The organism is Flavobacterium fluvii, assembly GCF_900129545.1.
Taxonomy (GTDB): domain Bacteria; phylum Bacteroidota; class Bacteroidia; order Flavobacteriales; family Flavobacteriaceae; genus Flavobacterium; species Flavobacterium fluvii.
In genome coordinates this window covers 115,344-230,686 of the sequence record NZ_FQWB01000002.1, presented here as the reverse complement: position 1 = coordinate 230,686, position 115,343 = coordinate 115,344, and the positions used below count along the sequence as shown (strand labels likewise).

The window sequence follows — 115,343 nt, the reverse complement described above, 5'->3', positions numbered from 1 at the left end:
CCTTTCGCTCACGGCGAAATCCGTAATGGAGGTCTTCCCGATTGGCTTTACGGTCGCCCGATAGATGTTCGAAGCAATGACCCAGCCTATCTGTTCTACACCAACCGATTGTATCAAGAAATTGGCCAACAATTAAAAGGATTGATGTTCAAAGATGGCGGTCCCATTATTGGGGTACAATTGGAAAACGAATACCAGCATTCGACTGCTCCTTGGGGTTTTACCTATCAAGATGCTCCCAAAGAGCGCACTGTTGCAGGACGTGATAAAAAGATTATCCAGGATGGAGTTGGCATCAACAACCTGGGTAACGAATTTGCCGACGAAGGACGCGACCACATGAAAACGCTCAAGAAATTGGCTCTCAAAGCGGGACTTGTTGCCCCCATTTACACGGCAACCGGTTGGGGTTTTGCAACTATTGTCGAAAAAGGTTCCATTCCGGTGATGGCTGGATATGCTTATCCGTTTTGGGAATCCAGCATTAGGCCTTCCCCATTTTATTTGTTCAAAAATATTCATCAAAAACCCGATTATTCACCCGTGAGTTATGACGTGAATTTATATCCGTCATTGGCTGCCGAATTGGGAACGGGCATGGCGGTCACTTATTCACGTCGACCAAAAGTAAAAGGCGAAAGTTTTTTGCCCTTGATGGTTCGAACTGTTGGAAGCGGCACCAATGGACTGGGTTTTTACATGTATCACGGCGGAACCACGCCTTCCATTGGCAACTACTTTTTTACCGAAGGTGCTGGCCTACACAATAAATCATACGATTACCAGGCTCCCATCGGCGAATTTGGAAATGTAAGCAGTGGTTACTATCCGTTAAAGCTGGTAAATTACTTCCTGAAATCTTATGGCAACGATTTGGCACCGCTGTATCCAATTTTGCCAACAACCAACGACAGCATCAAGGCCAACAACAACAAAACTTTGCGTTATTCCGTTCGGGGCGATGGCAACAAGGGTTATTTGTTCATGCACAATTTTCAAGACCATTTGACAATGAATGACTTACAAGGCTTAAAAATTGATGTAGTCACTAAATCGGGAGTAATTGCATGTCCAGAGACAGGAACTTTTACGTTGAAAGCCGGCAGTTCCGCTATTTTTCCTTTCAATGTTAATTATGATGGGATCGAAATTCGTTTGGCTACTGTCCAACCATTTTGTAGCTTTACCAACAATAATAAACGGTACAACGTGATGGTGTCGGTTGACGGGATTGCTCCCGAAATGGTGCTCAAAGGCAAGGTGAAAGTGACCGGAAATGGAATAAAAACTTCCGTGCGAAACGGCAATACGGTAGTGTCTTTTTCAACTGGAAAAAGAAGTGAATTTCAGGTAAATGGAGTTTCGTTTTTAGTCTTGCCAAATAGCGATGCTGAAAATGCTTATTTAGTAGGCAAAACCGGTGATGAAAAATTGGCAATCAGCAAAGCCTTGGTATTGGACAATGGCGAACAACTATCCTTGGTCAGCAAAAATCAGGAGCATGTCGATTTTGCCATTTATCCGGCTTCTGCCAATGTTGCCTCAGTTGAAGGCACGATAACCAAGGCCAAATCGCAACTGAAAAGCATAAGCGAATGGAGCGTGAGTGTGCCAAAAGTTGAAACAGGAATCCAATTGATTCAGGCAGACGCCAGCCATTTTGTGCTTAAAGCCGGCAGCCTCGATTTGTCAAAAGCGAATGATGTTTTCATAACTTTCGATTATCGTGGCGATCGCGGCATTTGCATGATGAACGGAGAGTTGCAAACGGACGACCTTTACACCAGCAAACCTTGGACAATTGGACTCAAAAAGTTTCAGGAAGCCTTGAAGACAAATGACATGTATTTTTATTTTATGCCAATGGCCAAAGATGCTCCTTATTTGAATTATCTGGAAAAGGAAGTACTGCCTAATTTTGGCGACAAAAAAAGTTTTCTGGAAATTAAAAAACCTTCCATTTCGGTTGAATACAAAGTAAATGTAATATTGAATAAAAAATGAGATTATTGAAAACATCCAAACTAATTCTGGCCCTCGTCATTTTCATGACACTGACGGTAAATGCGCAAGTTTCGAAACAGCCGGGAACATTTGTTGCCGCAGAGAACACTTTCCTCCTTAACGGAAAACCATTTTTGGTGCGTGCCGGCGAAATACATTTTCCGAGAATTCCCCGCGAATACTGGGAACAGCGCATACAAATGTGCAAAGCCATGGGGATGAATACCATTTGCATTTATCTTTTTTGGAATTTTCACGAGCAACAACCCGATAAATTTGATTTCACGGGGCAAAAAGACGTGGCCGAATTTGTGCGACTCATCCAGAAAAATGGCATGTATTGCATTGTTCGACCTGGCCCTTATGCTTGTGCCGAATGGGATATGGGCGGTTTGCCTTGGTGGCTGTTGAAGAAAAATGATATTCAGGTGCGTACCAAAGACGATTCCTATTTTATGGAACGTTCCATCAAATATCTAAAGCAGGTTGGCAAACAATTGGCTCCGTACCAAATTCAAAATGGTGGAAACATCATCATGGTTCAGGTCGAAAATGAATATGGCGTTTTTGGTAAAGATGTAAGCTATATGTCACAAGTTCGTGATGCCGTTCGTGCTTCAGGATTTGACAAGGTTCAATTGTTCCGTTGTGATTGGAGTTCCAATTTCTTCAATTATGAGATTGAAGGAGTTTATACTGCTTTGAACTTTGGAGCAGGTTCCAACATCGAAAAACAATTTGAAAAGTATAAAGAAATTTATCCAAAAGCACCATTGATGTGCAGCGAATATTGGACCGGTTGGTTCGATTACTGGGGACGTGCTCACGAAACCCGTTCGATAGACAGCTTTATCGGCAGTTTAAAAGACATGTTGGATCGCAAAATTTCATGTAGTTTGTACATGGCTCACGGCGGCACTTCCTTCGGACAATGGGGCGGAGCCAATGCGCCACCGTATGGGGCGATGGTAGCTTCGTATGATTACAACGCTCCCATAAATGAGGCTGGATTGCCCACAGACAAATTCTATGCTGTTCGCGATTTAATGAAAAACTACCTGAATCCGGGAGAAACAATTCCAGAACCACCGGTAAATTATCCGGCCATTTCGATTCCTAAAATCACGTTTAAAGAGTCGGCATCTTTATTCGAAAATCTTCCGAAAGCCAATAAAACGGAAACCATACAATCGATGGAAGCCTTTAATCAAGGTTGGGGACGCATTTTGTATCGCACCCAATTGCCAGAAAGCAAAACGGCTTTTAAACTCAAAATTACCGAGTTGCGTGATTGGGCAAACATTTATGTCAATGGAAAACTCATCGGAAACCTGGATCGTCGCAAAGACGAAAACACCATCGAAATACCTCCCGTGAAAAAAGGCGATGTCCTTGATATTTTGGTGGAAGCGATGGGACGCGTCAATTACGGCAAAACCATCATTGACCGAAAAGGGATTACCGAAAAAGTGGAAATGATTGCCACTTCCAATACCACCAACTTGACAAACTGGGAAGTTTACAATTTTCCGGTGGACTACGATTTCCAAAAAAACCTGAAATTCAAACCGCAAAAAGCCAATGGCCCAGCTTGGTACAAAGCCAGTTTTGATTTGAAATCCACTGGCGACACCTATATCGACATGAGTACTTGGGGCAAAGGAATGGTCTGGGTAAACGGATACAATTTGGGACGTTATTGGAAAATTGGACCACAACAAACCCTTTACATGCCGGGATGTTGGTTGAAAAAAGGAAAAAACGAAATCTTGGTTCTCGATTTGGAAACGCCCACGGCCACCCAAATTTCTGGTGTCACGACTCCTGTTTTGGACAAGATCGTGATAGACGAATCGCTTTTGCACCGCAAAAAAGGAGAAACTCTGGATCTTTCCGCTGAAATTCCTTCCGATGAAGGAGAGTTAAGTAGTAGTCAGGGCTGGAAAGAAGTCACTTTCAAAAAAGAATTGGAAGGCCAGTATTTCTGTTTTGAAGCCTTAAATTCCCAAAATCCAAAAGATCAAAGCAGCAGCATTGCCGAATTTGAATTAATAGGTGTTGATGGTTTGCCTATTAACCGTTCCAAATGGAAAATAATCTATGCCGACAGCGAAGAGGTTTCGGTAGGAAACTATTCGGCTGAAAAAATATTCGACCAACAGGAATCTACTTTTTGGTCCACCGCTTGGACGGTTTCGAAAACACCGCATCCACACCAAGTCGTGGTAAATATGGAGGATTCTGTAAAAATTAAAGGTTTTAGATATCTGCCGCGCACCGACAAAAGCACTAATGGAAACGTGAAATCCTATCGATTCTTTATTAAACCAACCTTGTTTTCAATTAAAAAATAAGTATTTTGAAAGAAAAAAAAATAAACCATTAAGTTCATTAAGGAAATTAAGAGTTGCAGTGTTCAAAACTTTTTTAAATTTAAAAAAACAACTAATTTCTATTAAAAACCATTAAGGAATCAAGGTTTATGAAGCCAAAAAACTTAATTTTCTTAATGAACTTAATGGTTAAAAAAAAGAATGTTCACAACATTTCCAGTAGAACCAAAAATAAAACACAAAACAATGAAAAAATACAATTACGTCTGCCTGCTTTTGTTGGCTTTGTTCACTTTAAGCAGTTTCAAGGATGAAGTAATCAACTTGGAAGGCAGTTGGCATTTTCAAATGGATCGAAACGATGAAGGTGTCACCGAAAAATGGTACAACAAGAATCTTTCGGACGAAATTCATTTACCCGGCTCAATGGCAGAATTCTTGAAAGGTGACGAAATCACTTTGAAAACAAAATGGACAGGTTCTATTTATGACAGTTCTTTTTATTTTATTCCACGATTACAAAAGTACCGTGAACCCGGAAACATACACATTCCTTTCTGGTTGACTCCTGCCAAACATTATGTTGGTGCAGCTTGGTACCAAAAAGAGGTAAATATCCCCGCCAATTGGAAAGGCCAACGCATTTTGCTCCGCTTGGAAAGAGCCCATATCGAAACCCGAGTTTGGGTAAACGAGAAGGAAGTGGGTTTGCAAAATTCATTGGTAGCACCTCATATCTATGATTTGAGTGCTTTTCTCGTTCCGGGAAAGCAGCGTATTTCCATTAGAATTGAGAACAGCATTAAAAAAATAAATGTGGGTCCCGATTCGCACAGCGTAACCGATCATACCCAAGGAAACTGGAATGGCATCATCGGAAAAATCAATTTGGAGTCTGCTTCCCCTGTTTATATAGACGATGTACAGATTTTTCCTGACGTGAAAAACCGAAAAGCCCGCGTGAAAATCACGGTCAATAACAGTACCCAAAATAATTTTAACGGCAAAATTGCCATTGCTGCCAAAAGTTTCAACACTAACGAATCTGATAAAACTCAAGAAATTTTTAGCCCGATTTCAGTGTCCAAATTGGGAGAAAATACCATTGAACTCGAATTGCCTTTTGGAAAAGGAATGCTGACTTGGGACGAATTTGATCCGGCTTTGTACAATCTGGAAGTAAAATTGGCTTCCAAAGACATCAAAAACACCAAAACCGTTCAATTCGGAATGCGTGAATTCAAGATAGAAGGCAACCGCTTTTTGATAAACGGCAATCCTGTTTTTTTGAGAGGAACAGTTCACAATTGCGAATTTCCGTTAACTGGTTATCCTGCTACAACGGTCGAAGCTTGGGAAATTATCTTTAAAAAAATAAAGTCTTATGGTTTGAACCACGTCCGTTTCCATTCCTGGTGTCCTCCTGAAGCCGCTTTTATTGCTGCCGACAAAGTTGGATTTTATTTGCAACCCGAAGGTCCGAGTTGGCCTAACCACGGTCCCAAAATAGGATTGGGTCAGCCGGTGGACAAGTTTTTATATGACGAAACCACTCGAATGGCCAAGGAATACGGGAATTACGCTTCTTTCACCATGTTGTCCGCCGGAAATGAACCTGCCGGAAATCAGGTAAAATACCTCAACGAATTTGTTGATTTCTGGAAAGCAAAAGATAACCGAAGAGTTTATACCGGAATGTCGGTTGGAGGAAGTTGGCCTGTTGTCCCGAATGCGGAATACCAATCACGAGGAGGCGTAAGAGGATTAAATTGGAATAAAACACTGGAAACAGAATCCGATTTTAGCTCCGGAATTGCTCCATTCAAAGTTCCTTTTGTCGCCCACGAAATTGGGCAATATTGTGTTTTTCCAAATTTTGAGGAAATCCAAAAATACAAAGGCGTGTATAGAGCCAAAAACTTCGAGATGTTCCGCCAAGATTTGGAAGACCATCATATGGGAAATCAAAGCAAGGATTTCTTGAATGCTTCTGGAAAATTACAGGTTTTATGCTATAAAAACGAAATCGAAAAAATATTGAGAACGCCCGGTTACGGAGGTTTTCAAATGTTGGGATTACAGGATTTCCCGGGTCAAGGAACGGCTTTGGTAGGTGTTCTGGATGCTTTTTTCCAAGAAAAAGGATATGTGACTGCAAAAGAGTACAGTCGATTTTGTAATTCAACAGTTCCTCTGGCTAAAATTCCAAAGTTTGTTTATACCAACGCAGAAACTTTCAAGGCAGAAATAGTACTTTTCCATTCCGGGAAAACGCCATTACAAAATGCGGTAATCAGTTGGACTATTAAAAACGAAAAAGGGAATGTACTTTCTTCGGGAAATTTTGATTCAAAAACATACGAAAACGGAAATGGAATCTTCGTTGGAAACCTGAGTTTTCTATTGACTGAAATTAAGGAAGCTTCGAAATTAAAACTGGAAGTAAAAGTGAATGGCACCGAGTTTGCCAACGATTGGGATTTTTGGGTATATCCAGACAAAAAAACTGAAATCTCCCCTTCTATTTATTACACGACAGTGTTGGACGAAAAGTCAAGAGAAGTATTGAACAATGGAGGAAAAGTGTTCTTGAATGCCTCGGGAAAAGTCGTGAAAGGCAAAGAAGTGGAAATGCATTTTCTGCCTGTTTTTTGGAACACCTCTTGGTTTAAAATGCGTCCGCCACACGTTACGGGAATGCTGATTCAAGATAAAAGTCCGGCTTTTGGAGATTTTCCGACCAGTTTCCACTCTGATTTGCAGTGGTGGGACATTCAAAACCGCTCGCAAGTAATGAATTTGGAGGATTTCCCGTTCGATTTCCGACCATTGGTTCAACCAATCGATACCTGGTTCATGAATCGCAGACTGGCTTTGGTATTTGAAGCACAAGTGGGAAAAGGAAAAATAATCGTGAGCAGTGCCAATTTAGGGCCAGATGTTGAGAACAAGCCTGCCGCCAAACAACTGTTTCTGTCGCTTCAAAAGTATATGGACTCGGATCAATTTAATCCAAAAAACAACTTGAGCTTTGAGGTGATTCAGGATATTTTTGTGAGTCCTTCAAAAGAAATATTCAAGACCTACACCAAAGACAGTCCTGATGAATTGAAGCCTAATTCGAACCAGAATAAAGTAAAATAAGCAGGGTTGCAAAATGGCTTTTTATTTTGCCACAGACTAAAGAATTTACACAGATTAATGAGTGATAACTCTTTAATCTGTGGCTTTTTTAAGGAGATTATACCAAGGTCAATCCTGATGAATTGAACCCAATTCGAATCAAAATAAAGTGAAGTAAAATTAAATACCCTGAATTCGAAAGTTATTTATCGAACTCAGGGTATTATTATAAAACAGTTTCCCTTTCAAAATTCTAAAAACTGTGTAAAGATTTTTATTTAACCTTTCGTTTCAACCATTCTTTCGGCACATTGACAATACAAATATTCATGGTGCGATTGTCTTCGGAAAGCATCGCGGATTGTATTCCGATTTTTGTTCCGTCCCTGTTAAAAGTAGGATGAATATGATCTGCCGCCGTTTCTTTATGACCCGTGGTTAGCATCATCATTTCGTTCGTTTTTCGGTCAATCAGATACAAACTTCTCGAAAAGTCATCGCCCACGGCCCATCGCCCATCGGCGGAACCATGAACGTGCCATAAACCGCTGCCACTTTTGGTTTGCCCGGCAATAATCATCTCCCTGGTTCTCAGATTGACAATGGCTAAACCTGTTGGTTTTTCACGAGTTCCCGTGGCTCCCCAATTACTTTCTTGTCCCGGATTGACCGGATTTCTTATTTTTCCGTCGGCGGCAACTTCCACCGGAGAATCTTTCTCGATACCAATTTTTCGATGTCCCATAATCGCCATGGCTACTTCATCCTTGGAAATTACGGCTTCGTGCGTAACCCATTCAAAATCGGCTTCAGGATACAAAGGACGCAATCCCGAACCATCTGCCATGACAGTCCAAGTACGTTGTGGCGACTTCCCTCCTGTTTCCCAACAAAAAACAAGTTCACCCGGATTCCATATATTCGATTGGATGTGTCCAATTTGAAAAGGAACCGAAATAACGTGTTTCAACTCGCCTGTTTTCAGGCTCATACTGCCAATTCCACCAGGGCCTGCGCCCATATTTCTTGGGCCAAAACTTTTTTCGATTAGAACTCCGGCAGCCAAATGTCTGGCGGCTTCCTCTTTCCCTACCCTGAAATAAACCTTTTCTTCATCGGCATCCATTGCCATGTCGCCTGAAGCTCCCATTTCTGGATTCGTGGTACCGCAAACTCGTTCGTAAGCCGAAACGGGTTTCATTTTCCCTGATTTACTGTCTTCAAAAACAGCTTCAAGATTGACTTCCATAATTTGCATTTTGCCCTCTTGCCCATTGCGCATAAAGTACAATTTCATCGACTTTTGGGCCATGCACAAAGTTCCGTTATAGCCTCCTTCGGTAACCTGGACCAAAACACCCGATTTTTCGTTGACCGCCATCGCTTCGCCTTTAACTCGGTTGGATCGAAATATCAACCATTTCCCGTCGGATGTCCATTGTGGATGCGTGGGATAGGTTTTGGAATCTCCAGCCGATTTTGTAGTCAAGAAAATTAATTCCTGCCCCGTAACGGGGTCTTTCACTATTTTTTTTTCGGATGGAAAACGAGTGCCAATTTGGGCAAAAGTTGTTGCCGTAATGAATAGTACAATGCTATTTAAAAGGATTTTACTATTCATTTGGTTGATTGTTTTTACCGGGAACTTTCAATTGGATAGAACTGTCGTTGAGTTCGAATTGATTGTCTTTCAACAACAAAATCACTTCTGCACCTGCCAACAACACTGGACCATAACCATGTGCCGCAAATACATTTATTGGACGATAGTAATAAAAAGCAGGATCAAATGCCATTCCTGTTCCCACGCAAGTTCCTTCCACTTGCCCTTTGTCATTTACTTTGGTGGCTACGGCATTCCATCCCAACAACACTGCTGGAGCATAAGTCATTTTATCGACATAACCACGATTTATGGCTCTGGCAATTGAATAGGTATAAATGGCTGTTGCCGAAGTTTCTAGATAAGTGTCATTTTTATCCAATAATTGGTGCCAAAAACCAGTTCCGTCCTGGTATTTTACCAATCCTTTGATGTGTGCTTGCAATTGCGCCAAAACTCCCGCATATCCCGGATGGTCTTTAGGCAAAACTTCCAATAATTCGACCATGGTCATCACTGCCCAACCATTGGCTCTACCCCAGTGAAATTCAGGATGGTCTTTCATGGATTGTACCCAACCGTGCATGTAAATCCCTTTTTCTTTGTTGAACATTCTGCTCGAAAACTGGTTGACTTGTTTTACGGCATCATCAAAATATTTCACGTTGCCGGTATATTTACCCATTTGGGCAAGAGCCGGCACGCTCATGAACATGTCGTCCAACCAAAGCGTGTTGTCATGAGGCCTGTTTCGAGCCAAAGTTCCGTCGGCAAATCTAAATTGTTTGTTGCTGATAAAGTCGATATAATTGTTGATCAACGGATCCACGTTTGCTTTTAATCCATCTGCTTTTGCCTTTATAAAAGCGGCACAAAGTGCTCCCGCAAAATCCAATGCTTGGGGATGCAGGGTTTTAAGCATGGCATCATCCTTAATATTTTTTTCCTTATAATTTTCGGCGATGTCGGCTATTAACTGGATTCGCTTGTTGGAATAGTCGGCAAAATATTTTTCACCGGTAGCCTTGGAAGCCAAAAGCATTCCGGCATAGGTAACTCCCCATTCGTAACTTGTCAATCGAAATGAACCGGGGCCAAACATAATGTCTTCATTGCCTTTTTTATAATTCGTGATTTCGGCTTTTGTGGTTGCATTGACAATTTTGGAAGCAGAATTTTTATCCAAAAAATTATAAACTCTATCCAAAACCGCTTTTATGTTCTCTTTTTGTGGAACTACATAAGGAGTCGGATAATCAGGTTGCATCATGTGCAATGGCGTGGTGGCGTCATTCGTTTGAGCAATACTTGGACTTAGGCTGCCCAAAAAGAGCAAGGCTACAACTGGGATGTGGTACTGTTTCATAGCGTTAGATTTTTAAAATTTGTGGTTATATGTTTTTTGGTCCTTTTTTATTTTATTGCAACTGTAATTTCTATCGCCAATTGTTTGGCCAAATTCGTTACATAATCGGTGAAATATTGAGCATCCTTAAAGTTTTTGTCGGCACTTAATTCCCATCCTGCAACTGCATAATAACGGATGGAGGTGTTTTCCACGATTTTCATTTTGGCCAAATATGAATCTGTTAATTGCCCCGTTTTTGGTGCTTCGATATAGCCCAAATAGTCTTTTTTGGGAACGATGATGGCGGTTCCCAAAATCCATTCGCGCTTGTAAGTAAGGTTGTCGTGTTGGATCAAGCAAACCCATTTTCCTACTTCGATTACTTTTAATCCTTTTTCGTTATTGATATTGGACAATGCAATCAAAAAGGTTTCTTTGCCTGTAATGCCTTTGATTTTAACGGTGTTTTTGTAGGCGTACATTCCCGGCCAAATCGAGGTGGTTTCGTTTACTTGGTAGTTGTTTCCAGAAGCTTTCCAATTTGAATAGTTGTAATTCAAAACCGAATTTACGGGGCCTTCGGCAACAATCTTGAAGGTTGTTTTTTCGATATTATTCAAAGTATCTGTTCCAAGAATTCCAAGTCGCGTAATTTCGTTGCCAACAAGCAAAGCGTAACCGCCCAATCCTGCTGAACTCCCCACCGGAAAAACATCTCTTCCCCAATCGTGCATGACATGATAATTATCTTCTACCGCTCCTGAGCTGTTGATACCAACATCTTCCGGTGTAATGGCTGGGACTTTTTTTCCAAAAACATCTTTGGAATTTCGTCCATCCAGATAATGCCTGAAACCTACTTTGTCGTTTTCCCAAGAAGGCCCATCGGTTTGGTATTTTTGGAAACCTAGTTTTTTATAGACTTGATGGGCGTTTACCGTTTCTTCGGTTGCCGGCTGCAAGGGGATGTTTTCTGCTTCACGTTTTCCGAATCGAACGCTGGTTCTAATCGGAAATTTTGGGGCTTCGTTTACCCATTTTAGTTGGATGGTTTTCTTTTCTTTGGATGCAAAATTGGCAACTACAAAGAGTTCATCCCATTTGCCATCTCCATCCAAATCATTGACTTGTGAAGGAATGGTGTCTGTTTTGTAAATTAAAAGCGGGAAATTTTTGGTATAGTTTTTATCGATGGTAACTCTTTTTATGCTTACTGCTTTATCGGGTAATTCCATATTCGAATTATTGGACAAAGTGATAGTGGAAATTTCCTTGTTTTGTTGCGCATTAGACCCCATAAAAGAGAATACCACCAGGGTTGCAGGCAGGAATAATTTGAATTTTGGTTTCATTTTATATCTTTATATTGTTATTTATTTCACTGCCACGTCCCAAACTTTCGACATTCTGGATTTTCCTTTTGGCCCTTCAATATTCAAAACAACGATGTATTTACCCGCTTCTTTGTATTGATGAATCGGATTTTGTTCCGCTGAAGTCGTGCCATCACCAAAATCCCATTTCCAGGATTTGATTTCCCCTTCCGATTGATCGATGAAAGCCACCATTCTTCTTTTCATGTCAACCGTATTGAAAGTCCATTTGGCCTCGATTGCTTTTTTGAATTCATTTTCCAACGGCATCAATTTAAAGGGCAAACTATAATTGGCATTGCCATACATTGTGTGCTCTTTCGACAAATTCCAAAAACCGTTATTCTTTTCGTTATTGACATCGTCATAGTCAATAATTGCCCAGCAAAGACCTATATTTTTATTTTCTTCCAAAATGGATTCAACGGCTCTCGCTGGATCATTTCCGGCATAATCAAAAGGCGTTATCCAAAATTCCAATGTCAGTTTTCCTGATTCTCCGGGTTTAAAATTATATTGGGTAGCAGCATTGGCATACGGCAATTCTTTTATCCAAGGTTGGCTTCCCCACGCCAAAGCCCAATCTTTTCCTTCTGCTGGCGTGAAAACATGATAGTTCTGGGCGTGAACACCGTGGTATGAAAAATAGGCGTCCATTGTATTTGTCAATGCTTTATTGGGATGAAACCTGTCAATAAATGGCCCACCGGATTGATCACCATCGACCGTGATTTCAAATATGTCGTTGTGCAAACCCGTCAAGGAAAAATCCCAGTAATTATCGTAAGCTTCGTATAAAAAATACAACCGATTCAATCCTTTTACCCAAGCCACTTTAACACTGACATCCAAATTTTTCGGATCCGCCGTCGTCTGTTTTCCGCTGTCTTCCCATAATTGATCCATACCCACGACATAACTTTGAGGAACCATCTTCCAATCGTCCGGGTTTCCGTCAATGGTTGGAATCTTGTTGACCGGAAATTGAAAAACCTTGAAAGTTCTGGTATCTTGTGACCAAACCTGGGCTCCGAAAAACACAAGCACTATCAAAGATAAAAAAGATTTTTTGTCCAATATCATTTTGTGATTTTAAATTTTAGTTTGAATTCAAAGCTAATTTACCACTTTTTAGTCCTTTTCCACTTACAGTTAATTCGATTTTTCCAGCTTCGGAAGTCGATTGTACCAAGACCACCAACTTGCCGCTAAACAATTTCATGGTAGGCAAATGAAATAATTCCAATGAAGTGGCGTCGCCATTGCAGGCAGCACGATAGGTTCCTTTTCCAGTTACGCTAAAATTTAATTGTTGGGTGGCTGTTGGACAAGGATTCCCGTTTTTATCGACTACAGAAACCGTTACAAAAGACAAGTCTTCGCCATTGGCTTCGAGTGTACCTCTGTCGGCTTCCAATTTTATTTGATACGGTTTTTCGGCTGTGCCAATCCTTTCTTCGTCAATTGCTTTTCCGTCTTTATCGAAAGCTACAACTTTAACTGTTCCAGGTTCGTATTTGACGTCCATCCACATCAAACGATATCTGTTTTGTGGCGTCGTGTTGTTTTTTTTCTGTATTCCCATACTTTTTCCATTGACAAAAAGTTCGGCGCTATCGTAATTCGTGTACACAAAAACGGGAGTGGTTTCTCCTTCACGACCTTCCCAATTCCAATGCGGTAAAATGTGCAGGGTCATATCGGTCGTGTTCCAACGGCTTCGATACAAATAGAATCTATCCTTTGGCAAACCTGCCAAATCACTGATTCCGAAATAAGAACTTCTCGAAGGCCACATTTCGTCATAAGGGGTTGGTTCACCCAAATAATCAAATCCTGTCCAAACAAATTCACCAATAACCCAAGGTTTGTCGTCTTGCAAAACAAAATCGTCATCGGGTACATTCGACCAACTGCAATATTCCAAATCATAGGAAGATGATTGAAAATCTGGATATTGCTTGTTCGCTCCTTTGACAACCGGAAATTTATAAATTCCGCGTGAACTCACTGTTGACGCTGTTTCTGAACCCAAAATAAATCCTTGTGGAAATTTTTTGAATGCTTCATCATATAAAGGCAAGCGGTAATTCAATCCCGGAATATCCATTATAGCACCAAAACCCGATTCCATCGTGGCTTTTACCTGATCCATTCCTACTGTAACTGGACGAGTTGGATCTTCGCGGTGGAAAATTTCCTGCAACCATTTCGCTCTTTTCACGCCTTCTGAACCCCATTGGTCTGGCACTTCATTTCCCGAACTCCACATAACAATCGAAGGATGATTACGGGTGGCGTGAATCAAATTGACTACATCTTTTTCGGCATCTGTTTTAAAAAAACGATTGTAGCCATTTTTCACTTTTGGCTTTGCCCATTCGTCAAAACTTTCGGCCAAGAACATGAATCCCATTTCGTCACACAATTCGAGTTGTTCCAATGACGGCATATTGTGCGAACTGCGAATGGCGTCGCAACCCATGTCTTTCAAAATGGTCAATTGTCTGCGCAATGCGGCTTTGTTGATGGCGGTACCAATGGGACCCAAATCGTGGTGCAAACAAACTCCTTTGAATTTGCGCACTTTGCCATTCAAACTAAAGCCTTTGTTGGGTTCGAATTTGATGGTTCGAATACCAAATCGTGTTGTTGTTTCGTCTTTTAAAACATCGCCAACATAAAGTTGGGAAACGGCCGTGTAGAGATAAGGCGTTTCTGGACTCCACAATTTTGGATTTATGATGGCCATGTTTTGGTCAAATTCATTGCCAAAAATAGCATTCGATTTATTTACGGCTACTTCATTTCCAAATGAATCCAGAATTTTGGTAACGATACTCAAATTGTCGCCGTTAACCTTGGTTTTGATATTTACTTTTGCCAAATCATCGGCAACGACTGGAGTGGTCACGAAAGTCCCCCATTGATCGATGCTTTCCTTGTTTTTGACAATCAATTTTACTTTTCTGTACAAGCCGGCTCCGGGATACCAACGGGAGGATTCGCCCACATTTGATAAATGTACGGCCAAATTATTTTTTCCATTGGCAGCAACATAATCGGTGATGTCGAAGTAAAAAAAGTTGTAACCATAATTCCATTCACCCACTTTTTTGCCATTCAAAAAAACTTTGGGTTCGCTCATCGCCCCTTCAAAAAGAAGGATTACTTTCTTGTTTTTGTCGAAATTGGGAACGCTAAATTGGTTGCGATACCAAGCTTCGCCGATGTAAGGCAAGGCTCCTGTTCGACCCGTTTTTTCGGTGGCCACTTTTTCGCCATTTTGAACAATGGCGGTTACTTGCTTGTCAATTTCTTTGTCGAATGGGCCGTAAATAGCCCAATCGTGAGGAACGCTGACGGTTTGCCATTTAGAATCGTTAAAATTGTTTTCGAAGGCTTTTTCATTCATACCTTTGGAGAACTTCCATCCCTTATTTAGTTCGATGGTGGTTCTTTCTTGGGCATTAATGCAGGCAAATGTAAAAAGTAGAAGTACGGTAAAAAATATAGGTTTTTTTGAACTCATTGTGAGGTATTGATTAACTTTTAAAGAAACTAATAAAATATTTAATCTGCGTGAAAAACTTCAATCAGTGAAGTTGCCACTGGAGAATTATCGGGATTGGTTTCCATGATATCAGCCATGTATGCCCACCATTTTTTCACGATGGGATGATTGGGCAAATAATCTTCATCAAAATCCGGGCTTATTTTTTGGACGGCAAAAAGAATCAAGGTTTCTTCATCCAGAAAGATGCTGTAATCTTGTATTCCGGATTCCGAAAGCAGGGATTGCAGTTCCGGCCAAATAGCGTCGTGTCGTTTTTTGTATTCGACTTCAAAGCCTGGTTTCAATTTCATTTTAAAAGCATTTCTAAGTTTGCTACTTTTCATTTTTTTGGTGTTTTAAGGTTAATTATAACTGGTTTGTCTCTATTATAAACTATTTCTCTTTTAATGTATTCCAATGCTGCCACTTGATATTAATGCATTTTTCAGCCAAATGACTTTCTTTTTTGGCCGTTTCATTTACCCAATCATCAGTTCGCTGATTTACAAAACATTTCTTTATTTTATTTTAAAAATGAATCCTGACGCAGTTTCATATTTCCCGCCTTGGGAAGCCGTAAATAAATAAGTTGCTTTCCCGTTTTGAAACAATAATTGTGGGCGTTCTGCACGACCATACCGATTCAAATGTTTCGGTGCTTCGGGTTGATTTATATATTTATTCAAGGGTTGGTAAGATATCAAGGGTTTACTCCAATGAATTCCGTCGTCAGAATCCATATAAAGACCATAGTCCATACCAAAAACTCCCATGTCTCTTGCCAACATTTTGAATTTTTTGTTTTCATACCAAATAAAAGCATCCTCGCATTGTTTATTGTCTCCCAATGCAGAGAAATCAACCACTGGATTTCCTTTGTATTTTTCATAAGGTCCATTCAGCGATTTAGATATGGCTAATCCATATTTTCTGTTCCCTTTTATTGGGAATTTTGGATGCACGTAATTTTCAGTATCCAATGATTTATAGTAGAGCCAATACTCTCCATTGGGGTGTTTCAAGAAAGAAGGATTAGTGGTTAATAAATCATCCCAAGAACCTTCTCCTCCTGGCAACAGCAAAGGTTTGTCCGGTCTTTCCCAAGGACCGTAAAGTGAATTGGAAGTAGCCAATCCGACACGTTTGGTATCCATTTTTCCATTGGAATTTCCCATAAAAAACAGGGCATATTTTCCATCCACAAAATGAATACTTGGGTTATGACATGTGGTTGCATCCCAAAAGCCTTCTCCACGAGGAGCCAAAACAGTACTTACATACTCATAAGGTCCTTCGGGATTATCTGCAACGGCGTGGGCAATCTCGGAACAATTTATCCATCCACTCATGCCTTTAGCTTTTGGCCATCGAGAAAAAAACACATGGATTTTACCGTCAGGTCCTTCAATGGGACTGTTGCACCACACATAATAATCTTCAAATTCCAGTGCACGACCTATGGGTTGAAGTTTCTTTTCAAAATCAGAAAGGTTCAGATTACCCAAAAAGTCACCACCTCTAGTTGAAAACGGGAGACACAACCCCATAAGAGCGAGGGAATTTCCAACTATAAATTTTCTTCGGTTCATTTTAATTATTCAGATATATTAGATTTTCACGACAAGAACAACTTCCTCTAATTAATTTTTAACGGTTGATTTACCCAATCATCCGTCCTGAAAGGGGAAGCCGGCAAATTTTCTTTATTGAATAAATTAGGTTCTGGTATCGCTTTCCATGCAAAACGCACGGCCACGGGATTTTTTACTTTTGAAGACGAAACCACGACTGTCTTGCCGTCAATTTTGGCATCTGCCGGATAAAAAACTTGGTCTTTTCCTGCTATCTCAAATTCTTTCAAAACCTCTCCGTTTTTCACAAGTCCAGAGTTGGCATAATCAAAAAACAATTGAACTCGTTCTTTTTTGATTTTCATGTGGTTGTAAATCGGTCCTGAATACGTTAGATTAGCTTCATTGTAGGTTTTGGCACGAGCCAATAAAGCCAATCGATAACCCACGGTTTGCTTGTCTATTGGATGGATATTTGTCGCATTCCCGACATCTGTTGTCACGACCATTCCACTATTTGGAATATTCTTCAAGGAAAGCAATTGTGCTTCTCTTATATCTGGATTTTGACTACGATGGGGCGTGATCTGCACATAATAAAACGGAAAATCTCCTTGATTCCAATCACTTCTCCAATTTTTGACCATTGCCGGAAACAAGCTGCGATATAGAAACGCTTGTTCGGCGTTGCTTTCTCCTTGATACCAAATTACTCCTTTCATGGTATAATTAATCAAAGGACGCAACATGGCATTATAAAGAACATAAGAGGTTTTATTATCTTCTTTTTTAGGCTTTTTCAATTCGGTTTTGGACAAATCATTGTTGTTGGCGATTCGTTCTTTTTTCAAATCCTGATAGTAATTTTCCAGTTTTTCTTGGTATAATTTTTCATTCTTTGCATCGGTTTCCAAAATGGACAAGAAATCTGGATTTCCTTCCAAAACATTTTGGGATGTCCAAGCTTCGGCTTTTGTTCCTCCCCAAGAAGAAGAAATTAAACCAATAGGAATTTTTAAATTTTGGTACAAGTTCCTTCCGAAAAAGTAGGCAACAGCAGAAAATGTTTTTACGGAACTTGGCGAGCATGCTGCCCAGCTTCCCGTAACGTCATCCAATGGTTTTGGCGAAGCTTTCGTCAAAACGGTAAAGATTCTAATATTCGGATACGTGGCGTTCGCAATTTCTTCTTCATAATTTTTGACTCCGGTTTTCCATGTCCCTTCTTCTTTCCCTACCGGAAAATACATATTGGACTGACCCGAACAAATCCAAACTTCCCCAATAAGCACATTGTGAAGAATGATTTTATTGGCTCCTTCAATGGTAATGTTGTATGCTTTTTCGCTGCCTTGAGGAGTATCTACTGCTGTTTTCCAAGTTCCATCTGGATTCGTTGTAATTGTCACGGGAACAGTTTGCCAGCCCAATTGAATACTTATTTTTTCGTTTGGCGAGGCCCATCCCCACAAATTGACTTTTGCGTTTTGTTGCAACACCATGTTGTCCCCCACCAAAGCAGGTAATTTTACTTGGGCTGTTGCAGACAGATTTGCCCCTAAAACAATTAAAATTATAAGAAGTTTTTTTATGCAAATCATTGGTACTTAATTTTCGGTATTTAAAAGTTTAAATATAACAGAATTGAACATCATTAGTATCCTGTGCTACCCTGCATACAAAAAAAGTGCCATAGTTTTGAACCATGACACTTGATTTATTTAAATAATAAACTAATAATTAGGATTCTGCCAAGCCTTTTTTTGTTCAGCAGTTAAATTAGTACCATCGTCATTTAACAAACCATCAATAAACGCTTGTGGTATTGGACGAAGTTCATGCTTACCGACAGTAATGAATTTAGCCTCTGGATTGTATGCTATTGTTCGTTTAACCAAAGTTCCAGTGCGAGACAATGTTTCCCAACGATCCCATTCACCCAACAATTCGCGAGTGCGTTCGTTAAGAATAAAATTTAGTGCACGATCATAATTAGTGGTAGCTCCAATTTTTGCAAGAATAACTTCATCTTCAGTCGGCAAGCTGTTAGGAAATGAAGTTAATAACAAATTAGATGCCGCAGTGGTAACCGCCACTCCTGGATTAGACAAATAGTAGGTATTCATATTCAAATTCGAATTGATATAATTCGTGGCATTAGTTCCCGTATTTAGAGCATTATTCACAAAAGCTACAGAACCGTCAACATAATAGGATCTGTTTTCACCAGCTTTCCATTGGCCACGACTACGAACAACGTTTAGGTCATTCATTGCTGGCCCATATTGTCCAAGGCGAACATAACATTCAGCACGCAAAAGATAAGTCTCGGCAAGACGCGCCATAATTACGTCACGGTGCGCATCCCCTCTTTCAGCATTACGCGATCCGTCATCTGTTTTATTGATGCCGGCAAAGAAGTTACAAAAAGTAGTACTCTTAAAATTAGGCGCAACATACACTCCATTTTGATACAAAACCAATGAATTGGGAGAAAATTGACCTACTTTAGTCGTCAAGGCTCCTGAAGTTGGTGTTTGGCGGGCACCAATAGTCCACTCTGGCAGACGTTTTGCGTCATCCTTCCAATTTGGAAATTGAGTAGCAGCACAACCAAAGGTATATCCATTATAAGTATTGTCATTCTTGGTATTCAAAATCATTACAATGCCTGGATCTCCCAGTTTTAGTCCATTCGGATTAGAAGTTTGTAAGGTATTTATTCCGTAAACAGTCTTGAATGTTTTCCACATACGGGCGTCATTTACGTGGTCGTAAACAGCATAACTATACTCGGTAGGACGACAACGCTGGAAATCCATAGAACCAATCCATACACCACGTCTGACCCAACTTCCAGAGAAGGCTGAAAATTGAGGGGCAAAATAATTATAGGTACGGTTTCCGAAACGACCTACAGTGGCAGCATCACCATTGTGACCCGCTGCCATCAATATTTCACTTAGCTGTTCGTTTGGACAATCAATTCCTGTCCAGTTGGCGTATAAATCACTGTAATTAGGGGTTAAAGATCCGCGAGCACTGATGGCATAAGAACAAACATCGATTGCTTCTTTAATATCAGCATCTTTATAAGAACTATTCCAGGCGTCATTACGCTCGGAAGAACGGAACAATAAAGCTTTTGCAAGAAAATGGGCTGCCGTGGCTTTTGTCCATGTAATTCCTTTACCATAAGTATAAACTTCACCCTCAAAAAGAGTATAAGCGTTACGCAAATCCGAGATAACTTGTTTCCAACTATCCTCTTCACTTGAACGAACGAAATTACGGACAACAGTCGTTACAGGTGTAGTTTGAAGGACAACCCCACCATACTGGGCAGTAAGACGATAGTAGTTATAACCTCGCATAAAATAAGCGTGAGCCAAAACACGATTACGAACTCTAACGTCAGTAATAACTGTTTCTGCTTTTGCAATAATCGTATTGGCAGAAGCTATACCATAGTACATCTCATCCCAAAGAGCGGCCGGAGAAGTGGCATTGCCGTTGATTGCCCCTGTACCAACCGTGGCACCATTCGGCCCAAACCGATTGTCATAGGTATTCCACATCTCGTTCGTAAGGTCATTTCCGGTTGTAAACTCATCGGTACCATAAAGTGTAACTCCATAAGCCCACTCAAACCCATAATGCCAACGAATATTACCATAAAGCGACACAGCCAATTCCTCTAGGCCTTTAGGCGAGTCAAAATATTCTGTCGAATATTTGGTTGTCAATTCTTCATCGAGAAAATTATCCGAGCACGATGTAGATGACAAAACCATCATTACCAGAAGAACGATTCCTATATTTTTAATTTTTTTCATTTTTCTATTATTTTAATGTTAGTTTTTTACAACACAATTATTCGCTAAAATCCAACCTCAATTCCCATAACAAAACTTCTGTTGTAGTAGGTAGTATTTACATCAAAATCATACCAATCCAATGACTGATACAAACTACCAGGGCTTATGGCCTGCGCATACAATTTCATATTCGCTACACCCATTTTAGTGGCAAGCTCTTCCGGGAAATTATACCCCAACGAGATATTACGAATTTTGACAAATCCTGCTTCCTGGAATCCAAGAAGCCCGGAGTATTTATCCGCAGAACCGGATGTAGCCTGTGCCAATATCGGTTTTTGGAATTCTGCCCCCGTGTTGATTGGTGTCCAATAATCGGTTTCACGCTGGTTGGCATGGGAAGTCAATGCCTCCCCACCTAAAGATGCCATATACCCCATACGTCCATAAATTTCTATTCCCAATTCAAACCCTTTATATTCGAAGGTATTATTCCAACCCATTGTCCAATTAGGATTGCTGTTGCCAAGAACCACACGGTCAGCAACAGTCATTTTGTGATCTCCATCTTGGTCTACAGGACGCACGTTACCTACCGTAAATCTATCTCCGTTGGGTACGGCATTCCATATTGCCATTTCAGCAAGATCCTCGGGCGTGTTTTGCCAAATCCCAGCGTTGTCGAAACCGTATCTAACGTTGATTGATTCGCCTATAAACCATGCATTGTCCGGCATATCACCATTCTTGCCATAGGCCAATTCCTCGATTTTATCTTTTTGCCAAGCGCCGATCAAGGTAGTTTCCCATATAAATCCACTTGTGGTCTGCACCGGTATCAAATTAAGCGTAACCTCAACACCAGTGTTATTTGTTTTACCTATATTGGCAAAGGTTGTTGGAAAACCTGTCAACGTAGGTATAATCATTTGCATTATCAAATCACTTGTGTATGACTTGTAGAGTTCTACACTACCATTAATTCGGTTATTCAAGAAAGCAAAATCAACACCAAGGTTGTATTGGGTTGTTTTTTCCCATCCAAGTTCAGCATTAGCCATTGAATTCTGGGTTCCTGTATAATAAGGTTCATTGGTCGTATAACCTGTTTGGTTGGACATACCGTTAAAAGGAAGAAAAATTTTACTAATATCCCCTTTTGTTGAATACGGATCCACTGATGAGTTACCTGTTGTACCAAACCCTAAACGAAGTTTCAGATTATCAACCCAAGCTACATCTTTCATAAAATCTTCTTTGCTGATTCTCCATCCAAGAGCCGCCGATGGAAAAAAATCCCATTTATGACCTTCGCCCAACTGTGAAGCCCCGTCCCATCGACCAGACACTGTCAACAAGTAACGACCATCATAACCATAGTTCAAACGAGCCATATAAGAACTAAGTTGACGCTCCGTAAGACCGGAGCTCATATGGGCTTGATTAGCAGGATTGGTAATATCAACCGTACCGAAAGCATTCCACAAAAAGGATGGCTTGTCTATATTAGTGGCATCCATCGATGAGTTTTCAATATTCCATGAGGATGCAGTCTGAAGCAAGGTTGCTCCAACATTGTGTTTTTCCTTAAAGGTACGATCGTAGGTCAGCATATTGTCTAATGTCCACGAAAAATCACGACGATTCTGAAGTCTGGCAAAATTAGTTCCCGGACTTCCGTCAGCATTAGTTCTTCTCACAGAAGTTCCGTCAATATAGACACCTTCTCTCCAATGACGAAAATCAGGTCCAAAATTCAATTTATAACTAAGACCTTTCACGGGCTCCCATATCTTGCCGATATCAAATGTAGCCGAGAAATTTCCTAAAAGACGCATAATTTGTGACTGTTGCGTACTTTTTTCCCATTCATTTATAATGCTAAAAACACCATTTTCTCCCCCTGGATTGATAATGATTTTACCATTTGCATCATAAGGAACGGCCATATTATAAATGGCTTTGGCCTGTCCATAGATTGCGTTTGGATTGGAATTACTACCCCCACCCAAAGTTGACATACCAAAATCCTGTTCACTCCATGTAGCATTCAAGGAAGCGGTCATTTTAAACCAATCCACAGGATTGATATTTGTGCTGGCTTTTGCAGTATAACGTTTATACCATTGTCCTTTTTGAGTACCTTCATCATCCAGGTAGCCAAAAGAACCATAACCATTTATTTTTTCGGAACCGCCACTTGCACTCAAAACATGTTCAGTAGTAATACCTGCTTGAGTAACATACTTAGTCCAATCCGTATTGGTGACTTTGGAAGGATCCCAAGTACCACTCATCCAACCTTTCATTACATTGTCCCTAGAAGTTTGGCCGTCAAGAGAACTGGCAAAAAGAGTTAAATCATTAGCATAAGTAGGAGTATCTGGATGAGGAGGAGGAGGAGTTCCAGGTGCTGGGGGTAGATTGTATTGAGCCCAACGTCTGAAATTAATAAAATCAGCGGCACTCATCGAAGGAGATCTATCTACAATTTCAGTTGTGGTAACTGTTCCTGCATAATTCAAGGTAAACTTGCCTGATTTCCCTTGTTTTGTTGTAACAATAATAACCCCGTTGGCTCCACGCGATCCATAAATGGCCGTGGCAGAAGCATCCTTGAGGATGTCAATAGACGCAATATCTCTTGGATTAAGCGTTTCAATGGAAGATGCCGACATCAAAGGCACGCCATCCACTACATAAAGCGGATCATTCGTTGCCGTCAATGAACGATTCCCTCGAATACGAACGCTTCCAAGAGTTCCCGGACGCTCGCTTGATGTGATATCCACACCGGCAGCTTTACCTTGCAAGCCCTGAAGCGCATTCGTCACGGGACGTGATGTTAATTTTTCGGCACTGACACTTACAATTGCACCCGTAACATCCGATTTTTTTACCGTACCATATCCCACAACCACAACTTCACTTAGTTGGGCGATATCGTCAAGAAGCACTATATTCTCCACATCTGATTGTCCAACAGTTTTTTCGACCGTTTTAGAACCTGTGGAACTAAAAACCAAAACTTGTCCTGGAGTAACCGATATGGCATATTTTCCATCCATATCGGTACTGATTCCGGTCGTGGTTCCTTTAATGACCACATTTACGCCAGGTATTGGTAATCCTGAACTGTCCGTAATCGTTCCTTTAACAACTTTGTTCTGGGCGTAGCCCGATGAATACATCAAAGTAAACAGGACTAAAATAAACAAAAAGGTAATTTTTTTTTTCATTTTAAGTTGATTTAATAGTTAAATTAATTACATGAAAAACGGAACCTATCTGCCCTAGCCTGCTATTTTTTTATTAGAGCAAAAAAGCTACCCAAATTTACTAAATACCTGAGAACAAGCGCATTAACTATAAAATATTAACATATTTTTTAATTTTCATTTGCGTTTTTTTAATCTATTTATTCTTATATCACATAAAAACAACACTATTTTTATTACAAACACGATAAAACCAACATATTTTTACCATAACCAATTAGGTTCCAGTTATTTGAATTCAATAAACAATATTTAAAACAAGAGGGCTTTTAAAACAGATAACAGATAAAAACATCAAAAAAGCCTCCTTTTTTTTGATGCAAATTGTTAAAATAATAAAGCGATCAATTTTCAGGATAATTATAAAACCAAAAAAAGGCAATACTCAAGTTATTGCCTTAAAAAAAAAGTGCCATGGTCTTTTGACTATGGCACTTTCTATTAAATAAAAACTAAACTAAAAATTAATCATAACCCGGATTTTGATCATATAGTCCTGGAGCAGCTAACCTTTCTTGTAATGGAATTGGATACAGCAAAGAGTTTTTATCTATGGTAAGGATTTTCTTTTGGGTATCTTCCAACGTTTTCCAATTATTCATGATAGTCAAAGCATTACCTGACCTAATTAAATCAAACCATCTTGTTCCTTCTGAAAAGAATTCTTTTCTTCTTTCGTCAAATAACTGGGCCAAAGTCGTATTTGTAGCGTTTGCCGGAATACCAGCTCTTGTTCTAACCTGATTCATGATTGCATCCACGTCTGCTTGAGTTCCACCACCGCCGTGAAGTGTACATTCTGCCATCATCATCAATACATCGGTATATCGAAGAACCATAAAATCTATCCCCCAGTCTGTACGAGATAATCCATATCTGGTTTTGTCTATGTATTTCTTGAAAACAGGAAGCGTATATGCAAGACCTGAAGCAGTGTAACTGGTTGCGATACCAAATATTTTTCTTTTGTCGGTGGCAGCAAAACTGCTGACAAGTCCAGTCGAAATTGGTCTAGCTTCCAACGATCCTTGTGCAGACAAACCAATAGACGTAAAATAAGGCTCGTATCCCACTTCAATTACAAAATTTCCACCTACATCATTTCCTGAAGTATAAGGAATCGTCAAAACGTTTTCTTTATTAGTCAATCCTTCTGTTGTGAATATAGTGGCATAATCAGTTCCGAAAGCATATTGACCACTTCCTTTTACATCATTCAATTGTTGGTAAGCTTTTGCCCATTCGTTGAGTCCCAAAGTAGACCCATCTATACCATAAGTTGGACTAGAACGCGTCATGTACACGAGACCCAAAAATGCTTTGGCAGCAAATCTGTTTACTCTTCCATAGTCAGCAGCCAAATAAGAAGGTGGTAAATCAGTTATTGCTATCTGTAAATCGGATAAAATTAAATTGTATATCTCGGCAACAGGAGTTCTCCCGATTTGTGCAGATTCTTGGGCTGTCACTGTTTTATCGATTAATGGAACTCGACCAAACCATCTTATCAGGTCAAAATAACAGAATGCCCTGAGAAAATGAGCCTCTGCAGCCATAATGACCCTATCGGCAGGAAGAGGAATAACATTTCCTTTTTCAACTAATTTTTCTAGTAACTGATTTGCATAAAAGATGGCTTTATAATTACTTACATAAGCTTCTTTAACATAAGAATTGGAACTTATTGATGTATAAAAACTATTTATACCCTCCCATTCTCTTGAAGCAGTGGTAGTAGCATACAAATTATCGGATCTCGTTTCACTTAAATTCAACACCCTGTTGGCATAACCATATTCGTTGGCACCATGAAAAGCCCAAGAATAAGTTGCATTTCTCGCTTGAGCAAAATCGCCCGGAGTAGCATAAAAATTCTCTGCAGTCGCTTGAGACAATGGAAGTTGGTCAAGTTGATTTTCACATGATCCAAGAGAAAACAGCATAAAGATATTTGCGGCAAAATAAATATATTTTTTCATCGTAATTTTAATTAAAATTAATGTTAAGTCCTAAAACTATTGATCTAGCTATTGGGGCTCCTCCATAATCAACAGGAAGCGAGAAATTACCATCGGAACTTGCTGAAGTATTTACTGCGTCTGGATTATAACCTACTTTGTATTTATCCCAGTAGAACCAGTTTTCTCCAGTGATGTACAATCTCGCATTATCTATTCTTGTTAATGATTTTACAGCTTCGCGTAAATTATATCCTAATGTTATGCTTCTAATACTAACATAATCTGAAGAATACAACCAATCCGTATTCGCTTGAAATCCAAAAGAAGTTCTCCAGTTTCCTCTAACCGCAGGGTTAACATCAAGGGTGTTTTCTACTGAAGCCTGTCCTGTACGATCGATAGCTCTTCCTATTAATCCGTAAACAGTACCACCATTTTGACCTTGAACCAAAATATTCAAATCTAGATCTTTGTATTTGAATGTATTGGTAATTCCCCAAGTGTATTTAGGGGTAGGATTTCCAGCATCAACACGGTCATCTGCAGTAATTTTTTTATCACCATTTTGATCTACATATCTTGGATCTCCAAGCACTAATTTATTTCCTCCAATAGTAGTGCCTCCATTATCAATATCAGCCTGGGTTAACACACCATCTTGTTTCAATACAAATAAGGAATACATTGGTTTTCCAACTTCTAATTTCACAAATGGGATACCGCTAAGTCCGGTGGCTGCTATTTCGATTTTTTGTTGACCAGGTCCTAATGCCAAAACTTCATTTTCGTTATGACTTAAATTCAAGGAAGTTTTCCATTGAAAGTCTTTAGAAGCAACGTTAACAGTGTTCAATTCTGCTTCCCATCCTTGATTCAACACGCTTCCAATATTAGTTAGGTAACTGCTAAAACCTGATGAACTTGTTATAGGCACATTCAACAATAACTCTTGATTTTCTTTTCTATACACTTCAAATGATCCAGAAATCCTGTTTTTTAGTATCGAAAAATCGATACCATAATCAATACTTTTAGATTCTTCCCAGTGAACATTGTTATTTTCAATCGACGAAACTCCTTGTCCTATGGCTTGAACTCCTCCTATTGTATAATTATAATTCCCAAGTACCGGCTGAGGATAACTACGAATATTATTACTACCATTTACACCTGCACTAGCTCTCAATTTCAAATCGTTAATCCATTCGACATTCTGCATAAAACCTTCTTGCTTAACTCTCCATCCCAATGACACCGAAGGAAATTCTCCCCATCTTTGTTCCGAACCGAATTTTGAAGAACCATCACGTCTATAACTAGCAGAAATTATGTACTTTTCTTTATAATTATATTGCAATCTGGCAAAATATGAAAGCAAGGTGTTTTTCTCTGCCGTGGTAGATCCAAGCGAACCAGTAGGTAAAGTTTCGGTAACAAAATTAGTATAAAGCGCACCCGAAGAAAGAGTCGATTTAGTAATTTCATAAGAATTAAAAGACTGTCCCAAAAGCAAATTAAAATTATGATCTTTAAACGACTTAATGTAATTCAAAGTATTTTCATTCACTGCATTTTGTCTTCTATAAGTATTATAGGTACCACGAATATCAGTCAATCTATCTCCGGGTGTATAATTCTCGGTAGTATTATCCGTATTGTCAAAATTAAGCGTACTCTTAAGTGTCAAACCATCAACAAGCTGGTAACTTGCATAAGCAGAAACAAGGTTTCTGTACATAGAATTTTGCCCTTTTTTATCCAATAAATTAAGCATGCTTGTTGTAGTGCTTCCCCATAGGTATTTCACGGTATACTTTTCTCCAGCAGCATTTTCGGTATTTTCGAAAACAGGTGTTGCACCAAGTGCTTTGTGCAATATATTGTCTTTTCCTTCTATTCCCGGATCATCTTTAACAGAGTAAGAAGGAGCCAAATTAATTCCCATTTTAAAATTATCCGATAATTTAACGTCAACATTTGCTCTTGCAGAAAACAAGGAATAACCCGTACCAACCATATATCCTTCATTATCTTGGTAACTAGTAGACACATAATAATTAACCGCATCAGTGGCTCCAGAAACAGAAAATTGATAATTACGGAATTCTCCGGTACTGAATACTTGATCTTGCCAATCGATATAATCTATCCCTGGATGACCCGGCATATCCCATCTATCATCATAAAGATAAGTTGGATATCTAGCATTGCTTGGTGTAAGCGGTGTAGTAGGATTTACTGCATTGTAAGCAGCTGTTCTTTGTGCCGTGGTTTGAGAAGCTGACGCTCCAGGAATTCCAGAAGCCACCCATTGTGCATCAATAAAAACTTTTGATCTATCAATCCATTGTTGCGCATCCAAAACATCCACTCTTTTGGCTTCCATATTCAAACCACCATAAGTATTAAAAGTAAATTTTGCTTTCCCTGATTTACCTTTTTTGGTAGTGATTATAACTACTCCATTAGAGGCTCTAGAACCGTAAATTGCAGCCGCAGCCGCATCTTTTAACACTTCTACAGAAGCTAAGTCATTAGGATTTATGTTGTCCAACGGGCTACCGTTGGTGAATCCACCCGAGCCATTTGACGCTTCCGTGTAAATAGGAAATCCATCGATTACATATAAAGGTTCGTTTCCTGCAGTAATAGATCCTGCTCCTCTAATTTCTACACTAAAAGGTGTTCCCGGCAAACCTGAAGTCTGTTTTACTCTAACCCCTGCAATTTGTCCAATCAAACCTTGATCAACTCTTGACATTGGTCGCTCAACAAAATTTTCCGTTTTAATCCCCGAAATTGCCCCTGTGGTTAGTTTTTTCTTTTGTGTTCCGTAACCAATAATTACAACTTCGTTTAAACTAGAGTTTTCAGATTCTAAAGAAACATTATAAGAACTCGCATTACCTACTTTTTGTTCTATGGTTTTAAAACCCAAAAATGAAAATACTAAAGTCTCACCAGAAGACACTGAGAGACTGTATTTGCCATCAATATCAGTTGTAATTCCCTTTTTTGTGCCTTTTACAACAACATTTACACCCGGAATGGGTAGATTGGAATGGTCAATAACTTTTCCTGTGACCACCTTTTCTTGAGCATATCCCGATGCACAAAACAAAGCGCATACGATGAAGCTCATTAAAATAATTAATTTTCTTTTCATGGTTAATAAATTGGTTAGTTAAGAAACAAACATATTTAATAGTATAAGACTTTCTATCCTGCCCTATCCTGCTAATTTTCAATAAATTAATAAGTTCAAAATTTAAATACAATTTCATATTTATAACCAATTAAAAATCAATTAATTAACAAAAAATTAGTTTTTATTTATATATTTTTAGGATTAAAAAAATGATATTAATATTTTTTTTAATCATTAAATTTGAAAAATATATTTTTTCAATACCTAAAACTCTTAAATACAAAAAACAATTGTTTTTTTTTAGTTTCTAAATAACCAAGCAATTCAATTATAACCTCACAGGATGCCACAGGATAGTATTTTTGGCAAGAAATTTTATTTTTACTTTCTTTTTAAATTTTTTATAAAAGTGCCATAAGCACTTAAATTCTGGCATTTTTTTTGCTATTCCTGAAAAAAAATTCAAAGTTCACCGAAAATAAACAAATCAAAAAAATAGTTACAACGAATGAAACAGTATCCATTTAGAATTCTTTTTGCTTTAAGTATGTTGATTAGTTCTACTACTTTTGCCCAAGAAACAACATCTCCTTGGCCAAAGTCCACTAATATCAATCAGCCATGGGCTCGTTGGTGGTGGATGGGAAGTGCTGTAGACAAACCCAACCTTAAAAAAAGTCTTTTAGATTTCCATAATGCCGGAATTGGTGGAGTGGAAATCACTCCTATTTATGGAGTAAAAGGGGAAGAAAACAACTTTATCGATTACCTCTCTCCAAAATGGATGGAAATGTTGGATTACACCATTAAAGTTGCCGACAGTCTTCACATGCAAGTCGACATGGTTTTAGGTACCGGCTGGCCTTATGGAGGATCTCATGTCACCTTGCCCAATGCGGCAACAAAGTTGGTCATAGAAAAATACCCCCTCAAGAAAAATGAAATCTTTGACAAAGAGATAACGTTTGACCCTACCAAAGAAAAAACACCTGCGACACTCTTGTATGTTGTTGCTTATGGAAGCAACGGAACTTATATAAATTTGACCGATTTGCTTAAAGGAAATCTACTCCAATGGAAAGCCAAAAAAACAGATTACACCATTTACGCCGTGTTTAGCGGTAAAACCGGACAACAAGTAAAAAGAGCTGCTCCCGGCGGAAAAGGTTACACGGTAGACCATTATTCCGAAGAAGCACTTAATGCTTATGTTGTTCCTTTCAACAACGCATTCAAGGGTCGCGAAGGAAAAATACGAGCCATTTTCAACGATAGTTATGAAGTATACGGCACCGATTTTACGCCTCGCTTTTTTGAAGAATTTAAAACACTAAGAGGCTATGATTTAAAAGAGCAGTTGCCGCTTTTACTAAACGAAACCGACAATGAAACGGGCAACCGAATCAGGAGCGACTACCGCCAAACCCTATCTGATTTGTTGTTGAATAAATTCGATAAATCTTGGACAAAATGGGCAAACGACAAAAACTTCAAGACTAAACTTCAAGCCCATGGTTCTCCAGGAAATCTTATCGACATCTATGCTTCGGCAGATATTCCGGAATGCGAAACTTTTGGTTCCATGCCTTTTGACATTCCCGGTTTTAGACGCGAAAAAGAAGATATTAGAGAAGGAGATGCCGATCCAATAATGTTGAAATTTTCCTCTTCTGCCGCCCATATTTCAGGAAAGCCATTGGTTTCTTCTGAAACATTTACTTGGTTGAGAGAACATTTCAAAACTGCCTTGTCACAATGTAAACCGGAAGCGGAAGATTTAATGCTGAATGGGGTCAACCATATTTTCCTTCACGGTTCCACCTATTCGCCAACAAGGGCTGCATGGCCGGGATGGAAATTTTATGCTTCGGTAAACTTCAATGCCAACAATACGATTTGGGAAGATGCTCCATCCCTGTTTTCGTATATTGCCAACTGCCAATCGATGTTGCAACAAGGCAAGGCCGACAATGAAATTTTGCTTTACTGGCCTATTTTCGACACTTGGGACAAATACCAAAAAGGCAGTTTGTTTTTCCAATTTAAAATACATTCTTTATCTGAATGGTTGTATGGAACCTCTTTTTACGACACGACCAAAAGCCTGATGAAAAAAGGATACGGCGTAGATTTCATCTCCGATAATTTTATCGCAGAAGCCAAAGTTGTGGACGGAAAAATTAGTTTGCCTGGCGGAACTTTTAAATCATTGATCATTCCTTCCTGCAAAAAAATGCCGTTGGCCACTTTGCAAAAACTAATCGAATTACAAAAAGCGGGAGCCAAAATCATCTTTGAAGGATTGCCTGAATCGGTTCCTGGATTTTACGATTATAAAAAACAAGAACAGCAACTTCAAGCTATTTTAGCGGCAAACAAAACTTCCGTAAATCCTGTTTCGGATATTTTCAAAGCTTTGGACGAAGCTCAAATATTTCCTGAAACCCTTGTGAACTCTGGTTTAAAATTTACCAGAAGAACTATTGACGGAGAAAAAATATACTATTTGGTGAATCATTCTTCCAAAACAATTGAAGATTTTATTCCCTTGCAAATCGGCAATAAAGAAGTCGTTATTTTCGACCCATTGACTAGAGATTATGGCAATGCCGTTGTACAAAAATCGGCCAACAACACCTTGGTTAAACTGAAAATAGAACCGGGACAATCCTACTTCTTGAAAACAGAAAATACCGCTTCGCAAAAGAAATGGAACTATTACGAAAAAACTTCCGATGCTGTTACTTTAAACGGAAAATGGCAAATCAGTTTTGACAAAGGCGGACCAAAACTTCCTCCGGCGGCAACCGTTACCAATTTGGAATCTTGGACTAAATTAAGCCCTGAAGCCGAAGCTTTTTCTGGAACAGCCACTTATACTTTACAATTTAACAACCCAAACGCCAAAACCGATAATTGGAATTTGAATTTGGGGGATGTTCGCGAAAGTGCCAAAGTATGGTTAAACAATGAATTTATTGGCACGGCTTGGTCGGTTCCTTACCAATTGAAATTGGGTAAATTAAAACCGGGAAAAAACACCTTAAAAATTCAAGTTACCAATCTAGCTGCCAATAGAGTTAGGGACATGGAATTAAAAGGACAAGAATGGAAGATTTTTTACGAAATAAACATGGTTGACAAAGATTACAATAAATTTGATGCCACCAAATGGAATCCAATGCCTTCTGGATTATTGGGACCAATTACCATTACACCTTTAAAACAACAAAATTAATCACCTTTACGAATACCTAAAATGAGAAAGCTACTTTTATTTTTCGCGATTTGCTTTTTATACACTAGCACTACAAGCGCCCAGGAATTATTTGACAAAAAATTAGTTCTAAAACAAATGATGCTTGCCAACGATTATTTTATGCAAAAATGGCCGGAAGTGGGCAAAACAATCGTCACCAACAAAGAACGTCCCAGCAATATTTGGACACGCGGCGTGTATTATGAAGGATTAATGGCATTGTATGAAATATACCCTAAAGAGGCCTATTATAACTATGCTTATGATTGGTCTGAATTTCACAAATGGGGATTTAGAAACGGAAGTGCAAACCGCAATGCCGATGATTATTGTGCGGCACAAACTTATATCGATTTGTACAATTTAGAACCGGATGCCAAAAAATTAAAAAGCACAAGAGCAACAGTTAACATGTTGCTGAATACACCGCAAGTTGACGATTGGTCTTGGATTGACGCCATCCAAATGGGAATGCCGGTTTTTGCAAAATTGGGTGTACTCGAAAAAGACAATCGTTATTACGAAAAAATGTACCAAATGTACATGTATTCCAGAAACAATCATGGCGATCATGGACTTTATAACCCAAAAGATGGTTTGTGGTGGCGTGATGCCGATTTTGATCCACCATACAAAGAACCAAACGGAGAAGATTGTTATTGGAGTCGTGGGAATGGCTGGGTAATTGCGGCTTTGGCCAAAGTATTGACCATAATTCCAGCAAATGCACCTCATAGAGAGCAATATGTTAAAGATTTGAAAGCGATGGCAGCAGCATTGGTACCAATTCAAAGAGCCGATGGCTTTTGGAATGTGAGTTTGCACGACCCGACTAATTTTGGCGAAAAAGAAGCCTCTGGTACAGCTTTGTTTGTTTACGGAATGGCGTATGGCGTTAACAGTGGAATCTTGAAAAAAGAAACCTATTTGCCTATAATACAAAAAGCTTGGAATGCCCTGACAAAAGAAAGCTTGCACGACAATGGATTTTTAGGCTACCTGCAATCCACAGGTAAAGAACCAAAAGACGGACAACCATTGACTTACGACAAAATTCCTGATTTTGAAGATTACGGACTCGGTTGTTTCCTATTGGCTGGTTCCGAAGTTTATAAAATAAAATAATCCATAAAATGAAATACAAACTTTGGCCGTTTTTGGTTTGTGTATTGGTTTTCAGCTTTGCATCAGCTCAAACTTCTGCTCCCCTTTTTTCGGTTGCAAAATACAAATCAGACAAACAATGCGCCATTAGTTATACTTTTGACGATGGACTTAAAGAACATTTCACCTTGGTATTGCCAAAGTTTGAAAAATTAGGTTTTAAAGCCACTTTTTGGATAAATGGCAACACTATCAATCAAGGTGAATTAGGACTCCAGTGGGAAAAACCTCGCGCAACTTGGAGTCAATTAAAAACAATGGGCGACCATGGTCACGAAATATCAAACCATGGTTGGACTCATAAAAAATTAACGCTTTGCACTCCGGAAGAGTTGCTTTTTGAAATAGTGCACAATGACAGTGTTATTGAAAAGAAAATAGGAAAGAGACCCACAACCTTTGGTTATCCCAACAACAGCAGAAATAGCGAGATAATTAAAATAGTGTCTAAAAACCGTGTAGGAACTCGTACAAGCGAATTTCAAATGGGAAGTAAATCCACTCCTGAAAGTCTATCGGATAAATTGGAGTCGATTCTGAAAAATGGTGATTGGTGCGTAACCATGATTCACGGAATTACGAATGGCTATGATGCCTTCAAAAACGAATCTATTCTATGGAATCATTTGGAAAAAGTCAAAAGTCTGGAAGATAAAATTTGGGTTGCAACATTCCAAGATGTCTCGGCTTATACTGCCGAACAACAAAACATCAAACTTGAAATTCAAGAAAACGGAAAGAAATGGAAAGTAGTTCCCCTTCTCACTTTAGAAAAAAGCCTTTTCAATATTCCAATGACGATGGTTGTGAATAAAGGACAAATAACGAAATTAAAAGCCAAACAAAAAGGCAAATTATTGCCTTCCAAAATTTCAAACGATAAAGCATTATTTGACTTTGACCCAAATGGAGGCGAGATAACCGTTTTAATCGATTGATTCCGTGTTTAGTTTATAAAATAACAATTAGATGAATAAAATAAAGATTATACTGGCCTTGTTGGTTATTGCCGGAATTTCCACTTCTTTCAAAGGTGCTGACAAAGTAAATATTTGGTTGGTTGGTGACTCGACAATGGCAGCCAAAAAAGCAGAAAGGAAGCCGGAATCTGGTTGGGGTGTTGAATTGTCCGATTATGTTACGGGAAAAGCCAAGGTTCATAATCATGCAGCCAGTGGAAGAAGTACCAAAAGTTTTGTGGACGAAGGCAGATGGAAAACAGTAAAAGACAGTTTAAAAAAAGGAGATTATGTAGTAATTCAGTTTGGCCATAATGACGAAAAACCCGAACCCAAACTTCATACCGATGCGCAAACTTCCTTCAAGGATAATTTGAGAAATTTTGTTCGCGAAACCAGGGATAAAGGTGGTATTCCAATCATTTGTTCTTCCATCGTCCGACGCCACTTTGATGAAAAAGGTAATTTGGTAGATTCCCATGGAGAATATATTGAGGCGGCAGAAGAAGTAGCCAGGGAAACCAATACTTTTTATGTTGACATGGAAAAAGAAACCAGGCAATTAGTGATAAAATTAGGAATGGAAAAATCCAAAGAGTTGTACAATTATGGAAAAAAAGACGACACACACCTTAATCACTACGGTGCTGGAATTGTGGCAGGTCTGTTTGTAAAGGAAATTAAATACCAACAGTTGGAATTGGCAAAACTTTTTAAATAATATATTTACCGCCTATTAAAATTATAGGCACATCAAACCATATAGAATGTTTGCTGTTTCTGTATCAGAAATTTATAAAATAAAACAATCATGAAAAAAGCACTCTTGTTTTTTGCTTTACTACTTATCAATTCCACTATATTCTCTCAAGAATTTAAAAGGGAAAAATACAATTTCAACGCCGATTGGAAACTAAAAACAGGAGATCTCGAAAAAGCGGAATCTCCTGTTTTCGATGATGCCGCTTGGAGAAAAGTAACCCTTCCGCACGCCTTCAACCAAGAAGAAGCTTTTGAAAAAGATATAGTCGAATTGACCACTGGCATTGTTTGGTATCGAAAAAAGTTCAAACTCCCAAAAGGAATCAAGGACAAGAAGGTTTTCCTGGAATTTGAAGGCATTCGCCAAGGCGGTGTTATTTATGTCAATGGACAAAAAGTGGGATTGCATGAAAATGGGGTAATGGCTTTTGGTCTTGACATTTCAAACATCATCAAACCTTTTCCAGAAGAAAATACCGTTGCGCTTCGAATAGACAACGATTGGAAATACCGACAACTGGAAACCAATTCAACCTATCAATGGAACAACAATAATTTCAACGCCAATTATGGTGGTATTCCAAAAAATGTTTACTTGCACATTACCGACAAATTATACCAAACCCTCCCACTCTATTCCAATCTGAAAACCACGGGAGTTTATGTCTATGCTTCCAATATTGACATCAAAGCAGAAAGTGCCACCATCAATGCCGAAACAGAAGTTCACAATGAATATAAATCTGCCAAAACGGTGGAATACAATGTTATTGTTGAAGATCTCGACGGAAAACAAATCGCTGCTTTCTCGGGAGAAAAAACCACGATTCAACCCAATGAAACCAAAATTATGAAAGCCAATAGTTTGGTTAAAGACTTGCATTTTTGGAGTTGGGGTTACGGTTATTTATATACCGTGAAAACAATTTTGAAAGTAAACGAAAAAATCATTGACGAAGTTTCCACCAAAACAGGCTTTAGAAAAACCGAGTTCAAAAACGGGGAAATTTGGCTCAACGATCGCGTGATTCAAGTAAAAGGTTATGCTCAAAGAACCAGCAACGAATGGCCGGCTATCGGAATGTCGGTTCCTGCTTGGTTGAGTGATTTCAGTAATAAATTAATTGTGGAAGGCAACGGAAATTTGGTGCGTTGGATGCACGTAACGCCTTGGAAACAAGACGTGGAATCCTGCGACCGAGTTGGACTAATGCAAGCAATGCCGGCCGGTGATGCCGAAAAAGATGCGAAAGGCGAACAATGGAACCATCGCATCAACCTGATGCGCGATGCCATCATTTACAACCGAAACAATCCGAGCATTATTTTTTACGAATGTGGGAATGAATCCATCAGCGAGGAACACATGCTCGAAATGAAAACCATCCGAAACACGTTCGATCCTTTTGGCGGACGTGCCATCGGTTCTCGTGAAATGCTCGACAGCAAAGAAGCAGAATATGGTGGAGAAATGTTGTATATCAACAAAAGTGCCCAAAAACCATTGTGGGCAACCGAATATTCTCGAGACGAAGGCTTGCGCAAATATTGGGACGAATTCTCCCCTCCTTTTCACAAAGAAGGTGCGGGGCCTTTGTATCGAGACCAACCCGCAGAAGATTACAACCACAATCAAGACGAACACGCCATTGAAGATGTGGAGCGTTGGCATGATTATTTCAGGGAAAGACCCGGCACCGGAAAAAGGGTAAATTCAGGTGGCGTAAACATTATTTTTTCGGATTCCAACACCCATCACCGTGGCGAATCGAATTATAGAACCAGTGGCGAAGTCGATGCGATGCGCATTCCGAAAGACGGTTTTTGGGCGCATCAAGTGATGTGGGACGGTTGGGTCGATATCGAAAAACACCGCACGCACATTTTGGGGCATTGGAACTATGCAGATGCCGTCGTGAAAAACATTTATGTGGTTTCTACAGCTGCCAAAGTCGAACTTTTTGTAAACGGAATTTCTCAAGGTTTTGGAAAACAGAGCCACCAGTTTCTGTTTACTTTTGACAATATCGCTTGGAAATCTGGAACAATCAAGGCTATTGGTTATGATGAAAAAGGAACTATTCTAAGCGAGGATTACAAAAAAACTGTCGGAGCTCCCGCTACAATCAAACTGAAATTGAATACGCAACCCAAAGGATTTTTGGCAGATGGAGCCGATGTAGCCCTGATAGATGTTGAAGTATTGGACAAAAACGGAGACCGTTGTCCTCTCAGCAACGACATGATTAGCTTTGTAGTTGATGGCCCGTCAACTTGGTTGGGAGGCATTGCACAAGGCCCCAACAATTATATCCTTTCCAAAAATATTCCTGTCGAAAATGGCATCAATCGAGTGATGTTGCAATCTTTGACAAAAGCGGGTAAAATAAAAATTACGGCAACTGCCAAAGGCTTGCAACCAGCCGAATTAACTTTTGATAGTCAAGCCGTAAAAGTGGAGAACGGGCTTTCAAAATTATTGCCGGGAATCGATTTGGCTTCCAATTTAGACAGAGGTGCAACACCAAAAACGCCTTCTTATACCCTAAAAAGAAATCCAGTTTCAATAGTAAATGCAAGTTCTCCATCCAATGCAAATGACGTCTACAAAAGTTATGACGACAACGAATTGACCGAATGGAGAAATGACGGTAAAAGCAGTAGCGCTTTCATAACCTACACGCTGTCAAAACCCTCAATGGTAAATGAATGTGTGGTTAAATTAACCGGTTGGAGGTCAAAAAGCTATCCAATTCGTATTTTAGCAGACGGAAAAGAAGTGTATAAAGGAAATACGGCCCAAAGTTTAGGCTACATTACCATTCCATTGGAACCCGTTCTTGCCCAAAACATCAAAATAGAATTGATTGGAGCCAATACCGAAAAAGACGGCTTCAGCAATATTGTTGAAGTAGAAGCAACCAAGGATTTAGATTTATTTAAAGATAAAACAGCCGTAGATGCCAAAGGGCAATTGCGCATAGTAGAAATAGAATTTTATGAAAAAATCAACTAATCAAATTAAGCTTGTAGTAGCATTTTTGACATTGGGAATGAGCATTCCCGCTTTTTCGCAAAACAAGGAAAGTATTCCGTTGTGGGACAAAATCCCCGGTGAAATTCAATCCGCAGCCTATGTCGAGAAAACAGAATTGGACAAAAACGGCATTCTTAGCGGCGTTCGGTATGTAAGTCAACCCACGCTTACGGTCTATTTGGCAGATCCAAAAAAATCAAACGGAACAGCCGTTATCATCTGTCCCGGTGGTGGCTACGGTATGTTGGCCATCAACAAGGAAGGCTATAAAGTAGCCGAATGGTTGAATAATTTGGGCATCAACGCCTTTGTGTTAAAAAACAGGTTGCCGAGCGATTTGATCATGAAAGACAAAAACATCGGACCATTGCAAGATGCCCAAGAAGCCATCCGATTGGTGCGCCGTAATGCCCAGAAATGGAACTTGAATCCGAACAAAATAGGTATTATGGGCTTTTCGGCTGGAGGACATTTGGCTTCCACTTTGTCCACCCATTACAATGACAAAGTGTATGATTCCAAAGACAATGGCAGTGCCAAACCTGATTTTTCCATTTTAATTTACCCCGTGATTTCCATGGAAACGGGCATCACGCACGAAGGTTCAAAAATTAATTTAATAGGAAAAAATGCGGCTCCAGAACTCATCGATAAATACTCGAATGAAAAGCAAGTTACGGCTGAAACGCCTAAGACCTTCTTGGTTCACGCCACGGACGACAAAGCGGTTCCTGTTGAAAACAGCATCAATTATTACCTTGCTTTAAAAAACCAAAAAGTTCCTGTCGAAATGCACCTGTATCAAAGTGGCGGACACGGTTTTGGTTTAGGAGTCAAAGGAACCAACCAATTTTGGCCAACCGCCTGCGAAAAATGGCTGGTAGCCAATAATTTCACCTTGAAACCCGATGGCTACGTGTTTACTTATTTCAAGGGCAATGGCGAAGACGGTTTGCATTTGGCTTACAGCGAAGACGGTTATAAATGGGAAACTTTAAAAAACGACACTTCCTTTTTGACTCCAGAAGTTGGCAAGGACAAATTAATGCGTGATCCTTGCGTCATCAAAGGCGGCGACGGTTTGTATCACATGGTTTGGACAGATAGCTGGACAGACAACGGCATTGGTTATGCTTCTTCCAAAGACCTAATTCACTGGTCTAAACAAGAATTTTTACCCGTGATGGCACACGAAGCAAAATCAAGAAATACTTGGGCTCCCGAAATAACGTATGACGAAAATTCAAAAAAATACATGATTTATTGGGCATCCACGATTGAAGGTGAATTTCTGGAAACACAATCCACTGAAGAAAAAGGATACAACCACAGGATTTATTACACCACCACCAAAGATTTCAAGAAATTCAAAAAAACGAAATTACTTTATGAACCCGGTTTTAATGTAATCGACGCTTCCATCGTAAAAGATGAAAAAGGATACACCATGTTCTTGAAGGACGAAACAAAAGTACCGGTCCAAAAAAACTTGAAAATAGCCACCAGCAAAAACCTTAAAGGTCCGTACTCCAAAGCAAGCGAACCAATCACGGGCAAGTATTGGGCTGAAGGTCCAACTGCAACCCAAATAAATGGCGAATGGGTGGTTTATTTTGATAAATATACCCAGAAAAAATATGGTGCCGTAAAACAAACTGCCAAGGGCTGGGAAGATATCTCGGAGCAAGTCAGTTTTCCTCAAGGAACACGTCATGGAACCGTGATAAAGGTTTCGGCTGATATTATTGAGGCCTTGAAAAAGGAATAAGTTCTAACAATTTTAGACCTAATTCCAATGTCGTTTCTCTAAGAATTCACTCGTCACTTCGAGTGATTTTGAATCGTAATGCGACAGCATTTTTAATAAAACACTCGAACTGACGAAACTACATTAATACAAATTCTGATTCAACTCCAAATCCAATGAAAAAAAATAGTTTTACGTTGCTGATTTTATTATTTTCAATAGTTTCTTGGTCACAGCAAGTTTCCCAAGACACCATTGAAAACAATGGTTTGAAAGGGGATTTAAAAGTGCACGATCCCGTAATGATTAAAGGCGGAGATTGGTATTATGTTTTTGGCACGGGACTTTCTTCCAAAAAATCAACCGACAAAATCAATTGGGTAAATGACCATGGCGTTTTTCCCAAAGGAGAAGTGCTGGATTGGTGGAAAAAAGACATTCCAGAACAAAAAGGAGTTCTTTGGGCGCCAGACATCCATTTTCGTGACGGGAAATATCATTTGTATTATTCGGTTTCGGCTTGGATGAATTTTAATTCAAGCATTGGCTATGCCACCAATGTAACTTTAGACAAATCAAATCCAAACTATAAATGGGAAGATCAGGGTGCCGTTATTAGTTTCAAAAACGGAGGAGAAGGCGTAAACGTGATTGACCCCAATGTATTCGTGAACAAAGACGGTCGAGTATGGCTATTGTACGGTTCCTACCAAAGTGGGTTGAGAATGGTCGAACTGAACCCAAAAACCGGAAAATTATTGGACGAAAATCCAAAGTTGATAAAACTGACTTCCCACTTGGGCGAAGGCGTCTTCTTGATTAAAGGTCCTGATTATTATTACATTTTTGCCTCAAGGGGAATCTGTTGCAAAGGCATCAACAGCAATTACCAAATCGTTATGGGAAGATCCAAAAACATTGAAGGTCCTTACCTCAATAAAGAAGGCGAAAGTTGGGTTGATGATAAATATTCCCTTTTCTTGGCTGGCGACGACAAAGAACCTGGTCGTGGCCATAACGGAATTTTCACCGAAAAAGACACCACTTACATCGTTTATCACGCTTATACTCGTTCTGTCGATGGAAAATCTTTGCTAAACATAAAACCTTTGTACCTCACAAAAGACGGTTGGCCATCCATCGAAGCAACCAGCGAACTCTTTAAAATGGATGCTTTCGAAAAAAAGGGTTTTAAAGGGAAATAGAGAATAAATAATTATTTTATCTTCCATTAAATCGATTATTGGAAAACCAATTCATTCGAAAAAGAATTACTTTTATCCAACGATACTTGAATTTTTCAATTTTTCTGGAGAAGCATTTTTCATGGCTTCTTTTTATTTACTTTTGCTCAAACCAATGTTACTTTTATGTACCGAAGCTATAGACAAATAACTTTCAAGTTCACTAGTCTTGTTAGTGTATTTCTCTTATTCACTCCCTTACTTTTTTCTCAAACGGCATATCATCCAGAGAACATTAATCCTTTTAATGAATCTTGGAGGTGGAATAATTTTCCGGAAATTGAAAGTGACGGATTAAGATGTATGGCACAAACTAAAAATGGAAAGTTTTTATTTGGAGCCAATCATGGAGTACTATCCTACGATGGTATCAGCTGGAAATATATAGACTCCACTTTTAGCAACAAAACCGTAAACAACCTCTTTGCAGATTACAAACAAGATATTTATGCAAGTACCGATAATGGATTGTTTTGTCATTCCGCTAACGGTTGGAATAAAATATTTCCTAAAAAAATTATTTCCAAAATAGCTAAATTATACAAAGTAGGCGTCATCCGTGAATTAAGTGATGGCAGCATCTTAATAAGCACCGGAAAAACTTTTTATAGTGGACTTTTGCATCTGAAAAAAGGAAAAATCACTTTCTACAGTTCTAAAAGCACCATAAAATCATTAAAAGAAAAAAACGCAGACTTCGCATTAAGAACAGTGTCTGAAGAATTGATCAATGACAAAGGTTTTTATGTTGAAGATTTTTTTATTGATTCAGATCAAACAATATGGGGAGTTGCCGCTCCTGAAAACAAGCCTATCAAAATTTTCCATTTCAAATATGACCCCGTATCCAGCAAGATTACAACATTGGCTGTTTACGATCAAAATGATGGAATCCATAATGCCTACCGCAATAAAATAGCTAGAATTGGCAAAGAAATATGGGTAGTCAATGGGGTTCACGATGTAGGAATCAATGTTTTCAATGGAAAAAATTGGCGCTATGTTGAACCCGACAAAAGAGTTTGTGACGACTTTTTGCACACTTCAATCCTAAGAACCAAAGACGGAACAATCTGGATTGGAGGCTTGGGAGTAATTTATTCGATCAAGAACGGGAAATGGGAAAGCTATAAAAATCCTGAATTTTCTCTTCCCAATGCAAGGATTGAACTGTTTGAAGACAACAAAGGCTTCCTGTGGGTACTGGCAAAACAAAAAGCATTATTCCGAATTGACTATTCTTCAAACGAATGGAAAACCTATAAAAATCTAAATTTTCAATGCCAAACAAAGGATGGAGTAAAATATTTTCTTTCATTCGAAGGGAGAGTCGTTGTAAACAATAAGGGAAAATGGTATTCGTTGGGTGTTGAAAATGGTCTTCCATCCCAACCTGTAAAAGTATTTTTAACCCGAAATAAACAATTATGGGTTGTTGGCAGTCACAATAAAACTGCTGCCATTGCCAATTGCATAGAAGGAAAATGGACAATGAATCTTTACCCCAATTTATCGTGGGGAATTGACTACCGCTCTGCTTTCGAAGACAGATCCGGTAATGTCTGGTTTGGAGCTGCTGTTGACATTCGTGTTGAAAAAGGTGAAAAAGCTGGTGTGCTATGCTACCAATTTCATGATGGCACCTATAAAGTAGTTCATTATCCTGCAAGTCAAAGTACGGAAATGTATAATGCTTATGGTATTGGTCAGTCAAAAGATGGACGTATTTGGGTTGGAGGAAGCCACTTAGCATCATTTGATGGACATCAATGGAAACGATACGACAAACCCGTAGAACAGTTTCAATATCAGGAATACATCAGTACTTTACCCAACGGAAAAATGTGGATTGGATCACGCTATTATGGCGTATTTAGTTTTGATGGACGCCAATGGCAAAATTATAACAGGGAAAATGGATTGCTTAGCAATGCCATCATAAGTATTTTGCCTATAAATAATAAAAATATTTGGGTAGCCACAGACAAGGGTTTTTGCAGGTATGATGGTGTAAATTGGGCTAACAGTGTTTTTTCAGGACAAATGACTTTTACAAGAGAGGGAGGCGAACTTTTTTTAGATTTGAATGGATCTTTATGGGTCAATAAATCCGTGCGGGAATGGAAAAGAAGAACATTAACCAACAACCTATTGGGCAATGATGTAAAACAGAATTTCTTTTCTTACAACTACAAACCAGATCACAACTTACCGGAAACCAACATAATAACAAAACCCAATACAATTCCGTATTTGAGCAGCATCGTGATTGATTGGTCCGGCAAAGATTATTTCAATACTACTCCAACAGAAAGACTTTCCTACTCCTACCGTTTGAATAATGGAGCATGGTCTCCGTTTCTGGAAAAAAACTATTTCACTTATTACGGACTGACCGACGGCAAATACACCTTTGAAGTCCGATCCCGAGATTTGGACTTTAATATTGATGATACCCCTGCCAAAATTGAGTTTGTTGTATCGCCTCCTATTTGGAAACAAATCTGGTTCATTTTATTAATTATCCTTTTCATCGTGGTTGTAATAATTTATCAAAAGCGTATCCACAATCGAAATTACCAATTGTCACGATTGAACCAAAAATTGGCCCTGTCGAAAGACAAACTGGAAGTTCAAAAAGAACAAATAGTGGAACAAAACCAACGAGAAATGGAGGGAATGAATGCCAAGATGCGCTTCTTTACCAATATTTCGCATGAATTCCGAACACCACTTACTTTAATTACGGGTAATATTAGCCGCATTCTACAACAATCCACTCAAGAATTCAATACCTCAACAAAGGATGATTTGAATACCATTGAACGAAATTCCAACAGACTTTTGAAGTTAATTAATCAATTAATGGATTTTCGTAAACTGGAATCCGGACAAATGCCTTTGAGAGAAAGTCAAGGTGATGTTGTGGTCTTTCTGGAAGAACTCTATTTTAGTTTTAAGCTTTTTGCCGAAAAACAAAATATTGAATTACTGTTTGATAAAAAGGTTGAAAAAATTGATGCTTGGTTTGATGAGGATAAATTGGAAAAAATAATTATCAATCTTATTTCCAATGCCATAAAATTTTCTCCCGAAGGCGGAAAAGTAAAACTTTCAATTGAACTTGCAGGCACCAATTATAAAATCAAGGTAATGGATACCGGTATCGGAATTGATCCTTCAGAAACCGAAAAGATATTTGAACCATTTTACCAAGCTCCGTCGGGCATAACATTTTCTAACCAAGGAACAGGAATTGGTTTGTCTTTTGTCAAAAACCTGGTTGAGTTGCATTCAGGTTCAATAAAAGTCATACTGATTCAACCTGACAATAATGAAGGTTATCGAACGTGTTTTGAGGTAATACTTCCACTTAAATCTGATTCATTGCAAAAGGATGAAAATAACAATCCACAACTAAACAGTTCTTTACCATCCTTAAATACTATCGCTAATAGCTGTTCAGAAGAAGCAAATAACAAACCTCCCAAATCGAAGAATGAAAAACACAAACCAAGTGTTTTGTTTGTAGATGACAACGAGGAACTGCGCCAGTTTGTCTATCAATCATTAAGTGATGATTTTATGATTACGCTGGCTTCAGACGGAAAAAAAGGACTGGAAAAAGCATTGGAAATCTTGCCGGATTTAATTATCAGCGATGTAATGATGCCTGAAATGAATGGAATTGAGCTATGCAAAGCCATAAAAAATGATGAACTAATCAACCATATTCCCGTAATTTTGTTAACCTCACGTTCAACAGAAGAACACTATCTGGACGGCTATAAATCCGGAGCCGATGATTATCTGCTGAAACCATTTAGCATAACATTGCTTAAAGCTAGAATACTGAATCTAGTCGAGATTCGAAAAACATTGAAAGAGCAATTCAGCAAAAATTTATTGCAACTACCATCAACAAAAATCGAAACCAAAGTTGATTCTGAATTCCTGAAAAAAGTCATTGCCATAATCGAAGCCAACATGAGCGAACCTGATTTTAATGTGGATGTATTAAGTTCTGAAATTGGTTTAAGCAGCAGACATTTGCTAAATAAAATTCAATCTTTAACCGAATTCAAGCCCGTTGAACTCATTCAAAAAATGCGTTTGAAACGAGCTTCAGAACTTTTGATAGAACAAAAACTGACTATTTCAGAAGTGGCATACGAAGTGGGTTTTTCCAGTCCAAGCTATTTTAGCAAGTGTTTTCAAAAACAATACCAGACATCGCCTACAGATTTTATCAACTCTCTTAAATCTTGACACTTCAACCTTAATCGTTCATTTACAATATTTAACACTCTATCATTGGTGCGAATTCCGATTTGTACCAGTCTATTTCCGAAATTTTAATGCATTATTAATGGTTTATTTGGAGGTTTGCAACAATTATTAACCTAACAAAAAACCAACCTATGTTTTACACCCGTTTACGGTATTTATGTGCCAGCAACATTTTTACCAAAATTCGATTTTTAATCTTGTTCCTTTTAATTGGGCTCATATCCCATGCCCAAAGCTACACCTATACTGCCGAAAGTTTTGAGCAATCTGTATGGGCAAGTGCTCCAAATACAAATAACCCTATTGTTTCTTCTACAGGAACTTGGACAGCAGCCAAAAACAATATCCAAAGCACGGGTGTTGTAACCGCAAATTCCGGTACCTATTGTTTGGTTTTGGCTCAAAAAACAAATTCTTTGATCACGCCAATTCTTGACAATGGTGCTGGGGTACTTACATACAATGTAATAAAAACTGGTAGTAGAACCATTACCGTTTCCTCTACAACAGATGCTGTAATTACGGCTGGTACGGTTTGGACAAACATTGATGTTTTTGTAGCCTTAAGTACTTGGTCTGAACGCAAGGTAATTCTTGAAAACCAAAACATCAGGTACATTAAATTTGACACCAATTCAACTGGCGGAACTTATCTAGACGATATTTTAATCACCAGTAATGGTTCTTCAACAATTTCTGTTCAAACCACCGCAGCAGTAGATCTTCAAGATGTATCTGCGGTAGTAGGAGGCACAATTGCCGCTACAGGCGGAGACATTATTACGAGTCGTGGCGTTTGTTATGGCACCACCGGGTATATCGATGTTAACTCATCCAAAGTAGCTGTTTCTGGAACTACTGGTTCCTTTTCTGCAACTTTAAACGGTTTGGCACCAAATACGACTTATTATGCAAAAGCGTATAGCGTGAGTGCAAAAGGCATCAATTATGGACCTCAAATATCATTTGTGACACGTCCAGCTGATCTACTTACTTATTGGACACAACCATTTCAAGATTCGGCGATAATGCCTACAAGTGCAACTGCCATTCCTGAAATTACTTTTAATGTGCCAAATCAAGGTGACTGGACCTATTATGGTTCATTCAAAAACACAAATTCCGCTTATGTTGTAGATGGTTCAGGAAGTAGTTTACGTGTGCCAAAAAATGGCACTTATGTTATCACTCCTCTTTTAAATTCAGGTGTAATTAAACTAACTTTTGACGAAGGACGTGGCGCAAGAGCTCTAACTGTTTATACTTCTCTTGACGGTGGTGCTACTTGGGCTCCTTTTCAAACAATAACCACCATTAGAGGAAACAATTCAGTAACCATTAATAATGCTGTTGTTAACCGTATAAAAATCGCGAATGAATCTGGAAGCGATTCCGATATCGATAATATCTCTATTACAGGTTTTCCATCAGGCACGAAAGCAACTTTAACAACTGTAAACGGTTCTTCAATTCAAAAAAATGCTGCAGTTGCAGGAGGAAATATTACCGCAGCAGGAGACAAAGGTCCTGTTACGGAGCGAGGTGTTTGTTGGAGTACATTAACTTTTCCTTTTACAGCCGACCATAAAGTGGCAAGTGGGTCAGGTTTAGGTTCGTTTACGTGTTCTTTAACAGATTTGCCTGCCGGCAGGACTATTCACATAAGAGCCTATGCCATAACTAATGCTGGTACTGCTTACGGTGATGAGCTTACTTTTAACACATTACCGGCAACAATACCAATTCTTGCAACAACAACTGCATCTCAAATTAAGGGCGAAACAGCCGTAGCAGGTGGAGTTGTTTCCGATAATGGTGGTGCTGCAATTGCTGCAGAAGGTATTTGCTGGAATACAACTGGTAATCCTACAATCGCTGACAGCAAAACAACAGATACCAGTGGCACGGCAACTTTCTCTACTTTGCTTAAAAACCTGACACCAAATACAACTTATTACTATCGTGCCTACGCAACCAACGAGACAACCACTGGTTATGGAGCTGTAGCTACTTTCACAACAACGGCAGTTACACTTCCACAAGTTACCACATTGCCTGTTTCATCTCTTCTTTATTTCAAAGCAAAAGGAAATGGCGAAGTAACCAATGATGGAAATGCTTGGACAACACGAGGAATTTGTTGGAGTTTGACACCAAACCCTACAATTGCAAACAATAAAACGGTTTGTGGTGTAAATGAAGGCACATTTACTGGAGACATGCTTAATTTGGTAGAGTCCACTACCTATTATATTCGCGCTTATGCAATTAATAGCGTGGGTACAGTTTATGGAAACGAAATTACATTTACAACTCCAGCTTCTACTTGGTTATCTGAACCAATTGGATATGGAGAAGGAACAACTGGTGGTGGTACTCCAACTGCTTCAAACACAATAACAGTAACCAATGCAACAGAACTTGAAGCGGCTCTTAAAGGGACTAAATCAGTGATTTTAGTGTTTGGAACGATAACATTAAATGCTCCTATTTCGATTGTATTGAAAAACAAATCTCTTATTGGTTTACCTGGGGCTACAATTTATAATACGGAGAGGCTTATACCTGAAAAAACAGGTAATATATCTTTAGGGGCTGGTTCACATAATGTTATCATTCGTAATATTCTTTTTAAGGGAGCAGGTGCTTATGATGTTGATGGCAATGACTTAATTAGTAATTATGGTTGTACCAAACTTTGGGTTGATCACTGTGAATTTCAAGATGGTGTTGATGACAGTTTTGACAACACTGGTTCAGCTGATGATGTTACTATTTCTTGGTGTAAATTTTCTAATTTAATTCCTTATAAATCTGGAGGTCCAGGTGGGTCTAGCGACCACCGTTTTGCGAATCTTATTGGAGGTGGAGACGAAGCTTTCCCGGCTGATGGACATTATAGTGTCACTTTCCAAAATGTTTATTACGGTGCTGGTATCGTAGCCCGTATGGCTCGTGCCCGTAATGCTGATGTACACTATTTAAACTCATATTGGAACAGTCCGGTGGCAAGCGATAATATTGGTTTTACAGGCGGCGTTAATGGTTCGACTTTATATTTAGAAAGTTCTGTATTCAGTGGTGTTGGAGATGCTGTTCAATTGGATGGACCTCAACCTCAGTCAGTTTTGTTTTATGACACCACTTATGGCGGATTGCCTTTAACTAAACCGAACTATGGCGACGCGGTTGATGCAGGACTTGCAACTCCTCCTACATACGATTACAAACCAATGAATAGAACAGATGTGGTTGCTGCTGTTTCAAGTACATCTTGTGGTGCAGGTGCTACATTACTTGTATCTGCTGAGGGTATAATAACTAGTAATTGTACTCCAAGTCCAATTCTTACCAGCACTGCAAATACTATTCAAGATGTTTTTACTGGTAATGCAATAACAACCATAACCTATATTTGGGGTGGTACTGCAACAGGCGCTTCTGTATCAGGATTACCTGCAGGATTAACAAGTGTAGTGAATCCAACCAACAAAACACTTATAATCAGTGGCACGCCTACAGTGGATGGAACTTACACTGTTGCCACAACTGGTGGAACAGCTGGAGTAACTTCAAAACAAGGTACAATTACAATAACTTCTATTCCTCCTCCAACAGTTACCACTCCAGCGAACAAAAGCCAAACAGTTGTAGTTGGTACGGCTATCGATCCAATTGTTTACACTTGGGGTGGTGGAGCTACAGATCTTAATGTTACTGCACTTCCTTCAGGAATCACTTCTGCTAAAGATTCTGGAAACAAGACACTTACTCTAAGTGGCATTCCTACTGCATTGTCAACTTATACGGTTACAACTGTTGGCGGCACAGGCGTTTCAGTTTCAGTTAGTGGAACCATTAAACTTAAGGCTACAGCTATTGTTCCTAAAGTTGCTTACGTGACCAATAGTTCATCAATATCATACGTAAACGATTCGAAAATATTCCCTGCGCTTAATTCAAATATTTATATGGATGTGACTGAAGTGAGTACAGCAACTGTAAAACCTGCCGGTTTTTATGATGCCTATGATTTAGTGATATTCAGTGAAGTGTCTGGATCTACTGATGCAGGTATAGCACAATTAAAAGGATTGAACAAACCATTTATCATGATGAAGGTACATTCTTATAAAATGGATGCTGCTGCATGGAGTTGGGCAAGTTCAGGTTATGGCCAGGAAGCATATGAAACAAACCTTGTTGTTGCCAATAAAACACATCCAATGTTCAAAGATGTTACTTGGATTAACGGAAATGAAGTTCAAGTTTTATCTGCTGTGGATGGTGCCAAAGGAATTACCTATATGAATCCAGCGTCTTTCAATAGCGTTTCTGGTGGTATAATCACGTCATTAGCTAGTGTAAAAGGTTTTTCTTCCAATGTAAGTATTTTTGAAGTTCCTGCTGGCACAAACATATCGGGCACATTAATTCCCCAGAAATTTATTCAAATAGGACTAAATAGTGCATCTTATGCAAATGTTACAGATGACGGAGTTTCTATTGTCAAAAACGCAGCTTATTATTTACTTAATGTGACTTTGGGTATTAATAATCCAGTTGATAAGAAAACCGATGAAATTCAACTATATCCGACATTGGCCAAAGATGTGGTTTACATTAAGTCGGCAGAATCTGAAATCAAGTCTGTTCAAATTTATTCAATGGATGGCCGTCAGTTAGAAAACCTAACAATTAACGATCTGTCTGCGGAATTAAACCTTAGCGGATTTAAAAATGGAATGTATCTCGTCCTTATCAAAACAGCTAATGGAGAAACCATTAGAAAAGTACTCGTTACAAAATAATTAAATACTAAATAATCCAATCGGGAGTAGCACAAGAATATATATTCTATGATGGCTACTCCCGATTGGATTCTAAAAAAAACAGTGAATCAATTATGAAAAAAATTTTACTCTGTATGACTCTTTTATTTGCTTCGGTGAATATTTGGTCGCAAGTAACCATTACCGAAACGACTGCTTGGCTAGAATCAGCATCAGTTAAATGGACACCTTTTGCCGGAGCTGACAGTTACAATGTTTATTACACTGGCGGTGGTCAAACCGATAAAAAAATTGACACCCAACTGATCCGCAGCTATGGTACTTATTTTCGTGCCGATGTTTTAGGTCTTGCTGCTGGAAGCTATACATTGAAAATTGTTCCAGTAATTAGTGGTACAGAAAGTATTGCAAATGCTGCAATTACAGGATTACTTACTGTAAAATCTCACAACAGAGAAGGTTTTGCCTTTGCCAACGGCATTATCCCTGGCGCATACAATATGGATGGCACTCCAAAAACAGGGGCAAAAATCATTTACATTACAGGTGCTACAGCAAATACAGTGGCTGGTACGGTATTAGACAATAATGGCACTGCTGTTCCAGCGACAGGTTTGGTGAATATTTTATCAGCTCGTGGTGCAGGTTATGATAAAACGCCTTTAATTATTCGTCTGATTGGAACTCTTAGAGACAATGAGGTTACTGGATTAAATGCAGGGAACTTTCTTGACTTTCGTGGATCTAACGCTACAACAAGAAAAACGGAGAATATTACATTCGAAGGTGTAGGCGAAGATGCTTTCGTTTATGGATATGGATTTGGTTTAAAACGTTCTGGCGGGATTGAAATTAGAAACGTTGGTATAACTATGTTTGGCGATGATGCTATAGGTATGGATGGAGATAATTCTAATATCTGGGTTCATAATAACGATTTCTTTTATGGAAAACCAGGAAGTGACGCCGATCAGGTTAAAGGAGATGGAACTATTGACATGAAAGCGAATTCATCAGATATTACTATTTCGTACAATCACTTTTGGGATTCAGGCAAGGCAATGGGCTGTGGCGGAGCGACTGGCGAAACATCCAACCTAAAAATAACTTTCCATCACAACTGGTTCGACCATATCGATTCAAGAGCACCGCGTTTGCATTATATCACGGCACACGTTTACAACAACTATTACGATGGTGTTTCTGTATATTCTATTGGGAACACTACTGAAACTTCTGCTTTTATAGAAGGAAATTACTTCCGTAACAGCGATCGTCCAATGATGATTTCAGGACAGGGAACAGATAAGTATGATACCGCAACTGGTAGTTATTCGCTAAAAGGTACTTTCTCTGGTCAGGCAGGCGGAATGACAAAAGCGTACAACAACAAGTTTGACAATTCTGATAAATTAGTTTATCATACTGCGAATCCGACTCAGTTTGATGCCTATCTTGCCAATACTAGAAATGAAATTGTTCCTCCTACTGTAGTATCCTTTAATGGGGCTTGGCCATACAATAATTTTGACACGGACCCAACAATGTATATTTCTAATCCAGACTCTCCTGATGATGCAAAAGCTAATGCAATTGCATACGCAGGAAGAATAAACAAAGGGGATTTCAAATGGACTTTTGACAATTCAGTAGATGATAATGATCACGAGGTAAACCTGCCATTGAAAGCGGCTATTCTTGCATATCAATCAGCATTGGTTTCAGTTCAGGGAGAAGCATCTTTAAGTGCTCACACCCTAAGTACTCCAGCTAACAAAAATCAATCAGTGCCAACTGCTACTGCAATCAATGCTATTGTTTTCAGCTTTGGTGGAGATGCCATAAATGCTGCAGCAACTGATTTGCCTGCAGGTCTTACTGCTACGGCCGATACTACAGCAAAAACACTTACTATTACTGGAACACCTACAGCAACTGGAACTTATACAATTACAACTGTTGGAAATGGCACAGCAATTACACAATCAGGAGCCATTACACTTACAAGCAGTTCTCTTAGTGACGAAATACATAATTTTGATTCAGGAACAGCTAACTCATTTTACAACATCACTCCTTTGACAGGTTCGCTTTCTACTTCGAAAGGAACAGTTATTTATAAAAGTTTAATAATAAAACAGTGTATAAAAACAGGTTCAGGAACTGTTATTACATACACAACCACACAACCAAGTACATTAACTTTGCTTGTTGCAACTGCAGGAAGCACTATCAAAGTTGACAATGTGCTTTATACTGCTGTGGCTGCAGTTGCACCTGAAACAGGAGGAGTAATTACTGTTAGTCTTCTTGCTGGTAGTCATACCATTGCTAAAGGAAGTGCAGAAAACGCCTTGTTCTATATGAAAACTTCGTATGGCACATTAGGCATAGAAGAAAACAATCAAGCTCCGAAATTCACTTTGTATCCAAATCCGGTAACAAACACCATATTCCTATCTTCCTTTAACCAGAAAATAGAAAAAGTAGAGATTTACAATATGACCGGTACATTGGTTAAAAGCATAGGAAAAGAGGTAGAAGCTATCGATGTGAGTAATCTAAGTCTTGGAATTTATTTGGTAAAAGTGACTACAGATCAAGGCACATCTACCCAAAGAATTATTAAACAATAAATTTGGATAAAACCATAAATAAAGAATCCCGCTTAAAACAATTTAACTACAATCCCCTTCTCGATTATAATTGAGAGGGGATTATTAATTCATTAAAATTTTTCAAGACTATATATTACTAATTTTGAATTCACTTATTATTCTTTCCAATCTGTCATAAAATTTTATAGCCGTACTTAATCTTTAATTTTGAATAAAAAAAATAGATGTAGTTTACTTATTTAGCTTGTAGATTGTTATCCCGTTTCTGGGAACAGAATGCAATTCCAGCTATCCAAACCGACAGAATTTATTGTCTTACAGAGTAATACAGTCTTAATAACTCCAAAAATTAATTTATTTTTTTCTTGACTTTAAATTCAAAATTCTCCGCTCCCAATAACCCATCACCTGTGACTCCTTCAATATTTCCTATAAACAAGGAATTGATGTCCGAACAGAAAAAATCCACGCTGGCTTCTCCATCTTTATTGGTTATGACATCCGACTTCCAAAACAAAGTATTTCGAAAATCTGGGGTACTGTCATTTATTGTCACCTCATCATAAATGGGTTCATAAAACTCTTTTTTGCCATAATACCCTTCTATCATTACCACATTAAACATTTCTAAAAGTTCGGCTTCAGTTAAATCTTCATAATGAGGACGAGATTCTATATGTCTTGGACAGTTCTTAATACCATTAATACACCAATAATCCACAATTCGATCCAATCTAGCCAAACTATCCAGCTTCCCTATGAATTTATCTCGAAAACCCTTCTTTTTTGAAACAATCTGAACTTCTTTCAATTTGTTTATCGTTTCTCGTCCAACAAAAGGGGAAGTCGCTTCAGTCTTTTTTTCTTCTAATCTTGAAATGGGATAAATCAGGTTTTTATTTTTACGATTCTTATTGATTCCTTCAAAAAAATTATTGGCAAGATTGATACGGTACTTAGGTTTCGGAGGAGTTCTCAGTTGTAAATAAGCATAACCACCTTCTCCTTTTTTTATCTGTTCGGGAGTAATGGTAAAAACTCCCGTTGAATCCGTTATTAAAAAATCATTGCCTTTATGATCATCGGCTGAAGAGACTATTATCACTTTTCCCCCAACGGGTTCAGTTCCTTTCTTGTTGGGATTTGCTAAACGAACTTTTCCTTTCATCTCATCAAAAACAATGGGATTATAATTGCCTTTTTCTTTTAAATTGTCTTCATTCCACACATAATTTCTCCATCCTTGGGTGAGCAACAATAAATTCAATGCTTGTTTTCGGTCTTTATTATTTTCGTTGAAATAATAAGCAGGATCGTGGATGTTTCCTTTTAACTGCGTAGAAAGCAAATAATGACTCTCGATGTTTTTGGAATCTTGCTTGTTTTGGTACAATCCGTCATACACGCTTACTCCCAAATGAGCCACTATGGGCTGACCATTCGCGTCTGTCACTTTTATCTTTAAGTTGGCCTTGTCCCGGACAGCAAATCCACTTTGATTAAGTTCAGTCTTGATATTTAATTTTTGCTCCAGGTTCACATACACCAATCGCTCTGCCAGTGGCACAAAATTTTCATTAAAAAGGGTGACTTCGGCAATTCCTTGAGGTATCTCTTTTAAAGGAATTTTGACTACCAATTCTTTTTTCAACAAACCCGTTGCAATAGAATAAACTACTCCTCGAATTTGCAATCTCAAGTAAACCCTTTCTTCCTTTAGTCCATCGCTTTGCGCAATTTTAAAATAAGCCACATCTTTGGTATTGCCTATAAAATGTAATCCTTTCCCATTCGATGCAATTGGAGCAATGTCATATTTTTTTTCCGATGCCGGTTCCGTGAGTTGAATATGGTATTTTTTGTTGCTGTCTGGAATAAAATCGAAACCGCCCATACCGGCGTGACTACTTTTAAAAGGGAATAAAGGAATGCCGTTTTCAAACAAAGTTCCCAAAACAGCTACGGGAAATCCTTTTGAGTTGACGGCTTTAAAAGCCAATGTACTCTCGATTCCAGAAACTAATTTTCCGCTTTCGGGAAAAGTCGTAAAAAGCACGATACTGTCTTTTTCAATCGGGGCAACAATCTTTTTAAGACTTATTGTTTTTTGAATCTCCAACTTCTTTGCGGAATAAAACTCTTTGGCATTGCCGACAAAAGAATGGGAACTATAGGCTGCCAAAGTATAAATTCCTTCCGCCAATTCGTTTTTCAAAAAAAGATGCCCGTCAACAAAACCGTTTTCTATTTCGTATTTTTTCTCCCAAACGACCTGGTCGGTTTTGTCTTCTATCAATTGCACAAACAAAGTTTTGCTGCGCCCTGAAGGATAAAAATATTGTGCATCCAAGACATAGCCTTTAAACCATATGTCTTCCTCGGTTTCATAAATATTTTTGCTGGTTTGCAAATACACCAAATCCGAAACAGGATTTTTGGGCATCCTTTGCAACTGTTTGGTTAATGAATCTGGAACGGCAACGTTATTTTGCGCATAGGAAGAAAAACCCAAAAAAAATGGGACGAGATATAAAAACCTTAAAAAATGACATTTTTTTGTTTTCATTCTTTTTTCAAAATTTAATTCACTTTTTTTCCAACTTTAAATTCAAAATTATCCGATCCCAACAAGCCATTGCCACTTACTCCTTCGATGTTTCCTATAAACAAGGAGTTAATATCCGAACAGAAAAAATCGATTGTAGCTTCTCCTTGGTTGTTAGTGATAATATCCGGTTTCCAAAATAAGGTATTGCGATAATCTGGCGCTGTATCAGTGATTGTTACTTCATCATACACCGTTTCATAAAACACTTTTTTGCCATAATAGCCTTCCAACTTTGCGACATTTATACGTGCCAAAAGTTCGGCTTCGGTTCGGTCTCCGTAGTGATATGGAATTCCACCAGCTCCCTCGTAAATTTGGCCTTCCCTAGGTTTTCTATTATCAAATTCCCCTATATGGTTGGAACAATTTAAAATATTAAACCTGCATACATAGTCTTTTAATCTAGCTAAACTATCAAGCTTCCCGATAATCTTATCCCTAAATTTCTTTTTTGAAGTAATCACAACTTCTTTTAGTTTGTTTATAGTTATCCGATCCATTGAAGGAGCAGCCACTTTTTCGTTTGGCTTCACAATCTTTGATATGGGATAAAAAATGGTTTTGTCTTTGCGCTGTTTATTGATTTCTTCAAATGAAACATCCATGACATTTATAAGATATTTAGGTTCAGGAGTATCATTTACTGGTTTACGAGTTATTAGTTGAAAATATGTATTGCCTCCTTCCCCTTTTTTTAATTCTTTTGGGCCAACAGTAAACCGCCCCGTAGTATCTGTCATTATAAAATTTTTTCCATTGCTTTCGTCTCCTGAAATTACGAATATTCCTTTTTTTCTAATTTCTCTAGTTTTTCTAATGGCTTCCATTAGGCCCTTGGAGTAATTTCTAATTTTTTTCATTACGGTGTCATTGGGGTTCTTTAAACGGACTTTTCCTTCCATCTCGTCAAAAACGATGGGGAAGCTATTGCCTTGGAGCTTCAAATTGTCTTCATTCCAAACGTAATTTCGCCATCCTTGGGTGAGCATCAATAAATTCAATGCCTCCTTGCGGTCTTTATTTTGCTCGTTAAAGTAATAGGCGGGGTCATAAATGTTTCCTTTTAGTTGTGTGGAAAGCAAATAATGGCTCTTGATATTTTTTGAGTCCTGCTTGTTTTGATACAATTCGTCATACACGCTCAATCCCAAATGTGCCACAATGGACTGGCCGTTTTGGTCCGTCACTTTTATTTTTAGTTTTACCTTTTCCTTTACAGTATATGCACTTCTGTCGAGTTCTGTTGTGATAGCTAATTTTTGGTCTTGGTTGACATAGACCAACCGCTCAGCCAGAGGAACCGCATTTTGGTCGAAAAGGGTCACTTCGGAAATGCCTTGGGGAATATCAGTTAACGGAATTTTGATGACCAGTTCTTTTTTCAACAAATCAGTTGCCATACCGTAAACTATACCCCTCATCTGGAGTCTTAGATATATCGTTTCTTCTTTTAGACCATCGCTTTGCGCGATTTTAAAGAACACCGCTTCTTTGGTATTGCCCAATAGGTGTATTGCTTTTCCGCTTGGTTCGATAGTGGCAATGTCATACATTTTGTCCGATGCCGGTTCATTAAGCTGAATATGGTATTTTTTGTTTACATCCGGCGTGAAATCGAAACCGCCCATACCGGCATGGCTACTTTTAAAAGGGATCAAAGGAACATTGTTTTCGAATAAAGTTCCCAATACTTCCACGGGTAATCCTTTCGAATTGACGGCTTTAAAAGCCAATGTACTCTCGATACCGGAGACTAATTTTCCGCCTTCCGGATAGGTCGTAAAAAGTACGATACTGTCTTTTTGAATTGGAGCCACAGTGGTTTTGCGTTTTATTGTTTTTTGAATCTCCAGCTTCTTTGCGGCATAAAACTCTTTAGCGTTGCCGTCAGCAGAATGGGCGCTATAGGCTGACAGGGTGTATATTCCTTCCGGCAATTCATTTTTCAAAAAGAGATGCCCATCCACAAAACCATTTTCTATTTCGTATTTTTTCTCCCAAACAACCTGATCGGTTTTGTCTTCTATCAATTGCACAAAGAGTGTTTTGCTGCGTGCTGACGGATAAAAATGTTGTGCATCCAATACATAGCCCTTAAACCATACGTCCTCCTCAGTTTCATAAATGCCTTTGCTGGTCTGCAAATAAACCGATTCGGAAACATTGTTTTTGGGCAACCTTTGCAACTGTTTGGTTAATGAGTCCACAATGACAACGTTATTTTGCGCATAGGACGAAAAACCCAAAAACAATGGGACGAGATATAAAAACTTCGAAAATCGGTGTAATTTTAGATTCATTGGCTTTGGAACAGACAAATTATTTTTAGTTTTATTTCACAAAATATCTTTATTTTTCTAAGAAAACAATTATTAAGTTTATCAAAAATAATGCCGATAATTGAATTGAACTCTACCTCTCCATATTCGCAACCATAATACCCGATTGACAACAAACTGACGAAGTAAGTCTAACGAAAATTACTGTTTATTTTTAAACTAAAAACAACAACCTAAGTACGCATTCACAAATCCATTCCAAAAAAAATCCTGTTAACCAAATGATTTACAGGATTTTGTTGTTTATATACAATTTCAATTTACTCCATCAAAAACACGGTCAAACCTCTCGCACCGTGAGCTCCCAATACCAACGATTGCTCAATATCGGCAGTTTTGGACGGACCGGCAATGAAAGTCCCGAAACCATATTCTTGGTTTCCGATGCGCTCATAAGCTTGATGCATCGTGGACACAATATCCTTTTTATTGACGATTATGGCCAAATATTGCGGAATAAAAGTCGAAACTCTTTGTCCCAAAATATCGTCCGTTACCCAAAGAGCAGAGTTTTCGGCAACGCCAAAATGGGCTTTGACCAAAGTCAATTCCACGTCTTCCAAGGAATGGGGATCGTCATTGAACCAATCAGTAGTATCAATTTCAGCCAATTCGGGAATGGTGGTAATCATACGTTTATCGGTTGCATAATTTTTCTTGACAAAGTCAATTACACCATCGTAATTTGAAACTTCAACAAAATCACCTCCAATACTTTTCAGGATCGTTTTGTACTTTTCGAGAATATCATAAGTTTCCAACCCCAAAAAAGTCAGATTGGGCAATTCACTAACCGTTGAAGGCTGGTTTTGCTTTACTTTTTCTAAAATACTGGCTCTGCTACTCATTGTCTTTTCCTTTAAATTCTTTTCCGTTTTTCTTGTACCATTCCCTGAATGATTCTTCGGGTGGCGCAGGCATTTCTCTTTGCTTGTACCACGCATTCAGGCTATTGTTTACCATAAAAGGCGCATTTTTAATCACGAATCTTCCCATTTTACCTGCCAAATCAAACACGGTTGGATTAGACAAAACAGCCGACATTCCTTTCATGGCAATGGTTTTTGACGTTGGCGTATAACCTTCTTTTACCAATACTTGACGCCATTTGTACAATTGGTCGTGAATGTCAATTTTCACGGGACAAACATTGGTACAAGAACCGCAAAGCGTACTGGCAAAAGGCAAATCGGCATTCTTGCTCATATCGAGATTTGGTGCCAAGATGGATCCAATTGGTCCCGCCACGGCAGTATGATAACTGTGTCCGCCGCTTCGTCTGTAAACTGGACAGGTATTCATGCAAGCACCACAACGGATGCATTTCAATGAATTCCTGAAATCTGCTCTACCCAATTGCGTAGTTCTGCCATTGTCCACAATGACAATGTGCAATTCTTTTCCGTCTCTTGGTTTTTTGAAATGGCTCGAAAAAGTGGTAATAGGTTGCCCCGTTGCACTTCTAGCCAATAATCTCAAGAAAACCCCCAAATGTTTGCGTTGCGGGATTATTTTTTCGAAACCCATGCAGGCAATATGCACGTCGGCAAGGTGAACGCCCATGTCGGCATTTCCTTCATTGGTGCAAACCACGATTTCTCCCGTTTCGGCAATGGCAAAATTGACTCCCGTCAAGGCCACTTTTCTGGTAAGGAAAGTATCCCTGAGGTGCAATCGCGCGGCTTCGGTTAAATATTGTGGGTCGTTGTTCCCTTTTTCGGTTCCAAGATGTTCGTGGAAAGTCTCGCTTACATCTTGTTTTTTAAGGTGTATGGCAGGCAAAACGATATGACTTGGCGGTTCTTTTCGAAGTTGTACGATGCGTTCACCCAAATCGGAATCGATGACGTCAATTCCTTTTTCGGACAAATATTCGTTCAGGTGACATTCTTCGGTAAGCATCGATTTGGACTTGACCATTTGCTTCACGCCGTGTTTTTCCATAATGGAATGGACAATTCTATTGTGTTCGGCTCCATCGGCAGCCCAATGCACAATGATGCCGTTTTTAAGGGCATTTGCTTCAAATTCGACCAAATAATCATTGATATTCGAAAGCACGTTGTTCTTGATTTGCGAAGCGGTTTCTCGCAATACTTCCCAGTCCGCAATTTGAAAAGCGGCTTTATCCCTTTTTTCTCGAACAAACCAAAGAGTTTCGTCGTGCCAATCTACCCTTTTTTCATCTTTGTTGAAAATGGCAGCGGCTTCGCTATGTTGCATTATTTTGTTTGAAGACATCTTTTTATCAGTTTAAAAATTGAAGATTATAAACTCTCTGCAATCATTTTTATGTTATAACTTTTAGCACCTTTTCCAATGCTTATTTTATCAATTCTGGCTCTCGAAATTCAAGAGATTTTCGTGTATGCTAAGGTTTCCTTTAATCAAATCGGCATGAACATTCTTCAGAAATACATTTTCCACAGGAAGCTCTTTCTGCCCCAATACTCTCGAAATGAATTTCACGTCGGTAGCTTTCACGTTTTCGAGATAGACATTTTTTATCGGGGTAAGTCTTCGTTCTATGGTAGGAACCAAATCTCGCCATTGATACAATACATCCGTTTCGATTCCCATGATTCCTTGGTCGATTTTGCCCGCAACGATATTGCTCATGTAAATATTTTTCACGTATCCTCCTCTTCGCTCATTGGTTTTTATAAACAGCAAATGGTTTAATTTGGCGCCATCCACGACAGTACATTTGTCGATAAACACGTTTTCGACACCACCCGATAATTCGCTTCCGATGGCTACCAATTGGTGTCCATTTTTAATGGTACAGTTTCGGATAACAATATTTTTAGACGGTGTATTTAATAACCAAGCACCTTTACCACAACCCGATTTAATTGCAATAGCATCATCGCCTTGGTCGAAAACACAATCTTCAATTAATACATTTTCACTCATTTCTGGATCTACTCCGTCATTGTTGTGACCGTGTGCATACACTTTTAGGTTTCTAAGAATAACATTCTTGGAAAGAAAAAGGTGAATCGTCCAAAAAGGGCTATTCGTTATGGTAACACCATCCATCAAAATATTTTCGCAACGGTTAAATTGTATGAATTGGGGACGGAAATGTGCGCTGTCATTGACCATTTGTCGCTCTTCCATTGGTTTATTGTAAGAAGCCAAATTGTATAAACGCTTCAAGCTTTCCATGTGTCCTTTGGGTCTTGTAAACCAAGTTTTCCAAACATCCATTTTTGCTTTTAATTGTCCTTCACCCGTAATGGCGATATTTTTGCATTGGTAAGCATAAATCAACGGAGAATAATTAAGGCATTCATATCCTTCCCAAGTACTGTTTACGGCAGGCAAATAATCCTTTGGATCTTCAGAAAAAAGCAGGACTGCTCCTTTATCCAAATGCAGATTGACATTACTTTTGAAGTGAATTTTCGCTGTCAGCCATTCTCCTTCGGGAATAACGACTATTCCACCACCCATTTTACTGGCTTTTTCAATCGCTTTATTGATGGCTTTGGAAGTTTTCTCCTTGTCCCCTTTTATTGCACCAAAATCAACAATGGACAGTTTCTTGCAATTGCTGAAATCCGGTGTTTTAATGGCCGACATTTCAAAAGGCGCTTCAACGACAACTTCTTTTATGGTAACAGTAGATTTATCCGTCTTGAATGACAAGAAAACAAGTGAAACAAATACGGCTAAACCCAGGGTCAATTTTTTCATTATGGAGTTAAATTTTTAAGACTAAAAAATTCGTTACTTAATTTCGATTTTCACTGTGGACGAATTCAATATTTCGGCAATGTGAATCGTCTTGATTGGACTTTGCTCTCTTCTCAAAATACCTTCCATATGCATCAAGCAAGACATGTCGAAACCAGTAATATATTCAACCTGATGGGCTTCGTGGTCTTTGATGCGGTCTTTTCCCATTTTAACGGAAATGGCTTCCTCGGTCACGCAAAACGTACCTCCAAAACCACAACATTCATCTTTTCTGTTCAAGGAAACCAAATTGATTCCGCTCATTTTAGCCAACAATTGTTCTGGTTTGGAGAAAAAAGGAGCATTCAACTCGCTCATTTGCGAAAGCTTCAATCCACGTTGTCCGTGGCAGCTTTGGTGCAAACCTACTTTGTGTGGGAAATGACCGTCTATGCTTTCCACTTTCAAAATATCGGTGATGAATTCCGTTAATTCGAAAACGGATTTTCTGATTTTGGTAGCCAATGCTTCGTTTTTTTCGTCGTGCAAATGCTCTTTTACGTGCAAGACACAACTTCCAGAAGGACAAACGATGTAATCGAATTCGGCAAAATTGGCCACGAAATTGGCATCGCAACCTTTGGTCAAATGCTCGTATCCGCTGTTTGCCATTGGCTGGCCACAACAGGTTTGCTTCATTGGAAAACTAACATCACATCCTAATTTTTGTAACAATTCATAGGTGGCAATACCCACTTTCGGATAAAACTGATCTACATAACAGGGTATAAAAAGTCCTATTTTCATGGTAAGTTATTTATTATTTTGTATTACTGTCCGCAAAGCAAACCAAAAAAATTACTATATTTTTTTAAACCATTAAGATATTAAGTTTTTATCCTTAATGAACCTTAATATCTTAATGGTTTCAAGAGAAAAATAACTTTATTTTTTTTATAAACCAACAAAATTCCTGTTGGCATTAGTAACGGATAATCAAATTATTTTATGATTATCCACTTTGTGGACTACAACTATTTTTAAAACACAAATTTCACGAATTTTAACCAATTCCAGTCTATATTTTAGATTAAAAATTCGTGTTAATTCGTGAAATTCACATAAAAATATATTTTAAGTATCAGTTAAGCACAATCCATTTAATGTTTGTAAAATTTCAAATCAATCAAGTCGTTTTGAATCGGTTTTGGATTCCAGCTTTCGTGAATGGCCAAAGCAGCTCCCAAAGCACTGGCTTGCGCCATTGAAGCGGCATAGACCTCCATTTCTGGGAAAGCCTGCGCCAATAAATTCATGAAGATGGAATTCTTGCTGAAACCGCCATCCACAAAAACTTTCTTGACAGGACTGTTGTCGATGACCAATCTTGTCGAAAGCACTTGTTGTGCAATGATGTCCAAAATTAATTGATGGTAGGCAATCTCGTGGTTTTTAAAACCTTCCAGATTTCTGTTCTCAAAAGGACATTTTTCGATATAACTATCGGTGTTAAAAGAGCTTTCCTTGAAGTTTGTAATCCTCAAATCGGCAATAATATCCTTGTTATAGGTAATCTCTTTGTAGAAATCATTTGGCAAACCAAAATGTTCCGAAATACGTTTGGATTGAACTTCATGTGTATTTCCGGCGAACAATCGGGCAGCTTTTACCGGTATTTTTTTGTTTTGCAAGAAGCACAAACAGTCTTTTTTCAATTCATCGGAAGTCAAAGGCGTATCATTGAACGGATTTATGGAAATGCTCCAAGTTCCTGTTGACAACAACACAAAAGGCTCCGTAAAATTTATGGTATATGGAATTAAGGCCGAAGAACTGTCATGTAAACCAATTCCAACCGAAATTCCGTCCTCGATTTTCAAGGTTTCTTCCACATTTTGAATAGGCGGCAATTTGTCTATTATTCCTTCGTTGGTCACCCATTTATGATACTTCATCTTCTTGAAATTCCAAAGTCCGGTATGGCAACCAATGCTTGTAATATCCGTGAAATATTGCTGAGTCAAAATGGAACTCAAATACTGGGGCAAATGCAGGCAATATTTTACCTTCGCGAACAAATCTGGTTTTTCTTCCTTGAATCTATAAATTTGCATTCCAGAATTCAAACTTCCCAAAACAGGTGAAGCAGTTTTAACGGCAAATTTTTTCTTCCCTTTGTATTTTGGATAAAAATTCTCCAACAAGGTTTCCGGATAAGGCTTCAAATAATTGTACAGCGGTGTCAAAGCCTTGCCTTGTTCATCAACATAGACAAAACTGGCGCCATAGGTACTGAAATTAATAGCTTTCAGGATATAATCTTTCAATTCTTTCAGTTCAGTCAATCTATCGGCTACCCATTTGCTGAGTTCCAAAATATTTTCGCAGGGAAAACCATCTTCATCCACCGTTTCGGCAAGAATCACTGATTTCTCCCATACAATTTGATAATTTTCGTTGAACAAAAAGACTTTCTTGTTTGTTTTCCCAATATCAAAAATCGCAACTACATTCATTTTTAACTATTTTATAGACAGTCCGAAAAACGGATTATATTCATTTTATTATCCAAGAATTGCACAAACCCAACACTTATTTAGTTTAAAATCGTGTCAAATTTGTGCAACTTCTATTTATTCACAAAGATTTGAATTACAAACCAGTAGCTACCGTTTTCAATCCTCTTTCTCCAATTAAAGCATCACGTACAGCCAACTGACGGTATAATCCAACTGGATTAAGCGCAGCACCAGAACGCAAACGAGCTTCAGCTACTAATGCACGAACATCGGTACGGAAAGCATTTTGTAAAATCTCTTGCGCTTTTACCACATCATTTTCTTCCTGTGCAATTTCCAATGCTTTTCTGTCAACAGAAAGCGCTTGTGCATAAGCCACCATGATCGCTTCTACAGATTGCAACAAATCTTCCATTGGGTCTTTCACGTTATGTGAAGCATCAATCATCCAACCTAAGTCAGTTGCGTGGTTCATTCCTCTAGCATCCATACCTTCAACCAATTCATTGAAAATCAAGAACAATTGATAAGGTTTCAATGCACCGGCAGTTAAATCGTCATCACCGTATTTAGAATCATTGAAGTGGAATCCACCTAATTTATCTTCCATCAACAATAAAGAAACAATTTGCTCGATATTGGCGTTTGGAAGGTGGTGCCCTAAATCAACTAAAGTTTTAGCTTTGTCTCCCAATTTTTTCACATAAGAATACGATTGCCCCCAATCGGCAACTGTAGTTGAATAGAAATTAGGCTCGGCACATTTGTATTCCAAGAATAATTTCCAGTTAGAAGGCAAGGCAGCATAAATTTCTTCCAAACTTTCCAAAGTGTTTTGATACGCTTTACGGAAATTTAGTTGTCCCGGAAAACAAGAACCGTCGGCAAGCCAAACAGTCAATGACTCGGAACCCAATTCGATTCCTTGTTGGATTACTTCAATATTGTGTGCAATGGCTTGTTTGCGAACCGCTTTGTTCACGTTTTGCAAAGACCCAAATTTATAAGAATGCTCTTGATCAGCTTGATTTTGAAAAGTGTTCGAATTAACCGCATCAAATTTCAATCCGTGTTGTGCCGCCAATGCTTTAATCGCATTGCGATCTGTTGGAATATCCCAAGGAATGTGCAAAGAAATAGCACCAGAAGCATTGTTCAAAGCGTGTAGCAAACCTACGTCTTCGATTTTTTCTTCCAAAGAACGAGGTTCTCCACCACCCGGGAAACGACCAAAACGTGTTCCTCCCGTGCCTAAAGCCCAAGATGGAATGGCAATTTGGAAATCAATTAATTTTTGGATGATGCTTTCCGTTTCTGCAATTTCAGAAGCCGTGAAAACCAATTTATTTTTATGAGATTTTAATAAACCGTCATTATGTGAAGCAATTTTGCTTGATTCGATTAACATAATATTTTTATTTTAAAATTAAATATAAAACTTCTTTACCCATTACTGGGTTGAAGTTACTTTAAAAAAGTCTTCGTGATTGTATTGTTTGCAGATTTTAGATAATCTAACGCCCGAAATATCGGACGTTAGAAAAATCAACTTAACTACTAACCAAACCAAAGTAGTATTATTATCTATAAAAGCGAATGTTACTGCGCTTTTACAAGCAGCTCTTATCTATAGAAGCCCATTGATACACCACCGTCCACATTCAAGGCATTTCCTGTTGATTTACCCAACAAGCCTCCCACGAATGCAAAACAAGCATTGGCAATATCATCCGGCAATATGATTTCATTCAATAAAGTACGTTTTGCATAGTATGCAGGCAATTCAGCAACGGTGATACCGTAAGCTTTTGCACGTCCTTCAGCCCAACCACCTGACCAAATATTGGAATCAGAGATTACCGCATCAGGGTTTACCGTATTCACGCGGATTTTGTCTGCTCCCAATTCGGCAGCCATCAAACGAGTCAAGTGAGCTTGAGCCGCTTTAGCTGAACCATATCCAGGATTGTTTGGTCCTGCAACTACTGCATTTTTAGATACGATATTCACGATATCTCCACCAAAACCTTGTTTGCGCATTACTTCAATTCCAGCTTTAGAAACAATAAATTGTCCTTTTACCAAAATATCATACAATCTGTCCCACTCTTCCAAAGAATGTTCTGCAATAGATTTAGAAATACTGATTCCCGCATTATTCACGATGATGTCTGCTCCACCAAATGCCAAACAAGCTGCATCCAATGCTAATTCAGTACTTTTTTCATCTGTCACGTTCAATAAAGTGCTTGAAACTGCATCTTTACCAAAAGCTTTGGTAAAATCAGCCGTGGCTCCAGCCAAACGCTCTTCGTTGATGTCGTTGATAACCACGCAAGCTCCTTCTTCAGCAAATTTCTTGGCGATAGCTTTTCCAATTCCTCCTGCAGAACCTGTAATCAAGGCAATTCTTCCAGATAATGCTTTTGGTTTTGGCATACGTTGCAATTTAGCTTCTTCAAGCAACCAATATTCGATATCGAAAGCTTCTTGACGTGGCAATGAAGTATATTCTGAAACTGCTTCAGCACCTTTCATCACGTTTACGGCATTTGTATAATATTCAGATGCCAAACGAGCCATTGTTTTGTCTTTTGCAAAAGTAAACATACCAACTCCAGGATATAAAATTACAACCGGGTTTGGATCACGCATTGCTGGTGAGTTTGATTTTTTGCAAGTGTTATAGTACTCAGAGTACATTTGACGGTAAGCTTCAAAAGCTGGAGCTAACTTTGCTTTGATTGCTTCCACATCAGATAAATCTTCGTTTGGAGCCAATTCAATTACCAACGGACTGATTTTGGTACGCAAGAAGTGGTCAGGGCAAGAAGTTCCAAGAGGAGCCAATTTTTCCAAATCATTAGAGTTGATGAATTCCAATACTCTAGAATCATCAGTATAGTGACCAATCATTTTACGTTCTGAAGAACAGAAACCTCTCAAGATTGGAGCCAATTTTGCAGCTTGCAATTTACGGGCATCAACTGGAAGACTTTCTATTTTTTGACCTCCAAATACTGGACGAGTTTTACCATAGTTAGACTCTAAATATTCTGCACACTTTTCGATAACTTCAAGTGTGTTTACATAACTTTCGTAAGCCGTGTCACCCCAAGTAAACAAACCGTGAGAACCCAACATTACTCCTTTTAGTTTTTTTCCTTTTGCTTCAGCTTCTTGAAGACAAGCGCGCATTTGCAATCCAAGGTCAAAACCTGGACGTTGCCATCCCACCCAACCGATTTCTCCGTTGAACAATTCTTCGGTGATTTTCGCACCATCTTTTGCGGCAGCAATGGCAATTGCAGCATCTGGATGCAAGTGGTCAATGTGCTTGAAAGGCAAGAAACCGTGCAATGGCGTATCAATGGAAGGCGCTTTGGAAGCCAAGTCAAAAATACAGTGATTGAACAATTCAACCATTTCATCTTCGAATTCAATTCCTCTATATACGTTTTCAAGGTTTAGCAACCTTTCCAAATAAAGTGCTGCACAACCTGATTTTGTCAATGTTCCAATGTCTCCACCAGAACCTTTAATCCACATCACTTCAGAAGGAGCTCCTGTCAAAGGGTCTTTGTCCGTGATTTTTACAGAAGTGTTTCCACCTCCGTAGTTTGTTAATCTTAAATCCGCTCCCAATAAATTGGAACGGTAAATAAAAAGTGCTACTTCATCTCCTGCTAATGCTGCAGCCTTTTCTTCATCCCATAGGTAGCTTACGTGCTTAAAAGTCATGTTGTTTGAATTTATATTTGACATTGTTGTTATATATTTATATTAATATTTTTTTTATTCCGCATTAAAGTGAATTTCCAATCCCCACTATCACAATCGAGGCAAGGATAAGACCGATGCCAATAAGGAATGTACTGAAGGTTTTTTTCGAAACACCTGTCCATTCTTTCAAGTAAAATCCCCAAAAGTTGGCCGTCAAAATAATCGTCGCCATGTGCAAAATCCAAGAACTGGCTCCGTTACCCAATTTGCTTTCCCCCATTCCATAAAAGAAGAATTGCAAAAACCACATTGTACCTGCCAAAGCCGAAAACAAAATGTTTTTGGTTATTGGCGTTTGGCTGTTGGCATAATCACCAAATGTTTTGTTTTTAAAGTTAAGATACATACACCATATAAAGTTGACTGTCAATCCACCCCAAAGTATCACAATGTAAGTTACATTGTTTTGAAACAAGGGATTAAAACCTTGAGCAACCGCTTCATCAGCCATTGGTTTTCCAGCTTCAATACCAAAATTGAAAAAAGAGCTCAAAATACCTGAAATAATTGCTATGATAAGCCCTTTTACCAAGCTAAAATCTTTATCTCTAATATGCGTCGTATCTGCCCCTTCAAAATCAAGTTCCTTGAGCATGCCTGCTCTACCCGAGAAAGCGATTCCCAGCAAACATACCACGACTCCCAACAAAACCATTTGCCCACCAGTGCTGTGCAACATGTCGGTAAAAGATGTTTTGCCAGCTACAGGATAAAAGTTATAATATATGGAAGGAACCAACGCCCCAAAAGCCGAACAAAAACCCAAGGTTATTGAATTACCCAATGACATTCCCAAATAGCGAACACCAAGACCATAAGTAAGTCCCCCGATTCCCCAAATCAATCCCATAGAATAAGTAACCGCTTTTATCGCTGGAGCTGTATTACTGATAATGTCAACAAATCCCGGAACAGTCAAATAAGCCGCAAGTGGCGGAACGATCAACCAAGAGAAAAATCCTCCTACAATCCAATAACTTTCCCAAGCCCATCCCCTGACCTTTTTGAAAGGCATATAAAAACTTCCTGATGAAAAACCTCCTATGGAGTGAAAAATAATTCCGAGTAATACTTGCATTTGATAATTAGATTAATGGTTATTTTATAATTTGGTTTAAGGTCAATCGTTATAGTGTCGTAAAATAAAAGAATAAGGAAGAGTAAACTATCCTGTACTATCCTTTACCAGAACAGCTGTTTTTACCCATAAACAAATTATACAAACCAAAAAGCCTTGATTCCCCCTCCATTCTTGTCATGAAGAATAAAAAAAATCAAAAATAATTTCAATGTAAACTCCTGATTTATCGCTACAAATTAAGATTTTAGCTAGAAACACCTGCCAAACTAGAAAGCGGTTTTAAATTTCCCTACCAAATTTACTAAAAATTTATAACTATTTAACCAACAGCACTTTTTAACAATATCTTTTTTTAATGTTAGATAATTTACGCCTAAATCCGTATTTCAAAAAAAATGGACAATAACAAAAAATAAGGTTTTCAAAACAAAATCCACAAAAACCATTCTTTCTAAGACACCAACACCAAGGCTTCTTTATTACTTTTCATACTTTTCATCAGAAATCAATGTTATAAAATCATTTTTAATAGCAACACTTTTATTTTTAATATTATATTTGCGCAAACGATATAATTATATGGTGCTCTTCATTCAAAAAAGTGAAAACCACTAAAATCTCATCAATTGAATTTAGTTCTAAACTTTCAATGAAACTAAAATTTGGAGATTTAAAGGAATTAGAAACAAGAACATTCCTTTTTCTGAACTAGACTTAAACGAAACGGCAACGGTTTGAAATATAAATTACCTGAAATAGGTATAATTTATTAAACATGAACATGATTAAATTTATTAAGATTGACGAAGATTCACGAGTGCCGAAGTATCAGCAAATCGTGGACTCCATTATTTTTAATGTAGCCAATGGCAATCTGAAAATAGACCAAAAAATCCCGTCGATCAACATCCTTAGCGAGGAATTTTACATGTCGAGGGATACCGTGGAAAAGGCCTATAATATCCTCAAGGAAAGAAAAGTAATTTCATCCATAAAAGGCAAGGGTTATTATATTACCAGGACCAAACTAATTTCCAAGGTAAACATCTTGTTTTTATTCAATAAATTAAGTTCCTATAAAATGGCCACTTACAATGCTTTTGTTAATGGTATTGGAGCCAATTCACATACCGATTTGCATATTTACCATTGTGACGAAACCTTGTTTTTGAACCTGCTGGACAAATACAAAAACGACTATGATTACTATGTAATAATGCCACACTTCAAAACGGACAGCCTAAAACACATCAGTTATACCGATGAAGTGGTAAAAGCCATAAAAAGTTTACCCAAAGAAAAGCTTGTCATTATGGACAACATAAAACTTGGAATGGATGGCGAAATACTGGAAGTTTACCAAGATTTTGAAAACGACATCTACCAAGCCCTAAGTGAGGGCATTGACAAAATAGCAAAATATAAAAAATTAATTTTAATTTATCCCGAAAATGCAATCTATCCTTACCCAAGAAGGATTTTGATTGGATTCAAAAAGTTTTGCATCGAAAATTCCTTGAATTTTGAAATCCACAATCATGTATATGCCGACATGATCCTTAAAAAAGGGGACTTGTTTATTACCATTGAAGAATCCGACTTGGTTAATCTGGTAAAACAAATAAGGGATGACGAATTGGTTTTGGGAAAAGACATTGGAGTAATATCCTATAATGACACTCCACTAAAAGAATTACTTGGCATAACGGTAATTTCAACCGATTTCAAGGTAATGGGTGAAACCGCAGCTCGAATGATTCTTAACGGCGAAAAAGGAAAGATAAAAGTTCCTTTTAATTTTATAGACAGGAATTCGATTTAAGTTTAATCTTTCAGAGATTTAAAACCATAAAAAAAACAGCGTGAAAAATCCCGCTGTTTTTTTTATAATCTTTTTGAAAAATTATTTCTTGTAAGCAACCGCAACTTGTTTGCTGGAACCCAATCCTTCCATTCCCAATTCAATTACATCGCCTGCTTTGATATATACTGGATTTGGCTTGATTCCCAAACCAACTCCTGGAGGCGTTCCCGTACTAATCACGTCGCCTGGAAGCAAAGTCATGAACTGGCTCAAATAGTGAACCAAATAAGGAATTTTGAACACTAAATTCAAAGAGTTACTATTTTGATAGGTTTTACCATTCACGGTCAACCACATTGACAAATTATTCACATCGGCAATTTCGTCTGTCGTGGCCATAAAGGGGCCAAGTGGTGCGAAAGTATCGCAACCCTTTCCTTTTGCCCATTGTCCGCCGCGTTCCAATTGAAAAGCTCTTTCACTATAATCGTTGTGCAAGCAATATCCAGCCACATAATCCATTGCATCAGCTTCGTCAACATAACTGGCTTTCTTTCCTACCACAAATGCCAATTCAATTTCCCAATCGGTTTTTTCGCTATTTTTTGGAATCACCAAATCGTCGTTTGGCCCACACAAAGCAGTTGTCGATTTGAAGAAAATAATGGGTTCGGTTGGAATCGGCGCTCCTGTTTCCACGCAATGATCCACATAATTCAATCCAATGCAAATAATTTTGGAAGGTCTTGCCACTGGAGATCCCAAACGAACTGTATCAGCAACTTCTGGTAATGAAGGATTGCTTTCCAATGCTTTTTTTAATTTTTCCAATCCATTTTCCTCAAAAAATGCTTCGTTATAATCAGTTACGATAGAGGAAACATCCCATCTTTTTTCTCCAATTAAAACTCCCGGTTTCTCTTTACCCGCTTCTCCAAAACGTATCAGTTTCATCTTTCTCTTTTTATTTTATTAGTATTTTATTTAGCTATTCAATTTAATAAATCCTCCGTCGATAGGATAATCGCTACCCGTGATAAAACCAGCTTCGTCACTGCATAAAAACAAGGCCAAGGCTGCTACTTCTTCTGGTTTTCCCATACGACCTATCGGTTGTGATTTCGACAATTTATCGAACATTTCGTCTTGATTGTCTGGATAGTTCTTGGCAATAAATCCATCCACAAAAGGAGTGTGTACTCGTGCTGGCGACATCGAATTGCAACGAATATTTTCGCCAATATAATCTTTGGCAACAGACAAAGTCATCGACATTACCGCACCTTTCGCTGTGGAGTAAGCAAATCGATCCGACAATCCCACCCAAACGGCAATGGATGCCATATTGAGGATAACGCCGCCACCCGAAAGTCGCAATTGCGGTATGGCCGCATACAAACAATTGTAAACTCCTTTTACGTTTACGCTCATCACTCGGTCAAAATCGGCTTCGGGCGTGGTTTCCACTTTTCCCACGTGCGCAATTCCTGCATTGTTGATCAAAATATTGATATTACCGATTTTTTCGAATGTTGCCAATACTTCTTGTTGACTGGCCACATTGCAAGCGTGGGAAAAAACTTTTCCTCCTGCAGCACTAATTTCCGCAACAGCTTCTTTGGCACTTTCTTCGGTCAATTCCACGATATGCACTTCCGCACCTTGTTTTGCAAACAGACTTGCAATTGCCTTTCCGATTCCGCTACCACCACCGGTAACCACCGCTTTTTTATTTTGTAATGAAAACATAATTATATTGAGTAAAAAATTGAAGTGTAAAAATAACAATTAGTGCAAAACAAAATGCCTAATCCTAAAAATAATATTTTAAGAGCATGTTATTAAAAAAATTAAACCCGACAGCTTAAAAAAAACTGTCGGGTTTGTATTGAAATGGATTCTCATAAACAATTACAAGATATAATCCGTGTTAATGAAATTCGATTCTTTGCTGTTCAACAATTCCTGTAAAATGGCATTGTTGTACTCATTGTCTTTTGAAGCAACAAATGTTCTAATAGAGAAAGAACGCAAGGCATCAAAAATACTCAAAGTTCCCACGGCTGAATCTTTTCGACCCGTGAAAGGATATAAATCCGGTCCTCTTTGACAAGAACTGTTCAAGTTTACTCTACAAACCAAGTTTACCAAAGTATCAATAAGCGGCGCAATGGTTTTGATGTCTTTTCCGAACAAACTCACTTGTTGTCCATAATTAGATTCCGCCATATCATTCAAAGGTTCTTGAATGTCCTTGAAAGTCAATATAGGAACAACAGGTCCAAATTGCTCTTCGTGATACACACGCATTTCTTTGTTTATTGGAAACAAAACTGCCGGAAATATAAAATTATCCGAAATTTCTCCTCCTTTGGCATTGATTACTTTTGCTCCTTTACTGGTTGCATCGTCAATCAATTCCTGGATATAGGCTGGTTTTTCTTTCTCCGGCAATGGCGTTAGCGAAACCGATTTGTCCCAAGGATTTCCGAAAACAAGTTCGTCCACTTTGGCGGCAAATCGTTTGTTGAATTCGGCTGCAATTGATTCGTGAACATACAACACTTTCAAAGCCGTGCAACGTTGTCCATTAAACGACAATGTTCCCGTGATACATTCCTGGATCGCCAAATCTAAATCGGCATCTGGTAAAATAATCGCCGGATTTTTGGCTTCCAGACCAAGAACCAAACGCAATCTGTTTTTATTTGGATGTTGGTCTTGCAAGGCAATTGCAGACTTACTGTTTCCAATCAAAGCCAAAATATCGACTTTTCCAGATTTCATTATTGGAGAAGCCACTTCACGACCTCTTCCGTATAAAACATTGATTACCCCTTTTGGAAAACTGCTTCTGAAAGCTTCCAATAAAGGTGAAATTAATAAAACTCCGTGTTTTGCCGGCTTGAAAATCACGGTATTTCCCATTATTAATGCTGGAATAAGCAGGGAGAAAGTTTCATTCAATGGATAATTGTAAGGTCCAAGACACAAAACTACTCCAAGTGGTCCACGACGAATCATGGCATTTACGCCTTGGCTTTTTGTAAAATGACCACTGTTTCTGTCCAATTGTTTGTAATGTTCGATGGTATCGTAAATATACTCCACCGTTCTATCGAATTCTTTTTCAGAATCACCCAATGATTTTCCAATTTCCCACATCAAAAATTTAACCACTTCAGTTCGGGTGGTCTTCATTTGTGCAACGAATTTCTCCATACACTTGATGCGATCCACCACTTTCATGGTAGGCCACAAACCTTGTCCATTATTGTAAGCCGACGAGGCTGCTTCGAGAGCTTCCATAGCATCTGCTTCACCCATAAAAGGGATAGTTCCCAATAAAGTGGGTTCGTATTTTTCAGTGGAAGAAATTGTGGAATAAACTGGGGTCATTTGACCCGCCCATTTTTTTAATTCACCATTAACCAAGTACGTATCTTGTGCAAGCAATGAGGTAATTTGAAATTCTTGAGGTATTGTATTCATTATAATTATAAATAGGTTGTGCTTTCCATTAGAAAGCGTAAATAAAAATGAAGACTTTGCTTCTTATAAGTTGGGTTAGACTACTTCGCCATCCCATTCCAAAAATCCACCCAACAAATTATAGGCGTTTTCGAAACCAAGTTCATTCATCACATCGCAGGCTTTGGCACTTCTGGCTCCGGAGCGGCAATACACGTAATAATTTTTTGATTTGTCCAAGGCTGCCAACTTATCAATAAAACCTTGACCCTCATAAATATCAATATTGACGGCATTAGGAATCATTCCTTCATTAACTTCGGCTTCAGTTCTTACATCCAGAATTACTGCATTATCGTCGGCTTCATATTGAGAAACCCAATCTTCTTGTGTTAAATTCATAAGTATTGTTTTTGGTAAAATTACAATGTTTTTGAGTAAAATGATTCGATACAATTGTTAATTAGATAAAATTTTAAAGAAAACGTTTTCGAATAACCGTAAAACAGGCGGAATTACGAATTTATCAAATAAACTGCAAAAAATTACTTTTAAATACATTCTATATTCAATTAAACAAGCTTATATTCATAATTACACCAAATTCACAAACGTCCAATTTCATACAAAAACCTCCTTTTTTCATTGAACACAATAGGATTCTCTTTATGAAAGTACATTAAATAATTACCCCAAAATCAAAACCCTGAAATATTTTTAACAAAAACTTAACAACACATTTGTATATACAAATAAAAAACTTGTTACATTTGTACCAACAAATAACATATATACAAATATGAAAATTGAAGAAGTAATAAAATCAACCGTTCCAATGGATAATTCAAAAAAAATTATTCTGAACGTTTTGTATACCCAAAATGTTATTACAGATAATTTTAATGAAATATTAAAGCCTTACGAAATATCGGGAGAACAGTATAATGTGCTACGGATATTAAGAGGTCAAAAAGGTTGTCCGGCAAATATGTGCGTGATACAGGAACGAATGTTGGCCAAAACCAGCAACACCACCCGCTTAGTGGATAAATTATTGCTGAAAGACCTGGTAACCCGAAAAGTTTGTCCAGAAAACAGACGTAAAATAGAAGTTACAATTACTCAAAAAGGATTAGACGTCTTACTAGAACTAGATCCAAAAGTAATTGCACATGAACAACATTTTTCAAAAAATTTAGATGCAGACGAAATAATCCAATTGAATAGTCTGTTAGAAAAATATAGAAATCAGAATTAAATAATAAATCAAAATAATATGAGTGCTTTTATAGAAAATCAAAACTGGAGATACGCAACAAAAAAATTCGACTCCACCAAAAAAATAACAACTGAAGATTTAAACACCTTAAAAGAAGCCATTCGCTTGAGTTCTTCTTCTTATGGATTGCAACCTTATAAAGTTATAATAGTTGAAAGTCCTGAATTAAGAGCAAAAGTTCAACCTGCTGCTTGGGGACAATCACAAATTGTGGAGGCTTCACACCTTATCATTTTTGCAAACAGAACAACCATCAATGAGGATGAAGTGGATGCCTTTTTCGAAAACATCAGCAAAACAAGAGAAATTCCTTTGGAAGCCTTATCTGGATACCAAGGATTCATGAAAGGCAAAATCAATGAATTATCGGAAGACGCCCAAAACACCTGGAATTCAAAACAAACTTATTTGGCTCTTGGAAACTTGTTGAATGCCGCTGCTGAATTGAAAATTGACGTAACTCCAATGGAAGGTTTCGACCCTGCCCAAGTAAATGAAATACTCGGATTAAACGAATTGGGATTGAACGCCAGTTTAATAGCCACGGTAGGATACAGACACGAAGAGGACGCTACCCAACATCAGAAAAAAGTTAGAAAATCAAACAAAGAATTATTTATCACCCTTTAATTATTTACAAACAATCAAATTCAAAACAATGAAAAATTTAAAATCAATTGCATTAGCATTAGTAGTAGTTTTATCTACAACATTAGCATCAGCTCAAACCAAGAAAATCGACGTTAAAACAAGTTCTATCGAATGGTTAGGAAAAAAAGTGACTGGACAACACAATGGTACAGTAAACTTCAAAGAAGGAGCTGTAGTTTTCAAAGGAAAAAAATTAGTTGGTGGATCATTTACAGTTGACGTGGCTTCATTGACTGCTACTGACCTTTCTGGAGAATACCTAGGAAAATTGAACGGTCACTTAAAAGCTGATGATTTCTTCGGAACTGACAAATTCCCAACAGCAACTTTAGTTATCAAAAAAATCGGAGCTAAATCAGCTAACGTTTACACGGCAACTGCTGATTTAACCATCAAAGGAATCACTCAACCAGTTACTTTTGACATCACTGTAAACGGAAACACGGCTACTACAACTTTCAACGTAGATCGTACTAAATACGGAATCAAATACAACTCTAAATCATTTTTCGATACCATTGGAGACAAAGCTATCTATGATGAATTCGAATTGAAAGTAGCTTTGAAATTCTAATTCAGGATACACAAACAATATAGGCAAGTCCCGACAAGCAATTGTCGGGGTTTCTTATTTTACACAAAACCAAAAAAATTAGTGATTTTTTTTCAATCTATTTGAATAATCAAATTTGATTTATATATTTGTCGAATGAAAACGATATTAAACAATACTTGGTGGTGGAACAATTTACGTCAAACGTCGTGAACAAAGCACCTGTAGTATAAACTATAAATATGAAAGGCTTGTCATCACGACAAGCCTTTTTCTATTTTCAAAAATACTATGAGCCGTAAAAGTCTCTATCAAAAATATAAACCAAATGAAAACATTTACTCTAAATACACATTACAAGCAAATCCTTGCCGACACGATTACTCCGGTAAGCGTATATTTCAAAATTCGAGACAAATTTCCAAATAGTTTACTTTTGGAAAGCAGCGATTATCACGGTAACGACAACAGTTTTTCATATATCTGTTGCAACCCGATTGCTTCCATTAAAATCGAAAACGAAACCATTTCCAAAATTTTCCCTGATGGAAGTACAGAAATCCTTTCAATAAATGCAAAAACTGATGTTCCTCAAGTAATTCAGGAATTTTCAGGACAATTCAAATCAGAGAAAAACAATTTCAAATTCATCAACAACGGATTGTTTGGTTACATTTCTTATGATGCCGTTCGTTATTTCGAGAAAGTGACCATCGCAAAGAAAGATGGAGAAACTACAATTCCTGATATGTATTATGCGGTGTACCAAAACATCATTGCCATCAATCATTTCAAAAACGAAGCCTATATCTTCTGTCACAGTTTGGATGGAAAAAACAACATTTCGGAAATCGAACAATTGTTGCAATCCCGAAATATTGCATCGTATAAATTCACCAGAGATGGCGAAGGTAAATCCAACCTAACTGACGAGGAATTCAAACACAATGTGGCATTGGCAAAAAAACATTGCCACAGAGGCGACGTGTTCCAATTGGTGTTGTCCAGAAGATTTACCCAAGGTTTCAAAGGCGATGAATTCAATGTTTACAGGGCGTTGAGAAGCATCAACCCTTCCCCTTACCTATTCTTTTTCGATTATGGCGATTTCAAGATATTTGGTTCTTCACCCGAAGCCCAAATTATCGTCAAAAACCGCAAAGCCGAAATTCACCCCATCGCAGGAACTTTCAGACGAACCGGCGATGACGAAAAAGATGCTGTTCTTGCCAAAAAATTATCCGAAGACAAAAAAGAAAACAGCGAACACGTGATGTTGGTCGATTTGGCCCGAAATGATTTAAGCCGCCACGGTCACAATGTGAATGTAGAAAAATACAGGGAAGTCCAGTTTTTCTCCCACGTAATCCATTTGGTTTCCAAAGTGACAGGACATTTACACGAAAAAGCCACAACAATGCAGGTCGTTGCCGATACTTTCCCGGCAGGAACGTTGAGCGGAGCGCCCAAACACAGAGCAATGCAATTGATAGAAGATTACGAAAAAACAAATCGTAATTTTTACGGAGGCGCCATCGGTTTTATGGATTTTGAAGGCAACTTCAATCACGCCATCATGATTCGAACTTTCCTAAGCAAGAATCACCAATTGCATTGTCAGGCTGGAGCAGGAATTGTTGCAGACTCAGACGAAGAAAGCGAAATGCAGGAAGTGTACAATAAATTATTGGCACTGAATAAAGCGTTGGACTTGGCAGAAACTATTTAAAAAAGTACACAGTGTTCAGTCTCAGTTTACAGAATCTAAAGACTGAAATTAAAAAAACAACAAAATGAAAAAAATACTAGTCATAGACAATTACGATAGCTTCACTTACAACCTGGTGCATTATCTGGAAGATTTAGATTGCGAAGTTACCGTTTACAGAAACGATGAATTTGATATTGACGAAATCTCGGGTTTCGATAAAATATTGCTTTCTCCAGGACCTGGAATTCCTGATGAAGCAGGTTTATTGAAACCTGTAATCGCTAAATATGCATCAACGAAAAGTATCCTTGGTGTTTGCCTTGGACAACAAGCCATCGGAGAAGTTTTCGGCGGAACGCTTTCCAACTTGGACAAAGTGTATCATGGCGTTTCTTCAATGGTGAAAACATCTGTTGACGACGAACTTTTGTTTGAAGGCTTGGGAAATGAATTCGAAGTGGGACGTTACCATTCTTGGGTGGTTAATGCCGATTTACCGGATGTTTTGGAAGCCACTTCATTCGACGAAAACGGACAAGTAATGTCGTTGCGCCACAAAACGTTTGATGTTCGAGGCGTACAATTTCATCCAGAAAGTGTATTGACTCCAAACGGAAAGAAGATTCTGGAAAACTGGTTGAAATCTTAGTGAACTTTGTGGTTTAAAAAATGAAAAAAGTCAAAATCCATCTTATACTTTGTCTTTTTATTTTTAGCTTCCTTTCTTGTAACCAAAAAAAGGAGCAAAAAATAGAAACAACGAGTATTGTCCAATCGGAAACCAAGCTGGATTTATTGGATTTACAGGCAAAAAACAAACTGGGAAAAGATACTGTTGTAACGATTGGCAATGATCCGGTTTATCACAAAGCAAAGAAATTCAAGGCTGTGAGCGCGTCGCTTTTGATTCAAACTGAAATTGATTTAACCAAAATTGACCCTAAAAATACCAAAATAGTGTTTGAATGCATCGATGGTTACAAACCAGAAATGCCTTTGGAATTGTTTTTAAACGCAAACCCTTATCTGGCATTCGAAGATGTTGATGCTCCAAAAGGAACGAAATGGGAAACCATTGTAAAGGATGGAAACGAAATGAATGCCGAACCGTTTTATATCGTTTACACTTCGGTTTTAGAGAAAGACACTCGTTACAAATGGCCTTATAATTTGGTAAAAATGTATTTGGAACCGCTGAACAAATCAACATTGGAATTATTTCCGTTGAAAAACAGAAAATTACAATCGGGTTATACATTATTCAAAAACCAGTGCATAACTTGTCACGCCATCAACGGAATTGGAGGAACAATGGGACCGGAATTAAATTTTCCAAAAAGCGTCACCGAATATTGGAAAGAAAAAGAATTGGTCGATTATATCGTGAATCCGGCTTCTTTCAGAAACAAAGTAAAAATGCCGACACTCGGAATCACCAAACAACAATCCCAAGAAATTGTTGATTATTTAAAATACATGTCTGAAAATAAAAAGAAAATATAAATGAAAACCATCCTAAACAGGCTTATCAACCACGAAATGCTTTCGAAAGAAGAAGCCAAAAATGTATTGGTCAATATCTCCAACGGAAGTTACAATCCAAGCCAAATTGCTGCTTTTCTTACCGTTTACATGATGAGAAGCATCAGCATTGATGAATTGGCAGGTTTTCGCGAAGCCTTGTTGGAATTGTGCATCCGAATTGATTTATCAGCCTACAACACCATCGATTTATGCGGAACGGGCGGCGATGGAAAAGACACATTCAACATATCCACTTTAGCTTCATTTGTAGCTGCAGGAGCAGGAATAAAAGTGGCAAAACACGGTAATTACGGGGTTTCTTCTATTTCGGGTTCGAGCAATGTAATGGAAAAACTGGGCGTGAAATTCAGCAACGATACTAATTTCCTGGAAAAATGTATCGATCAGGCCGGAATTTGCATTTTACACGCACCATTATTCCATCCTGCCATGAAAAACGTAGCCCCAATCCGAAAAGAATTAGGCGTAAGAACCTTTTTTAACATGTTGGGACCAATGATAAACCCGTCATTTCCTAAAAACCAATTGGTGGGTGTTTTCAATTTGGAACTCGCCAGAATGTATGCGTATTTGTATCAAAACACCGATATAAATTTCACCATTTTACATTCGTTGGACGGTTATGATGAAGTATCTTTGACGGGGCCAACCAAAACCATCACAAAAAGAATGGAAGGCGTCATAAAACCGGAAGATTTTGGTGTTCGACAATTGTTGCAAAATGAAATCGAAGGTGGAAAAACCATCGAAGAATCGGCAGCAATGTTTATGAATATCATCTCCGGAAAAGGAACCGAAGCCCAAAATAACGTGGTTTGTGCCAATGCGGCGATGGCAATTGCGACGGTGAATGGAAGTTCACCTCTGGAAAGTTTCCAGTTGGCAAAAGAAAGTTTGCTATCAGGAAAAGGATTGGCAGCTTTGAATAAATTACAAGAATTAAGCAAATAAAAATGAACATACTAGATAGAATCATAGTTGACAAAAAAAGAGAAGTCATTCTAAAAAAATCAATCATTCCGGTTTCACAATTGGAAGCTTCGGTTTTCTTTGGAAAAAAGACGATTTCTTTAAGTCAAAATTTAAGAAACAGCAACTCTGGAATTATTGCCGAACACAAACGCCGTTCCCCTTCCAAAGCTGAAATTAATTATAGTTTCACGGTTGAAGAAGTGGTAAAAGGATATGAAGATGCTGGTGCCTGCGGAATTTCAGTTTTAACGGATGGCAAATATTTTGGTGGTTCTTTGGACGATTTATTGTTGGCAAGAGCATCAGTAAATATTCCGCTTTTGCGAAAAGAATTCATCATTGACGAATACCAAATCCTGGAAGCCAAGGCCCATGGAGCCGATTTAATTTTGCTAATTGCAGCAGTTTTAACCCGTGAAGAAATCAAATCTTTATCAGAATTTGCCAAAGGTCTAGGACTGGAAGTATTATTGGAAGTACATAATTTGGAAGAACTGGAAAAATCAATAATGCCAACTTTGGATATGATTGGCGTGAACAACAGAAACCTGAAAACTTTCGAAGTAAGTCTGGATTTCAGCAAACAATTGGCAGACCAAATCCCGAATGATTTCGTGAAAGTTTCAGAAAGCGGCATTTCCTCTATCGAAGCCATCAACGAACTAAAACCTTATGGCTACAAAGGTTTCTTGATTGGAGAAAACTTCATGAAAACGGATAACGCAGGAAAAGCGGCAACGGAATTTATTTCAAAATTAATTTAATACACGTAAAAACCTTAGCAAACTTTGCGCCTTAGCGTCTTTGCGGTAAAAAAAAACAAAATGAAACTCAAAATCTGCGGAATGAAATACCCCGAAAATATGCTCGAAGTAGGTGCGCTCCTACCCGATTATATGGGCTTTATATTCTGGGAAAAGTCGGCACGCTATTTTGACGGCATCATTCCTGAATTACCAAAATCAATCAAGAAGACAGGCGTTTTTGTCGATGCGCCTTTGGAAGAAATTCTGGAGAAAATTCAAAAACACGATTTGCAGGCTGTTCAACTTCACGGTCACGAATCGGTGGAATTTTGCGAAACATTGAAAAAAAATATGCCAAAACTGATAGAAGTCATAAAAGTATTTTCAATTTTAGATACCTTTGACTTTGCGGCATTAAAACCTTTCGAATCGGTATGTGATTATTTCCTTTTTGACACCAAAGGAAAATTGCCTGGCGGGAACGGAACCACTTTTGACTGGAAAGTATTGCAACAATATCCTTCAAGCAAACCTTTTTTCCTTAGCGGAGGAATCGGAATTGACGAAATGGAGGCCGTAAATGAAATTTTAAAAACCAATTTACCCGTTTATGCCATCGACGTGAACAGTAAATTGGAAATCGAACCTGGATTAAAAAATATCAATTTTGTAAAGACAATTCGAGAATTGTCCCAACAGTTATAAATAAATAAAATGTCATACAACGTAAACGAAAAGGGTTATTATGGTGAATTTGGAGGAGCTTACATCCCCGAAATGCTATACCCAAATGTGGAAGAATTACGCCAAAAATATCTTGAAATAACGGCCCAACCCGATTTTATAAAAGAATTTGAGCAACTGCTCAAAGATTACGTGGGTCGTCCAAGTCCGTTGTATTTTGCCAAAAGATTATCTGAAAAATACAACACTAAAATCTACCTCAAAAGAGAAGATTTGAACCATACAGGTGCCCATAAAATCAACAACACCATTGGCCAAATATTGGTTGCCAAAAAATTGGGCAAAAAACGAATCATTGCCGAAACTGGCGCAGGACAACACGGCGTTGCCACGGCCACCGTTTGCGCCCTTATGGGATTGGAATGTATTGTGTACATGGGTGAAATCGACATCAAGCGTCAAGCGCCAAACGTTGCCCGCATGAAAATGTTGGGAGCCGAAGTTCGTCCAGCACTTTCTGGTTCAAGAACCTTGAAAGACGCCACCAACGAAGCCATTCGCGATTGGATCAACAATCCGGTTGACACACATTACATCATTGGTTCTGCCATCGGTCCACACCCTTATCCTGATATGGTGACCCGTTTTCAAAGCATCATTTCCGAAGAAATCAAATGGCAATTACAGGAAAAAGAAGGTCGTGAAAACCCTGATTATGTAGTGGCCTGTATCGGTGGAGGTAGTAATGCCGCCGGAACTTTTTACCACTTCCTTGACGAAGAAAAAGTAGGCATCATCGCTGTAGAAGCTGCCGGAAAAGGTGTTGATAGCGGACACAGTGCTGCCACGAGCAAATTGGGGAAAATTGGTATCATTCACGGTTGCAAAACCCTGTTGATGCAAACTCCCGATGGACAAATTACAGAACCGTATTCTATTTCTGCGGGATTAGATTACCCTGGTGTAGGGCCTATGCACGCGCATTTGGCACAAACAGGTCGTGCCGAATTCTATTCCGTGACCGATGATGATGCAATGGAATCAGGACTTGAATTATGTAAGCTCGAAGGCATCATTCCCGCCATCGAATCTTCGCACGCCTTGGCTGTCCTGAAAGAAAGAAAATTCAAACCAACCGATGTCGTGGTCATCAGCCTTTCGGGTCGTGGCGACAAAGATTTGAACACCTATATTGATTATTTCAAATTATAATTGGCGTTGCCCAAAGGGTCGGGTGTTCGCCAAAAAAACGGAGTCATTATTAATACCAATGAAAAATGGAAAATTTATTTGCTTACGGAACTTTAAAAGATAAAGAAATTCAAGAAAGAGTTTTTGGACGTGTTCTAAAAGGAACTCCCGACAAATTAATAGGCTATGCAGTAAAGGGAATTCCTATTGAAGAAGAATTTGGAATCATTCAATATCCCATAATTACCGAAACCCAAAATCCAGAGGACAGCATCGATGGAATCTGCTATCAGCTCAACGATCGAGAATTGGAACTGGCCGACAAATACGAAGGAATGCATTACAGACGCATCCAAGTGCAATTGCATTCCAACGAAACGGTTTGGGTTTATAGTGCAGCACTGTAAGTGCGAGTCTAATTAATCAAAAGATGACTGTTTGTAGTGAATGGCACGCAGATGACACGGATTGCTTCGCCAGTTCGACCTTTGGTCTCGGGTTAGCGGATTATCGCTGATTTTTTTAACTCAATTAATCAATAATATAAAATTGAAGCTTAACCCATTTTAATCTGTATAAATCTGCTAAATCCGTGTCCCAATTTAGCATTAATCGAGTTTAGGTTTAAATGAATAAAAACAACTAAGCTAGACAGATTTTGGAAACCTGTCTGGTTTAAAAACAAATAAAATGAACAGAATAAACCAAAAATTACAAGAAAACAAAAAGATACTTTCCATCTATTTTTCGGCGGGATATCCTAATCTGGACGATACGGTACAAATCATCCAGGACTTGGAAAAAAACGGTGTCGACATGATCGAAATCGGATTGCCGTTCAGCGATCCCTTGGCCGATGGACCTACGATTCAAGCGAGCTCAACAACGGCTTTACAAAACGGAATGACTTCTCAAATTTTGTTTGACCAATTAAAAGACATTAGAAAAACAGTATCGATTCCATTGGTAATTATGGGTTATTTCAACCCAATGTTGCAATATGGCGTGGAAGCATTTTGCCAAAAATGTGCCGAAATAGGAATCGACGGATTGATCATTCCAGACCTTCCGGTTGACGTGTATGCAGAAGAATACAAAGCTACTTTCGACAAATACGGACTTAAAAACATCTTCCTGATTACGCCACAAACTTCAGAGGAGCGCATTCGTTTTATCGACAGCGTTTCTGACGGATTTATTTATATGGTAAGCTCGGCAAGTGTTACCGGTTCGCAATCCGGTTTTGGAAACACTCAGGAAACCTATTTCAAACGCATCGCCGACATGAACCTAAAAAATCCTCAAATCATCGGTTTTGGAATCAGCAATCAGGAAACTTTCAACCAAGCCACACAATTTGCCAAAGGCGCGATTATAGGTAGTGCTTTTATCACACATTTAAAAGAAAATGGAAGCGGAAAAATTGAAAGCTTCGTGAAAACGATTCGATAAGCAAGTTCCTATTTCATAAATTATTAAACCGCAAATTCGCAAATTATTGAGCATTGAATGCTTGTTATAATTTGCGAATTAGTGGTCTTTTTTTTTTATTTTTTTTGCACTATATTTGAAGTGAATTCAGACAAATAAATTATTATAGATGAAAAAAAATATTTTCCTATTACTACTGTTAACTTCTATTTTTTGTAATGGTCAAGACAAAATAGTAGTTAAAACAATCACAATACAATCATCCTTGTCTTTTCAAACAAAAAATGAACTCCCAAAAGTTGTTGCCTTAAAAAAGGAATTTGAAGTATCAGCTAAAAAGATTAATCAATTTATTTTAGAAGAATATCAAATTGAAGATTATCAATTAAAAAAAGATGAAGATTTTCGATTTTCGGGTAGCAGTTTTCAATATCAAATAAATGAAAAGTATTTATTCTTAAAAACGGAAGGTGGCTATTATGGTCCATATCCAAGTGAATTTGAAAGAGAATATGTTTTCGAAATAAAAACTGGAGAAATCGTGGAAAGTGAAAGCCTACCTTTTCAAGCCTTGTTCACTTTGAATGGCTATTTGGATTTTATAGATAAATATTGGCTTAAGGACATTCAAAATGATTTTGCAGTATCTACAAGTGATTGTGATGGCACTCCTCCTTATTGCTCCTATTATGATATTGAAAATTATGAAGTGATTGCCAATAAATTAAGTTTTTCAATCACAAATGATTGCTATCCTCACGTAGCAAAAGCATGTACTCCCTATTTAACAAAAGAGATTTCGAAAGAAATTTTGAAACCCTATTTAAGCGATTTAGGATATCGATTGTTATTCAAAGAAAATTACACTTCAAAAAAAGGAATCGATAAATTTTTAATGAACCAAAAAGAAAAACCCAATTGTGAAAACAACATCTATCTTTTTGGAAAAATAAACAACTTATACCCTGTTAGCATTGCTTTGACTCTTTCTAAAAAGGACAACACTGTGAGTGGTTATTACTATTACGACAAGAAAAAACAAAAAATAAAACTGGGCGGTAAATATTCAAACAACACAATAGAATTAAGCGAATACACTAATAATGTAAACACCGGAAATTTTGTTTTAAAATTTGAAACCGAATATACCGATGAAGGCATTTTTATATACGAACCAAACCAAGTCCATAAATATTTAATTGGAAAATGGTTTAAAGATAAAACCAAATACAAAATAAAATTTACCGCAGTAAAATTCAATCGTTTTAATTAGGGTAAATTTTCCACAACTAGCGCGAGCGTCCCGCTAGCAATGAAGATAAAATTATAGAACCAAATTATACAACAAAAAAAGAGGCCTAAAAAGCCTCTTTCATATTTAATATTGTTTACAATCAATAATTCTCCGACACCACCTCGGCATCAAATTCCATAGTATCTTCTACTTCCACGGTATTTTCAAGTTTCGAGGCTTTGAGTGCATTGAACTTTTCCATTTGTTCCAATTCGTCTTCTTCACCAGAAAAATAAGGAAAAACATCCATGATTGGGGATTCCGAAATGGCAGGAATGGTGTAGTCGCCCATCGTGCCTTTCATCACTTGAACGGTGTTGTCAAAAGCTTCCTTCACGTCGTTGGCTTGCAATAAAACATACATGTTCGTCTTGCGTTCTTTGCCGCTTTCTTCGTCGTAAGCCAACAACGAAATTTTGGATTTAAACCAACGATCGGCATTTTCGAAAGGATGAATTTCGGCATAATTCGCCACTTTTATATTGGTGATTTTAAATTCTTCACTAATATAGGCCTTCATTTCTTCGTTGATTCTGGACTCCGCTTCCGTATAAGACAACGCATCTACCAAATAAGGTTCGGTAGTAACCTTTTGGTTTCCAGTTTCATCTGTTTTTCTGTATTTTACTTTGCATTCGTACCACATTCCGCTCATAATTTATTTTTTTTAAAGGATGCCAAAGATAGATTTTAGGGAAGAAAAACGACAGCATTCCAAAAATAGATATTCACAATTTTGGAGAGAATTCACCTAAGTGGTCACTCTCAAACAATTACAAAACGAATGACTTCAATTTATAACAAAATGTCAATTCCTGCATCAAAAATCTTAAAACCCAAATTCCCGTTCCTAAAACAACTTTGCTTATCTTTGCACTTTCAAAATTTGATTTATGGAAACTGTTGTAGAGAATGAGTTACCGGTAGGAAAGCCAAAATGGTTGAGAGTAAAACTCCCAATCGGTCAAAAATATACAGAACTTCGAGGCTTGGTCGACAATTACAAATTGAACACCATTTGCACCTCTGGAAGTTGTCCGAATATGGGCGAATGCTGGGGCGAAGGAACGGCGACCTTCATGATTTTGGGAAATATCTGCACGCGTTCTTGTGGATTTTGCGGCGTAAAAACCGGAAGACCTGAAACCGTGGACTGGGATGAACCGGAAAAAGTGGCGCGTTCCATAAAATTAATGAAAATCAAACACGCCGTAATTACCAGCGTGGACAGGGACGATTTGAAAGATGGCGGTTCCATTATTTGGATCGAAACCGTGAAAGCCATTCGCAGAATGAACCCCAACACGACTTTGGAAACCCTGATTCCCGATTTTCAAGGAATCGAAAGAAACATAGACCGAATCGTGGAAGCCAATCCAGAAGTGGTTTCACACAACGTGGAAACCGTTCGAAGATTGACTCGCGAAGTCCGCATTCAAGCCAAATACGACCGTAGCCTGGAAGTGTTGAAATACTTGAAAGAACAAGGAATCAACAGAACCAAATCAGGAATTATGTTGGGTCTTGGCGAATTGGAAGAAGAAGTTTTCCAAACGATGCGGGATTTATACGATGCCAAAGTAGATATCGTGACCATTGGTCAATACTTGCAACCGAGCAAAAAACATTTGCCGGTAAAAGAATTCATAACACCGGAACAATTTGCCAAATACGAAAAATTCGGATTGGAATTAGGCTTCCGTCACGTAGAAAGCGGACCATTGGTGCGTTCTTCCTATAAAGCCCAAAAACATATTCTTTAAAGAGGTTAACTGGTTAATTGTTTAAACGGTTGAACAATTAACCAGTTAAACAATTAACCGATTAAACCAAAAACTTTGAAAACAAGAATTGCCATAAACGGTTTTGGAAGAATTGGACGAAATTTATTTCGCCTGCTTTTAAACCACCCCACCATTGAAGTTGTTGCCATCAACGACATTGCCGACACCAAGACGATGGCGCATTTGATTAAATACGACAGCATCCACGGGGTTTTGCCTTTCGAAGTTTCCCACGACGAAAAAGGAATTATCGTTGATGGAAAGCAGTTCCTGTTTTTTCACGAAAAAAAAATCTCCAACCTCGATTGGAAATCCGTAAACATTGACGTGGTGGTGGAATCGACAGGAAAATATAAAACTTTCGACGAAATCAACGCCCATATTTTGGCTGGAGCCAAAAAAGTAATTCTATCGGCTCCTTCCGAAGTGGATTCCATAAAAACAGTGGTTCTGGGTGTCAACGAACATATTTTGGACGGAACCGAAACCATTGTTTCGAACGCCAGTTGCACCACAAACAACGCCGCTCCGATGATGAAAGTCATCAATGAACTTTGCGGCATCGAACAAGCGTACATCACTACTATTCACTCTTATACCACAGACCAGAGTTTACACGACCAGCCTCACAAGGATTTGCGTCGTGCTCGTGGTGCCAGCCAATCCATAGTTCCAACCACAACTGGCGCGGCCAAGGCATTGACCAAAATTTTCCCTGAATTTGAAGGCAAAATAGGCGGTTGTGGCATTCGTGTTCCCGTTCCCGATGGTTCATTGACGGACATTACTTTCAATGTAAAACGTGCAGTGAGTATTGAGGAAATCAACGCTGCATTTAAACTTGCCTCCCAAACCAATTTGAAAGGCATCTTGGCTTATACCGAAGACCCAATTGTTTCCGTGGATATTATTGGCAACAAAAACTCTTGTTTGTTTGATGCACAACTCACTTCGGTGATTGATAAAATGGTGAAAGTGGTGGGTTGGTATGACAATGAGATTGGCTATTCCTCTAGAATTATAGATTTAATTATATTAATTTAAGAAATAATTTACTACCTTTATTTTCTGTCACAAGCCTATCACCTATTAGATGAGATTCTTAAAATTGCTTTTTATTTTAGTTAGTCCACTCCTGTTTTCACAAAAAAACAATACAACAGAGAAAGTGGACAGTGTTGCCTATTACAGCAATTTAGCCAAATCCAGTGTAAGTGAAAACAAGTATAGAAATGCGCTTTATTACACCCAAAAAGGGATCAATTTCTCCAAAACAAAACACAACACTCAAGCGCAAGCAAACCAAAACTATAGCTTGGGAAAACTATATTACGACGTAAAAAAATATGACGAAGCAATAACTGCCTTCAAAAAAAACATAGCACTGTCCAATATCTTGCAGCCAACTTCTGAACTGGCGTCTTCCCATTACTATCTTGGTTTGTGTTACCTGAAAAAAAAGGATTTTTCTAATGCACAAATTAGTTTTGACAAGTCCCAGGCATTGTATAATATCCAGAAAATCACCAAAACTACCGATTTAATAAATCTCCAAAAAGGGATTATCAATAAATCAACCGGAAATCTCGATTTGGCAGCAGCAATTTTTAGCACAATAGTTGCAAAACCTAACACACCTGATATTTTAGACGCCAAAGCAGAAGCATTGTACCAAATTGGAACAATCGAAATGACCCGCAACAGGAACAATTTGGCCTTGAATTATTTCAACAGAGCCATGGATTTGAATGCAAAGAATACAAATTTGGAGCAAAAATCCGATATTTTGCTAGCCTTGAGCACTGTTTATGAAAAAATGTTGGACAAAAACACGGCCTATACTTACTTGAAACAACACACCAATCTAAAGGAAAGCATTACGCTTTTGGACAACGAAAAACTGGGTGTTGATGATTATGAAAAATTCAAGGAAACGGAACGATTAGAAGAAATCGCAAGAATAAACAAGGAGAACCTCCAAAAAGAAAAGACCAGCAAATTTTCTAAACTGATCAGCATCCTTGCGATTGCCTTGATTTCCATTTTATCCCTATTGAGTTTGTCGTTGTACAAGAATAACATCATTAGAACCCGATCAAATCAGTTGTTGGAAGAAAAAAACAAGGAATTGATATTGGCCAAAGAAAAAGCGGAAAAAGCATCGAATGCCAGAACTGAATTCCTTTCGACGGTGAGCCACGAGTTACGAACTCCCCTGAATGCCATCAACGGAATTGCCCATTTACTATTGGAAGACAAACCAAAGAAATCGCAAATGCACTATTTGGAATCATTGCAATTTTCGGGTAACTACCTAACCAACTTCATCAACGACATACTGGAAATCAATAAAATTGATTCCAAGAAAGCCGAAATTGAAAACATCAATTTCAATCTCAAACAATTATTGGAGAACATACAAAGCTCTTTAAAGGAATTGGCTTCTGATAACAAAAATGATTTTAGCCTCACCATTGATTCGGACATTCCTGATTATTTGATAGGTGACCCAACTAAATTGTCACAAATATTAATGAATTTAATCAACAATGCCTTGAAATTCACCCATGAAGGAAAGGTAATGGTGATTTCAAAACTTGATACACTGAAAGACGAACAAGCGTTCGTATACTTTGAAGTAAAGGATAGCGGAATAGGGATTCCGGAAGACAAACTAGAAACGGTATTCGACAGTTTCTCCCAAGGTTCTGTTGGGATAAATCGAAAATACGGAGGAACCGGTTTAGGATTGACCATCGTGAAAAAATTAGTGGGAATTTTGGGCGGGGAAATAAAACTCGAAAGTGTGGTGAACATTGGGTCTTCTTTCAGTTTTGAATTGCCTTTCAAAGTGGGGGAAAAACCAATAAAAGTGGAAAAAAAACCAATAACCATCAATGATTCAAACTTAATTGACAAAAAAATATTGGTGGTTGAGGACAATAAAATCAACCAAATGATTTCCAAAAAAATGTTGGAAAACAAGGGTATTTATTGCGAGATAATTGACAATGGAGAAGATGCCATAGAAATTTCAAAAAACAATAAATTCGACATGATTTTAATGGACGTTCATTTACCGGGGATAAATGGAACCATCGCCACGGAAAAAATCAGGGAATTTGACAAGAAAACCCCAATTATAGCCCTTACTGCAATTTCACTAAACGAAAACAGGAAAACACTTTTGTCCTACGGCATGAATGACGTCATCACAAAACCATTTGTTCCGGAAGATTTTTATGCCATTATCTCCAAACACATCTCGAAATTCTAGTATTCCAAAATCAATTCCTTGATCAGGATTCTCACTTTGGGTTCGGCACTTTTTGCTGCATGCAGCACTTCGTCGTGCGAAATAGTTTCAATATTGTCTTCGTCTCCCATATCAGTAATCACCGACAACCCAAAGGTTTCCATTCCCATGTGTCGCGCCACGATTACTTCGGGAACGGTTGACATTCCCACGCAATCAGCACCGATGTTTTTTACCATCTTGTACTCGGCAAGGGTTTCAAATGTTGGTCCTTGCAATCCTAGATAAACGCCGTCTTTGACTTCAATGTTTAATTTTTGGGCTATTTCTTTGGCTTTCGCAATCATTTTTTTTGAATAAGCCTCACTCATGTTCACGAATCTTGGCCCAAAACGCTCGTCATTTTTTCCCCGCAAAGGATGCTCCGGCATCATGTTGACATGATCGTTAATCAACACGACATCACCTACATTGTAATTCGGATTTACACCACCCGAAGCATTGGAAACAATCAATTTTTCGACTCCCAAAAATTTCATCACGCGAACCGGAAACGTAACCACCTGCATCGAATAACCTTCATAAAAATGAAAACGCCCTTGCATGGCAACCACTTTTTTGTTTCCAATGGTTCCAAGAACCAGGGCTCCTTTATGACCTTGAACCGTCGAAACCGGAAAATTTGGAATTTCAGAATAAGGCAAGGTAAATTCGATTTGGATATCATCCGTAAAACTCCCCAATCCCGAACCTAAAATCACGCCGTATTCTGGATTGAAATTGGTTTTTGTTTTTATGTAACTAACGGCTTCTTGTACTTGTTCCCACATAATTTGTAATGGTTTTATCAAAATTTTCACTCCCTGAAAAAAAGGAACTCCGTATCGGCAAATAGAAAAGCTGATCCTTTGGAATACCTTCTTTCAAACGCACAAAATCTTTTTCGGTGGTGATGATTATCTTGTTTTGAGCTTTGTTTTTAATTTCCAATAAATCATTTTCCGTGAAATGATGATGGTCTGGATAGGTCAAACATCCTTCTTTTTCGTCTTGTAAATATCTGAAAAAAGGTTCGGGTTTTGCGATTCCTGCCAGAAGTAATTTATCAACATTCTTGATTTCGTCCACTTTCAAAATCTTGTCTCCTGAATAAACGGAATCGTCATAATCGATATAGGAGAAATACAATTCTTGACTGGAATCCAATTGCAATTGGATCTTGATTTTGTTTTGTTCTTCAAGCGAAAGAGTCGGGGGACATTTTGTAACAATAACCACATTGGCTCTTTTTGCCCCGCTCCTGCTTTCGCGCAAATTCCCCGTTGGCAACATGTAATCATCCGAATACAAATCGCCGTAAGAAGTCAGCAAAATATAGAAACCTGCCTTCACTTTCCGGTGTTGAAAAGCATCGTCAAGCAAAATTACTGCTGGTTTTTCTTCTTGGGAAAGCAATTGTTCAATACCATTTTTTCTATCGGCATCAACAGCCACTTGAATAGTATTGAATTTTGTGTAAAACTGGAAAGGTTCATCTCCAAGAATTGCGGCATTCGAAGTGGAATCAGCCAAAAGAAAACCTTCGGACTGTCTTTTGTAACCGCGACTCAATGTGGCAATCTGGTAATTTGGCGAAAGCAAACGAATCAAATATTCGATTTGTGGAGTCTTTCCTGTTCCGCCAACACTAAGGTTTCCAACGGCAATAATGGGAACTTCAAAAGAATAGGATTTCAGAATACCTATGTCAAAAAGAAAATTCCGAATGCTGGTAATGAATCCATACAAAATGGCAAATGGAAAGAGTATTTTTCGAAGTAAATTCATAATACGAAAGTATAATATTTTATCTTTGGATTATAATTCTAACACGGATTTTCATAAAAACAACTTGTAAAAATCCGTGACTCGAGACCTGCAAGGTAGAACTGACAAAGTAAATCTGTGTTCCATATGAAAATCAAAGAAATAATTTCTGAACTCGAAGAAATGGCGCCCCTCGCCTATGCCGAAGATTTTGACAATGTAGGTTTGTTGGTGGGAGATCAAAACTCGGAAACCACGGGAGTTTTGGTTTGCCACGATGCCCTGGAAAGCGTGATTGATGAAGCGATTGCCAAAAAATGCAATTTGGTGGTTTGTTTTCATCCAATTCTATTTTCCGGATTGAAGAAGATAACGGGCAAAAACTACGTGGAGCGTTCCATTATCAAGGCCATAAAAAATGATGTTGCCATTTATGCCGTCCACACCGCATTGGACAATCATCAAGAGGGCGTGAACAAAATATTTTGTGACGCCTTGGGGTTGACCAATACCAAAATCCTGATTCCGAAGTCGAATTTCATTCGGAAATTAGTCACGTATACCATTCTCGAAAATGCCGAAAAACTTAGAAATGCCTTGTTTGATGCCGGTGCGGGAAACATTGGCAATTATGAAAATTGCAGTTTCAACTCGAAAGGAATTGGCACTTACATGGGCAATGAGCACAGCAATCCCGAGATTGGCGAACGCTTTGAATTTGTGGAAAACGAGGAAATCAAAATCGAGGTGACATTCGAAAAACATTTGGAAAATAAAATCCTGAAAGCGCTGTTCAAAAACCATATTTACGAAGAAGTGGCTTATGAAATTTATGATTTGCAGAACAAAAACCAAAACATTGGTTTGGGAATGATTGGCGAATTGACTGTTCCAATGGAGGAAACATCCTTCCTGAATTTCGTGAAAGACAAAATGCAGGCGGACGGCATTCGACATAGTTCATTTCTAGGCAAGTCGATAAAAAAAGTGGCTGTTCTTGGTGGTTCTGGGAGTTTCGCCATAAAAAACGCCATTCAGGCTGGAGCAGATGCTTTTTTGACGGCTGATTTAAAGTATCACCAATTTTATGAAGCCGAAAATCAGTTGATTTTAGCCGATATTGGACATTTTGAAAGCGAACGTTATACAAAAAATTATATTGTTGATTTTCTTCGGAAAAAAATCCTTAATTTTGCAATCGTTTTATCAGAAGAAAATACAAATCCAGTTAAGTACTTATAGACAATAGAATATGGCGACTACAAAAGAATTGAGTGTTGAAGACAAATTAAGAGCAATTTACGATTTACAATTGATTGACTCTAGAATTGACGAAATTAGAAACGTGAGAGGTGAACTTCCTCTTGAAGTAGAAGATTTAGAAGATGAAGTTGCAGGATTAAGCACACGTTCAGAAAAATTGAAAAGCGAACTCGAAACTATCGAAGAACTGATCAAGACCAGAAAAAATTCTATTGATGAGCACAAAGAGGCTATCAAAAGATACACCAAACAACAAGAAACAGTTCGCAACAATAGAGAATTCAACTCATTGACCAAAGAAGTTGAGTTTCAAGAATTGGAAATCCAATTGGCCGAGAAGCAAATCAAGGAAATGAAAGCTTCTATCGAGCACAAAAAAGAAATCATTTCACAATCAAAAGAGCGATTAGAAACCAAATCGAATCACTTGAAACATAAAAAATCAGAATTAGACGCCATCATGTCTGAAACTGCCAAAGAAGAAGCTTATTTATCCGAGAAATCAGTTGAGTATAGAGGTACAATCGAAGCTCGTTTATTGGCTGCTTACGACAGAATCCGTTCTAGCGTTCGTAATGGATTGGCCGTTGTTTCCATCGAAAGAGGAGCTTCTGCAGGATCATTTTTCACGATTCCACCACAAACACAGGTTGAAATTGCTGCCAGAAAAAAAATCATCACTGACGAGCATTCTGGAAGAATCTTGGTTGACAGCGTATTGGCCGAAGAAGAGAAAGAAAAAATGGAACAGCTTTTTGCCAAGTTCTAAAAATATTCAAGTCCCGATACACATCGGGACTTTTTTTATATTATATTTAGTCCGCTGTGCGGACTTTTATTATTTTTATGAAAAAAGTATCTTATTTTTTGTTGACCAAATCGATAGGTTTTTATATCAACCTGATGAGCTTTGTATTCCCTGAAAAAGCCGCCCAATTGGCCCACGGTTTTTTTAGCGAACCAAGACAAGGAAAACTTACCCAAAAAAAACTTCCCAAAATTCTGAAAGAAGCACATCCAGAAACTATCCAGTTTAATGAAGATGTCATTCAAACCTATATTTGGAAAGGAAATGAAACCATTATTTTGCTCATTCACGGTTGGGAAAGCAATTCTTCCCGATGGAAAAAAATGTTGCCTTACCTGAAAAAATCAGGCAGTACCATCATTGCCATCGATGGCCCTGCCCAAGGATTGTCTAGCGGGAAAGAATTTTCTGTTCCAAAGTATGCTGAGTTTATTGATATTGTTGTCAAAAAATACCAACCACACTACATTATTGGACATTCGTTAGGCGGAAAAGCGAGTTTGTATTACCAATATAAATATCAAAATCCCGGAATCCAAAAAATGGTGATTTTGGGAGCTCCAAGTGATTTCAATATTATTCTCAACAATTTTGTTAGGCTGTTGAGTTTAAACAACAAAGTTGCCAAAGCAATGGAAGATAAATATACAACCTTGTTAAACCAAAGTCTCGATCTATTCTCGGCAAAAGAATTCGCTTCCAAAATTGACGTAAAAGGTTTTCTGGCTCACGATATTGATGATATCGTGGTGTTGTTCAAAGAAGGAAAAAAAATAGCCGGTGCTTGGAAAAATGTCCAATTTATGGAAACCAAAGGTTTGGGACACAAGCTACACGATGACGAATTATATCAAAAAGTGTCGCGGTTTTTATTTGAAACGGAATAACAAAGACACTATATTTTTTAAAAAAAGTTAGCCACGAATTACACAAATTTACACGAATTACAATCTATTTTATGAATTTGTGTAATTGAAATAGATTGTAATTCGTGTAATTCAATTTTAAAGCTTAAAATAATTTGTGACAATTCGTGTAATTCGTGGCTAAAAAATTAAACTCGAATAACTACACCATAACCAACTGACGGAGAAAATTGATTACTTTTGCACTATGGAAGAAAATCTAAAACGCCTCAATAAATTCATCGGGGAAACAGGCTTTTGCTCTCGCCGTGAAGCCGACAAAATCATTGAAGAAGGTCGTGTCACCATCAACGGAGTCGTTCCTGAATTGGGAACAAAAGTGGGTCCAGACGACGAAGTGCGCATTGACGGCAAGTTAATCCGAGAGAAAAGGGAAAAACCGGTTTATTTGGCTTTCAACAAACCCGTGGGCATTGAATGTACCACCAACTTGGAGGTTCGCAACAACATCGTGGACTACATCAATTATCCCAAACGTATTTTCCCCATTGGACGATTGGACAAAGCCAGTGAAGGCTTGATTTTTATGACCAATGACGGTGATATTGTCAACAAGATTTTACGTGCCAGAAACAATCACGAAAAAGAGTATACTGTAACTGTCAACAAACTAATAACCGATCGTTTTATCGAAAAAATGAGCAATGGCGTGCCAATTTTGGACACCGTTACCCGAAAATGCAAGGTGGAAAAAATCAGTTCTACTATTTTCAAAATTGTCCTGACCCAAGGTTTAAACCGCCAAATTCGAAGAATGTGCGAATATCTGGGTTATGAAGTAACGGCTTTGAAACGCATCCGAATCATCAATATTTCGCTGGATGTTCCCGTGGGTAGTTATCGCGATTTAACCGATGCAGAAATCAAGGAACTCAACGAATTAATAGAACCTTCGAGCAAAACCGAAGAAGCAAGTTTGCCCAAAACGGAAGCTCCAAAACGCAAAACGGAATTCATCAAAAGAGATGATCCTAGATTTAAAAAAAGAGGGGATTATTAAATCCCCTCTTTTTATTAAGTACCGCATTAATTTACTTAAATTTATTTTTTCTCGGGCGCTTTTACGGGCACTTTTTCAGCTGCCTTTTCAGGTGCTTTTTCTTCCTCCAATTTCATTCCGAACTTCTTGAATTTGTAGGTGATTGAAAACATTCCATAGCGTTTCAAAACCGTGTTTTGGGAATCGGTTACGGAAGTTGCCGATATGTTGCGTGTGGCACTTTGGTTTTGGTCCAAAATATCATATACCTTGACTTTAAAAATCCATTGATCTTCTTTGGTTTTATAGGACAAACTGGCATTCCACAAATAAAAATCTTTTTTGAAACCTCCCGAAATATTCGAATTGTAGTTGTATCCAAAATCATTCCCGAGAACCCATTGTTTATGGATATAATTGGTCGCCTCGATCTTGAAATTGTGTTCCCTGTTGGAAGCCTCGTCAATTCTGTAATTCGTATAATCCGTTTGCCTAAATGTAAAATTATAGGAAGGACGCAGCGTGAAAAAATATCCATAATCGTAAGAGAAAGATACTCCTGGAGACACACTTTTTATCCGTGCCGTATACAATTCCGCATTGGTAAATCCTTTCTGAAATTCATATCCTGTATTCAATTTGAAAGAATATTTGAATGTATTCTGCTCTTTTTTTACGGTTTTGTCCCAATTGGCACCAAAATTAAAATTGTAATTTCCCGAAATATTGACATAGGTCGTTTTTTGTTTTCCATTTTCGTCATAAACCGAAGTGGAAGCAATACTGCTGTCGTAATAATTAGCATTCGAATAAATGGAATAGCCTGAAAGATTTGCCGTATTTTGATTTCCAAAATTAAAATTGGCGTAATGGTTTTTTCCTATATCCAAATTGCTGTTCCCAATGTAAGTATTCAAAGGATTGGAGAGATTTGCGACAGGCAAAATCTGTTGTGCTGAAGGCAAAGAATACCCACGATAGTAATAAGCACGAACGTTTTTTGTTTTTGAAAAATTATAATTAAAATTTACATTCGCTTCTGGAAGAGCATAGTTCTTTGACAAATTGGTTTTGGTGTTCAAATAATCGGAATGATTGTCCGCCTCCACAAAATAGGTTCCCAACGACGCCCATAAATTGAGTTTCTTTTTGCGAATTATCAATCCGGCAGTTGGAGAAATCCGGGTTGATTTCGTCTCAAAATAATTTGACCTCAATTCATTCTTGTCCGAATACCTGCCAGTTGCAGCATCAAAATCAAAAGTATCCGTATCGTCTATTGATTTACTCCAATTTGTCCTTACTCCTACAGACAAAGACAAAGAATCGGTTATAGGTTCCGAATAGGAAAGATTTAAGTAGAAATTGTCATTTGCTCTTTCTGACAGCACATTTTGGTTTCTAATATCGTCTGGAGTTGCATCCTGATAAAACAAGGTAGCCGAATTACTTATCGAATTGGCCTCATTTCTCGAATTGTTATTTTGCAATGAAGCGTTAAAATATCGCCCTTTCTTTTTGAAACTCCTAAAAAACCCCATCCAGTTTTGAAAATTTTCCGAATCACTGTGGGAATTACTTATGCCACTGTTTTCATTCATCAAATCATTGTTGTCGTCCCGAGAGCTAGCCTGATAAGCAGAATTACTCGTAGTGGTAGTTTTTGCAAAACTCGGATTTAGATAAATATTTGTCTTGTCATTGATTTTATATTGAAACTCCGTGGCAAGATTATGCCCTTCCGTCAATTGATTACTCGCGCTCTCTGATTCGGTAAAAATGTTTCCTGTTGGCAAAAACTCTGCCCTTGAGGTTTTATTACGATTTTCATTGTCCAAATTCTTGTAGTTGTATGAAGTATGTGCGCTTAAATCTTTTATCCATTCGTCATCATAATTCAATCCTGCGGTAGTTGAACGAGTTATCCCTGTTGGAGTAGAATTACCGCCACCGCCGCCCATAAATCTCATTCCTCCATTATTTCGACCACCTCCCATATTGTCAAAAACATCATCCATCGAAAAACCGGTCGCATTGATATTGTTCGACGAAAAAATAGCGGTAATACGGCGTTTGTTTTTAAAATAACTGGCAATACCGCTGCTTTCATAACGATCATCAGTGCCGTAACCGCCCATGAATTTTCCAAAAACACCTTTGTTTTTATCTTCCTTCAAAGTCAGGTTGAGAGTCGAAGTATTCGAACTTGAGTCCTGTTTGGTCATTTCTTCTTCCTTGGTTTTGGTATTCGAAACCTGTACTTTTTTAACCATGTCCGCAGATAAATTCTGGATCGCTATTTTCCCGTCTTCGTTAAAAAACGGTTTTCCGTTGACCAATATTTTGTCAACTACTTTTCCGTTGATGGTTATTGTCTTGTTCTCGTCGATTTGTGCCCCAGGCAATTGTCGGATCAAAGCTTCCACATTCGCATCGGGACGCACTTTAAAAGAAGCTGCATTAAATTCCAAAGTGTCTTTCTTGATTTTGACAGGAGGTGCTTCATTTTTTATCACCACTTCCGAAAGTTCTATTTGTTTATTCAAAATTGACAAGACTCCAAAATCCTTGTTCTCGGTACCTGAATTTTCTTTTATTTGATGGTTTTGGTAACCGGTTGCGGCAATTTTCAAGAAAAAAGGAACCGTAATCTTTTTAGTTTCAATCTTGAAAACTCCATTTTTATCGGAAACGGAATAATTCATCATCGTGGAATCTTTGACAGTGGTAATGTAAACAGTCGCATCTTCTATTGGTTTTGATGTTTCTTTGTCAATCAGTTTTCCTTTTAGGATTATTTTGGATTGTGCATTGGCATAAAAGCTAAACAAGCACGTTATTATCAGAAGGTAGATTTTATTCATGCTTATAATTGATTTGATTTTAAATCCGCTGTCGTTTCAATTTCTATCATGTTTCCTGACAGTGTACCAAGACCAAATACTGGTTTTTTTATTTCTTTTTGAGAAAATGAGCTACACATTGATTGTAGCACGACAGGCGAAAAAGGTATTTTTTTCATAATTGTTACGTTAAAGGATTGATGCTTTTTTGTAAGGTTTTTAAATTATTTTCAAACATAATTATTAAAAAAACAAAAGGATTACAATTAAATGTTAAAAAGAATATAAATTAAATACTACATATTTAACATTTGATTCTAAATAGACCGTTTGTAATCCTAAAATTTAAAAATTGAATACAGGTTTAATTACCAAAATCATAAAAGTTATAATTACTTGTTTTATCTGCATCAAGATGAACACTATTACTATGAGAAAAATCACCATTCGAATCATTTTTTAGGCTTCCTAACAAATTATTAATTCTTTTTTTAGCCGCTACCCTTAGTTTCGTCTTTTCCAATTCCATTGTTATCTTTTCTAAATTTTCTCCATCAAGATAAATATCAGAATCTTTGGCCTGTATGGATATGAAAGCAGCCTTATCAAATCTCCAATTTAATCGAGACTTATTCATGGCAATATGCAAAGTATCGGCGTGAAATTTTCCCGTTCCAATATTCGAGTTTTCTTTGGCCACTAAACTTTTTATATTCACGCAAAAAATCTCCGGGACAACTTTATAATCTCCCTCTTTTGCTTTCACTTGTTTGACCGGGGAAATAAAAAGGGTATCATTTCGAACCACAAAAGCAGAAAAATCGGCAAAAGTATCTTTTCTATACGTTTGGATTACTTTGTTTTCTTTACCACTTTTTAGATAAAAATTCGCTCCAGGTTCCGCAACCACAACCGAAAAAGGAGAAAGCAATGTTTTTTGGTCTGCAAAATTAGATGCATCATAATAATCCTTGTGATATTTGGAACCTAGGTACAATAGGATAATCCCGACAAAAAGGAAAATTAAAAAAGAAATAAATATTTTGTTACTGGTTTTCATGATCGTTATTTTTTATTTCGGATAATAATTCGGTTAAATCGGTACTGTTGAGTTGAAGCAATTTTACTTTAAGCAGAAAATCAGGTAAATCCTGGCTGAAAAAATTGGCTTTTTCATTAGCCTTTATCTGCTCCAGGGCTTTTTCTGAGACAAAAAAACCGATGCCTCGCTTGTTGTCAAAAATGCCGGATTCCTGCAAATTGGTGTAAGCGCGCATTACCGTGTTGTGATTCACTTCAAATTCGGCAGCCAAATCCCGCACCGATGCCACCCGATCGCCGGACTGCAATTGTCCTTCCAAAATTTGCCGGCAGAGATTATCCACTATTTGCAGATAAATCCCTTTGGTTGATTTAAAATCCATATTAAGCCTCCTTTTCTTTTAATTTGAAATAGGCTATTACCAAAAAGAATAGCCAAGAAAATAGTGATAGTGATACCATAAATAATTCAATACTAGTTAAATGGTCTGTGACAACAAACTCATTCAATTTAGTATTAAAACCTTCGGTTTCTTTTGGATAAAAAATATGAGACAATACAACTGAAAAAGTAATTGAAATCAATAAAATAACCACCGAAGCAATCACAGTTTTCACTAAAGCATAGCGTTTAAAATAAGTTGCCCCAGCAAAAAGATAAATCCCATAAGAAAACAATCCAAAAAACACGAATAGGATTTGCCAAGTATCCCAAATTTTTTTATCAGCACTGTTGGTCACCAAAAGACGAAACTCGAAATAAGGAATTAGGGATGGATCCAATCCTGAATCTCCCGGACTCAAAGAGGCTTTTGCCAAACAAATGGTAATCCAAAATACAACTAAAGCAATGGGAACAAACAGTCCAATTCTTATCAGAAATTGCAACACTACTTTTTCGAGAGTGGAACCCGGATTCAGCAAATAATTGCTCGCTTTAATTTTGTCCGACAAATCAGGAAATGCAGTGCCAATAACAACCCCAACTGCCATCATAAAAAACACAAAACATATCGTGTAATTTTGGTTTACCGAATAATCGTGCTTAATCATGCTGTCTTTACATCCATTAAGAAACATATACGACAATAAATAAGCAACAAGTCCCAATCCTGCAAGAGTCAACAGGTATTTTGTTCTATTGATCAACAAATCTTGCTGGAATAAACGGGCAAATCTGTTCAAATTAAAATAGGTATTAAACGACATGGTTTTCGGATTTTAAGGTTACTTTATTGATAATGGCATTAAAAAGCAGTTCGATGTCTATTTCGGTTTCTTCAACTGAGTCCGCTGCCATTATTATACGATGTCCACCCAAACATTTTTCTTGATAGATAGGCGTTTCTATACCCGACAAACTGGCAACGGTCTTGAATTGCCATTGTTGGCTGATGTCCAAAACAGTTTCGTTGTAAACCATTTTCCCTTCGTCCAGCACCACGATCTTGTCAATTATGGTTTCAATGTCTTTTACTTGATGGGTCGAAATAATCACCAATTGTTCCTCGGAAACTGAACTGACCAATATTTTGCGGAACAAACTCTTGGACGGAATATCCAAACCATTCGTTGGCTCGTCCAGAATCAACAAACTACAATTGGTGGACAAGGCAAAAGCAATCAAGAATTTCTTGCGTTGCCCGTGCGAAAGTGAGTTCAGATTTTTTTTAGCATCCAATTCAAATTCCTGCAAAATGTTGCCCATTTTTCCATATTCGAATTTTGGATACAAAGGCGCTGTTGCTTTTATATAAGTTCCAATGGTTATCGGAGGAAACGAAAACTCTTCAGAAACCATGTAGATATCCGCCAAAAAATCAGGCAATCGATCAAAGGGTTTAAAACCATTAATGGACAATTCACCCAATTGTGGTTGCAACAAACCAGAAATCAATTGGAGTAAAGTAGATTTTCCTGCGCCATTTCTGCCCAGCAATCCCACAATACTGCCGTTTTGCTGTTGAAAAGATAAATCGGTAAACAAAGCCTCCTGCTTTTTGTACCGAAAAGTTAAGTGTTGAATATTTATCATATCATATTTTATTAGTGTACTAGTTTTCTAGTACACAAAGAAATAAAATTATAATGTAACAAACAAGTTTAAAATAAATAAATTTCAAAAAAGTATATTTAACAAACAAAAAACCAAGTGTTTACAAGGCTTCCGAAAATAAAATAGCACCAATTATTTTTATAGTTGACAGTCCTTATTCTTGCTATTTGTCACGCTGAAAGCGTCTATATTAAGCTGCTTTCGTGCGTTGAGACGCTTTCGGCGGGACAATTGGAGTAGTATTTGTTGGTCTTAAATTGCGCAATTGGGCAGCTAATCATAATTGGCAAAAAACTTTATTCTAACCTTATTATCAAAAAATAAAAAGCCTTAAACTTTCGTTTAAGGCTTTTCCATAAATAATGATACTCTTTTATTTTCTACTTCTAATTTTTCTAGCCAACAAAGTGTTTTTCAACAACATCGCAATGGTCATTGGTCCTACTCCACCAGGAACTGGAGTGATGAAAGAAGACTTTGGACCTACACTTGCAAAATCAACATCACCGGTAATTACATATCCTTTTGGATGTGAAGCATCTTCCACTCTGGTGATTCCCACGTCGATTACTACCACTCCGTCTTTTACCATATCGGCTTTCAAATAATTCGGAACCCCAAGCGCCGTGATGATGATATCGGCGTTTTTGGTATATTCTTCAATATTTTTGGTTCTACTGTGAGTCAACGTTACCGTTGAATCTCCAGGATATCCTTTGCGGCTCATCAAGATGCTCATCGGTCTTCCCACAATATGGCTGCGTCCTATAACCACGGTATGTTTCCCTGCAGTTTCTACTTTGTAACGTTCCAACAATTCCATAATTCCAAATGGAGTGGCTGGCAAAAAAGTTTCCATATCCAAAGCCATTTTTCCAAAATTGGCAGGATGAAAACCATCCACGTCTTTGTCTGGATCGATAGCCATCAGGATTTTTTGCTCGTCGATATGTTTAGGCAAAGGCAATTGAACAATATAACCGTCTAGATTATCGTCTTCGTTCAGTTCCTTGATTTTCGCAAGCAAGTCTGCCTCCGAAATCGTTTCTGGCAAGGCTACTAAAGTGGAGTCAAAACCAATTTGTTGACACGATTTAACTTTGCTTCCCACATAAGTCAAACTGGCTCCGTTGCTTCCAACGATTACAGCTGCCAAATGAGGCACTTTCTGCCCATCCGCTTTCATCTTTTGTACTTCGGCCGCAATCTCGTTTTTAATGTCTTCTGATGTTTTTTTTCCGTCTAATATCTGCATAAGGACTTATTTGTTGTTTTTGGTTTGCTTCGCCAGTTCGCTGACGCTCGTTTATTTTTATGTTCCAGCAAAAATTTCAATTATGGATTGAACACTGAAATTGATTACTGAACGCTTTTTCTATCTCATTCCTGGAGGCATTCCACCCGGCATTCCGCCTTTCATGTTCCCCATCATCTTCATCATGTTTTTTCCGCCTGGTCCTTGCATCATCTTCATCATTTTGCTCATTTGGTCAAACTGTTTCATCAGCTGGTTCACCTGCTCTATTTTTGTACCGGAACCTTTTGCAATCCTGGCTTTTCTTTTCACGTCGATTAACGCTGGTTTGCTTCTTTCTTTTGGAGTCATCGAATGAATGATGGCCTCGATATGTTTGAATGCATCGTCTTCAATTTCTACGTCTTTCATCGCTTTTGAAGCTCCAGGAATCATCCCGACCAAATCTTTCATGTTACCCATTTTCTTCACTTGCTGAATTTGGGAAAGGAAATCATCAAAACCGAATTCGTTTTTGGCAATTTTCTTTTGGATTTTTCTGGCTTCTTCTTCGTCAAATTGCTCTTGTGCTCTTTCTACCAAAGACACAACGTCACCCATTCCAAGGATACGTTCCGCCATACGGTCTGGATAAAACACGTCGATTGCTTCCATTTTCTCGCCAGTACCAACAAACTTGATTGGTTTGTTCACTACCGATTTAATGGAAATCGCTGCTCCACCACGAGTATCACCGTCTAATTTGGTCAAGATCACACCGTCAAAATTCAATCTATCGTTGAAAGCTTTTGCAGTATTCACGGCATCTTGCCCTGTCATCGAATCCACAACAAACAAAGTTTCGTGAGGCTGAATCGCTTTGTGAACATTGGAGATTTCTGTCATCATAGCTTCATCCACGGCCAAACGACCAGCAGTATCGACAATCACGACATTGAATCCATTGGCTTTCGCGTGTTTGATTGCGTTTTGGGCAATCTCGACAGGATTCTTGTTTTCAGGTTCTGAATATACCTCAACAGCTATAGAATCTCCAACAACATATAATTGTTGAATAGCCGCTGGACGATAAATATCACAGGCAACCAAAAGCGGTTTTTTCCCTTTTTTAGTTTGCAGATAATTGGCCAGTTTTCCAGAAAAAGTAGTTTTCCCGGAACCTTGTAAACCTGACATCAATATAACGGTTGGATTCCCGGAAAGATTTACTCCAGCCACATCGCCACCCATCAATTCGGTTAGTTCGTCTTTAACCAATTTTACCAACAATTGTCCCGGTTGCAATGTCGTCAACACGTTTTGACCAATCGCCTTTTCTTTTACTTTGGTGGTAAAATCTTTGGCAATTTTAAAGTTGACGTCGGCATCCAATAAAGCACGACGCACTTCTTTTAGGGTTTCGGCCACGTTAACTTCGGTTATTTTTCCGTGACCTTTTAGTATATGAAAGGCTTTGTCTAATTTATCGCTTAAATTATCGAACATAATTGTGTTTCTCTTAAATTAAGGCGCAAATTTAATGATTTGATATTGAAGTTTAAATAGTAATGGAAATAAAAAACCAATTGTTTTAAAATAAAATTAAAAACCGGAGTCCGATTATTCTTTTGGAGCAGAAAGATTTTGCTTTTTTGCGAATACTGCCTTGTTAGCATAAAAAAGAGAAGTCCATAAATTCTTGATTACCGTAAAAGCAATATGAATATACACCTATTTTTTAGATGTCGTATTATACTATCCAGAACTTGTTTTTCAAGTCATCAGATTAATAATTTAGTACCGTTTTACGCTTTTAGCATTAATTCCAATCAAACGTTTTAGTTTGTTTGATTGTTTGCGCAAAGATGGTTTTTAAAATGATGTTAAAATGTTAAATTATTACAATTAATGCAATTTATAATTTAAATAAAACCACTTTATTAAAATATGTTTAAAAAAATACCGTATTTTTTAGTAAATTTATAATTAAATATTTTTGTGGTTTCAAAAATAGATGTACATTTACACTATTAAAAAACAATAAAAAATTTCAATAAAAAACATCATAAAATAAAAAAATCATGAAAACAATTATCACCTTTGCCCTATGCTTCAGTTTATTTTCAGTATCTTATTCACAAGACAAAAAGCAAGAAGCTTCAAAAATTGAAAAATTACCCGAAATAGTAATTTCACCGGTTAAAAAAGATTTGTCAAAATACGCTCCGGACAACAATCCTGATGCAGTTGTCAGAAATATTCAAAACGAATTCCTTTCGTATAAAGTGGATGATGAATGCAAAAATTTCGACGAATATTTAGTGACTTTAGAAAATGAAAAGGGCTCCTTAGTGGCAACTTACAATGAAAAAGGAGTATTAATGTATATTTCCGAAAAATATGTAAACGTTGAATTGCCGAGAGAAGTTATCAATTCAGTTTATCTTTCCTATCCTGAGTGGATAATTACAAAAAGCAAGTTTGAATATTCCCAAGAAAAAGGGCAAATATTGAAAAAAGCCTACCATTTAAAACTTAAAAAAGATAACAAAACCCAAAACATACTGGTAAGTTCAACAGGAAAGATTATCAAAACAACCAAAGCCTTGGCAATGAATTAAAAATTGCTTAAATCAACCATCTTGCTTAAATTGAAAACGGCTTCCATTGGAAGCCGTTTTTATTGCATGATATACTCTTGTTACATTCTCTCCGGAACATCAATTCCCAATAATTGAAAGGCCAATGCAATCGTGTCGGCAACCTTTTTAGAAAGCTGAACCCTGAATATTTTTTTGTTCAAATCGGTTTCCCCAAGTATGGAAACAGCTTGGTAAAAAGAATTGTACTCACGAACCAAGTCATACGTATAGTTGGCAATTAAAGCAGGACTGTGATTTAGCGCCGCATTCTGAATCACCTCTGGGAACAATTCGAGTTGTTTTACCAATTCTTTTTCTTTTTCGTGCAGTTCTACAATTCCTGCATTGGCAACAAAATCAAAATCGGCTTTACGAATAATCGACTGGATTCTCGCATAAGTATATTGAATAAACGATCCCGTGTTTCCTGCAAAGTCAACTGATTCTGCTGGATCGAAAAGGATTCGTTTCTTGGGATCGACTTTCAAAATGTAATACTTCAAAGCGCCTAATCCAATGGTTTTGTACAATTTAGATTTTTCGTCTTCTGAATAACCGTCCAATTTTCCTAAATCTTCGGCAATTTTTTGGGCAGTATCGGTCATTTCCTGCATCAAATCGTCGGCATCGACAACCGTTCCTTCTCTGGATTTCATTTTTCCGGAAGGCAAATCGACCATTCCGTAAGACAAATGATATAGATTTTTAGACCAGTCAAAACCGAGTTTTTTCAATATTAAAAACAATACTTTGAAGTGGTAATCCTGCTCGTTACCCACCGTGTAAACCATTCCGCCAACGTCTGGAAAATCCTTCACGCGCTGAATGGCTGTTCCTATATCCTGCGTCATGTAAACAGCAGTTCCATCGGAACGCAAGACAATTTTTCTGTCCAAACCTTCGTCGGTCAAGTCAATCCAAACTGAACCGTCTGGATCTTTTTCGAAAATACCTTTTTCCAAACCAATTTGAACCACGTCTTTCCCCAGCAAATAGGTATTGCTTTCGTAAAAATAGCTGTCGAAATCAACTCCCAAATTTTTATAAGTCGTCGCAAAACCATCATAAACCCATTGGTTCATCATTTTCCAAAGTGCAATCACCTCAGCATTTCCTTTCTCCCAATCCAAAAGCATTTGTTGCGCTTCCAAAATGATTGGTGCTTGTTTTTTTGCTTCCTCTTCGGTTTTTCCTTGGGCAATTAAACCATTGATTTCTTCTTTATACGCTTTATCAAAAGCCACATAATAATTTCCAACCAACTTATCTCCTTTCAAACCTGTTGATTCTGGAGTTTCTCCATTCCCGAATTTTTGCCAGGCCAACATCGACTTGCAAATATGGATTCCTCTATCGTTGATAATTTGTGTTTTATACACTTTCTTGCCAGAAGCCTTGATAATTTCGGCAACGGAATACCCCAAAAGATTGTTTCGAACGTGTCCTAAATGCAACGGTTTATTGGTGTTTGGCGAAGAATATTCCACCATGATTGCTTTGTCTTCCGGATTTGGAGCAACAAAACCAAATTTTGCATTATTCCTGATTTCGTTGAAAAAATTCAAATAATATGCATCTGAAATAACAATATTCAAAAATCCTGAAACCACGTTAAAACGGCTTACTTCAGCAACATTTTCTACTAAATAGTTGCCTATTTTATTTCCTAATTCCACTGGATTGCTTTTGATGACTTTCAACAATGGAAAAATCACCATCGTGATGTCGCCTTCAAACTCTTTTCGAGTGGTTTGAAATTCAACTTTGTCAATGGTAACATCAAATAAAGTTTGTACCGCTTTTTCTATGGAGGGTGTCAAAATCTGTGATAAGGTCATTTTTTTATTAATTTTAAGAGTGCAAATATAGGGTTTTAAGAGAGATAATTGTTTTAGAATGACATGAAAAAACACGTATGCCGTTCGTGTTTAATTTAATACTCCGCCTTACTTATTTAGAAACCCTGTTTTAAATTATTTTCAGGTTTTAATAAAATACAAAAATAATTGTATCTTGCATTACATCGGTAAAATTGAACTTTTAATCGATTTGTTTGTATTTTTGCCCCCAAATCTATTTCTTCATGAAAAAATGCCTGGTATTTATAATTTCATTCTTCTGGATAGGATGCTTTTCCCAGGCTATCAACGTGGATACCAATACTTATACCGTTCCACAATTAGTGACAGATGTTTTGGTCAACAAAGCCTGTGTCCCTGTAAGCAACATCACTTGGAGAACAGGAAACACGAATGGATTTGGTTCATCAAACGGAATTGGCTATTTTACAAACACCAATCCCGCTTTTCCATTGCCTAGTGGGGTTATTTTGAGTACCGGAAATGTGGCAAACGCAGCAGGCCCAAACACTAGCCAACTCAACGATGGAAATACCTCTTGGACAGGCGACTCGGATTTGGAGGCAACACTTTTAGCCTCAGGAATTACCATGAACTCGACAAATGCCACGGTTTTGGAATTTGACTTTGTGCCTTTTTCGGCCAACTTCGACTTCAACTTTTTGTTTGCTTCTGAAGAATATGGTAATTTTCAATGCCAATTTTCGGATGCTTTTGCTTTTTTGCTTACCAATACAGTAACTGGAGTCACGACCAATCTTGCCGTTATTCCCAATACCACAACTCCAATTTCAGTGGTTACCATTCGCAATTCATTGTACAATTCCTCTTGTTCTTCGCAAAACCCGACCTATTTTGGAGCGTTTAATGGAGGCTCCAACGCTGCCGGTTCAGCGACAAATTTCAACGGACAAACCGTTTCGATGAGCGCTTCGTCAACCTCATTGGTACCCAACACAGCCTATCACATCAAACTGGTGATTGCCGACAGGCAAGACAATCAGGCCGATTCCGCCATCTTTTTGGGTGCCAATAGTTTCAATGTCGGCCAAGATGTTTTGGGACCCGACTTGACCGTGGCGAGCAATACGGCAATTTGTGCCAATGAAACACACACGCTCGTTTCGGGCTTGAATCCTGCTGTTTATTCTTTTGCATGGACATTTAACGGGAATCCCATTGGTGGGAACACACCTAATTTAGCCGTAATCCAAGCAGGAGTTTATGGACTTACTTACTCCATTATAGCAACAAATTGTCCCGTAACAACCGACTTGATTACTATTGAATACCATAATCCGATAACCACTCCCGATCCCGTGGATTTATTTCAATGCAATTCGGGACAAGCAAATTCAACTTTCGATTTGTCTTTCAACACCCCAATAGTTAGTGTACCTGGAACCCAAATCAGTTACCATGCCTCTTTGGCTGATGCCGCCTTGAACAATAATCCGTTGCCCAACAATTACACCCTCGCCACGGCCAGTTTGCCGGCCACCATTTGGACAAGAATTATGGATACGGGAACCAACTGTTTAATCACCAAGACCTTCCAATTAAGACTTACTCCTCCCCCTGTCGCGAATAATGCCGGCGACTTGACTTTATGCGAAACCTTTGCAGGCACGAATACCGCCAATTTCAACCTTGGCCAACAAACAGCGGCAGTTTTGGGAGCACAATCAGCAGCAATATATGATGTTACCTATTATGGCAATTTAGCCGATGCAGATGCAGGAACCAACCCAATAGATTCCACAGTTCCATACACTTCTGGGAATGCAACGCTATTTGCAAGAATCCAAACCACTACTGACCCCACTTGTTTTAATACGACCAATTTTAATCTAACCGTTGTCCTGAGACCTATCGTAGACCAGCTTCCCAACCAATATGTTTGCAACAGTTATACTTTGCCTCCACTTGTCAACCCAGGGAATTATTACTCGGGACCCAACAAAGGTTTGCCAATGCTAAACGCTGGTGATGTTATTACTGCAGACCAAATAGTCTATATTTACAGTGAAACTGCGACCACGCCAAGTTGCCCTTTTGAGAGCAGTTTCAGCATAATAATTATCAAACCGGGAGATTTGTCACCAACGGATATTGATGCTTGCGATCAACATCAATTAACTCCTCTTTTTTTCGGACTCCGTTATTTTACAATGCCGGGAGGACCATCTGGGGGTGGAACTGAAATTCGCGGGGGAACAATATTGACGACACCGGGAACGACAACTGTTTACACCTACTTTAGTTCCACAGACATCGCCAACCCTTGTGTTTTAGAAGGTCTACTTAAAATAAACATACACATAACGCCTACAATCAATCCCATTGCAAATGTTTTTGATTGCACTTCCTATAATTTGCCTCCATTGTCCGTTGGCGATTATTATACTTATGATGCCGTAACGGGAATATATACTCCAGCCGTTTCGCCCATAACGACCACGACAACGCTTCATATTTTTGCAATAAACAATGGATGCAGAACTCCAGATACCGTCTTTACAGTCTATATCAATACCTTGGGTTTGGCGGATATAAATGAATGTTTACCCTATACTCTTCCTCCTGCACCCGTTGGCGAATATCGAGATGCTCCAAATGGTGGTGGAAACCTAATTCCGCCGGGAGTCATTTCGCTAACGACCACGGTATATACTTATGTTCCCGGAGCCGGAACGCCCAATTGCACCGACGATGATTTTTTCAGAATCACGATAAATGGCCCGTTTCTAACTACTCCCACGGATGTAATTACTTGTGATAGTTTTTTATTGCCCGCTCAAGTGGATGGCGGAGAATATTACACCTTGGCTGGAGGTCCTGCAACTCCAAATAACATAAAACTAATTCCAAATGTCGACAAAATAACTACCACGACAACGCTGTACATCTACAAACCATCACCAACAATCGTGGGTTGCTACAATGAAAAACCTTGGCTGATTACCATTAACGAAAAACCCGAAATAGATTCCCGGGCAAATATTGAACAATGTGCTTCTTATGTTTTAACGCCATTGTCCAACGGGAATTATTATGATGATCCAAATGGTGTAAAACCATTGACTGCAGGAACTGTCATTAGTGCCAATAACAGAATTTATATTTATGCGGCACATCCGAACGACCCTTTTTGTTACTCCGAAAACTTTTTCGATATTTCCATAAATGGCGTCCAATCAGATCCAATTCCCACACAATTATCGTATTGCGGCAGTTTTACTTTTCCTCCATTGCCAACCGCAAACAACTTTTATTATGATGCTCCCGGTGGCCCTTTGGGTGGTGGAAACATAATACCGGCTGGCACCACGGTAACTCCTGCCACGGTTTTGCCAACCTACTATATTTATTATGAAACCGGAGACCGATTAAATTGCAGTGACGAAAAACCATTTAGCATCACCATTGCGCCCAGACCTGTTGCCAATACTGTCAATCCGTTGGCAAGCTGTGATACTTTTGGTGTAAACGACGGAATTTTTCAATTCGATTTGACCACTTTATCCATTAGAAACCAAGTATTAAACGGACAAACTCCCGATGCCAACTTTACGCTAACTTTTTACACTTCTTTGGCCGGAGCCAATGACATCAACGCGATTCCAATTGCAAATCCTGCTACTTACCAAAATGACAATCCGTTTGCAGACAGTGTTTGGATTAGGGTTGCCAACAATACGATACCCAATCCTTGTTTTGACGTTGTCGAATTAAAATTAATCGTGAATCCAATGCCTAATCCGCAATTGGATTCGGAATATTTCATCTGCGAAGACTATCAAACGGGTACTTTATTGAACCCGGCGACCCTAAACACGGGAATCTCGGGAGCCAATTATCTCTTTGAATGGACTCTTGACGGAAATCCCTTCGGTGGCAACACGCCTTCCATTACCACCAGCCAAATTGGCAATTATGCCGTAAAAGTTACCAACACGACCACAACTTGCGTAAACACGTCCGTAACCAAAGTCTCTAAATACACGCCCTATCTTGAAATCGCTTACAGCGATGCTTTTGAAAATCAAACTTTTATTACGGTAAATGTTTTGGGTGTTGGTTCAGGAAATTACGAATATAAACTGGATGATTTTCCGTATCAAGACAGCAATCAATTTACGAATGCAAACCCGGGAGAACATATTATTTCGGTTAGAGACAAGGACGGACATTGTGATCCTCCACCCATAAGTGCAGTAATCATAAATTATCCCAAATTTTTCACTCCAAACGGTGACGGCTTTAACGAAACCTGGAATATCCCCCATTTGTTGTCGACAAATCCAAATGCGCCCATATTCATTTTTGACCGATATGGAAAATTACTCAAGGAAATAACGCCTACAACTGCGGGTTGGAACGGAATGTACAACGGACAACAATTGCCTTCCACCGATTATTGGTTCACGGTGGATTATGATGAAAAAGGAATATCAAAAATTTTCAAATCGCACTTTACATTGAAGAGGTAATGAAGTAAAGTTCAGATGGCAGATTTCAGATAGCAGTCTGAAACCTGCCATCTGAAATCTATTTTTACCACCTAATAATTGCGCTACCCCAAGTAAATCCACTACCGAAAGCAGCTAAAACCACGAGATCACCCGACTTGATTTTGCCTTGTTCCCAAGCCTCGGTCAAAGCAATTGGTATGGAAGCCGCAGTGGTATTTCCATATTTTTGGACGTTGCTAAAAACTTGGTCGTCATCCAAATTGAATTTCTTTTGGATGAATTGGGAAATTCTCAAATTCGCCTGATGCGGAATGAGCATGTTGATGTCCGAAACCTGCAAATTATTGGCTTCCAAGCCTTCGTTGATGACTTCGGCAAAACGCACCACGGCATTTTTGAACACAAATTGACCGTTCATGTAAGGGAAATAACTTTCATCATCGGGATCGTTGTCTGCCAGAATATCGGTAACCCAACGCCCTCCCATTCCCGGTGCTTTCAAAACCAATTCTTCGGCGTGTATTCCTTCGGAATGCAAATGGGTGGACAAAATGCCTTTGGTCAGGTCTTCTTCCCTGCTTAAAACGGCTGCTCCTGCTCCATCACCAAAAATCACCGAAACACCTCGACCACGATTCGTCATATCCAATCCTTGTGATTGCACTTCGGATCCAATGACCAGAATGTTTTTGTACATTCCAGTTTTTATGTATTGGTCGGCAACCGAAATCGCATACACAAAACCCGAACATTGACATCTTACATCCAAGGCACCAACGGTTTTCAATCCCAAATCTCGTTGTACCAAAACGCCCGGTCCAGGAAAATAATAATCGGGACTGAGCGTGGCAAAAACGATAAAATCAATGTCTTCTTTGGCAACTCCAGAACGTTCGATGGCAATTTTGGCTGCCTTGACGCCCATCGTTGTCGTCGTGTCTTCTCCCGGTCTTATATGTCTCCTCTCCTGAATTCCGGTTCGTTCCTGAATCCATTCGTCATTGGTGTCAATTATTTTGGATAAATCATCATTGGTTACCACATTCTCTGGAACGTAAAATCCCAATCCCGCTATTTTTGAATGAAACATAATTTTGATATTTTTTATTAAAATTGAAACCTTTTAAATCTAATATAATCATTATTTAAACAACATTCGTTTAAAAAACTTACTTTTGAAAATACAATCTAAACCATATAAGCCATATAAGTTTTAAACTTAAATATCTTATATGACTTATATGTTTAATAAATGAAAAAAGTAATTCTATTTTTCCTGTTATTCACCACGGCAACCTACGGTCAAATTTCGGGTTGTACAGATGCACTTGCCAAAAATTTTGATCCGAATGCCACGACCAATGACGGAAGTTGTGTTTATGCTTCCGCCAAAATCAAACCAAACACTTCACTGAAATTAGAGAATTCCTTGATGGAAACTTCTGGTTTGATACCATTCGACAATTTATTGTGGACCCACAACGACAACTTGGACACCACCATTTACGGATTGGATTCCAAAGGAAAAATCCAAAAGAAAATCAAGCTCGAAAAAGTAATCAATACTGATTGGGAAGAGATTTCGCAAGACAGCAGTTACATTTACGTTGGCGATTTCGGGAATAATTTTCTGGGCAACCGAAAAGATTTGCATCTTTTGAGAGTCGAAAAAAAATCCTTCTTGTTGAACAAACCCGTAATTGACACCATCTCCTTTTCCTATTCCAATCAAACGGATTTTAGCCTACAAGAAGCAAACAGTACCGATTTTGACTGTGAAGCCTTTGTCGTTTCCAAAGACAGTATTTACTTGTTTACCAAACAATGGAACCAAAATAAATCCAGCATTTATGTCTTGCCCAAAATCCCGGGAAACCACATCGCCCAATTGAAAGAAACCCTGAATGTGGAAGGTTTGATAACCGGAGCAACATTATTAGGTTCGGGAAAAGGAATCGTGCTTAGTGGTTATTCGGAAATGCTGCAACCTTTTTTATACTTGTTGTACAATTATAAAAACAACGATTTTTCGACTG

76 protein-coding genes (2 of these 76 cut by a window edge) are annotated in these 115,343 nt (G+C 38.3%); 37 read left to right on the top strand and 39 right to left on the bottom strand.

What is annotated here, in order from left to right; translation table 11 throughout:
- From BUC16_RS06580 to BUC16_RS06570, 3 genes are all read left to right on the top strand, one after another.
- A protein-coding gene (locus BUC16_RS06580) for a beta-galactosidase (protein WP_073369111.1) crosses the window boundary here: on the top strand, positions 1 to 2,004 show its 3' portion. 429 nt of this gene lie to the left of the window's left edge; 2,004 of the gene's 2,433 nt are visible here — the last part of the coding sequence; its start codon lies off the left edge, out of view; the stop codon is at positions 2,002 to 2,004.
- Positions 2,001 to 4,358: a beta-galactosidase gene (locus tag BUC16_RS06575; protein ID WP_073369109.1), complete on the top strand. Its 2,358-nt coding sequence runs from the start codon at positions 2,001 to 2,003 to the stop codon at positions 4,356 to 4,358. Before BUC16_RS06580 ends, BUC16_RS06575 begins: the two co-directional genes overlap by 4 nt.
- A gap of 225 nt (positions 4,359 to 4,583) precedes the next feature.
- Complete coding sequence (locus BUC16_RS06570; protein WP_073369505.1) at positions 4,584 to 7,481, top strand: exo-beta-1,4-galactosidase; 2,898 nt, start codon at positions 4,584 to 4,586, stop codon at positions 7,479 to 7,481.
- A gap of 253 nt (positions 7,482 to 7,734) precedes the next feature.
- Here BUC16_RS06570 and BUC16_RS06565 read toward each other — a convergent pair whose 3' ends face one another.
- The 12 genes from BUC16_RS06565 to BUC16_RS06510 all read right to left on the bottom strand — a co-directional run bounded on the left by BUC16_RS06565 (position 7,735) and on the right by BUC16_RS06510 (position 29,134).
- Entirely contained in the window at positions 7,735 to 9,081 is a 1,347-nt protein-coding gene (locus BUC16_RS06565; RefSeq protein WP_073369107.1) for a TolB-like translocation protein, read from the bottom strand.
- The gene (locus BUC16_RS06560; protein ID WP_073369105.1) at positions 9,074 to 10,429 is read right to left on the bottom strand and encodes a glycoside hydrolase family 88/105 protein; all 1,356 of its coding nucleotides are present in this window, start codon (positions 10,427 to 10,429) and stop codon (positions 9,074 to 9,076) included. Before BUC16_RS06560 ends, BUC16_RS06565 begins: the two co-directional genes overlap by 8 nt.
- A 47-nt stretch (positions 10,430 to 10,476) precedes the next feature.
- Complete coding sequence (locus tag BUC16_RS06555) at positions 10,477 to 11,763, bottom strand: DUF4861 domain-containing protein (protein ID WP_073369103.1); 1,287 nt, start codon at positions 11,761 to 11,763, stop codon at positions 10,477 to 10,479.
- A gap of 21 nt (positions 11,764 to 11,784) precedes the next feature.
- On the bottom strand, positions 11,785 to 12,867 hold the full coding sequence (locus BUC16_RS06550; RefSeq protein ID WP_073369101.1) for a PKD domain-containing protein: 1,083 nt from the start codon (positions 12,865 to 12,867) through the stop codon (positions 11,785 to 11,787).
- Between the two features lie 16 nt (positions 12,868 to 12,883).
- Complete coding sequence (locus BUC16_RS06545) at positions 12,884 to 15,316, bottom strand: DUF4982 domain-containing protein (protein WP_073369099.1); 2,433 nt, start codon at positions 15,314 to 15,316, stop codon at positions 12,884 to 12,886.
- 41 nt (positions 15,317 to 15,357) lie between these two features.
- Entirely contained in the window at positions 15,358 to 15,684 is a 327-nt protein-coding gene (gene rhaM, locus BUC16_RS06540; RefSeq protein WP_073369097.1) for an L-rhamnose mutarotase, read from the bottom strand.
- A gap of 174 nt (positions 15,685 to 15,858) precedes the next feature.
- On the bottom strand, positions 15,859 to 16,929 hold the full coding sequence (locus BUC16_RS06535; RefSeq protein ID WP_073369095.1) for a glycoside hydrolase family protein: 1,071 nt from the start codon (positions 16,927 to 16,929) through the stop codon (positions 15,859 to 15,861).
- A gap of 47 nt (positions 16,930 to 16,976) precedes the next feature.
- Positions 16,977 to 18,512 (bottom strand): sialate O-acetylesterase, encoded by a 1,536-nt coding sequence (locus tag BUC16_RS06530; RefSeq protein ID WP_073369093.1) that lies wholly within the window; start codon positions 18,510 to 18,512, stop codon positions 16,977 to 16,979.
- Between the two features lie 132 nt (positions 18,513 to 18,644).
- Positions 18,645 to 20,747 (bottom strand): RagB/SusD family nutrient uptake outer membrane protein, encoded by a 2,103-nt coding sequence (locus BUC16_RS06525; protein ID WP_073369090.1) that lies wholly within the window; start codon positions 20,745 to 20,747, stop codon positions 18,645 to 18,647.
- A gap of 44 nt (positions 20,748 to 20,791) precedes the next feature.
- A complete protein-coding gene (locus BUC16_RS06520) occupies positions 20,792 to 23,968 on the bottom strand; it encodes a SusC/RagA family TonB-linked outer membrane protein (RefSeq protein ID WP_073369088.1) in 3,177 nt (1,058 codons plus the stop codon).
- A 503-nt stretch (positions 23,969 to 24,471) separates the two neighbouring features.
- Complete coding sequence (locus tag BUC16_RS06515; RefSeq protein WP_073369085.1) at positions 24,472 to 25,986, bottom strand: RagB/SusD family nutrient uptake outer membrane protein; 1,515 nt, start codon at positions 25,984 to 25,986, stop codon at positions 24,472 to 24,474.
- 7 nt (positions 25,987 to 25,993) lie between these two features.
- The gene (locus BUC16_RS06510; RefSeq protein WP_073369082.1) at positions 25,994 to 29,134 is read right to left on the bottom strand and encodes a SusC/RagA family TonB-linked outer membrane protein; all 3,141 of its coding nucleotides are present in this window, start codon (positions 29,132 to 29,134) and stop codon (positions 25,994 to 25,996) included.
- A gap of 490 nt (positions 29,135 to 29,624) precedes the next feature.
- On the opposite strand from BUC16_RS06510, the gene BUC16_RS06505 reads away from it, so the two are divergent.
- The 10 genes from BUC16_RS06505 (at position 29,625) to BUC16_RS06460 (ending at position 53,007) form a co-directional block, all read left to right on the top strand.
- On the top strand, positions 29,625 to 32,354 hold the full coding sequence (locus BUC16_RS06505; RefSeq protein ID WP_073369080.1) for a glycosyl hydrolase: 2,730 nt from the start codon (positions 29,625 to 29,627) through the stop codon (positions 32,352 to 32,354).
- 21 nt (positions 32,355 to 32,375) lie between these two features.
- Complete coding sequence (locus BUC16_RS06500; protein WP_073369078.1) at positions 32,376 to 33,500, top strand: glycoside hydrolase family 88/105 protein; 1,125 nt, start codon at positions 32,376 to 32,378, stop codon at positions 33,498 to 33,500.
- 8 nt (positions 33,501 to 33,508) lie between these two features.
- Positions 33,509 to 34,477, top strand: coding sequence for a polysaccharide deacetylase family protein (locus tag BUC16_RS06495; protein WP_073369076.1), 969 nt, complete (start codon positions 33,509 to 33,511; stop codon positions 34,475 to 34,477).
- A gap of 31 nt (positions 34,478 to 34,508) precedes the next feature.
- On the top strand, positions 34,509 to 35,219 hold the full coding sequence (locus BUC16_RS06490) for a rhamnogalacturonan acetylesterase (protein ID WP_073369074.1): 711 nt from the start codon (positions 34,509 to 34,511) through the stop codon (positions 35,217 to 35,219).
- Between the two features lie 90 nt (positions 35,220 to 35,309).
- Positions 35,310 to 38,276: a glycoside hydrolase family 2 protein gene (locus BUC16_RS06485; RefSeq protein ID WP_073369072.1), complete on the top strand. Its 2,967-nt coding sequence runs from the start codon at positions 35,310 to 35,312 to the stop codon at positions 38,274 to 38,276.
- On the top strand, positions 38,260 to 40,065 hold the full coding sequence (locus tag BUC16_RS06480; RefSeq protein ID WP_073369070.1) for a prolyl oligopeptidase family serine peptidase: 1,806 nt from the start codon (positions 38,260 to 38,262) through the stop codon (positions 40,063 to 40,065). Before BUC16_RS06485 ends, BUC16_RS06480 begins: the two co-directional genes overlap by 17 nt.
- 155 nt (positions 40,066 to 40,220) lie before the next feature.
- Positions 40,221 to 41,249: an arabinan endo-1,5-alpha-L-arabinosidase gene (locus BUC16_RS06475; RefSeq protein WP_073369068.1), complete on the top strand. Its 1,029-nt coding sequence runs from the start codon at positions 40,221 to 40,223 to the stop codon at positions 41,247 to 41,249.
- Between the two features lie 342 nt (positions 41,250 to 41,591).
- Complete coding sequence (locus tag BUC16_RS06470) at positions 41,592 to 45,557, top strand: hybrid sensor histidine kinase/response regulator transcription factor (RefSeq protein ID WP_073369066.1); 3,966 nt, start codon at positions 41,592 to 41,594, stop codon at positions 45,555 to 45,557.
- 152 nt (positions 45,558 to 45,709) lie between these two features.
- Positions 45,710 to 50,389, top strand: coding sequence for a T9SS type A sorting domain-containing protein (locus tag BUC16_RS06465; RefSeq protein WP_073369063.1), 4,680 nt, complete (start codon positions 45,710 to 45,712; stop codon positions 50,387 to 50,389).
- 116 nt (positions 50,390 to 50,505) lie between these two features.
- Positions 50,506 to 53,007, top strand: coding sequence for a pectate lyase family protein (locus BUC16_RS06460; protein ID WP_244534345.1), 2,502 nt, complete (start codon positions 50,506 to 50,508; stop codon positions 53,005 to 53,007).
- Between the two features lie 331 nt (positions 53,008 to 53,338).
- Here BUC16_RS06460 and BUC16_RS06455 read toward each other — a convergent pair whose 3' ends face one another.
- The 10 genes from BUC16_RS06455 to rhaT all read right to left on the bottom strand — a co-directional run bounded on the left by BUC16_RS06455 (position 53,339) and on the right by rhaT (position 69,000).
- Complete coding sequence (locus BUC16_RS06455) at positions 53,339 to 55,432, bottom strand: hypothetical protein (RefSeq protein WP_141226096.1); 2,094 nt, start codon at positions 55,430 to 55,432, stop codon at positions 53,339 to 53,341.
- Positions 55,433 to 55,569: 137 nt separating this feature from the next.
- Positions 55,570 to 57,897: a hypothetical protein gene (locus BUC16_RS06450; protein ID WP_141226095.1), complete on the bottom strand. Its 2,328-nt coding sequence runs from the start codon at positions 57,895 to 57,897 to the stop codon at positions 55,570 to 55,572.
- Positions 57,898 to 58,196: 299 nt separating this feature from the next.
- Positions 58,197 to 58,784: a LutC/YkgG family protein gene (locus BUC16_RS06445; protein ID WP_073369054.1), complete on the bottom strand. Its 588-nt coding sequence runs from the start codon at positions 58,782 to 58,784 to the stop codon at positions 58,197 to 58,199.
- A complete protein-coding gene (locus BUC16_RS06440) occupies positions 58,777 to 60,177 on the bottom strand; it encodes a lactate utilization protein B (protein ID WP_073369052.1) in 1,401 nt (466 codons plus the stop codon). Before BUC16_RS06440 ends, BUC16_RS06445 begins: the two co-directional genes overlap by 8 nt.
- 90 nt (positions 60,178 to 60,267) lie before the next feature.
- Complete coding sequence (locus BUC16_RS06435) at positions 60,268 to 61,638, bottom strand: glycoside hydrolase family 28 protein (protein WP_073369050.1); 1,371 nt, start codon at positions 61,636 to 61,638, stop codon at positions 60,268 to 60,270.
- Between the two features lie 33 nt (positions 61,639 to 61,671).
- On the bottom strand, positions 61,672 to 62,427 hold the full coding sequence (locus BUC16_RS06430) for a (Fe-S)-binding protein (RefSeq protein WP_073369048.1): 756 nt from the start codon (positions 62,425 to 62,427) through the stop codon (positions 61,672 to 61,674).
- Between the two features lie 353 nt (positions 62,428 to 62,780).
- Positions 62,781 to 64,136 carry an FGGY-family carbohydrate kinase gene (locus BUC16_RS06425; protein ID WP_073369046.1) on the bottom strand — a complete coding sequence of 452 codons (1,356 nt, stop codon included), beginning with the start codon at positions 64,134 to 64,136 and terminating at the stop codon, positions 62,781 to 62,783.
- 136 nt (positions 64,137 to 64,272) lie between these two features.
- On the bottom strand, positions 64,273 to 65,547 hold the full coding sequence (locus tag BUC16_RS06420; protein WP_073369045.1) for a sugar isomerase: 1,275 nt from the start codon (positions 65,545 to 65,547) through the stop codon (positions 64,273 to 64,275).
- 215 nt (positions 65,548 to 65,762) lie between these two features.
- Positions 65,763 to 67,904, bottom strand: a complete 2,142-nt coding sequence (locus BUC16_RS06415) for a bifunctional aldolase/short-chain dehydrogenase (protein WP_084546110.1) — start codon at positions 67,902 to 67,904, stop codon at positions 65,763 to 65,765.
- A 40-nt stretch (positions 67,905 to 67,944) separates the two neighbouring features.
- Entirely contained in the window at positions 67,945 to 69,000 is a 1,056-nt protein-coding gene (gene rhaT, locus BUC16_RS06410) for an L-rhamnose/proton symporter RhaT (RefSeq protein ID WP_073369043.1), read from the bottom strand.
- Positions 69,001 to 69,784: 784 nt separating this feature from the next.
- On the opposite strand from rhaT, the gene BUC16_RS06405 reads away from it, so the two are divergent.
- Complete coding sequence (locus tag BUC16_RS06405) at positions 69,785 to 70,825, top strand: GntR family transcriptional regulator (RefSeq protein ID WP_073369502.1); 1,041 nt, start codon at positions 69,785 to 69,787, stop codon at positions 70,823 to 70,825.
- Between the two features lie 81 nt (positions 70,826 to 70,906).
- Here the strand turns inward: BUC16_RS06405 and BUC16_RS06400 are convergent, their stop codons facing one another.
- The 4 genes from BUC16_RS06400 to BUC16_RS06385 form a co-directional block, all read right to left on the bottom strand.
- Entirely contained in the window at positions 70,907 to 71,761 is an 855-nt protein-coding gene (locus BUC16_RS06400; RefSeq protein ID WP_073369041.1) for a fumarylacetoacetate hydrolase family protein, read from the bottom strand.
- A gap of 30 nt (positions 71,762 to 71,791) precedes the next feature.
- The gene (locus BUC16_RS06395; RefSeq protein ID WP_073369039.1) at positions 71,792 to 72,556 is read right to left on the bottom strand and encodes an SDR family NAD(P)-dependent oxidoreductase; all 765 of its coding nucleotides are present in this window, start codon (positions 72,554 to 72,556) and stop codon (positions 71,792 to 71,794) included.
- Between the two features lie 162 nt (positions 72,557 to 72,718).
- The gene (locus tag BUC16_RS06390; RefSeq protein ID WP_073369036.1) at positions 72,719 to 74,299 is read right to left on the bottom strand and encodes an NADP-dependent glyceraldehyde-3-phosphate dehydrogenase; all 1,581 of its coding nucleotides are present in this window, start codon (positions 74,297 to 74,299) and stop codon (positions 72,719 to 72,721) included.
- A 75-nt stretch (positions 74,300 to 74,374) separates the two neighbouring features.
- A complete protein-coding gene (locus tag BUC16_RS06385) occupies positions 74,375 to 74,680 on the bottom strand; it encodes a rhodanese-like domain-containing protein (protein ID WP_073369034.1) in 306 nt (101 codons plus the stop codon).
- Positions 74,681 to 75,077: 397 nt separating this feature from the next.
- Between BUC16_RS06385 and BUC16_RS06380 the strand changes: the two genes are divergently transcribed.
- The 13 genes from BUC16_RS06380 (at position 75,078) to BUC16_RS06320 (ending at position 86,314) form a co-directional block, all read left to right on the top strand.
- Positions 75,078 to 75,536, top strand: a complete 459-nt coding sequence (locus BUC16_RS06380) for a MarR family winged helix-turn-helix transcriptional regulator (protein ID WP_073369032.1) — start codon at positions 75,078 to 75,080, stop codon at positions 75,534 to 75,536.
- An 18-nt stretch (positions 75,537 to 75,554) separates the two neighbouring features.
- Positions 75,555 to 76,187 (top strand): NAD(P)H-dependent oxidoreductase, encoded by a 633-nt coding sequence (locus BUC16_RS06375; RefSeq protein ID WP_073369031.1) that lies wholly within the window; start codon positions 75,555 to 75,557, stop codon positions 76,185 to 76,187.
- Positions 76,188 to 76,215: 28 nt separating this feature from the next.
- On the top strand, positions 76,216 to 76,782 hold the full coding sequence (locus BUC16_RS06370) for a YceI family protein (protein ID WP_073369029.1): 567 nt from the start codon (positions 76,216 to 76,218) through the stop codon (positions 76,780 to 76,782).
- Between the two features lie 307 nt (positions 76,783 to 77,089).
- Positions 77,090 to 78,490, top strand: a complete 1,401-nt coding sequence (locus tag BUC16_RS06365) for an anthranilate synthase component I family protein (RefSeq protein WP_073369027.1) — start codon at positions 77,090 to 77,092, stop codon at positions 78,488 to 78,490.
- 64 nt (positions 78,491 to 78,554) lie between these two features.
- On the top strand, positions 78,555 to 79,121 hold the full coding sequence (locus BUC16_RS06360; RefSeq protein WP_073369025.1) for an anthranilate synthase component II: 567 nt from the start codon (positions 78,555 to 78,557) through the stop codon (positions 79,119 to 79,121).
- A gap of 20 nt (positions 79,122 to 79,141) precedes the next feature.
- A complete protein-coding gene (locus BUC16_RS06355) occupies positions 79,142 to 79,975 on the top strand; it encodes a c-type cytochrome (protein WP_073369023.1) in 834 nt (277 codons plus the stop codon).
- On the top strand, positions 79,976 to 80,968 hold the full coding sequence (gene trpD / locus BUC16_RS06350) for an anthranilate phosphoribosyltransferase (protein ID WP_073369020.1): 993 nt from the start codon (positions 79,976 to 79,978) through the stop codon (positions 80,966 to 80,968). It abuts the gene before it with no gap.
- Positions 80,969 to 80,970: 2 nt separating this feature from the next.
- Positions 80,971 to 81,753 (top strand): indole-3-glycerol phosphate synthase TrpC, encoded by a 783-nt coding sequence (trpC, locus tag BUC16_RS06345; RefSeq protein ID WP_073369018.1) that lies wholly within the window; start codon positions 80,971 to 80,973, stop codon positions 81,751 to 81,753.
- Between the two features lie 60 nt (positions 81,754 to 81,813).
- Positions 81,814 to 82,440: a phosphoribosylanthranilate isomerase gene (locus BUC16_RS06340; protein ID WP_073369016.1), complete on the top strand. Its 627-nt coding sequence runs from the start codon at positions 81,814 to 81,816 to the stop codon at positions 82,438 to 82,440.
- 9 nt (positions 82,441 to 82,449) lie between these two features.
- Positions 82,450 to 83,631 carry a tryptophan synthase subunit beta gene (gene trpB, locus BUC16_RS06335; protein ID WP_073369013.1) on the top strand — a complete coding sequence of 394 codons (1,182 nt, stop codon included), beginning with the start codon at positions 82,450 to 82,452 and terminating at the stop codon, positions 83,629 to 83,631.
- Positions 83,632 to 83,696: 65 nt separating this feature from the next.
- Positions 83,697 to 84,017, top strand: coding sequence for a gamma-glutamylcyclotransferase family protein (locus tag BUC16_RS06330; RefSeq protein ID WP_073369011.1), 321 nt, complete (start codon positions 83,697 to 83,699; stop codon positions 84,015 to 84,017).
- Between the two features lie 283 nt (positions 84,018 to 84,300).
- The gene (gene trpA / locus BUC16_RS06325) at positions 84,301 to 85,062 is read left to right on the top strand and encodes a tryptophan synthase subunit alpha (protein WP_073369009.1); all 762 of its coding nucleotides are present in this window, start codon (positions 84,301 to 84,303) and stop codon (positions 85,060 to 85,062) included.
- Positions 85,063 to 85,210: 148 nt separating this feature from the next.
- On the top strand, positions 85,211 to 86,314 hold the full coding sequence (locus tag BUC16_RS06320) for a hypothetical protein (protein WP_073369007.1): 1,104 nt from the start codon (positions 85,211 to 85,213) through the stop codon (positions 86,312 to 86,314).
- A 121-nt stretch (positions 86,315 to 86,435) separates the two neighbouring features.
- Here BUC16_RS06320 and BUC16_RS06315 read toward each other — a convergent pair whose 3' ends face one another.
- Positions 86,436 to 86,990, bottom strand: coding sequence for a DUF4494 domain-containing protein (locus BUC16_RS06315; RefSeq protein WP_073369005.1), 555 nt, complete (start codon positions 86,988 to 86,990; stop codon positions 86,436 to 86,438).
- A 238-nt stretch (positions 86,991 to 87,228) separates the two neighbouring features.
- Here BUC16_RS06315 and lipA point away from each other — a divergent pair, with 238 nt between their 5' ends.
- From lipA to BUC16_RS06300, 3 genes are all read left to right on the top strand, one after another.
- Positions 87,229 to 88,098: a lipoyl synthase gene (lipA, locus tag BUC16_RS06310; RefSeq protein ID WP_073369003.1), complete on the top strand. Its 870-nt coding sequence runs from the start codon at positions 87,229 to 87,231 to the stop codon at positions 88,096 to 88,098.
- 75 nt (positions 88,099 to 88,173) lie between these two features.
- Positions 88,174 to 89,163 (top strand): type I glyceraldehyde-3-phosphate dehydrogenase, encoded by a 990-nt coding sequence (gap, locus tag BUC16_RS06305; RefSeq protein WP_073369001.1) that lies wholly within the window; start codon positions 88,174 to 88,176, stop codon positions 89,161 to 89,163.
- Positions 89,164 to 89,212: 49 nt separating this feature from the next.
- Positions 89,213 to 91,396 (top strand): tetratricopeptide repeat-containing hybrid sensor histidine kinase/response regulator, encoded by a 2,184-nt coding sequence (locus tag BUC16_RS06300; protein WP_073368999.1) that lies wholly within the window; start codon positions 89,213 to 89,215, stop codon positions 91,394 to 91,396.
- Here the strand turns inward: BUC16_RS06300 and BUC16_RS06295 are convergent.
- Together BUC16_RS06295 and lpxK are read right to left on the bottom strand one after the other, a co-directional pair.
- Positions 91,393 to 92,205, bottom strand: coding sequence for a purine-nucleoside phosphorylase (locus BUC16_RS06295; protein WP_073368997.1), 813 nt, complete (start codon positions 92,203 to 92,205; stop codon positions 91,393 to 91,395). The two genes, BUC16_RS06300 and BUC16_RS06295, sit on opposite strands and share 4 nt — an antisense overlap.
- A complete protein-coding gene (gene lpxK, locus BUC16_RS06290) occupies positions 92,177 to 93,202 on the bottom strand; it encodes a tetraacyldisaccharide 4'-kinase (protein WP_073368995.1) in 1,026 nt (341 codons plus the stop codon). The genes BUC16_RS06295 and lpxK overlap by 29 nt, the downstream gene beginning before the upstream one ends.
- Before the next feature lie 126 nt (positions 93,203 to 93,328).
- Here lpxK and BUC16_RS06285 point away from each other — a divergent pair, with 126 nt between their 5' ends.
- From BUC16_RS06285 to rluF, 4 genes are all read left to right on the top strand, one after another.
- Positions 93,329 to 94,423, top strand: a complete 1,095-nt coding sequence (locus tag BUC16_RS06285) for a Nif3-like dinuclear metal center hexameric protein (RefSeq protein ID WP_073368993.1) — start codon at positions 93,329 to 93,331, stop codon at positions 94,421 to 94,423.
- A gap of 10 nt (positions 94,424 to 94,433) precedes the next feature.
- Positions 94,434 to 95,213, top strand: a complete 780-nt coding sequence (locus BUC16_RS06280) for a zinc ribbon domain-containing protein (protein WP_073368991.1) — start codon at positions 94,434 to 94,436, stop codon at positions 95,211 to 95,213.
- Between the two features lie 77 nt (positions 95,214 to 95,290).
- A complete protein-coding gene (locus BUC16_RS06275) occupies positions 95,291 to 96,139 on the top strand; it encodes an alpha/beta hydrolase (protein ID WP_073368989.1) in 849 nt (282 codons plus the stop codon).
- Positions 96,140 to 96,365: 226 nt separating this feature from the next.
- Positions 96,366 to 97,178 (top strand): 23S rRNA pseudouridine(2604) synthase RluF, encoded by an 813-nt coding sequence (gene rluF, locus BUC16_RS06270; RefSeq protein WP_073368987.1) that lies wholly within the window; start codon positions 96,366 to 96,368, stop codon positions 97,176 to 97,178.
- A 41-nt stretch (positions 97,179 to 97,219) separates the two neighbouring features.
- Here the strand turns inward: rluF and BUC16_RS06265 are convergent, their stop codons facing one another.
- From BUC16_RS06265 to ffh, 8 genes are all read right to left on the bottom strand, one after another.
- Positions 97,220 to 100,021 carry an outer membrane beta-barrel protein gene (locus BUC16_RS06265; RefSeq protein ID WP_073368985.1) on the bottom strand — a complete coding sequence of 934 codons (2,802 nt, stop codon included), beginning with the start codon at positions 100,019 to 100,021 and terminating at the stop codon, positions 97,220 to 97,222.
- A 2-nt stretch (positions 100,022 to 100,023) separates the two neighbouring features.
- The gene (locus BUC16_RS17720; protein ID WP_170860854.1) at positions 100,024 to 100,179 is read right to left on the bottom strand and encodes a hypothetical protein; all 156 of its coding nucleotides are present in this window, start codon (positions 100,177 to 100,179) and stop codon (positions 100,024 to 100,026) included.
- A gap of 185 nt (positions 100,180 to 100,364) precedes the next feature.
- Positions 100,365 to 101,060 carry a hypothetical protein gene (locus BUC16_RS06260; RefSeq protein WP_073368983.1) on the bottom strand — a complete coding sequence of 232 codons (696 nt, stop codon included), beginning with the start codon at positions 101,058 to 101,060 and terminating at the stop codon, positions 100,365 to 100,367.
- A complete protein-coding gene (locus tag BUC16_RS06255; RefSeq protein ID WP_073368981.1) occupies positions 101,047 to 101,424 on the bottom strand; it encodes a GntR family transcriptional regulator in 378 nt (125 codons plus the stop codon). The genes BUC16_RS06260 and BUC16_RS06255 overlap by 14 nt, the downstream gene beginning before the upstream one ends.
- A gap of 1 nt (position 101,425) precedes the next feature.
- Positions 101,426 to 102,250: a hypothetical protein gene (locus tag BUC16_RS06250; protein ID WP_073368980.1), complete on the bottom strand. Its 825-nt coding sequence runs from the start codon at positions 102,248 to 102,250 to the stop codon at positions 101,426 to 101,428.
- Entirely contained in the window at positions 102,240 to 103,076 is an 837-nt protein-coding gene (locus BUC16_RS06245; RefSeq protein WP_073368978.1) for an ABC transporter ATP-binding protein, read from the bottom strand. Before BUC16_RS06245 ends, BUC16_RS06250 begins: the two co-directional genes overlap by 11 nt.
- 394 nt (positions 103,077 to 103,470) lie before the next feature.
- Positions 103,471 to 104,352 carry a bifunctional 5,10-methylenetetrahydrofolate dehydrogenase/5,10-methenyltetrahydrofolate cyclohydrolase gene (locus tag BUC16_RS06240; RefSeq protein WP_073368976.1) on the bottom strand — a complete coding sequence of 294 codons (882 nt, stop codon included), beginning with the start codon at positions 104,350 to 104,352 and terminating at the stop codon, positions 103,471 to 103,473.
- A gap of 120 nt (positions 104,353 to 104,472) precedes the next feature.
- Positions 104,473 to 105,837: a signal recognition particle protein gene (gene ffh / locus BUC16_RS06235; RefSeq protein WP_073368975.1), complete on the bottom strand. Its 1,365-nt coding sequence runs from the start codon at positions 105,835 to 105,837 to the stop codon at positions 104,473 to 104,475.
- A gap of 575 nt (positions 105,838 to 106,412) precedes the next feature.
- Here ffh and BUC16_RS06230 point away from each other — a divergent pair.
- Positions 106,413 to 106,952 carry a hypothetical protein gene (locus tag BUC16_RS06230; protein WP_073368973.1) on the top strand — a complete coding sequence of 180 codons (540 nt, stop codon included), beginning with the start codon at positions 106,413 to 106,415 and terminating at the stop codon, positions 106,950 to 106,952.
- 80 nt (positions 106,953 to 107,032) lie between these two features.
- On the opposite strand, the gene argS is transcribed toward BUC16_RS06230, so the two are convergent.
- Positions 107,033 to 108,811: an arginine--tRNA ligase gene (gene argS / locus BUC16_RS06225; protein WP_073368972.1), complete on the bottom strand. Its 1,779-nt coding sequence runs from the start codon at positions 108,809 to 108,811 to the stop codon at positions 107,033 to 107,035.
- Positions 108,812 to 109,056: 245 nt separating this feature from the next.
- On the opposite strand from argS, the gene BUC16_RS06220 reads away from it, so the two are divergent.
- On the top strand, positions 109,057 to 113,325 hold the full coding sequence (locus tag BUC16_RS06220) for a T9SS type B sorting domain-containing protein (protein ID WP_073368970.1): 4,269 nt from the start codon (positions 109,057 to 109,059) through the stop codon (positions 113,323 to 113,325).
- Between the two features lie 64 nt (positions 113,326 to 113,389).
- Here BUC16_RS06220 and BUC16_RS06215 read toward each other — a convergent pair whose 3' ends face one another.
- Positions 113,390 to 114,397 carry a 3-oxoacyl-ACP synthase III family protein gene (locus BUC16_RS06215; RefSeq protein ID WP_073368968.1) on the bottom strand — a complete coding sequence of 336 codons (1,008 nt, stop codon included), beginning with the start codon at positions 114,395 to 114,397 and terminating at the stop codon, positions 113,390 to 113,392.
- Positions 114,398 to 114,559: 162 nt separating this feature from the next.
- Between BUC16_RS06215 and BUC16_RS06210 the strand changes: the two genes are divergently transcribed.
- On the top strand, positions 114,560 to 115,343 hold the 5' portion of the coding sequence (locus BUC16_RS06210) for a hypothetical protein (RefSeq protein ID WP_073368966.1). 170 nt of this gene lie beyond the right edge of the window; only the first 784 of its 954 coding nucleotides appear in the window; it begins with the start codon at positions 114,560 to 114,562; its stop codon lies beyond the right edge, outside the window.

Excerpts from the sequence above, each read along its gene's own strand:
- BUC16_RS06440 (WP_073369052.1), bottom strand. The coding sequence starts at position 60,177 with ATGTCTTCAAACAAAATAATGCAACATAGCGAAGCCGCTGCCATTTTC.
- BUC16_RS06365 (WP_073369027.1), top strand. The coding sequence starts at position 77,090 with ATGAAAACATTTACTCTAAATACACATTACAAGCAAATCCTTGCCGAC.
- BUC16_RS06400 (WP_073369041.1), bottom strand. The coding sequence starts at position 71,761 with ATGAAACTGATACGTTTTGGAGAAGCGGGTAAAGAGAAACCGGGAGTT.
- BUC16_RS06480 (WP_073369070.1), top strand. The coding sequence starts at position 38,260 with ATGAAAAAATCAACTAATCAAATTAAGCTTGTAGTAGCATTTTTGACA.
- BUC16_RS06510 (WP_073369082.1), bottom strand. The coding sequence starts at position 29,134 with ATGAAAAGAAAATTAATTATTTTAATGAGCTTCATCGTATGCGCTTTG.
- BUC16_RS06475 (WP_073369068.1), top strand. The coding sequence starts at position 40,221 with ATGAAAAAAAATAGTTTTACGTTGCTGATTTTATTATTTTCAATAGTT.
- BUC16_RS06380 (WP_073369032.1), top strand. The coding sequence starts at position 75,078 with ATGAAAATTGAAGAAGTAATAAAATCAACCGTTCCAATGGATAATTCA.
- BUC16_RS06250 (WP_073368980.1), bottom strand. The coding sequence starts at position 102,250 with ATGTCGTTTAATACCTATTTTAATTTGAACAGATTTGCCCGTTTATTC.
- BUC16_RS06555 (WP_073369103.1), bottom strand. The coding sequence starts at position 11,763 with ATGAAACCAAAATTCAAATTATTCCTGCCTGCAACCCTGGTGGTATTC.
- BUC16_RS06355 (WP_073369023.1), top strand. The coding sequence starts at position 79,142 with ATGAAAAAAGTCAAAATCCATCTTATACTTTGTCTTTTTATTTTTAGC.
- BUC16_RS06560 (WP_073369105.1), bottom strand. The coding sequence starts at position 10,429 with ATGAAACAGTACCACATCCCAGTTGTAGCCTTGCTCTTTTTGGGCAGC.
- rhaM (WP_073369097.1), bottom strand. The coding sequence starts at position 15,684 with ATGAAAAGTAGCAAACTTAGAAATGCTTTTAAAATGAAATTGAAACCA.
- BUC16_RS06390 (WP_073369036.1), bottom strand. The coding sequence starts at position 74,299 with ATGAATACAATACCTCAAGAATTTCAAATTACCTCATTGCTTGCACAA.
- BUC16_RS06340 (WP_073369016.1), top strand. The coding sequence starts at position 81,814 with ATGAAACTCAAAATCTGCGGAATGAAATACCCCGAAAATATGCTCGAA.
- BUC16_RS06215 (WP_073368968.1), bottom strand. The coding sequence starts at position 114,397 with ATGTTTCATTCAAAAATAGCGGGATTGGGATTTTACGTTCCAGAGAAT.
- BUC16_RS06505 (WP_073369080.1), top strand. The coding sequence starts at position 29,625 with ATGAAACAGTATCCATTTAGAATTCTTTTTGCTTTAAGTATGTTGATT.
- BUC16_RS06375 (WP_073369031.1), top strand. The coding sequence starts at position 75,555 with ATGAGTGCTTTTATAGAAAATCAAAACTGGAGATACGCAACAAAAAAA.
- BUC16_RS06220 (WP_073368970.1), top strand. The coding sequence starts at position 109,057 with ATGAAAAAATGCCTGGTATTTATAATTTCATTCTTCTGGATAGGATGC.
- BUC16_RS06425 (WP_073369046.1), bottom strand. The coding sequence starts at position 64,136 with ATGAATGTAGTTGCGATTTTTGATATTGGGAAAACAAACAAGAAAGTC.
- trpA (WP_073369009.1), top strand. The coding sequence starts at position 84,301 with ATGAACAGAATAAACCAAAAATTACAAGAAAACAAAAAGATACTTTCC.
- BUC16_RS06445 (WP_073369054.1), bottom strand. The coding sequence starts at position 58,784 with ATGAGTAGCAGAGCCAGTATTTTAGAAAAAGTAAAGCAAAACCAGCCT.
- BUC16_RS06450 (WP_141226095.1), bottom strand. The coding sequence starts at position 57,897 with ATGAATCTAAAATTACACCGATTTTCGAAGTTTTTATATCTCGTCCCA.
- BUC16_RS06465 (WP_073369063.1), top strand. The coding sequence starts at position 45,710 with ATGTTTTACACCCGTTTACGGTATTTATGTGCCAGCAACATTTTTACC.
- lpxK (WP_073368995.1), bottom strand. The coding sequence starts at position 93,202 with ATGAATTTACTTCGAAAAATACTCTTTCCATTTGCCATTTTGTATGGA.
- rluF (WP_073368987.1), top strand. The coding sequence starts at position 96,366 with ATGGAAGAAAATCTAAAACGCCTCAATAAATTCATCGGGGAAACAGGC.
- BUC16_RS06245 (WP_073368978.1), bottom strand. The coding sequence starts at position 103,076 with ATGATAAATATTCAACACTTAACTTTTCGGTACAAAAAGCAGGAGGCT.
- BUC16_RS06230 (WP_073368973.1), top strand. The coding sequence starts at position 106,413 with ATGAAAACAATTATCACCTTTGCCCTATGCTTCAGTTTATTTTCAGTA.
- BUC16_RS06485 (WP_073369072.1), top strand. The coding sequence starts at position 35,310 with ATGAAAAAAGCACTCTTGTTTTTTGCTTTACTACTTATCAATTCCACT.
- trpB (WP_073369013.1), top strand. The coding sequence starts at position 82,450 with ATGTCATACAACGTAAACGAAAAGGGTTATTATGGTGAATTTGGAGGA.
- BUC16_RS06415 (WP_084546110.1), bottom strand. The coding sequence starts at position 67,904 with ATGTCAAATATAAATTCAAACAACATGACTTTTAAGCACGTAAGCTAC.
- BUC16_RS06275 (WP_073368989.1), top strand. The coding sequence starts at position 95,291 with ATGAAAAAAGTATCTTATTTTTTGTTGACCAAATCGATAGGTTTTTAT.
- lipA (WP_073369003.1), top strand. The coding sequence starts at position 87,229 with ATGGAAACTGTTGTAGAGAATGAGTTACCGGTAGGAAAGCCAAAATGG.
- BUC16_RS06260 (WP_073368983.1), bottom strand. The coding sequence starts at position 101,060 with ATGAAAACCAGTAACAAAATATTTATTTCTTTTTTAATTTTCCTTTTT.
- BUC16_RS06455 (WP_141226096.1), bottom strand. The coding sequence starts at position 55,432 with ATGCCCAAAAATCCTGTTTCGGATTTGGTGTATTTGCAAACCAGCAAA.
- BUC16_RS06570 (WP_073369505.1), top strand. The coding sequence starts at position 4,584 with ATGAAAAAATACAATTACGTCTGCCTGCTTTTGTTGGCTTTGTTCACT.
- ffh (WP_073368975.1), bottom strand. The coding sequence starts at position 105,837 with ATGTTCGATAATTTAAGCGATAAATTAGACAAAGCCTTTCATATACTA.
- BUC16_RS06395 (WP_073369039.1), bottom strand. The coding sequence starts at position 72,556 with ATGTTTTCATTACAAAATAAAAAAGCGGTGGTTACCGGTGGTGGTAGC.
- BUC16_RS06285 (WP_073368993.1), top strand. The coding sequence starts at position 93,329 with ATGAAAATCAAAGAAATAATTTCTGAACTCGAAGAAATGGCGCCCCTC.
- BUC16_RS06360 (WP_073369025.1), top strand. The coding sequence starts at position 78,555 with ATGAAAAAAATACTAGTCATAGACAATTACGATAGCTTCACTTACAAC.
- BUC16_RS06330 (WP_073369011.1), top strand. The coding sequence starts at position 83,697 with ATGGAAAATTTATTTGCTTACGGAACTTTAAAAGATAAAGAAATTCAA.
- BUC16_RS06470 (WP_073369066.1), top strand. The coding sequence starts at position 41,592 with ATGGCACAAACTAAAAATGGAAAGTTTTTATTTGGAGCCAATCATGGA.
- BUC16_RS06265 (WP_073368985.1), bottom strand. The coding sequence starts at position 100,021 with ATGAATAAAATCTACCTTCTGATAATAACGTGCTTGTTTAGCTTTTAT.
- BUC16_RS06430 (WP_073369048.1), bottom strand. The coding sequence starts at position 62,427 with ATGAAAATAGGACTTTTTATACCCTGTTATGTAGATCAGTTTTATCCG.
- trpC (WP_073369018.1), top strand. The coding sequence starts at position 80,971 with ATGAACATACTAGATAGAATCATAGTTGACAAAAAAAGAGAAGTCATT.
- BUC16_RS06385 (WP_073369034.1), bottom strand. The coding sequence starts at position 74,680 with ATGAATTTAACACAAGAAGATTGGGTTTCTCAATATGAAGCCGACGAT.
- BUC16_RS06575 (WP_073369109.1), top strand. The coding sequence starts at position 2,001 with ATGAGATTATTGAAAACATCCAAACTAATTCTGGCCCTCGTCATTTTC.
- BUC16_RS06565 (WP_073369107.1), bottom strand. The coding sequence starts at position 9,081 with ATGAATAGTAAAATCCTTTTAAATAGCATTGTACTATTCATTACGGCA.
- BUC16_RS06460 (WP_244534345.1), top strand. The coding sequence starts at position 50,506 with ATGACTCTTTTATTTGCTTCGGTGAATATTTGGTCGCAAGTAACCATT.
- BUC16_RS06500 (WP_073369078.1), top strand. The coding sequence starts at position 32,376 with ATGAGAAAGCTACTTTTATTTTTCGCGATTTGCTTTTTATACACTAGC.
- BUC16_RS06370 (WP_073369029.1), top strand. The coding sequence starts at position 76,216 with ATGAAAAATTTAAAATCAATTGCATTAGCATTAGTAGTAGTTTTATCT.
- BUC16_RS17720 (WP_170860854.1), bottom strand. The coding sequence starts at position 100,179 with ATGAAAAAAATACCTTTTTCGCCTGTCGTGCTACAATCAATGTGTAGC.
- BUC16_RS06515 (WP_073369085.1), bottom strand. The coding sequence starts at position 25,986 with ATGAAAAAATATATTTATTTTGCCGCAAATATCTTTATGCTGTTTTCT.
- BUC16_RS06420 (WP_073369045.1), bottom strand. The coding sequence starts at position 65,547 with ATGTTAATCGAATCAAGCAAAATTGCTTCACATAATGACGGTTTATTA.
- BUC16_RS06280 (WP_073368991.1), top strand. The coding sequence starts at position 94,434 with ATGGCGACTACAAAAGAATTGAGTGTTGAAGACAAATTAAGAGCAATT.
- BUC16_RS06530 (WP_073369093.1), bottom strand. The coding sequence starts at position 18,512 with ATGATTTGCATAAAAAAACTTCTTATAATTTTAATTGTTTTAGGGGCA.
- BUC16_RS06320 (WP_073369007.1), top strand. The coding sequence starts at position 85,211 with ATGAAAAAAAATATTTTCCTATTACTACTGTTAACTTCTATTTTTTGT.
- BUC16_RS06550 (WP_073369101.1), bottom strand. The coding sequence starts at position 12,867 with ATGATATTGGACAAAAAATCTTTTTTATCTTTGATAGTGCTTGTGTTT.
- BUC16_RS06435 (WP_073369050.1), bottom strand. The coding sequence starts at position 61,638 with ATGAAAAAATTGACCCTGGGTTTAGCCGTATTTGTTTCACTTGTTTTC.
- BUC16_RS06535 (WP_073369095.1), bottom strand. The coding sequence starts at position 16,929 with ATGAACCGAAGAAAATTTATAGTTGGAAATTCCCTCGCTCTTATGGGG.
- BUC16_RS06240 (WP_073368976.1), bottom strand. The coding sequence starts at position 104,352 with ATGCAGATATTAGACGGAAAAAAAACATCAGAAGACATTAAAAACGAG.
- BUC16_RS06315 (WP_073369005.1), bottom strand. The coding sequence starts at position 86,990 with ATGAGCGGAATGTGGTACGAATGCAAAGTAAAATACAGAAAAACAGAT.
- BUC16_RS06490 (WP_073369074.1), top strand. The coding sequence starts at position 34,509 with ATGAATAAAATAAAGATTATACTGGCCTTGTTGGTTATTGCCGGAATT.
- BUC16_RS06525 (WP_073369090.1), bottom strand. The coding sequence starts at position 20,747 with ATGAAAAAAATTAAAAATATAGGAATCGTTCTTCTGGTAATGATGGTT.
- BUC16_RS06495 (WP_073369076.1), top strand. The coding sequence starts at position 33,509 with ATGAAATACAAACTTTGGCCGTTTTTGGTTTGTGTATTGGTTTTCAGC.
- BUC16_RS06300 (WP_073368999.1), top strand. The coding sequence starts at position 89,213 with ATGAGATTCTTAAAATTGCTTTTTATTTTAGTTAGTCCACTCCTGTTT.
- BUC16_RS06405 (WP_073369502.1), top strand. The coding sequence starts at position 69,785 with ATGATTAAATTTATTAAGATTGACGAAGATTCACGAGTGCCGAAGTAT.
- argS (WP_073368972.1), bottom strand. The coding sequence starts at position 108,811 with ATGACCTTATCACAGATTTTGACACCCTCCATAGAAAAAGCGGTACAA.
- BUC16_RS06255 (WP_073368981.1), bottom strand. The coding sequence starts at position 101,424 with ATGGATTTTAAATCAACCAAAGGGATTTATCTGCAAATAGTGGATAAT.
- BUC16_RS06295 (WP_073368997.1), bottom strand. The coding sequence starts at position 92,205 with ATGTGGGAACAAGTACAAGAAGCCGTTAGTTACATAAAAACAAAAACC.
- rhaT (WP_073369043.1), bottom strand. The coding sequence starts at position 69,000 with ATGCAAGTATTACTCGGAATTATTTTTCACTCCATAGGAGGTTTTTCA.
- BUC16_RS06520 (WP_073369088.1), bottom strand. The coding sequence starts at position 23,968 with ATGAAAAAAAAAATTACCTTTTTGTTTATTTTAGTCCTGTTTACTTTG.
- trpD (WP_073369020.1), top strand. The coding sequence starts at position 79,976 with ATGAAAACCATCCTAAACAGGCTTATCAACCACGAAATGCTTTCGAAA.
- BUC16_RS06545 (WP_073369099.1), bottom strand. The coding sequence starts at position 15,316 with ATGAGTTCAAAAAAACCTATATTTTTTACCGTACTTCTACTTTTTACA.